Raw genomic sequence first — 115343 nt, 5'->3', positions numbered from 1 at the left:
TAGTAACCCGCTCGACCAGACCTTGCGGTTTACCCTCGCCTTCGACATGGATGGAATCAAGGATCTGTTCAGAAGGTAACAATAAAAACAAAAGATAATATGAAAATAAGAGTTGGAATGGGCTACGACGTCCATCAGTTAGTGGAAGGCCGCGACCTCTGGATGGGTGGCATCAAGATTGAGCATAGTAAGGGATTGTTGGGCCATAGCGATGCCGACGTGCTGCTGCATGCCGTCTGCGACGCTCTGCTCGGTGCTGCCAACATGCGCGACATCGGTTACCACTTCCCTGATACCGCCGCCGAGACCGATGGTATGGACAGTAAGGTGATCCTGAAGAAAACCATCGACCTGATTGCTACGAAAGGGTACCGTTTGGGTAATATCGATGCGACCATCTGTGCAGAGCGCCCGAAGATGAACCCTTATATCCCTCAGATGAAGGCATGTATGGCGCAGATATGTGGTTGCGATGAGGATGATATCTCCATCAAGGCGACCACTACCGAGAAGCTTGGTTTTACGGGTCGTGAGGAGGGAATCTCGGCCTATGCCGTTGTGCTGATAGAGAGAACATAGGTATCTGTCTCGAGGCGCGTGGGCTGCACATTATTTATATTATAGGTATATCGGCAATGCTTATTGCCGATATTTTTTTTGTGCTTTTGAAAAAAAAAGATAAAATATATTTGTAATATAAAAAAAATGTTTAACTTTGCCGTTGGTTACTACTGACCAGCGTGTCTAAGGGAGGGCGTGCTAGCGCGACCGAACAACAAATAGGATGCGTTAATATATTATTAATCAACCAAAGCTACATATAACGTTTTTTGGGATTATACTTTTTAACAACATTAATGATATGAAAAAAACTATTTGGATGACTGCCCTGACGGCAGTCACAGCAACTCTTATCAGTTGCTCAAGTGAAGACTCACTGGCAGGAAAAGAGAATCCGGCAGAGGGTCAGGCTTCTGGTATTCCATTCGTTGTCAATGTTGCCAACAGCGATGCAACTCGTGGAACAGCCATCAGCGCCATCAGTTCTTTTAACATGGTAGGTATTCAGGGGACTTCCAACAAATGGATGGACAACTATCTGTTTACAAAGCCCGACGGCAGTTGGGTTGCTGACGGGCATGCGAACCTGACATGGCCCGATGGCACAGATACTCATACCTTCTATGCTACCAGTGACAACACTAGCGATGCGCCAGCCATCACTAACGGGAAGTTCACCTACACCGTGCCTGCAAACATCAGCGACCAGAAAGACCTGCTGGTATCTCTGAGCGAGGACAACGAGAGCGGCTCCCCCGTCACCCTGAGTTTCAAGCACGCCCTGTCATCTGTGAAATTCAATATCGGATTCGACAAGGATGCACTTGGTGGCGATAACGACTCCCACATCAAGGTGACCAAAATCACTTTGTATCACATTGCCACAAAGGGAACTTTCGATTTCGCAAACTATGCCACGAACCCATGGACCGTAGATCCTGAGGACGCGGAATACAAGGATATTGTCATCACCCTGAAACAGCCGATAGAATTCGTGCCTTCCGCATTCGCTGACTTCAAGGAGCTAGACGGCAACTATATTGACGAGACCTCTATCGGCGAGATCTATGTAATGCCCCATAAGCCTACTGCTTGGGATACCGACGGCACCTCCGGGAACCCCTTGAACAACAGCTATATCGGCGTCACCTGTCAGTTCTATGAGTACACAGGAAGTACTTATAGAGATATGTGTGGTTTAGACGAGACTTCTGGTGAAGGAGACTATGAAGAAGCAAAGGAAGAGTATATCGACACTTATGAGGGTCAAGCTTCAACAGACGACGACAGCTGGCTTGACGACAAGCAGATCAGCGTGCTCGTCCCGACAGCCGAAGAATTCAACATGAATGTCGTCTTGGAGAGTATCCTGAATAAGAGAAACGAAGATGCCGCTGCCAATGGCACTACCGACAATTACGAAGAAGTGTACATTCCGCTGGTGATGACAAACGGCTTTGGATTTGCTAAAAACAATGTGATCAACATCAGAATGGATCAGATGAAATACGCAGACGGAAGATCCTTCTATGAAGCATTCACACCAATTATCAACCCATAACCCATCATGTCTGCAAATAGCCTTATGAAGTTCTTGTGCAAAGCAATGCTGCTGATTGTCGGTGTCTTGACATTGACAGCAGGCTTCACTGGCTGTTCCAAGAATGACCCTCCGACAACGGAAGACTACCCAGTGGCTTCCCCCTTTGTGTTCAACATCTCTATAGACGGCACTCCACTGACACGCGGTTCCCGTATGAAGCCCTTTGAGATCGACAGGTACGGTGTCTATGGTATCTATGGTAAAAGAGTATTCGCTACGAATATCATATACCAGAAGAATGAAGACGGGACATGGACAGCAAACGGCATCCTCAATATACCTGATGGAGCTGTCAACTTCTATTCCATCAACGCCTCGTTCGCCAAGAAGAGCGCCGGCGGTATTTTGGACAAGCTGACGATGACTACCGCGAAGCAAACATTCACCTACACCGTACCAGAGCGTACGGAGGAACAGTTTGACCTGATGTATGCCTCGTCTATCGGAGTAAACATGAAGGAGACCCAGGGTAATACCGGACTGAGTTTCAAGTCTGCGCTTGCTGGTCTGAACTTCACGATTGTCAACAAGATGGATGGCGACTACACTGTCACTGTCGGAGGATTTTCCGTGCATAACATGATCAACTCGGGAACATTCACTTTCAGTACCACAACATCAAACTCTGGTTCGTGGACAGAAGGCACCACCCGTGGAAAGATGGAGCGTATCCTTGACGAGCCATTCGTGGTTCCGACCACCAGGGAATATCTTGTCAATAAGGATACCATCTTCATGGTGATCCCCCAGGCAAAAACCACCAAGTGGAAGACAAAGGACACGGCGCCTGTGTCGATAGCGGAGGCTGATGCAGAAGGACAGACCTACATGAGGCTGCTCTGTAAGATACAAAGCGCCGAGGGTATCTATCTGCTGGGGACTGCCAACGAGTATGGAGAGGTGTATTTACCCATCAATGCGACCAAGACCACTGAGGGAAAGACGACCACTCTTACCATCAGCTTCGCCGGAGGTTACGACATCCATGGAAAGCCTTTGTCGTTCGGCTCCGGATTTGTCATTGAGGTTGACCCGTGGACTGAAGGCACAGACGAGCCCGTGGACATAGAGTTCTGACAATTAAGTAAATCATCATTAAAAACAAACATTATGAAAGCAAAATATGTGAAACCAGAGATCGTAACCGTAGAGATGGACCGCGTATCTATTCTTAGTGGTTCTTCAATCTTTGATGATCCTACCATCAGCGATCGTGGAATAGAAATAGACTAGAAGCATGATACTGAACCTTCGAAAGGCCAAACAGCATTTATGGAAGGTGGGTATGCTTGCGCTTATCTCGCTGGTTCTGTCGGCGTGTGGCAGTGATGACACTGCCACACCGCCGGCATACCAGCCGTTATATTTCTCGTTCTCGACGGGTGATATGACGACACGTGGCATTCCCGAGACGACGCTTAGCAAGAGCGTCGGTATGGCGGCTTATGTCTTTGAGAACGGCAATGCCCTCGGGACGCCGGGATATATGTGGAACGAGGAGGTCATCAGAAGTGGCACAGGCTGGTGCACGACTAACGGGTATGCCAAGCCGGAGACCGGCAAGTCGATGAAGTTCCTCGCATACTATCCGTATTCCGAACAGAGTGGTAACCCGTCCATCCTTCTGTCAGATCATGCGACGAGTGGTCCTGTGGTGATAACGTACGAGGTGCCTCAACAGGTGACCGATCAGCAGGATGTCATGACAGGCGAGTCGGCAGTACTAAGTACCAGCGACAAGAATGAAGTTGTGCAGATGACACTCCATCACCGTTTGTCGGCCATCCAGTTTGTTACGGGCGACATCGGTCTGGCTGGCACCATCAAGAGCATTTCGTTGAAGAACATCTATAAGAAGGGTACGTACCGCTTGGGCGATGAGGCTTGGACTTTGTCGGGCTCGACCGATGGGGTGAGTTTCACTGTCAGTCCCGACTATGTGGTGGAGGGCGTTACGCTGGCAAGCGATGCCGACGGGCGACAGCCGGTGGCAGTCAATGAGAACACCTTCCTGATGTTGCCTCAGGAGATACCTGAGAATGCCAAGATGGTGATTGAGTACGAGGCCACCATCGACGGGACGACGGCCGTTCACACCCTGGAGGCGAACCTGAAGAACAGCACCGTGCCCGAATGGCAGTGGGGCAAGATCTACACGTACCAGATCTCTGTCGTATCACTGGCACTGGAATACGAGGTCGTCGTACACGACTGGGAGCTGGGAGGCGTGACAGACGTACAAATGAAGATATAAGGAGCGACGCAGGTATGAGAAGACACAAAGAGATGATAACGGCAGCGATCCTGCTATCGCTCATGGCTTGTTCGCGACAAGACACGGAGTCGCTCCTGGAGACACCAGAGCCCGTGGTGCTGAAGGCTGTCGTGGCATCGCCCGTTGAGGCGACAAGAGGCACTACCGCCACGACGAGCGAATGGGCGGAGCACGATCAGGTGGCTGTGCGCATCGATAACGAGGTGAAGATCTATGAGGCCAGTCATGAGGACGGAGGCACTCTGAGGGCAGCCGCTGCGGAGACACCATTCTACTGGAGAACCAGGAGCGAGACGAAGACCGTCGCCGGATGGTATCTCGGTAATGGCAGACGACTGAGGGAGATGCCCACTGAGTGGACGGTGGCAGGTAACCAGCATACCAACGACGGGGAGGGAATGGAGCAAAGCGATTTCCTCTATGCCACTCCCACAGGCATCACCTATACCGACCGTTTCCATGCACAGATCAACTTCTATCACCAGACCTCAAAGATCATGGTGAGGATCAGGAACGAGGGCGCCATCAAAGGCGATACGGCTGCGATAGAACAGGTGACGATCGGCAACGCATCGTATCCCATCGTGATGCGCGCCTCGTTTGAGGAGCCGGCCACCACATCCTATGGCAGTTGGACACTCTCCCGCAGAAGCGAGGACCTTGGGTATATCATACCCCATGTGACGGTGTTCGACAGTGTGAGCACCTATCTGAAATACTACGAGGCGCTGGTCATTCCTGACAATCTGGACCATAAGCCTCTGTTGGCCATCACCCTAGGTGGCCATACCTATTATTATATACCACAGGAGAACCAGGCCCGACTGACACCCGGGCATCTCTTCGTCTATGATATCGGAGTCAGCGTAGACAGCACAAAGCTGGTGGTGACACCCATGGTGGGCGACAACCTGGTATGGAGCTGGCAGGATGACGGCACCGTCGACGAGAACGATGACAAGGATGCTACGCTACAGATACAGGGGTGGCAAAGGGAGGACAATCCCGATGCCAACATCACATCGGGCGTCATTCCTCTTGAGATCAGTGCCAACGGATGGCGGAAAGAGGGTGAAGGCAGTGCCTTGCAGGAGGACAGTCAGCCCGAATATGACCACCATGCCAATGGATGGAAAAAAGATGGCGACAACGAAGACGCCACCCACACCGACCAGCCTGACGGAATGACTGTCGGAAACGGCACCCAATGGACCAAGGAAGGCGAGGATGAGGCTATCAGCAGCGAATGACAAGTAACAAAACAACAAATAAGAATACCTCTAAGAAATGGAAAAAAGCAAAATATTCTTATCTCTGAGTCTGGCTATGTTTGCCTTCCTCAGTAACAGTTGTACACAAGACGAAGCAAATATCGGCGAGAATCCGGAAGGACGGAAAGCCATGACTGTGAAAGTCGTGGACGGTGGTTATGAGAATAAGGACAATAACACGACTCGTGCCAGTGAGAGCAACGAGGAAGAGTCAGGCAGTGACGGTACCGCCATGAAGACACAGTTCATCGCAGGCGACAAGATCGGTGTGTTCTCCATCTCTTCGGGTGGAGCCTCACACTATCAGAACCTGGAACTGGTATACGACGGCACCAACTGGAAGAACCCTGACGGCGAGACCTTCTATTACTTCTCGGGCATGAGCTACTTCGCCTATTATCCCTATAACAAGGATTTTAATATGGAGAAGGTCGACTGGTCGAAACGCACAGCCGCTGAGTTCTTTGCGGAATATGTGAACGAGTGGAGGCCACAGGACGACCAGTCTACCACGATGAAGTATATCGCCAGCGACCTGATGATCGGCGACGGCTCGGTAATCGATAATACCTTTACCTTCACACTCGGGCATACCATGGGACTGATCTTCATCTCTACGGCCGAGGAGATCAAGGGCACGGTCTATCTCTTTCCCAAGCTGACGGAGGGCGACGCCATGGAGAAACTCAGCTCCGACAGTAAGATCTATTCCTTCGAACAGAAGGTGTATAAGCCCAGTCGCAAACAAGGCTACTACCGCTATCTGGTGAAGCCGGGACAAGCGAAGTTCATATCAGGCAAGAATCCTGACGGCCGTGTATTCAGCTTCACATGCAATAATGTAAGTGCCGGACGCTACAAGAAATTTGTAATAGACGGGGAATACAATCCTGCCAATTCCGAGATAGAGGATTTTACCGTGGTGCCTGGAGATATCTTATTCAGTGATATGCACTTTGCACATACGCCCGCCAGCGGAAACGTAACAGGATATAGTAGTTCCATCGGAGTCGTGATGTATCTGGCAGGACTTCATGATGAGTATACTGAGGGATATACCCACGGACTGGTATTGAGGAAACAAACTGTCGAATCGAGTTCAGAGTTCTGGGAGAGTAGTTCAAAAAACTACGACTCTCCGGCACCCAATGTGGTCAATGTAGGACAGATGATGGAGGATAAGTCTGGACTCACCAACTCTTTGGCCATAAAGAGTACATACTATCTTAAGTTTACAATGGCCCAAAGCGTAGGGACCAAGGCATACGACCAGTGCTCGGAGTGGTTTATACCCAGTACTGGACAATGGATAAAAATGATCTGCGACTATACAGGAGGCCATGTATCCTCAGCCCTTACTGCTACTCGTCCTACTTTTGCCAATGTCCGTTCAACATACTCCACAGAGCTGAGTCGCTCGTTTGAGGCAACAGGGGTGACAGGAGACTATAAAGTAACTTCTTCCGGCTGGAAATCAGGCACATTTTTCGTAAGCTCAGAATCAACCGCCGACGGAGCTGGAGTATGGGTTTTCAATCTCTTTACTCCATCATTCTCTTCGGGTAATAAATATAATATGAACGGAGCAAGTGCCAAGACCCTTTATGCCTGTGGGTTCTAAAAATTGCTAGGCATGGGTATGCCACATGGACAGTAAGTATATATTTCGCAACAGCAACTGACAAACAGAGAGACTCCAGAACAGGCGGATACTGGAATGTGAACGACCGTATGGCTTTGAAAATCGGCAATACGGCGAGAATATAAGATGACAACCAGCCGGGCGGCACGACAACAGGAGACGGTTACCGGCGGATCAAGGATGACGATGATGAGATCATCGACAGTGAGACAGAACAGATAAAGCAAATAGTATAATAAGACACGATAGGAAAATATGAAGAGATTGTTTTTACACCTGAGTTGGGGCCTGTTTGCCATTACAATGAACAGTTGTACCCAAAGTGAGATGATCCTCGAGGATCATTTGGATTCTGACGGGCAAAAGGCCATGACCGTGAAGGTAGTGGATGGCGGCTATGAGGACAAAAAATCGACTCGTGCCAGTGAGAGCAACGAGGAAAAGACCGATGGTGATGGTACCATCATGAAGACACAGTTCATCGCAGGCGACAAGATCGGCGTGTTCTCCATCTCTCCGAGTGGAGCCTCACACTATCAGAACCTGGAACTGGTATACGACGGCACCAACTGGAAGAACCCCGACGGCGAGACCTTCTACTATTTCCCGGGCTTGAGCTATTTCGCCTATTATCCCTACAACAAGGATTTTAATATGGAGAAGGTCGACTGGTCGAAACATACTGCCGCTGAGTTCTTTGCGGAATATGTGAACGAGTGGAGGCCACAGGACGACCAGTCTACCACGATGAAGTATATCGCCAGCGACCTGATGATCGGCGACGGCTCGGTAATCGGTGATACCTTTACCTTCACACTCGGGCATACCATGGGACTGATCTTCATCTCTACGGCCGAGGAGATCAAGGGCACGGTCTATCTCTTTCCCAAACTGACGGAGGGCGACGCCATGGAGAACCTCAGCTCCGACAGTAAGATCTATTCCTTCGAACAGAAGGTGTATAAGCCCAGTCGCAAACAAGGCTACTACCGCTATCTGGTGAAGCCGGGACAAGCGAAGTTCATATCGGGCAAGAATCCTGACGGCCGTATATTCAGCTTCACATGTAATAATGTGAGCGCCGGGCGCTATAAGAAATATGTGGTGGACGGCGGATTCAATCCTGCCGACTCCGAGATAGAGGATTTTACTGTGGTACCTGGGGATATCGTTTTCAAGGATATGCACATTGCCCATGTTCCGGCAAGCGGCAATGTGACGGGATATAGCAATGCCATCGGTATCGTGATGTATCTGGCCAATCTCAATGATGAGTACACAGAAGGATACCCCCATGGACTGATAATAACAAAACAGAAGTATTCTGGTATCTGGCCAACCGAATACAGGAATATAGACACGCCAGCCCCCAATGTGGTGAACGTAGGACAGATGATGGCGGATAAATCAGGCCTTACCAATTCAAGGGCGATAGGCAATCTCTCAACATCATCATCATTCACTTTCACAATGGGGCAGACAGCAGGGACCAAGGCATACGACCAGTGCTCGGAATGGTTTGTACCCAGCACGGGACAATGGATTAAGATGATCTGCTGCTTCGGAGCTACAGAGATGACGGCAAAGGCCTCGGCCACTCGCCCTACCTTCGCTCCTATCAGAACGACATACAAGACGGAGTTGGCTCGTGCGTTTGAAGCAACAGGAAACACTTTAAATTCTGGTGGTTTCATCACGAGTACTGACGGGTCTTCAGATGGGAGTACATGGTGGAGATGTTCCCTTTTCAGCTACTCGTTTGATACATATTATAGACCCAATAACTATAGCGGAGATAAGCTTTTTGCCTGCGCATTCTAAACAATTCATGGATATCAGCATATGACAAGAAAGACTCTGATCCTTATACTCGCCTCTCTGCTGTTACTGGCAGGCTGCCGCGACGATCATGCGCTGGAAGGCGACCGGCTGGATGCCATCGTGATTCCTGCCACGATAATGGCCGACGGGCATGGATACTCATGGACAGACGGCTGTTGGACGGTCAACGACCGCATAGCCCTGCAGATCGGCAATACGGTGAAGATGTATGAAGCCTCAACAGAGAACGGCGGCCAGCTGAGGGCCACCTCGGAAGAGGAGCCTTTCTACTGGACACGTGGAACAGGAGAGGAACAGACAGTCAAAGGCTGGTATCTGGGCAATGGCAAGACACAAAAGGTGTTACCGGAGACGTGGGCGGTAGTGAGCAACCAAAGCGCTAACGGAGGCAAGGGTGTCGAGGAGAGTGATTTCCTCTATGCACCACCTACCGCCATCAGCAGAGTGGAGGGCGACCGCTTCAAGCGCCGCATCTGTTTCTATCACCAGACGGCCAAGGTCGTCGTCAGGATCAAGAACGCGGGAGTGCTGGCAGAGAATCCCTCCGTCTTCCAAGGCATCACGATAGGCTGTGAGTCATTTCCTATTGTAATGGAGGCCCGCTTCGCAGAACCTGCGGAGGGAAACTATGGCAGTTGGACTCCCAACGGCTCGACGGGGTATATCACGCCTCATGAGATCGTCACCAATGATGCCCATATCTATCTGAAGTGTTACGAGGCCCTGGTTATTCCACAGAATCTGAGCGGCACGCCTATGCTGGTATTCACGATCAACAACACGGCATTCTATTATGAGCCGTCGGGCGGAGAGGCCGACCTGCTGGCTGGTCATCAGTTTTTCTATGACGTGGAGGTCACTCAAGGGAGCATCACTGTCACACCATCGTTTGAGGGTAATGAGAAGTGGACATGGAACGAGAGCCAGGAGGACGTGACATCTATATCGACTGACATACAGCCCTGGCTGACAGACTCACGATGGACGAAACAGGGCAGCGACATCCAGGTGAAAGCCGGTGAGATACCTATCCATTTCGCTAATGAGTGGTGGACGGCTGACGCTACCGAGCATATAGACAGCAATGTGGGCGACGGTGGTATCGACACCTCTGACACCCACTGGAACGGGGGTGACACCGACCAGGTCGACAGCAACGACAAAGACATAGAGCAAGACCCCAATGGCGGAAACTGGGAGCAGGGCGACGAGGAACCTGTGACCAGTCACCCCAAGAACTCATAATGAACAACTCTACAGTAAATCCTAAAAGCATACATACACAATGAAGACGAAAGCATTATTTTTGATGGCAATGGCCATTGCAGTCCTGACGCAGACCAGCTGTTCTGAGGAAGACACGACTCTCGGGAACAACACCCAGAAGGATGGCGGACTTCCCGTCAGCATACTGGTATCCGACAAGGGCTTTAACAACAGCAGCAATACCCGTGCCGCTGACTCCAATAACGAGATGACGGAGGATGGGAAGACTGTTATGTCGACTGAGTTTGTAGACGGCGACTCTATCGGTGTGTTTGCCATCACCAAACAGAACATCCCGTTGAACAACTCGTATGTCAACAGACTGCTGATCATGAAAAACGGCAAGTGGACAGCTGCCGATGGAAAGGAGTTCCTGTATTACAATGGTGTGGACTATTTTGCCTACTATCCCTACAAAATAGGCAAGAAAATCGCAGATGTCGATCCGACCAAACACACGGCTCCGGAGTTCTTCAGGAGCCATATAGACACCTTTGAACCCTACAAAAACCAAGAGACTGCATTCAACTATACCCATAGCGACCTGATGGTGGGTCAGGGTACGCTGGTGGGGACTACCTGCCAGTTCAAGATGCAGCACATGATGGGACTGATCGTTATTCAGGTGCCAACGATCACTCACCATTACAAACAGGCAAACGACCCAACCTGCGAATATGACGTCAAGGAACTCTATCTGATGGACAAGACAGAGAAGCGTGTGCGCCAACTCGTGGAAGGCGAACCGATCTACCGCTATATTGTAAGACCCAACGCCGTAGAGGCTCTCACTGGTAAGACTTATACCGATGTGGACGGCAATTATAATATCTTTGCTATCACACACAGTGGAGTGAATGGAGGCTTCTATAAGAAATATGTTGTGGACGGCGCCACCAATACCAGTGATGAGAGGACTTACAATCTCGGCGACTACTATTACGACGACGGTACCATCTCACCTCTGAAGATTACTCACAAGACCGTATTTGGTGTTATTGCCTACTGCGGAAAGACAGATGTGACGAAGGACGTGGACTATCTGGGTAACGTGAAGCAGTATCATACCCTGGTGATGAGTGCCAGCAACGGTGTTTACAATAATATAAACACATCAGTACCTGCCGACAAACTAGGTGGATACCCAAACGGACTTTGCTTTGGTGACCTGACAAAAGCGCCTGGCCATGAGACGAAAGATGATAAATACTACCAGCCTACCAATACCACATACATACAAGCGAGTGAGAATGCCATTGCAGATCTTGGCGGTATATGGAAAACAGAATTCTTATTTACACATAGAAAAGAAGGACGGTATGACAGTAGACTTACCGGTGCCTCAAGTTCTGGAATATGGAGTAATTGGGGAGCGTTCGGTATATTGACAACAGCCCGTGGCAAAAAACCGTCAAGTAACGTATGTACCACTTCGAATGTCTTCCAACCGACATTCGGTCAGGTGGTGGGTATCATGGGCTCGAAAGGTATCGGACAGGCCAACGACGAAGAACTGAAAAACAATATCCGTACTGCATGGACCAGTGGAAAGCCCGCAGCCACCTCCAACCGCTTCGTGGACGAGACATTGGTCATCAATATGAAGACTGCCATGGCAAAAGCAGGTTTTATTATAGTTTCTGCCGGAGTCGTGCTCAGTCAGTACGACAAAGACAATTATCTGACTCTCGGTTATAATACCACTGGGTCGTATATCCAGATCGGTGTCTACTATCAAAATACCAATAAGAATGTTGGTACGAGCACTAACATGTGGTACGGACTGGCGTTCTAAGGCATCAAAAGAATGATGCCGCCACTCTCACGAGTGGCGGCATCGAAAAAGCCTATGTTTAACTAAAAATCCTTTTCTCTAAAAAGAAATTTTCAGCCGCAAGGGCTAAAAATTTGAAAGTTTAAAAGGGAGCTTCGCAGCGACCTCCTGTTATCCTACAGTTGAAAACTTTCTTTTACCAATAACTAAAAACCTAAAACTATAAATATTACTACTAACCTAAAACAATCTATTAACCTTTTGACGATGCAAAGGTACGACGAATTTCCGTTACTTGCAAGATTTACGACAGAATAAGTGTAAGAAAGCCCATCATTCTTGACGTAAATCAACCGATTGTGTGCGATAACAACATATATTCACGCTTTTGGCTTTGTTTTTAACAAAAGTTGATATACCTTTGTCTATCAGAACCTGAAAGTGCATGCTCTCTAAAAAAAGGAAGCAGAATCCTTGGTTCTGCACCCGACTTTTTGTACCTTTGTATCCGTATATTTAAGATGCCAGAAAAGGGGCATAACGACGGACTAAGAAGTGGAACGTGAAAGTACTAATTGTCAATACAAGTGAGCGGACGGGAGGGGCTGCTGTGGCGGCTAATCGTTTGATGAAGGCGCTGAACAATAACGGTGTGAAGGCGAAGATGCTCGTGCGCGACAAGGAGACCGATGCTCTGACGGTGGTGGGACTGCCATCGTCGCCTTGGTTGCGATGGGCTTTCCTCTGGGAACGACTGGTAATCTTTTGTCGGTTGCATTTCTCACGGAAGCATCTCTTTGAGATTGATATCGCTAATGCGGGGACGGACATTACCCGACTGCGTGAGTTTCACGAGGCTGATATCATCCATCTGCACTGGATTAATCAAGGGATGCTCTCATTGGGTAGTATCCGAAAAATCCTGCGTAGCGGTAAGCCTGTGGTCTGGACTATGCATGACATATGGCCTGCTACGGCCATCTGTCATCTGACTCTTGAATGCAGGAACTTCACCACGCAATGCAATCACTGCCGATTGTTGCCTGGTGGTGGATCTGGTAAAGACTTATCGACGGCTGTATGGCATCGGAAAAGACGGATGGTGGCCGACGAGAATATCTATTATGTGGCTTGTAGCCATTGGCTGGAGTCAGAGGCAAAACGAAGTGCCCTGTTGAAAGGACAGAAGATTACGAGTATTCCAAACCCGATAGATACACACATATATAAGAAAGGTGATAAGGTGGAGGCCAGGAAACGGTTAGGTCTGCCACTGGATAGAAAATTGATCCTCTTTGCCTCACAGCGGGTTACCAATGAGAACAAGGGTATGAGCTATCTCATAGAGGCTTGTCTGCTATTGTCGACACAACACCCAGAGATGAAGGATCAGACGGGCATCGTAATCCTTGGCGGGCATGCAGAGGAACTGGTGGGACAATTGCCTTTCGAAACCTTCCCGTTAGGTTATGTGAACGACGAACAGCGCATCGTGGATGTGTATAATGCTGCCGATGTTTTCGTGCTACCGTCGCTCTCGGAGAATCTGCCAAATACCATTATGGAGGCGATGGCCTGCGGTGTGCCTTGTGTGGGCTTCAAGGTTGGTGGTATTTCTGAGGAGATCGATCATCTGCACAATGGTTATGTGGCAGCGTACCGGCAGGCAGGGGATCTTGCCAAGGGTATCCGGTGGGTACTCTCAGAGGCGGACTATGATGTGCTGAGCGACAGTGCTATCCATAAGGTGGCGCAGCATTACTCGCAGCAGAGTGTGGCGTTGCGATACCTCGATGTATATCAACAGGCGATGGCCTTCAAACACTACCGCCTATGATCAGAATAACATATGTGACAATCACCTATAATGCGGCTGCCGTGTTACAGCGCACTCTTGATAGTGTGCTGGAACAGGATTATCCAGAGATAGTTCATCTGATTGTTGACGGGGCATCGACTGACGGAACACTTGACTTGGTGAACGATTATATCACACGTTCGAACGGTGTCGATTGTTCCAACTCAGCAGGGGTGCTATCGGAAGGACATAAGAAAGGACATCGCATTCAGGTAATCTCGGAGCTTGATCACGGAATCTATGATGCGATGAACAAAGGCTTGCGCGGTCTTGATGGTGACTATGTGTGTTTCCTGAATGCCGGTGACTTTCTTCCGGCGCGAGATACCGTAAGCCGTATCGTAAAACAGATTGATACAGAGGGTGCTTTGCCTGCCGTGCTTTATGGTGATACGGACATCGTGGACGCAGAGGGCCGGTTCCTGCATCACCGCCGACTAGCTCCACCCGAGAACTTGTCATGGCGCTCGTTCCGGCAGGGTATGCTCGTCTGTCATCAGGCTTTTTATGCCCGAACTGACTTTGCCATCGCTACGCCCTATGACGAGCGATATCGTTATTCGGCCGATGTCGATTGGTGTATCCGTGTGATGAAGGCAGCAGACAAGGAGCATGTGCCACTGCACAACTTGCATATGGTGGTGGCTAATTATACCGAGGAGGGACAGACAACGCTACACCACCGGGAGTCACTCTGGGAACGTTATCGGGTGATGGAGAGTCATTTTGGACGTGTACAGACGTTCCTCCTACATTGCTGGTTCGTCATCCGAGCCGTGATAAAAAAATAAGACGGACAGACTTCTACGTATGAAGCTGCCCGTCTTTCCAATGGCTAACTATTGTTATCTCAGTATGAATTTCTGATTATTGATGATGTAAATGCCTTTCGGTAACCCACGGGTTGCCTCATGTCTGTTGGACGCTTTGCGCAACAGCCGACCGTCAAGACTGTATACCTTAAACGATTTGTCGTCTTGTTCCGCTTTAATAGTGCGGATGCCAGTATAGACGGAGGTTACATCGTTTACCTTATATTTCTCACCCTCTTTCTCGGTGGATATCTCGAAGAACGTGTCGTTGGAGATGTTTGTTACGTCGATTGTTTGAGGACTGCCAGAACCTGTGCTGAACACAAAGTTCACAACATCATCGTCGCTGTTGATATTGAATTGCTTGGTATACCATGTCTTACCTCCGGTGGTCGTGGTGGTTGATATCTTATCGCCGGGCCAACTGCTGTTGGCAGGTGAATGGCTGCCGTCACCGCCCCATGTCCAGAAGTTCACGCTGGACCATCCCACGTTGTCGACGTTGACATAGATGGTGATCTGTCGCTTTTCGAAATGGTTGAACGAGTAGTTACGTGTAATGACGCTCTTGACGGTGTTACCGACAAGCAGACCTACTTTCAGAGTACAGTCGGCAGCGATGTCAATGCTTGTGCCATTGACAGCCTTCGTGCTGTTGGTTGTAGGCTCGCTACCGTCAAGGGTGTAGACGAGTTGGGCTCCCGCATCGGCAGAAACAGCAATCAACTTAACCTTGAAAGCCTCTTCATATTTTCCTGTGGCTTTGTCTGCGAAGACTGTCTCCATCGATTTCGGTAGAAAATACTTGTATTTATAGCCAGACAGTACTTCCTGCCAGTCGTTGGAAGGCTCGTAGCCGTCGGTATTATTACCAACAACCACTAACAGACGGTCCTTACCGTCGGTCTGGATGATATTGGCATAGTAGTTCTTGTTACTACCCACGTTGGCGTACTCACTCAAGTTGGTGATACCTGCCATCTTACGTACGTCAATCATCGATTTGATTTCCTGCTTGTAGGCTTTCCAGTGGGTGAGAAACACACAGGGAGTACCTGGCATGGCGAGCAGATAGGCATTGGCGGCGAGGGTGTCCTTCTTGATAGGATCCTGCGCGTCATTGGCGCGTTTTTCCGTGTCGTGGTTCTCCACAAAGGTAACAGCATACTGACGGTATTGGCCGCTTTCGTAGTTTTTGCTTACGAGTGGCCAGTTATTATCATTCTGTTTGCCAAGGTAGGTCCAATCACCTCTGTTGATGGCATTGCGTACGGTGTAACGGAACTGAAAGTCGAAGGCTGCGCTTGTCTTCTCTGCGGCATCGATCCAACGACGGATTGTATTTGTGCCGTCCCAACACTCACCAACGGAGAACTGAGGCTTCGAATCGTTGTTGTAGATGGCGGTATAGCTGCCGGAGTAGCCCTTTACCATATCGTAGCGGAAACCTGTATAGCCGAGGTCGTTGAGCAACATCTTCAAGTATGCTTTCACGATGGTCTGTACGTTCTCGCTCTTGTGATCGAGGTCGCGCATGCCACCCCAGCCCTCGCCCGTATCGTTGTTCGTGCTAAGGCTGTAGCCATTCTGTGCGGCCCATTTCTTGGTCTCGCCACCATCATCGTTGGCGCATATGTCTGTTGACATCATCTCGTAGGTCACACCATTATAGGTTTCTTTAGGGAAGTCAACCCAACTGTTTAGGTTCTTGCGATGGTTGATGACTACATCGGCAATGGTGCCGATACCTTTCTCTTTAAAGGTCTTGATCATGGAACGAAGTTCAGTCTCGTTGCCAAACGAACTGTTGTAGTTGCTGAACCAATATAGGTCGTCATAGCCCATTGACGTACCACCGCAGTTTCCACTTTGGGGAATCCATACCAGACTGAACCACGGAGCAAGGTCATCAGCCTGTTTTTCAAGGCGGGTCCATTGTGTGTCGTTGAATGAGTCCCAGAAGAATCCCTGAAGCATCACTCCATCGTAGTTGGCGGGCCATCCCTGTGCCATCGTGGCAAGGGTCATAACAAGAAATGTGAGTGTTGTGTAAAGTTTCCGCATATGCTTTTAGTTGTTGATTGACTGTCGTATTTGTAGCTTTGCATGCAAAGTTACAAAAAAAGCCGAACGGTTGTTTTCAAACGGCTATAAATCTGTGCGTTGTGACGTGCAAACGGTTGCACATTCTGCTTCTCTTCGAAGTTAGTTGCTGCCGTAAGTCTTGTATGGAAATAAAAAGGCGAGCCGTTCTTATGACGGCTCGCCTGATAGAAATATTGCCTCTTTCTTATTTCTTAGTGATCTTGCAATATGCTTTACTGTTACAGTAGGCGAAGAGTTGAACGAAGTAAGTACCTGCCTCGGAAATCTTCAGGTTGTCACCACCTTGAGTCAGATCCTCAGTCGTCTTGCCACCCCAGTTGATGCCCCAATCGTCGTTGGCACGGAACTTAAATTCATCGGCAGCCAATTCAACGGTAGCCTCCCAGGCACCGGTATCCTTGTTGTAGGTCATGTCGGTGTCGGATCCCCAACCACCAGCCTGTGCCGGACCAACGATTCCAATCGTTGTAATCGGTGTCAGGGCATAGGTTAATGCGCCCAAGTCTACCTCTACTTTGTAGTAGCCTGCTGCTGCGTTGAGGTTGCCAGCTTGCTCAGCCAGCGTACCATTACTACCGCCAGTACCCCAGTCGGGAGCATCCCAGTTGTCCTCACCACTACGGAACTTAAACTCGCCGTCGAGGTACATGAAACCAGTATACTTGCCATCGCCAGCAGGGCCATAGAGCGGAGCAGCTGGACTACCCCAACCATTACCATTACCAGCCTGCCAAATGTACTCGGCAAAGTTCAGAGGAGTAATGGTGTAAGTCAGTGTGGCCATATTGATCTGAACCCGGATGAACTTAGCGCTACCATCAACCTTGAATGAGCCATCGTCAGTAAGTGCACTACGACGAGCCAACGAACCAGTAAGACCATTGTTACCGTTACCTGATGTCGTGCCATAGAGCTTAGACCAGTCATTATCGTTAGCGATAGCATCGCATGCTTCGTCATCACCAATAGCGAACCAGATGTCGCCACCTGTACCCTCGAGTACATAAGTGAATACCGGATCTTCTGCTACACTTGCGTTGCTGTGAGAGAACTTCTGCGACTTCGAAGCTGCAGAACCAGCCCAATCCTCAGGACCACCAACCAGATAGTAAGCATCGGCCACATTGATAGCCTGCACAGTGAAGGTGTAATCCATCATGTTAAGCGTAACCTTGATCTTCTTAGCAGTACCTGCAGCAACTTTGAATGAGTTGTCGGCACCCAGATTGTAGCGGAAGTCAAGACGACCGTCGGTAGCCTCATTATTGCCGCCTACGATACCCAGCAGCTTACTCCAATCGTTATTACCGATAGCCTCACAGGCCTCATCGTCACCGATAGCGAACCATGTGTCACCATCCTTGTTGGCATCAAACACAACGGTAAAGATCGGATCCTCGTAAACATCCTTGCTGCTATGCTCAAACTTAACCATCTTGTCTGTAGCTGACTTTGCCCAGTCATTTGGACCACCTACAAGATAGTAGTTCTGCGCAATAACAACCTTCTTCAGCGGAGTAAACTGTACAGTACGCTGTGCGAAGTAGTTCTCTCCGGGCTTGCCAACAATAGCCTCGGCTGTTCCATCTGTTACAGTGTGGAGAATAGTACGGATATAGAGAGGTGTTTCTGCAGGATTGCGAGTGATATTATTGAAATAGGCATTCTGCAGATCGCTTGCTTTTACGCTGATCTCACTCTCGCCATCAAGGCTGTTCGCATCAAGAGTAATGCTCTCGTTGAAATCCTCTGTCTTTGAGAACTCGACCATTGCCTTCAATACGGTATTTGCAGGCATAGCACCTTCCTTTACGCTGACAGTACCGATGGGAATGACCTCTTCGGTTCCTGCCTCTTCGTCGATAAAGTCGGTCAGTTTGATAGTGGTTGCCGAGTTGGCAGCAACAGTCACGTCGCTTATCTGAAGCAGGCTCTCAGGCAGATTTGCCTGTGGCACGAACTCGGTATCGAAGTCCTGGTTACAGGCAACGAGCCCCATGCTGAGAAGAGCCACTGTATATAAACCTAATTTTTTCATCTTCTTATTCATTTGATTAAACTATCTTTCTAATGCTGACGAACTACGGGAGGAGTTCGAACTTCACGGTATTCTTGTTCAAATCGACGGTGATGTCGAACTGTCCACCTGGGAAGTTTGCAAATGCCCAAGAACCCTTACCAGTCATACCTGAACCAGTGTATACGTTATTGGTCAACTCTACATCTGTTGCCTCGTCAGCAACCTGGAATCCGTAAGAGTCACCACCATCCCATCCGGTAAGTTTAGTATAGAAACGGAAGGTCAAGTCGCCCTCTGGCATCTCAACGACACCATGATAAATCTTACTACCGATCTCGGTCTCCATAATCTTCCAGTTCTCCAGGTCAGCGGCATTAGTCTTAGTAGGCTCCTTCCAGCCAGAGCAGTTACCAATCACATAGAGGCAGCCCTTACTTGGGATATTGCAGTAGGCGGCCATGTGCTTGAAACTAACTGTATTCGAAGAGATTTCCGTACCTTCAACATCAATGGAACTTGTTGTCACGATCTTGGCAACAACGCGCATGATAACCTCGCGGAAGCCCATATCAACATAGTCGTCCTCAGTAGCAAAGCCGTCGAGCTTACAGATAGCCTTGGCAATCTCCTCGCCACTGATGTTGGCATTACATGAAGTGAAACCTGTCTCCAGATAATCACCCCATTTCTCTGTTCCGTTCTCATTCAATCCTACCTGTACCTTATAGTGTACGACGGTATTAACACCGTAATTAGGCTGGGTCCAGGTGAGCTTTACAGTATTGTCCGGAGTTAACTGGATATACTGATCTGCTACAGCCGATGTGTTTACCACAAACTCTGAAGCGGTATGATTCGGGCCGAGTATTGGATTGTCATCGCGATCGGAATCACATGCCGTGAACAGCATGGCGATAGCTGCGAACAACACACTACTCTTAAAATATTTAGTTTTCATAATCACTTATCTTTATTTGATTGTCCGACAATAGAATTAATAGCCTGGGTTCTGTGTCAGGTTCAAGTTTGAGATGACATCACTTGAAGCCAGCGGGAATAGGTTGTATTTGCTATCTACAGCATGCGGTGTACCCACGTTACTGTTCATACCTTTATGAGCCCAGAGGTAATCGCCAGTGGTGAACAGATTGAAGCGAACCAGATCACTGCGGCGATGGCACTCCCATGCCAGCTCACGGGCACGCTCGTCAATGATATCCTGCTTGGTGGGATTGGCAATGGCTGCCACACCGGCACGGGTACGGATGTCGTTGAACTTCGCAATACCATCGCAATTGACGCCACCTACTACCTGACACTCAGCCAGCATCAGATAAACGTCACCTAGACGGAATACCGGGAAGTCGGTGTCGGGGAAAGAGTTCGCACCTACGATCATCGAACCGTCGGCCTTCAGGTTGGTGAACTTTGTAAAGGCATAGCCACTCTTAAAGTCACTGACGTCGATAATATCCTTCGTCTGTCCTTCTGTGAAGAACTTGGCACGCAGGTCAGCATCCTCGAACTTGTTGACGAACTGCGGTGTTACGCGGATACCGCCCCAGCCATCACCGCCGAGTCCATAGTCAGCCGGATTCATCTTTCCGCCCACTTGTGCGTTGATAATGTATGTGGTACCACCATAGGCCTGTGTGTTGATGTGATCCTGATATACGCTGAAGATAATCTCGTGACCAATGCCTAGCATCTGATCGTTATCAGCACAGAACATCTTGTAATAATCGTTCTTCGACTCGATCTTGTAGCCTAAGTCGATAATCTTCTGACAGTACTCAGCACACTTGGCATAGTTGGCTGTTCCAGTGTAAACCTGTGCGTTCAGATAAAGTTTAGCCAGAATCATATAAGCAAGGCCTTTACCTGCGCGATATTTCTCAGGATCAGCGGGCAGCAGTTCGGCTGTCTCTTCCATATCCTTCACCAGCCAGTTGAAGAGATTGGAACGACTGATCTGCTCGGGGTTGGCACCGCCCACCTCTGAGTTCTCATCGGTGAAAGGCACATTGCCGAAGAGGTCGATGGCATGCAGATAGCTCAGTCCACGGATGGCACGTGCCTCAGCACGATACTGCTGCATGGCTGCATCATTGGCATTGGAAGCCTTATCGATCCGGCGAATCACCTCATTGCAGATTGAGATCTGATACAAAACGCGGCTGTAGCAGGCGCCGACGAACACATCACTCGATGTCCACTGCAATCCGTGCAGATCCTTAAGCGTCTGGTCGTTCCATCCAATAACGACTTCGTCAGTCGTTATTTCCTGCATGTTGAACAGGGCACGCAGATACTGACCGAAACCACCGTCGATACCTTTGATATCAGGAGCACCGCTGTCGCCGTCGGGTGAACTTACTGACAGTGCAGAATAGCACTTGGCCAGCAACTGATTGTATGCCTCTGTACCTGTCAGTACATTTTCCGGAGTGTCCAGATTCGGATCGATAGGTGTAACGTCCAAATCGCCCACACATGCAGTCAACGACACGGCGGAAGCCAAAGCGAGGCTATATATTCCGTTTTTCTTTATATTGAATTTCATATGATGATCCTCCTATTAGTTAAAAGTTAAAGCTTGCTCCTACGATGAAGTTGCGTGAGCGCGGATACATATTCTTGTCAAGACCGTCCTTAACCTCGGGGTCAACACCTTTGTAATTGGTGATGGTAAAGACATTCTGGGCTGTCAGGTGTACGCGGATCCAATCGCAGACGTTGTAAGCCAGTGTCATCTTGTCGAGTTTCAGGAAAGACGCATTCTGCACGTAGTAGTCGCTACGGTACTGTGCCTGTGAGAAGTCACTGTAAGGAGCGGTGGTCACACGGTTGCAGATGAAGTTATTCGTCCACATGTCAGCCTTCATCTCAGTGTTAGAGGCTACATTGTTGTACACGTAGTTGCCAAGGCTTGAGCGGAAAGCAGCGGAGAGAGTCCATTTCTTGTAACTTAGCTCGGTGTTCAGACCGATATTCACGTCGGCATCAGGCTTGTAGTATACATAACGGTCATTGTCTGTGATCTGCCCGTCATGGTTGCGATCCACATACACGCCCTCCAATGGCTTGCCAGCCTCATCGTATACCTGCTGGAATACATAGAATGAGTTGATGGGGTTACCCACCTGCTGGATCTGGATATGGTTACCAACACCACCATTGATGTCACCAACCTCTACACCCAGATAGCTGGGGTCGTCGCTGGCAGTCAGTCGGGTGATCTCGTTCTTGTTGTAGGCGAAGTTCACGCCAATCTCCCAACGCAAGTTCTTCTTCTCAATGGGAACGACATTCACGGCAACCTCAATACCCTTGTTCTCCATATCACCAACATTCTGCAACAGATAGTTGGTCAGGTTGGTACCGGCAGCAACGGGCACCTCGTTGAGCAGATCGTTGGTTTTACGCTTATAGACATCTACGCTACCGTTGATGCGGTTTTTCAGGAAACCGAAGTCAAGACCTACATTGTAGGTTGTTGTTTCCTCCCACTTAATCTGTGCAGCATATCCCTTCGGTGTGATAGGAACGATTGCGCTGTTGCCAAACCAATAGTAAGAACCTCCTTGGTTGGTGTGGTAGGTGGGAATAGAAGGATAGTCACCCTGATTGATGTTCTGCTGACCGGTGATACCGTATCCCAGACGGAGTTTCAGGTTCGACAGCCAGTCGACATCTTTCAGGAATGCTTCCTCATTGATGCGCCATGCCAGAGCTACAGAGGGGAACAGACCCCACTTGTTGTTCTGGAAGCGTGACGTACCGTCGTTACGCAAAGTAGCAGTGAGAAGATAGCGATCCATGAGCGTCCAGTTCAGTCGGCCATAGAATGATACCAGATAACTCTCGGTCATGAAGATCGGCTCCTTTACAGCATATTCCAGATTATTACCGTCGTTAGAAAGCTTACGCTCGGTCTTCTTATTGTAGAAGTGCTGCCAAGAGTAACCACCCAAGATGTCAAAGCGGCTGCGCAGTTCTTTCAGCTCACGGGCATAAGCCAGATAGAACTCCAATGTCTGGTCACGACGCATCTGAGTGTACTTCTTCCACTCACCAGTGCCGTTCTGTACTTTGTTATGATAAGAGATCTCACTCTTATAGTCAGTGATATCCCAGCCTGTTGTAGTCGAGTAGTCAAGACCAAGGTTCAGGTTGGCGCGTAGACCTGGCAAGAACTTGAACTTATAGTCGAACTGGGCGTTACCCACGAAACGACGAACATAACTGTCTTTGTTCTGCTGTTCCAACTGAGCTACAGGGTTCAAAGTTGCCATAGAGTTAGGCAGACCGCTGTTCATCCAGTAGTGATAATTGCCGTCCTCATTGTAGACGGGCTTCAGCGGGTTATACTGAATAGCGCTGCCGATAGCACCCTCGTCGGCAAAAGAATTATGGGTAAACACACCTTTACCATTCAGATTGATGGTCAGATGGTCGTCGAGCAGTGTCGGGGTCAGGTTCACTCCAAAAGTCCCACGATTCATGTTGGTGGTCTTCAGAATACCGTCGTTGTTCAGGAATCCGGCACTAACGCGATAAGGCATCTTGAAGTCACTGCCTTTGACATAGCCACCGGTAACGCTGGCATTGATCTCCTCTGTCCAGGCAGTACGGTAGATCTTGTCCTGCCAGTCTGTCTTGGCATTGCCCAGAGCAGCCATGGCGTCAGCATTCCCGCTGTAGTTGGCTACAAAGAAATCCTTAAAGGAGTCTGCGCCAAGCACATCCACCTTCTTGGCAATGGTCTTGAACGAGCCAGTCATGTCAATGTTCACATGAGGCTTGGCACCTGCCTTACCTTTCTTTGTGGTAATGATAATCACACCGTTTGAGGCGCGGCTACCATAGATGGCGGTGGCAGAAGCATCTTTCAGGATAGAGAAGCTCTCGATGTCGTTAGGGTTGATGGTGTTGAGCACATCACCACCAGAGATCTCGGTCGAGCTAATGGGCAGGCCATCGATAACGATCAGAGGGTCGTTTGAGGCGGAGAGTGACGAACCGCCACGGATGCGGATGGTTGAGCCGGCGCCAGGAGCACCGCTGTTGGTCATGATCTGTACACCAGGCGTCTTACCCTGCAACAGGTCAGCCGGTGAAGTTGCAAGACCCTTGTTCAACTGATCGGCCTCAACGGTCATAACAGAACCAGTGGCATCGCTCTTGCGAACGGTACCGTAACCGATAACCACAACATCCTGCAAAACAGTCTGGTCTTCTTTCAGTGTTATAACGAGATTTGGCGCAGCCTTCACCGTAGCGGTCACGAAACCGACATATGAAACGCTGATGTTTGCACCCTGATTAGCCGTCAGTGCGAAATTACCGTCAAAATCGGAGATGGTGGCGGTCTGTGTGCCGTCAACGCGTACCGTTGCGCCGATAATGGGTTCGCCTGTAGCATCTTTCACATGTCCTTTAACCGCGATTTGGGCAAAGGCACTTGCCGATAGGAACAAGCCCAACAAAAGGCTGAGCATCCTAAGCGGGATTTGAATGTTTACCTGCTTCATCATTACATTTAATTAGAGTTAATTGTTTGTATGTTATATTGTTTTAAGCTGTTAAGCTTAGGTCGTTTGATGGTGGTGAACGTTGGGTTCACGGTGCAAAGATAGTCTTCTTTTCAATACGTTATTCTTTTTTTTGTTTAAAAATGTTATTAGGAACGTGCAAACGTTTGCATGCGATGTGTAATAATAATAATAAGGAGTGTGAGAACAATATTAGGAATAATTTCCTATCTTTGCATCATCAACTATCAATAGTTAGAAACCTGATGAAGGATAATACCCCAATGACGATGAAGGATATAGCGCGGGAGTTCGGCATTTCCGTGGCTACCGTTTCGCGTGCACTAAAGGATTCACCTCGTATCAGTGAGGAACGACGGAAGGCCATCCAACAGTACGCTCGGGAACACAACTTCTATCCTAATGCCATAGGAGAGGCTTTGCGCCATAGTCGAATTATGGCGACGAAAATTATCGGGGTAATCGTGCCGGAGTTTACGCACTACTATTTCTCTTCAATCCTGACAGGTATTGAGGAGGCAGCAGCAGCCCGAGGCTATCATATTATGGTGTCGTTGAGTGGTGAGCAGTATGAGCGTGAGGCACGTATTTGTGAAAACTTTCATCGCTATAAGGTATGTGGTGTTATTGTTTCGCAAGCGAAAGATACGAAGAACTATGACCACTATCAGAAATTGCTGGATGCCGGAATCCCCATCGTGTTCTACGATAGAATATGTACGGGCGTGAATGCCAGTCGTGTGGTGGTTGATGACTATATGGGTGCATATAATGCCGTGACGCATCTGATTGAGACTGGCTGTCGGCGTATCGCTTTCTATGGTGGTCCGATGCAGTTGGAGATTTCTAAGAACCGCTATAATGGTTATGTAGATGCGCTGTTGAAGCACGGGTTGACAGTCGATGAAAAGATTATCCGCGTCTGTGATAATCGACCAGATGCTGAAGCACTGACGCCGGAGATTTTGTCGCTTGATAATCCGCCCGATGCTTTCTTTGCTGTCAACGACGATACGGCCATTGGTATACTCTATACTGTAAAACATGCAGGCATCCGTGTGCCAGAGGATATCTCTATATGTGGCTTCACTAACGGACAACGAGCAATCGCCTGTGATCCGATGTTGACAACGGTAGAACAGCGTGGACACCGTGTGGGCGAGGAAGCTGCAGAGATCCTGATGGATAAGGTGGAAGGCTTGATACCAATTGAGAAGGTAGAGAAACGTGTGGTTCGTACTCGCCTGGTTATTAGAGGTACAACGAGGTAATGGCCTTTGGCTAATGACTAAAAACAAAACAACGATATGAAACAAAAACCTGATTTTTCTTTTTGGAAACTGTGGAATCTGAGTTTTGGATTCTTTGGCGTGCAGATTGCCTATGCTCTGCAGAGTGCTAATATCTCACGAATCTTTGCTACGTTGGGTGCAGATCCCCATAACCTCAGCTATTTTTGGATTTTGCCTCCTTTGATGGGGATTCTTGTGCAACCGATTGTCGGAACACTGAGCGATAAGACCTGGACCCGTTACGGCCGACGTATCCCTTATTTATTTGTTGGAGCAGCCTTGGCAGTGCTTGTTATGTGCCTATTACCTAACTCTGGTTCTTTAGGACTTACCATCAGTGCCGCTATGATCTTCGGACTTATCGCCTTGATGTTTCTCGATACCAGCATCAATATGGCAATGCAACCGTTTAAGATGTTGGTTGGAGACATGGTCAATGAGAAGCAGAAAGCCAAAGCTTATTCTATACAATCATTCCTCTGCAATGCGGGTTCAGTAGTGGGATATGTCTTCCCGTTCGTATTTACGTTTATTGGTATCAGCAATGTTGCCGAGAGGGGTGTTGTGCCCGATTCGGTTATCTGGTCGTTCTATATTGGTGCCGCCATTCTGATTCTTTGTGTCATTTATACGACGTCAAAGGTGAAAGAATGGAATCCCAAGGAATATACAGAATATAACCCTGTCTCAGAAGAGAAAGAGGGTGGTGCCAATTGGATCATGCTATTGAGAAATGCTCCCTCTACCTTCTGGAAGGTTGGACTGGTGCAGTTCTTCTCTTGGGCCGCGATGCTTTATATGTGGAATTATACCACCGGTGCTATCGCTGAGGTGGTTTGGAATACAACTGATCCTGCCAGTGAGGCCTTCCAGGAGGCTGGTAACTGGGTGGGCATCCTCTTCGCTGTGCAGGCTGTGGGTTCTGTCATTTGGGCTGCCCTGCTCCCGCAGTTCAAAAATACGAAGTTTGCTTATTCCGTAAGTCTGATTATTGGAGCCATTGGCTTTATGATGGTACCATATATCCACAATCAGTATTTGCAGTTTATTCCCTTCCTAATGATTGGTTGCGCTTGGGCAGCCATGCTTGCTATGCCGTTTACCTTCGTGACGAATGCTCTTCAGGGATATGGACATATGGGAGCCTATTTGGGACTATTTAATGGCACTATCTGTATTCCGCAGATTGTTGCAGCCCTCTTAGGAGGCGTCATTCTGTCGTCAGTGGGTAGTCATCAGTCTACGATGATGATTGTGGCAGGCATCAGTTTCATCATTGGCTCTGCCTGTGTCACGATTATTAAGAGCGAGAGATAGTTTACAACAATAGCAGTCCGGCAAAGCCAGCATAGCAGATCATGCGGATGGGGTTGATCTTCATATAGCCAGTGCCGAAAGCGGTGGCGATGAAGAGGGCAATGCTGACAAAGAACTGCCATGGGTTTTCTGTTGGTGTAGAGAAGTTTTCCGCATTGCACAAAAGTAAGGTGGCTGCAGCCAGTAGTCCGACAACGGCAGGACGTAGACCTTTGAAAACCGATTGTACCACCGGGGTACTCATGTATCTTATGCACAATTTGCTGATAAGAATCATTAGAATCAGTGAGGGCAGCACAAGGGCGAAAGTGGCAGTGACAGAACCGAGTATGGCTGTCATGTCGCCGTAGCCAGCATTGTGGATGGCGGTGTAGCCGCAATAAGTGGCTGAATTGATGCCGATGGGACCGGGTGTCATCTGCGAGATAGCAACGATATCGGTAAATTCTGCGGTGGAGAGCCAGTGATAATGTTCCACTGTTTCATGTTGGATTAGCGACAGCATCCCATATCCCCCTCCAAATCCGAAGAGCCCGATTTCGAAGAATGTGATAAATAAATATAGGAATATCATATTGTCTTATTTAGCTCATCACAGAGATACAGGGGTACAGAACTTTTTATTTCTGTGTTTCTGTATCTTTGTGTGTAATGGTTCCATATATATATCCAACTATACCTGCAACGATGATAATATAGATAGGTGACACGCCGAGTGCCCAGATGGCGAGTGCACATACGATGGGAATCCAGATGGTGTACCTGTTGAGTTTTGCGCGCTGACCTAAACGGAATGTGGGGACTGCTATGAGGGCCACCACCGCAGGACGGATACCTCGAAAAATAGCAGCCACGACAGGATTGTCTTTAAACTGACTGAAAAACATGGCAATAGCAAGGATGATGAGAAACGAGGGTAGGGCTGTACCGATAGTGGTGGCGATGGCCCCTTTCGTCTTGCGCAGTTTATAGCCGATGAAGGTAGCGATGTTGATGGCGAAGACACCAGGACAACTCTGTGCGATAGCAATCAGGTCAAGCATCTCGTCGTGGGATACCCATTGCTTCTTGTTTACCACCTCTTCCTCAATCAAAGGAATCATGGCATATCCACCACCAAGGGTGAATATGCCAATCTTAAAGAAGGTCTTAAAGGAATTCCAATAGATATTCACTTACTTCTACTTTTTTACCTTTTCCTCAATCCACTTACGTGCATTGACGAAGGCCTCAATCCAAGGCGTTATTTCGTCATTCTTACGGTCAGCAGGGTACCAGGCGCACTGCCATGGGAAGATAGCACGCTCTGGGTGGGGCATCATGCAAAGATGACGACCATCAGCAGAGCAGATACCTGCTACGTTATAGTTTGAACCGTTGGGATTAGCGGGATAGCCTGCGTAGTTGTACTTGGCAATTACGTTATAGGCGCTCTCGGCTTCAGATAACGAGAACTTACCCTCACCGTGAGCTACCCAGAGTCCGAGTTTCGAACCGCTGAGTGAGCCGAACATGACACTGTTATTTTTAGGAATACTCAGGCTAATGAATTCGCTCTCGAACTTATGGGAATCGTTATGAAGCATCTTTACGCCTTTGGCACCCGTGAGGCCAAGTTCAACCATCAACTGACAGCCGTTACAGATACCCAGAGAGAGTGTGTCCTCGCGGGCATAGAACTTGTCGAGTGCCTCTTTGGCCTTCGGATTGAAGAGAAAAGCACCAGCCCAACCCTTAGCCGAACCAAGCACATCGGAGTTGGAGAAACCACCGCAGAACACTATCATGTTGATATCTTCGAGTGTCTCGCGACCGCTAATCAGGTCGGTCATCATCACGTCCTTTACATCGAAGCCAGCAAGGTAGAGACTGTAGGCTGTCTCACGTTCACATTGGGTTCCCTTTTCACGGATAACTGCAGCCTTAATACCTGATGGCTTGCGACGATCTGCAGAGATGCCATACTGGGCAAGTTTACCAGTGAAGTCCTTGGTGAAGTTCATTTCCAATGGTTGCTTCTTGTAGTTCGCAAAGCGCTCTGCAGCCTTGCCATTAAAACTCTGCTTGCGATCGAGCAAATAAGAGGTCTTGTACCAGGTGTCGCGGAGGGTGTCAATATTGAATGTCTTCTCTTCGTCGCCAGCCTTTACCACGATGGTGCGAACCTCAGGCACGGGATAGCCGATCTTGGCAAAACCAACGCCCTGCTCCTCCATGAAATCCTTGAACTCCTGTTTGTGCTCGTCGCTCACCTCGATGACCACACCTGGGTTTTCTGCGAAGAGGGCCTTTACGATGTCGCCATCCTTGCAAATATCGTGAAGGTTGATGTGCATACCACCCTTGGTATTGGCGAAACACATTTCGAGGAGAGTCGTAATCAGACCACCTGCAGAGATGTCGTGACCTGCGAGAATCCAACCTTTTTCGACGAGCTGCTGAATGGCCATGAAGGCGTCGGCAAAATACTCGGCATTTTTAACCGTTGGAACATCGCTACCCACCTTACCGAGACTTTGTGCAAAAGCAGAACCGCCGAGGTGTTGCTCGTCAAAGGAGAAGTCGATATGATAGAGCGATGCATTCTTATCGTTCACCAACACAGGTGAAACAACCTTCTTGATATCTGAGACCTCACCACCTGCGGATACAATCACTGTTCCAGGAGAGATGATCTTCTCACCATTGGGATACTGCTGACTCAGAGAAAGTGAGTCTTTACCTGTTGGAACATTGATGTGCAGGTCGCAGCAGAAATCCGAGAGAGCCTTAACACCAGCATACAGACGAGCGTCCTCACCCTCCTGAGAGCGACAAGGCCACATCCAGTTGGCAGAGAGTGAGATGGAATCCATTCCGTCGGCAAGTGGAGCCCATACGATATTCGTAAGAGCCTCAGCAACAGAGAGGACAGAGCCAGCAGCAGGATTGGCCAGACCAGCTTGTGGTGCATGTCCAATGGCAGTCGCAATACCTTTTTCGCCACGATAGTCAAGCGCCACAACACCACAGTCACTCAATGGCAACTGGATTTCGCCCTGACACTGCTGACGAGCAATCTTACCTGTCACAGAACGGTCAACTTTGTTGGTCAACCAGTCTTTGCAGGCCACAGCCTCCAACTGAAGAACACGGTCGAGATATTCGTCAATCTTATCTTGAGAGTAGGTAACGTCTGTATAATGACGTTCTACAGTGTTGTCTTTCATGATGGTCTTGGGCGAGTGTCCAAACATTTGAGCCACATCGAGGTCGAAGGGCTTCACACCATCACCCTGCTTAAACGAGAAGTGAGCATCGCCAGTGGTCTCACCGACAACATACAACGGAGCACGTTCGCGTTCTGCAATCTTACGGACATGCTCGATATGTTTTTCGTCGATAAGCAAGCCCATACGTTCCTGACTCTCGTTGGCGATGATTTCCTTGGAGCTCAGCGTCTTGTCGCCAATTGGCAACTTGGTCATGTCAACCTCACCACCACACTCTTCAACAAGCTCAGACAGACAGTTTAAGTGACCAGCTGATCCGTGGTCGTGGATGGAAACAACAGGATTCACGTCCTCCTCACAGAGAGCACGCACCAGATTGTAAGCTCGTTTTTGCATCTCGGGGTTAGCGCGCTGGATGGCATTCAACTCGATGCCATTGCTATAGCGACCTGTATCAACGGATGACACAGAACCACCACCCAGTCCGATGCGATAGTTGTCACCACCTACTACAACTATCTTGTTGCCCTTTTGAGGTTCCTTCTTCAGACAGTCGCGCTTGGTACCGTAACCTACGCCACCAGCCAGCATGATGACCTTGTCGTAAGCATACTTGGTGTCATTAGGCTCTCCCGAGTTTTGCTCGCCTATCTGTGGCCTTTCCTGATGCTCGAAAGTAAGTACAGAACCGCAGATTAACGGCTGACCGAACTTGTTTCCGAAATCAGAGGCACCATTAGAGGCCTTGATCAGGATCTGTTCTGGGGTTTGATACAACCACTGACGAACGGGGAGAATGTTTTCCCAATCGCGAGTCAACTTGTCGTCGTCAGTCAGTCGTGGATAAGCTGTCATATAAACAGCAGTACCTGCGATAGGCCACGAACCTACGCCACCACCCATTCGGTCACGGATTTCACCTCCTGTTCCAGTAGCTGCTCCGTTGAATGGTTCAACGGTAGTTGGGAAATTATGGGTTTCTGCTTTCAGAGAGATGACGCTTTCGATATCCTTCACGCGGAAATAATCACTAGTTGATTGGTCGGCAGGTGCAAACTGCTCAACCACTGGTCCTTGGGCGAAGGCTACATTGTCTTTATAGGCGGAGAGAATCTTGTTGGGATTCTCTTGCGTGGTCTTTTTAATCATGGCAAACAGACTCGACTCCTTCTCCTCACCATCAATGATAAAGATGCCACCGAAGATCTTATGACGGCAGTGCTCTGAGTTGATCTGTGCAAAACCGAAGATTTCCGAATCGGTCAGCGGACGTCCATTGGCCTTCTCAATCTTATGAAGATATTCAATCTCTTCGGGCGACAGGGCCAGTCCTTCCTGTTCGTTGTACTCTTCCAGATTTTCTACGTACTTGATGGGCTCAGGCATGATGCTAATGGTGAAGATGTCCTGATTAAGTCCTTTGTACATACGCTGTAGCATAGGGTCATGGTCTGCATTTTCGGTATCTACGGGGAAGTATTCCTCAATACGCAAAATGCCGCTGAGACCCATATTCTGTGTGATCTCAACGGCATTTGTCGACCAAGGAGTAACCATCTCGCGACGTGGACCCACATAATAGCCCGATAATGTTTCGTCGCTCAGCAACTCGGCATCGCCGTAGAGCCAGCACAGTTCTTTTACTTCATCTTGTTTGAGTTGATGATCCACCTGCGTGGCAATCACACTCTTCTGGGGAGTCTTAAAAAAGAGAATCATACCTTGCTTGATTGTATTTTTGAAATTTGGGCACAAAGGTACAAATAAGTGAGCAAAAAGCAAAAAGAAAAGGCTTTTTTCTTTTGATGGATGATACAAATAAGCACCCTTGACGAATGTCGAGGGTGCTCATATGGGGGCTGACCGTAAGACGGGTACTGCGTTATTACTTTCTTTTGGAGGTCGTGGTCTTTGCTTTAACCACCTTTGGATTGGGCTTCTCCACGTATGGCACTTGCTTCATCAGTGTCCAAGCCGCCTCCAATACCTTATTCTTTAAATTTTCTGGATAGTTGGGATTGCTTTGAAAGTAATTCTTGATGATCTGGCTTGTCTCTTTACTCTTGTGTCCTGCTAGCATGGCCTTAACCCAGTTGTCTGGGAAAAAGATGTCGCTAGTCTGTTGGATAAACTCCAGTGATTTTAGACTCGGCTCGATATAGATATTACTCTTCGGCTCGAAGACGTCGGAGTTCAGTAAGCGCAAGGCATGGATGGCCCATGGCTCCTGGACGCGGCCTTCCGGTTTCAGTAGCATGTTGAATAGCCTCGTTCGATCGGGTTCGCTAGGATTACATGCACGACTGACGTAATCGAATTCCTTCCGCTGATCGTCGGTCTTCAGAAAGGCACGTTCCGTCTGCAGGATACTTTCCCATTGTCCTGGTCGAGTGATGGCAAGGCGATAGGCCATCTCCATAAAGTCATGTTCGCTGAAAAGTGGATCGTCGTGATTCCTCCAGATATCCTCGATACGGTCTAGTACCTCGGGTGAGGTGGCGTTAGCTCCTAACTTTCGGATGATATATTGGCGGCATTCCTTGGATTTGTTCTCTCCTAGCAGATCCAGCATACAGAGCTCGAGAGTTTTCCGTTGCTCTGGTGTCATGTCAGAGGCGATTTTGAACATGTGGTCGACGGCGGTCGACATGATTAGCGGATCTTTCTCCTTCATCATCATACGGTAGATTTCTCCGAAGTAGGATGGTGTAATTTTCCCCATCAGATAGTTGTCGTGAATGACCTGCAGCAGACAATATCGGTTCAGGTTGTTACGGGTGGTGAGAAGACGTGTCGGAAGCAACTTGACATATTCGTCATCAAGAGTGAAACAGCCGTAGCCTCTGCCGTTGATATTCGGGAGTATGAAGTCGGGCTTTCCCTTGACATTGAAAGACATGGTAGGCTGTTGCATGTCAACAGACAGTGTACGACTCTCTCCTCGGTCATATATTAGCTTGATCTGGAATTTTTGTGGCCATACAATACCTCTTCCGTAAGGGTCTGTTTGTGAGATGACAATTTTTCCGTCGTGGTAACTCGTATGGATGAATGGCATGCCTTTTTGTTTCACCCAGACGTCACAGAACTGACGTACGCCGGCTTCGGGGGCTGTCTCGTCGAGAATATTGACCAGATCCTCCCATGAGGCGTTGCCGAAAGAGTTTTCCACAAGATACCGCTGCAGACCGTTCTGGAGCTTCGAAGACTCCATCATCAACTCCAACATACGCATCATCACTGGTGCTTTGTCATAGATGATATTATCATAGAGCAGACTGGCATGGTTCAGGTTCTTCAGCTTCTGGGCTATGGGATGGGTCCCTTCCGTGCGGTCTATGGCGATGGCATTGGCATGATATGTTCTGAGGAAGTTCAGGTCGTGATCAACTCTGGAGAAGGAGCGACGGGTAATTTTCGATGCCATGAAACTGGCGAAGACCTCTTTGGCCCATACGTCATCGAACCACTTCAAAGAAACGAGAGCGCCAAACCACAGATGGGCAGTCTCGTGAGCAATTAGTTCCAGTCGATTCATTTCTTCCTCTAGTGTTGCATATTTTTCCAAGAAAATACGGCGGTCACTGAGTTGGATGGCACCAGGATGTTCCATACCACCGAACTGATAGTTAGGCAGGAGTGCCAGACCGTATTCCTTAAACGGACAAGCGATGCCGGTATAGCCTTCCATCCACTTCAGAGACTGAGCGGCCTCGTCAAAGACCTTGTCCAATTGGGCAACCTTCTCCGGATCTTTCTCACGGAAAAGGGCACGCATGACACGTCCGTCACGTGTGACTTTTTTCTCTTCAAACCTTCCTGCCACGAACGAATACAGATAAGTTGGTAGTTGACAACTGTTATCGCTGGTCATCGTCTTCCAACCTTCTGGCGTCTTCAACGTTGTGGCGAAGACGGCTCTTAAGTCAGGTTGGTCAAAGCATGGAAAGGCTGTGCGTGCCATGTCCGGCACGAAGAGCGTGTACATATAATCCTCATTTCTGTTCAGGGCTTTATCAAGACAAGTGAAACTGAACTCCACCTTATTTGTTCCTGCCTTCATCTGCTTCATGGGTAGGATGATATGCTCATTCTGTTGAGTGACGGCTAGTACGCGTCGCTTCAGTTTGTTATAGACATAACTCTTCCCATTGAGTTTCCCCTGAAAGTCTAGGATGACGTCCTCGCTGTATCTCAAGTCAAAGGTGATAATGACTTTTCCTGTTACGTCATCATGAGGACTGGCTGGGATATTGAATGTCAGATCATAGATGACGTTGCTGATGTTAGCTTTTCTATGCTGGGCGAGTTCTTGGGAGACGCCTATGGCAAGCAACTGAGCATTGGAAGATAAGACAAGCATACTCAGTATTGCGAAGAGTAATACTTTTATATTTTTCATCGTTATTTTGGTTTTTGTCTGCAAATATAATTAAAATTATTCTAATAACCACGTTTTTTTATTGTTTTTATATGACATATTATTAAATTTGCAGACGTGAAAACTTTTAGAAAGGAACGATTATGAAAAAGAACGTGTTATTCATTGCTGTGGCCGCAGGTCTTATGTTGACCAGCTGTGCCAGTAAGAAAGATCTGGTTAATTGCCAGACAGAGAATAAGTCGTTGACGGAGAGTCTGCAGGCGACCAAGGAAGACTTGGCTGCTAAGAATGCTCGTGTTGCAAGTCTAGAGGAGCAATTGGCAGCCCAGAGACAAGCACTGGCCGAGCAGAAGAAGGCATATGCTGCGTTGCAGCAGTCTCTTGACAAGAGTCTGACAAATGCTAGTCAGAATAATATCTCTATTGAGAAGTTGGTCGATCAGATCAACGAGTCTAATCAGTATATTCGTCATTTGGTGGAGGTAAAGTCGAAGAGTGACTCGTTGAATATGGTCTTGACAAACAATTTGACCCGTTCGCTCTCGAAGGAGGAACTGAAGGAGGTTGATGTGCAGGTACTCAAAGGGGTGGTCTACATCTCTTTGGCGGACAATATGCTTTACAAGAGTGGCTCTTATGAAATCAATAGCCGTGCCTCACAGACCTTGTCGAAGATTGCTAAGATCATTAAGGATTATAAGGATTATGATGTGTTGATTGAGGGTAATACAGATAATGTACCCATCTCCAAGACGAATATCCGTAACAATTGGGATCTCAGCGCTCTTCGTGCTTCTAGTGTTGTCCAGGCTTTGCAGAACGATTATGGAGTGGATCCGAAACGTCTTACCGCCGGTGGCCGTGGCGAGTATAACCCCATCGCTACCAACGATACGGAAATTGGCAAACAACGTAACCGTCGTACTCAGATTATCATTACGCCGAAACTCGATGAGTTCATGGATCTGATAGGACAGGCGCCGGAAAACGAGAAATAATTTGATTCTGAATATACTGCGAGGAGACAGGCGTCTCCTAAGACTAATTATGATAATAGCAGCGATGGTTCCGGCTATCGCTGCTACTGCTATCTCTGAAGAGGATAGCACTGCTGTCCATCGGATTGAGGTGGAGATGGCACCGGGTATCATCCTTCATACCAATCGTTTCCTGCGCGGTAACAATTCGGAGAGTCGCACCATGAATCATTCGATGGTAGCCAAGGTGAAATATATCTTTGCACCATTCGAAGGTTCTGAGCAGGCAGCAGTTTATAAAGGTGTCTATCAAGGTGGTGGTTTGGCCTTCCACGACTTCAACCCCCAAGTAGGTAGTCCTATTTCCGTCTATATCCTCCAAGGTGCTACCATCAAGTCGCTCTCAGATCGGCTGTCGCTGAACTATGAATGGGATTTCGGTCTGACCTGTGGTTGGAGACCTTACGATAAGGATAAAAATCCTGATAACCATGTCATCGGATCTAAGGTGACGGCATATATGGATGCCGAGGTCTATATGCGGTGGATTATATCACGTCACTGGGATCTAAATGTCGGTGCAGCCTTTACCCATTACAGCAATGGCAACACCTCCATTCCCAATGCGGGACTGAACGTGGTGTGTGCCAAAGCCTCTGTGGCGTATTACCTGAACAGACGGCCTGAACGTCCTTCGTATGCTGCCGTTCCTCCCTTTAAACGACATTGGGTGTGGGACCTGACCCTGTATGGTGCTTGGAAACGAAGGGGCTACGAATTGGGCGAAGAGTCCTATATTCTTCCAGGTACTTATGGCGTGGTAGGTTTCAATATGAATCCTCTCTATCGCCTGAGCCCAAGGTTCAATGTCGGTCCGTCGCTCGACGCTTACTATGACGGCAGTAGTAATCTTGAACTCGACGGCATCGTGCCGTTGGGGAGTGACATTTCTGACGACGACATGGTTACTAGGACAACATGGACGCGCCAAATGGGGTTGGGACTCTCGGCCCGAGCCGAGTTCGTCATGCCTTATTTTACCATCAACTTTGGCATTGGACACAACCTTGTCAATCTTAATACAAGGGACATGGATGGCTTCTACGAGATTCTGGCGCTGAAAGTCGGACTGATGCGTAAAGCCTATCTCCACATCGGCTATAGCCTTTACGACTTCCGTCGCCCTAACAACCTCATGCTAGGTCTCGGTGTCCATCTGTAAACGTGTGTGGTTTTGTCAGTATGAAGGCTGCTTGCTCTTTAAGTAGTTGGCAAAGATACGGGCGGCACTTTCGACTTTCGCGACGCAAGGACGACTCTTGTAGTACTCTGCCGTACGTGCTGAGGCCACATAATTGCTATGTACCTTCTCGTAACCTTTAAGTCCCAGAATCTCAGCGCATATCAGACTACCGTTCTCTTCTTTTGATTTGGCCAGGAGTTCCTGTATAATCTTGTAACAGGCCGATTTTCCTTCGCGGTCACTGCCTTCCGTCTGACCACAGTCCAATCCCACTAACATGACAATGCCTGATACGGCTCCACACATCATCCGCATACGTCCGACTCCGCCCCCAAAACCGGCAGCGATTTTTTTTGCCAACGTGTCGTCGAGCCCATATAGGTCAGCAAATGCCGCTACAACACTCTGGCAGCAACCATAGCCTGCCATGAAGTTCTCCACGGCGCGCTCTACCCTCTTTTCCTGTTCCTGATCAGTCATATTTGTAATATCGAGTTGCAAAAATACAAAATCAACTCCAGAAAGGCCTCTGTTAGGGGCATTTTTGATGTTAATAATAATTAAATGCGTTAGTTCTTACTTGACAGACTCAAATAAATCAAGTAATTTTGTAGGCCACAAAGAGGACTTATTAAGTTGTTTAACATTTAAATGTTTTATTGTCAATGATTTATTCAAAAGAAGTGGAAAACATGTGTAGCGTTTGCAAAGGCGCTTACCATGGTCCTGCACCTATCCCCGAGGAGGGCAAGTGGGTTGCAGTGAAAGAAATCAAGGAAATTTCCGGTTACACCCACGGTATCGGTTGGTGCGCCCCTCAGCAGGGCGCTTGTAAGCTGAGTCTGAACGTGAAGGACGGTGTCATCCAGGAGGCTCTCGTGGAGACTATCGGTTGCACAGGTATGACTCACTCAGCTGCCATGGCCAGTGAGATCCTTCCTGGTAAGACTATCCTCGAGGCACTGAATACCGACCTCGTATGCGACGCTATCAACACCGCTATGCGCGAGCTCTTCCTGCAGATTGTTTACGGACGTACACAGAGCGCTTTCTCTGAGGGCGGTCTGCCTATTGGTGCTGGTCTTGAGGACCTTGGTAAGGGTCTTCGTTCTCAGACTGGTACGCTCTATGGTACTGTTGCCAAGGGTACTCGTTATCTCGAGCTCACCGAAGGCTATATCACCAAACAGTATCTCGACGCTAACAACGAGGTTTGCGGTTACGAGTATGTTCACCTCGGCAAGATGATGGAGGCTGTCAAGAACGGCATGGATGCTAATGAGGCTATGAAGAAGTTCACCGGCTCTTACGGTCGTACCACCGAGGAGCAGGGCGCAGTTAAGGCTATTGACCCACGTAAAGAATAAGGAGGATACGACAATGATTAGAAAAGTACAGTTTGAGAGTCAGGAGCGCCGTATCAACCAGGTTCTTGCTGCTCTGAAGGAGAATGGCATCAACTCTATCGAGGAGGCCAATGAGATTTGTGAAAAGGCAGGTGTAGATCCTTATCAGATGTGTGAGGAGACTCAGCTGATTTGCTTTGAGAACGCTAAGTGGGCATACGTTTGTGGTGCTGCTATCGCCATTAAGAAGGGCGTGAAGACTGCTGCTGAGGCTGCTGAGGCCATCGGTATCGGTCTGCAGAGCTTCTGTATCCCCGGATCAGTAGCTGACGATCGTAAGGTAGGTATTGGTCACGGAAACCTCGCCGCTCGTCTGCTCCGCGAGGAGACTGAGTGCTTCGCCTTCTTGGCTGGTCACGAGAGTTTCGCTGCTGCCGAGGGTGCTATCAAGATTGCCGAGATGGCTAATAAGGTGCGCCAGAAGCCCCTTCGTGTCATCCTGAACGGTCTTGGTAAGGACGCTGCCCAGATCATCAGCCGTATCAACGGTTTTACATACGTACAGACCAAGTTCGACTACTTCACAGGTGACCTGAATGTTGTCAAGGAGGTTCCTTATGGTAACAACCCCAGCCGTCTGAAGGTGAAGTGCTATGGTGCCGACGATGTTCGTGAGGGTGTGGCTATCCTGTGGAAGGAGAATGTAGATGTCTCCATCACTGGTAACTCTACCAACCCGACTCGTTTCCAGCACCCCGTAGCTGGTACTTATAAGAAGGAGCGCGTGCTCGCTGGCAAGCCTTACTTCTCTGTAGCTTCTGGTGGTGGTACTGGTCGTACTCTGCACCCCGATAACATGGCTGCTGGTCCTGCCTCTTACGGTATGACCGACACGCTGGGTCGTATGCACTCTGATGCTCAGTTCGCAGGTTCTTCTTCAGTGCCTGCTCACGTTGAGATGATGGGCTTCCTCGGTATGGGAAACAACCCGATGGTGGGTGCTACCGTATCTGTAGCTGTGGCCATCGACCTCGCTTTGAACAAGAAGTAATCGTATTATTTCTTAGAATATCAATGAGAACCTGCAATTAGCAGGTTCTCTTTTTTTGTATTGAATATACAACTTTTTTAAGCAAATAGCTGTTAGATGGTGAGCGATTTCTCGTGAATTTGTCTTGGTATTCAGGAAAATAATGTATTTTTGCATCAAAAAGAAGAGAATACATGAGGATAGTAATACTTGATGGATTTACAGCCGATCCTGGTGACCTGTCATGGGAGGAACTGGAGGCGTTGGGCGATGTTACAGTGTACGAGCGCACAACATCTGACAAGACAGTGCAGAGGGCCTCTGATGCAGAGATTGTACTAACCAATAAGGTCGTACTGGACAAGGATGTGATAGCACAGTTGCCTAAACTGAAATATATTGGAGTTCTGGCTACGGGTTATAATGTAGTGGATGTTGAGGCTGCTCACGAACACGGTATTATGGTTACCAACGTGCCGGCTTATAGCACGGAGAGTGTAGCGCAGATGGTGTTTGCGCATCTGCTGACGGTGACTAATCGGACGGAACACTATGCGATACAAAACAGAGCCGGCGTTTGGAACCGGAGTAAGGACTTTTGTTATTGGGATACCACTCTGACGGAACTGGCTGGCAAGACATTTGGCATCGTGGGACTTGGAAATATTGGTCAGCGTGTGGCTGAGATTGCATTGGCATTCGGCATGAAAGTAAAAGCCCTCAGCAGTAAGGATGTGCTGCCGAGGGGTATCGAAAAGGTTTCGCTGGAAGAGCTCTTGTCAACAGTCGAGATCCTGTCACTGCACTGCCCGCTCACCGAGAGTACCCGTCATCTCATCAATCGAGAGTCACTGCAACTAATGAAACCAACAGCCATCCTTATCAATACAGGACGAGGACCATTGGTTGACGAACAGGCTGTGGCTGATGCTCTGGCAGAAGGGCGATTGGCTGCTTTTTGTGCAGACGTGCTCTCTATGGAACCGCCTGCTGCCGACAACCCTTTGTTACAGCAGCCTAATGCCTATATAACACCACACATCGCGTGGGCAACCACGGAAGCAAGAGTGCGTCTGATAAAGGTTGCTGTTGAAAATATTCGCTGCTTTCTGAGTGGTAACCCTCAGAATGTTGTTTAACTTAAATCTCGAAATCAAGACAACTGCGCTGGACGGTGTAGGGACGAACCTTACCGTTGGCTACAGCGACATGATCTGGATGCACGGCATAGCCTTTGAGTGCCTCGGGTGATTCAAGCGTGCTGTCGAGCATCACGTCAGCGTTCGATGAGGTCAGGCGACCGTCGATATGTACCTTCACATCAAGCAGTCCTGGAACCTTACCAACCAGTCCTTCTAGGCCGACCTTGATGTCTTTTTTCACGTTTTGTTTCTCTTCTTCAGAGAGTTCTGGATTCAGGGTCCAGAGAATAATGTGCTTAACCATAATTATAACTATTTATATATAAGGAATAATATGTTCAAATGGGTAGGGTAGTTCGAAATGCATACGTTTGTTCGTCGTCGGGTGAATGAAGGTGATGGCTTGTGCCTGAAGGTAGAGCCGGTCGGCCTGATTTCCGTCTGTGGCCTTTTTGCCATAGAGTTCATCGCCTAATATCGGACAACCGAGACCCTCTGGATGGGCGCAGTGCATACGTAACTGATGGGTGCGACCAGTATGCGGCCAGAGAGCCAAGAGGGTATACCTCTTTTGATTCTTTTTGGGATGGAAGGATGGGGGCAACACACGAAACTCGGTGATAGCCCGTTTGCCGTGCTCGTGATCCACCAACTGTCGTGGACGGTTCATGGGATCGCTTAGTAAGGGAAGGTCGATGATGCCGTGCTCCTCACGGGGGGAACCCTCGACGACAGCAAGGTACTTCTTCCTGATGGTATGGTTTGAGAACTGTTCTTGTAGATGGTGGTATGCCTCTTGAGTCTTTGCTACTAGGATAAGACCAGAGGTGCACATGTCTAGACGGTGTGCAACAACAGAGCCAGGCCAGTGCTGTTGGGCCCAGGAAGCAACGGAATAGTTTTCCGTGCGACCTGGCATACTCAGCATCCCCGATGGCTTGTTGAGTACGGCCAGGACCTCGTCCTCGTATACGATATCTACCTCTTGGTGTGGAGTTTTCATTTCCTCAGGGCTTGGATCAACGCTAAGTCCCTGCAGCATCCATGTTAGTACAGGTTTACACTTGCCACGGCAGGCAGGGTAGAACTGACCGTGATGACGGATGATACCCTGTGGTGACTCGCCCCACCAGAACTCTGCCATGCAGATAGGCTTCAGATGGTGCAGATAGGCATACTGCAATAGCTTCGGTGCGCAGCAGTCGCCGGTGCCTCCAGGAGGCAACGGGAATCGCTTCCTGATTCGTGGCGAACAGTGGTAATCCTGCCATACATCGATAAGGTCTCTTGTCTCACCTTTCGCATTCAGAAATCGATATTGATGAAAGAGCCATTGTTGTAATTCCTCTGACAACTGTCTCCGTTTTTCTTTTAGTTGACTCTGCTCGTTCTCTGCTGTCTCAATATCGCGGTTCACAGCAGAAATCTCCCGTTCCTTGGTTTTGAAATAACCGTCAGGTTGTTGAGCATCAAAGACCGGCGGCACGAAATATGACCAGTCGTTCCGACCTTCAAGTAATCCAGAGTAGGCGGCGAGGAATCCGAGTCCTTCGGCCGATTCTACGACCAACACTCCAAACATCTTCCCCTCGATGGGATTAATCCGCAGAATCTCTTGTCTGACCTCCTCGACAGCCAATAGGCATAGTGGATGAGGCTCGTAACAAAAGGGGTAAGTAAACCGTTCAGGTTTCTTAATGTCTGTATGTAAAGGGTGATACTTTGTCAACATCGGTTGCAAAGATACGAATATCTTCGCGATTTCAATCGCAAGGATTAGGAAAGTTTGCGATATGAGAGAAAATATACCATGAGACCACATAGGAAACTGCAGAAAATGTTGTATATTTGCACCCAGATTATTCGTTACAAAAAGACAAAGAAGATGAAAGCAAAAGCCCTCATGATGAGCGTGGCAGTGGCCTGCTGCGCAGTGATGATCGTCTCGTGTGCACGGCAGACAGAGACAGCCAAGTCGGAACTGACCACCGTTGGTAATCCCTTCCTTCCAATGTGGGAGCATATCCCCGACGGGGAACCATATGTGTTCGAGGATCCTGATCAACCGGGGAAACAGCGTGTGTATATCTATGGGTCGCATGACAATCTGAAGACCATGTATTGTGGTCGCGATCAGGTGGTCTGGTCGGCTTCGGTGGATAGCCTGAACAATTGGCGCTACGATGGCGTGATCCTGGTTGTTGACAAAAATGCGAAGGGGGAGCCGTTCGATTCTATAGGAACTGCCGATGTTCTCTACGCTCCAGATGTGACGTTGGTGACAGATGGCGATGGCAAAAAGACCTATTATCTCTTCCCTAATGATCAGACGGGGATGCGTAACGGATTAATTGCTAAAAGCGACAGACCCGACGGACCTTTTGAGGTGTGCAACTGGAGTGCCGATGATCCTAATCAGGTAGATGGGGTGCTGAGGTTCGACCCTGCTGTATTCGTCGATGATGATGGTCGTGTGTATGGTTATTGGGGCTTCGAACGCTCTTATGCTGCGGAGTTCGATCCTACTACGATGGCTACGGTAAAGCCAGGCACAGCTGTGGTCGAAGATATGGTTTCGGGCAGATACCAGTCTGGTGATTTCCGTTTCTTCGAGGCTTCGTCTATCCGTAAGATCAAGGATAAGTACGTGTTTATCTACAGTCGTTGGACAAAGGACGGTGAGTTCGGTCTGCCTGATACAAACTATACGCTGGCCTATGCTTATAGCGACAAACCGTTGGGACCTTGGACCTATGGCGGTACCATTATTGATGGTCGTGGTCGTGAGATTAATGAGCAGGGTGACACGATTGCCTCTGGTACTATCTCTGGTAATACTCACGGTAGTATCTGTGAGATTAACGGACAGTGGTATGTGTTCTATCACCGTCAGACTGGCACGAATGAGTATGCTCGTCAGGCCATGGTGGCTCCCATCGAAGTGAAGGTGGAAGAGGGTATCGGTGGTAAGGTAGAGATTTCCGAGGGTGAGTATAATTCCGAGGGTTTTGCCTTGGAGGGCCTTAATCCGCTGGAGCGTCATTCTGCCGGTATAGCTTGCTGGTACACGGGACCGAAGGTTGCGGAACACCAGTGGCCGGATAACGTCTTCTATGGCTCGTATGTGGAAGCTTCATACGGAACGGACACGAATTTCGATGCACCATATAATCTGAAGAATAACAGCAACAATGTCGTGAACAATACCGATGGTTCTATTGTCGGCTATAAGTACTTTAACTTTACTCATACACATGGGAAGAAGGATATTCAACTACTCCTTCAACTGATTCCTGAGGGCATCGACGGTTCCATTCAGGTGATGATTGACAGGCCATGGGAGTCGCAGGGTGGCTCTCTCTTGGGTACGATAGAACTGAAGACCGATATGCCTAAAGTGTCGACGGAACTGACGGCTGAGTTACCTGCTCTGACGGAGTTGACAGGTAAGCATGCGATCTATCTTAAATTCTCGTCGGCGACAAAGGAGAAGTCTCTCTGCACACTCGAGACACTTGTCTTTAAGTAAATAACATCATTTAACAGATTTCTGTGCAGTATTTTATGCTTTTCGTGGTTATATATGTAGAGAGATGTTGACGACTGCCAACGAAATCTTTGCATTCAATCATGATAAATCGAAAGCCGGAACACTTCTTGATAAGGTGTCCCGGCTTTTCGTGTCTATAGTAAATCAAGGCATTTCTCAATGGGAATGCCTTTGTTCCTGTCTTGAGTATTACGATAGCGGTCAATCATACGGAATACGGTATCCATCGCCGTACGCGTGGATGTTTTCAAAGTCTCCCCATTCAACAGATGACCGATGAGTACAGCCGAGAAGATGTCGCCCGTACCATGGAAGAGACCGGGAATCTCGTGGTATTCCAGGTGGAAGTAGCTGTCATCGAAATGGTTATAGCCGGCTACGGCGTTCTGGTCATCAATCTTACAACTGGTAATCAGTGCCGATTTACAGCCGATAGCTCTCAACTTGTCGAGCAGAACCTTTGCCTCTTCCCAGGAGATTCCTTCCATAACGATTGGTGTGTCCGTCAGATAACAAGCCTCGGTATAGTTGGGAAAGGTGAGATGTGCAACAGAGACCATCTCACGCATCAACTCCACCTGTTTCTGTGTCACACCGTTATAAAGTCGGCCACCGTCGCCGAGGATAGGATCCACGAAGACGGTCGTACCCTGTGCTCCCTGTTCCTTGCAGTAGCCCGCCACAAGTTTGGCCTGCTCGTCGCTGAACATCAGTCCTGTGCAGATGGCATCAAATCCGAAACCAAGCTCTTTCCATACAGGCAGCGTTCCACGTATATACTCTGTCGTGTCTTGGATATTGAACTTCCCGTAGTCGAGGGTGTTCGACACAAGGGCTGTCGGCAGACTGTATGTCGGAATGCCAAGATAAGAAAGGATAGGTAGCATCGCGCCCATGCCTACCTTTCCGTAGCCCACAACGTCGTTAATCAGAAGTATTTGTTTCATTTCGGCTGCAAAGTTACATCTTTTTTTAAACACGGAGATATGGAGGTGCGATGTTTTTTATAAAAAAGTGAAAAACTCAGGATGTAGGCATGACTGTGTTTTATTTTTTGTATACCTTTGCAGTATAGTTATGGGAGATATCATTTCACCGATTATGGCACTTCAGCAACAACGTCTGCTACTCCAATTGGAGTATCAGACGGAGAAAGATGCTTTTCGTAAGCAGACCGAGGAGATGGGACTGCAACGGAAGGTGATGCGTGGTGATGCCTGGTATCCTTTGAGGATTGGGAGGAGCTATTACAACTCTCTGAACCAACTGGCTGTGGAGGTGTACCGTCAGGGCGACAAAGAGAAAGCACAGGATGGCGATGTGGCATCGGGTATGATAGAACATAACTTCGAGTTTGGTAGGCCGGTGGCTTTCTTTCGGGTGAAAAACGATAATGCGAAGAAGTCCAGTATCCATTATTTTCCTTTTTCCGGTACTGTCAGCTATGTCGATGGCGACCGTATGGTGGTGACTGTCCCCGATACAGCTCCTCTGATTGACGTACAGAGCGCGGAGAATGTGGGCATTCAGTTGTTTTTCGATGAGACGTCTTATCGGACGATGTTCGAAGCACTCGACCGAGCTATCAAGGGGAAGGGACGTCTGGGTTATCTCCGGGATCTGTTCTATTCCAGACAGAAGGCTGAGACCTATAGTTTTGCGTCGCTTCATTTCCCTTATTTGAATGCGACACAGGAAGAGGCTGTAAACAAGGTGCTTCGTGCCAAGGATGTAGCGGTGGTGCATGGTCCTCCAGGCACCGGCAAGACCACGACACTTGTTGAGGCTATCTATGAGACGCTCCGACGGGAGAATCAGGTGCTGGTATGTGCGCAGAGTAATATGGCGGTAGACTGGATTTCTGAAAAGCTCGTAGATCGTGGTATCAATGTCTTACGGATCGGTAATCCGACGCGTGTTAACGATAAGATGCTGTCGTTTACCTATGAACGGCGTTTCGAGGCACATCCCGATTATGAACTGTTGTGGGCTATCCGTAAGGCTATCCGAGAGCTCCGTACCCATCGTAAGCGAAGCGACGAACGGTATCATCAGAAATTGGAACGACTGAGGAGTCGTGCCACCGAGTTGGAGGTGCGCATCAATGCCGACCTCTTCGGTGAGGCTCGTGTCATCGCCTCTACGCTTGTCGGCTCTGCCAACCGCCTGCTTGACGGACAGAAGTTTGGTACAGTCTTTATTGACGAGGCTGCACAGGCTCTTGAGGCTGCCTGTTGGATACCTATCCGACGTGTCTCACGTGTGATTCTGGCGGGCGATCATTGTCAGTTACCACCAACAGTAAAGAGTATCGCAGCCCTGAAAGGCGGTCTTGGAAAGACCTTGATGGAGCGTATCGTGGAGAATAAGCCTGAGGTTGTCACCTTGTTACGCATGCAGTACCGCATGAACGAGGAGATTATGCGCTTCTCCAGCGACTGGTTTTATGGTAATCAGGTGGAGAGTGCACCCGAGGTGAAGTACCGCAGTATCTTGGATCTTGATGTACCGATGACATGGATGGATACCTCTCCCGACCTCGTTGGTGAGGAGAATCCGGAAAATAAACAAAGCGAACTCTTCCGTGAGGAGTTCGTTGGTGAGTCGTTTGGTCGTATCAATAGGGCTGAGGCCGAGCTTACGCTGATGGCGTTAGAGAGTTATTTCAAGAAGATTGGTAAGGAACGTATTCTTGATGAGCGTATCGACGTGGGTATCATCTCTCCTTACCGTGCTCAGGTGCAGTACCTTCGTCGTCAACTGAAAAAGAAGGAGTTCTTCAAACCTTATCGTCAGTTAATCAGTGTCAATACTGTCGATGGCTTCCAGGGACAGGAGCGCGACATCATCCTCATATCCTTGGTCCGTGCCAACGACGAAGGACAGATTGGATTTCTGCGCGACCTCCGTCGAATGAACGTGGCCATCACTCGTGCCCGTATGAAACTCATTATCCTCGGCGATGCCTCTACCATGACGCGTCATCCATTCTATAAGAAACTGTATGAATACATCGAAGCTCTTTAAAAATACGTTAAATTCAAAGCAAACTAATTAATTTAGTTTAATAACTATTCGAATTAGTTGGATGCAACTATCTTTTTTAGTTACTTTGCGCTTAGGTATTACGAATGACGCGTATTTTGATGATGACATCCGGCCTATGGTCGCTTGTCTTGTAAGATCTAAAGCAAGAAATAATTATGAAGAAGTTGACAAATAAAGAAAAGGAAATCATGGACCTGTATTGGGAGCATGGACCGATGTTCGTTAAAGAGTTGTTAGACTATTACGACGAGCCGAAGCCGCATTTCAATACGCTTTCCACGATGGTCCGTATTCTGGAGAAGGAAGGATTCCTTGATCACAGACAATTTGGGAACACCTACCAATACTTCCCACTCATCTCAGAGACGGAGTATGGACGGAGGTCGATGGCCGGTGTCATCCAGAACTATTTCAACAACTCCTACCTCAGCGTTGTTTCCTCGTTCGTCAAGGAAGAGAAAATATCCGTTGAGGAATTAAAAGAACTCATCAATCATATAGAAAACAGTAAATGACAGACTTCCTGATATACGACGTAAAGGTGGCCGTACTCATCGCGGTGTTCTATATGTTCTACCGTGTACTATTGGCCAAGGAGACTTTTCATAGGGTGAACCGCGTGGTGTTGCTGGCAACGGCTATCGCCTCATTTGTCATGCCGTTCTGTGTGATAACCCTCCATGAGACTGTCATGATGCCGATGCCACAGGTAGATGTGGAAGTGGGAGCAGCCGTCGCTGAGGCTGTTGCTCCTCAGACACCTTGGTGGCAGATTGTACTACCCGTACTCTTCTTTGTGGGAGTGGCAGTGGTACTGGGGCATACCCTTCTGTCGATAATCAGGCTTGTGCTGTTGATTAAAAGAAGCGAGCAGCATCCCTTGCAGGATGGTATCATCGTCTGTGTGACCGGTAACACGGCGATGTCGCCTTTCAGCTGGATGCATTATATAGTCATGAATCGTAGTGACTACGAGGAAAGTGATGCCTCTGTTCTCGCTCATGAACGAGGACATATTCGTCTCAGACATTCCTGGGATGTGCTTCTCGTTGATACGCTTACCGCTCTGCAGTGGTTTAACCCGGCGATGTGGATGCTCCGCAGTGATCTGCGAGCCATCCATGAGTACGAGGCCGATGCGGCGGTACTCTCTCAAGGCATCAATGCGCGTCAATACCAATACCTGTTAATCTCAAAAGCCGCTGGCATCGGCGGGTACTACCTTGCCAACGGAATCTCTCACAGTATCCTTAAAAACCGAATCAATATGATGTTACATACTAAATCCAATCGTAGCCGTCTTCTGAAAGTACTGGCTTTTCTGCCTATCATCGCCGTTGCCCTCGCCGTTAATGCCGAGAAGGTCACAGAGGTGAAGTACATCAACACGTCTTCCGCAGAGGAGACAGTCGTTGAGAGTGTTCCCGTAGAGACCGTTCTGCTCGAGACGACTAAGACTCCCGAGACTGCTTTGGTAACTGATATGGTGGTCACTGACACAGTGAAGGCTAATACAAACTCAGTGTCTGCTCCTATATTCGATGTCGTGGATGAGATGCCTCAGTTCCCTGGTGGTCATAATGCATTACTTGAATTCCTGACAAAGAACATCAAGTATCCTAAGAGTGCAGAAAAAGAAGGTATCCAAGGTCGTGTCATCGTGACATTTGTTGTTGATAAAGACGGAACCATTAATAATCAGAAGGTGGTCAAGTCGGTTCATCCTGCTCTTGATGCTGAGGCCCTCCGGATAGTAGGCTCCATGCCGAAGTGGGTTCCCGGTAAGCAGAATGGTCAGCCCGTTGCTGTGAAGTACACCGTACCTGTTACCTTCCGTCTTCAAGGTGGAGACTCGGAGGTTGCCAAATATGAGGGGACAATCAAGTATGATCCAGAATCGAAAAGTCAGTTAAATGAACTCGTTATCGTGGGTTATGATCAAAAACCTGCTTCTCATGTTTCAATAGCTTATGATACAAAGAATACAGACAAGCATCCCTTGGTTATTGTTGATGGCCAGACCATTGAGCCTGAGAAGATAAAAGACATTGACCCTAAAACTATCGACCACATAGATATCTTGAAGGATAAATCCGCTATCGAGAAGTATGGCGAGAAGGCCAAGAACGGTGTGGTTGTTGTTACCTTGAAGAAAAAGAAATAGAATCTCTCTCATGAATAGAATCGTTATGATGTTTTCCCTCGCCCTGCTGACGGTTTCCCCCGTCAGCGGCGAGGATTTTGACTCCTTGCAGGTCTGTGTGCAGGCAGGCGACAGTTGTATGAAACAGTATGACACCTACGAGGCGTTAAAGTACTATCAACGGGCTTGCGAAATAGCGAAGGCCGAAGCCGTCGAGAAGGCTGTTGCCAATGTACAACTCCCGGAAGAACAATTGTCCATGCTTTCACGAAAGCAAGCAGATGTGGTTCTTCAGAACTTACGTCATGATGCTGCAGTTAGTGCTGTGGCTCCGTGTTCAATCCGAATGAAACTTGCCGACTGTCACTATAAGCGTGCCAACTATCGTGAGGTCTGTGAGATCCTGAAGAACGTGCCCGAGGATAGTCTCTCGCATGATGCCTTCCGACAGTTAGTCAATAGCTATCAGAAACTGGGCGATAACGATTCGTATGTTTATTGGACGGGGTGTTTGGTCAATCGATATCCCATGGATGGCGAGATGGTCGCAGGACTGTCACTGGGTTATACTCGTAATCAGCAACCACAGAACGGTATCGCTTGTGCCTTGCGATACTTCCAGAGAGACTCCACGAATATCCTAGTAAACCGTGCACTGGCCGATGCGTACTTCATGGATCGTCAGTTCGATAAGGCGGAGGCCGTGTATGAACGGTTGCTTCAACAGGGCGATTCTACCTTTAACACCCTTTACTCTGCGGCTATGAGCGAGACTCGGATAGACAGTCTGGAGTTGGCTTATAAGCATCTGATTCCTGCATTCCTGCTCAGTGGTATGCAGCATTCCGGCTGTGCCTACCGTCTTGGTGTGGTCTGCGTTGACACGAAGCGCTATGAGGAAGGACTTCGATACCTGAGTCTTGCCCGTGAGCTGATGCATCCTGATACCACCGTGATGCGTGCCATCACCCTCTCGCAAGGTGAAGGCTACTATCTGACACAACAGTACCAACAGGCCATCGAGGCGTGGAAGGAGCACCTGACCTATAACCCTGGTTCTATTGCCACCTATTATAATATCGGTCAGACCTATGGCCTTCTCTTGGAAGACTATGCGCAGCAGGCCATCTATTATCAGAAGTTCCTTGAACTGGCCGAGAAGGAACCGCCCAGCGAGAAACTGTCGGAGATGATCCGGAAGGCACGGACTACCGTTCAGGTTCGTAAAATGGATGATTAGGTTGGCTTCATCAACCCCTGGCCCTTCTTCATAAGAAGGGGCTTTTGCAGGGTTCCACCCTGCAGGTGTCTTCTCTTTCTTCGAAGCGAAGATTAGAGCCTCTTAGTAAGAGGCGGCAATTTTGCAGGATTGCATCCTGCTATCTGTTCTTTTTCTTCGGCGCGAAGAAAAGAACCAAAAGAAGCATCCCCCCCACTAAACCTGACCTTCGGTCGACTTCTGTCACGCCTCGGGAGAGTTCAAGTAGAACTTGCCTCTCCTCTCGCTGTTCCATCAGTTCCCCCTATATTGGGAGACTTAACCGCTCCTCCTGTCGCTCTTACATTATGGTACGCTCAGACCATCAAAGGTCTGGCGTGATCTTTTCTTGGCTGCGCACAGTTTCTTCGAGGACACTCTGCGGTTTTCCCTTCGACAAGCTCAGGGACCGCTAGGCTAAATCGAAAACACTCCGCACGAGGAGGTCTTTAGAGGGTGTCCTATTTTCGGAGCCATATTGAGTCTTGGCTCGGGAAAAGAGCCAAGGAACGAAATACGAAATGCTGTCTGAGCGAAGCGAGTTCTTGGACAAGCCAAGCGAGCAGAGCTCGAGCGCATTGAGTGGCTACTAAAATCGGACAACCGGCCTCCGAGCTCAGGACGTTTTCGCACTCTTTCTTTTGCTTCGGTTTTCTTTCTGGTGACAGAAAGAAAATGAAGAGAGGGAGAACCCTATGTAAAAGGAAAACATGTTTTCCTTTTACATCTCACTCGTTTTTAGTATCTTTGCCATCATAGATGGCGAAATTACTTTGTCTCGGCAAAAAAAAGAAACGAGTTTCTTTGTTTTGCGCTCGACTTTTCGTAAATTTGCACTCAACATAGGAAACCAAAAGTGGGACTATGAGTTTTATTAGTAGTTGTTCCTAGACTAATGATAGAGATCCGTGAAGTAAAGACCCGGCAGGAACTGAGACAGTTTGTTCAGTTCTATTATGATTTGTATCGTGGCAACAAGTATGCGGTGCCTTATCTCTTCTCTGAGGAGATGTCGGCACTTCAACAGGATAAGAATCCCTCGTTTGAGTGCTGTGAGGCGGCCTATTTCCTGGCTTATAAGGACGGACGGATTGTGGGTCGTGTGGCGGCGATCATCAATTATCGTGCCAACGAACGATGGAACACCCATCAGGTGCGATTCGGCTGGTTCGATTTCATCGATGACGAGGCGGTGTCGACAGCATTGCTGCAGACCGTAGAGGACTGGGGTAGGCAGCGTGGCATGCAAGAGATCGCCGGTCCGCTTGGCTTCATTGATACCGATCGTGAGGGCATGCTTGTCGACGGTTTCGATCAGCTCTCCACGATGTACATCAACTATAACTACCCTTATTATCCGCAACATATGGAGCATATGGGTGGCTTCACGAAGGATAATGACTATGTGGAGTGTAAGATAAAGATACCAGAGGTGGTTCCGGCGAAGTTCGCGAAGGTCACAGAGATGGTGAGCAACCGCTATCACCTCCGGGTGCATAAGTTCACACGACGGGAACTGGTCGACGAGGGCTATGGGCGCCAGGTATTCGAGCTGCTCAATGCTACTTATAAGGACCTTTACGGGTTCAGTCAGCTCTCAGACGCGCAGATAGACAAGCTTGTCAACGACTATATCAAGATCGCAGACCTTAATCTGGTGACGGCAGTCATGGACGGCGACAAGATGGTGGGCTTCGGCGTCACCTTCCCTTCGTTCTCCCGTGCCTTACAGAAGACACGCGACGGCCGCTTCCTTCCCTTTGGTTGGTGGCAGCTACTGAAGATCCTGAAATGGCATAAGACAAACGTCGTCGACCTGCTGCTCATCGGAGTTCTGCCAGAATACCGCTCGAAGGGTGCTAATGCGCTGATCTTCGACGACCTGATCCGACAGTTCCGTCGTTATGGGTTTGAGTGGGCGGAGACAGGACCGCAGATGGAGACCAACGAGGGTGTTCTCTCTCAGTGGCAGTATCTGGAGAGTACACAGCACCGTCGGCATCGTTGTTATAGGAAGCGCTTCTAGCCTTGGGCGAACTCGCCCGGCTTGATGCCAAACTGCTTATGGAAGCATTTCGAGAAATAAGAGGGGTTTGAGAAGCCTACCATATAGGCGACCTCTCCTACCTGATACCTGCCGTCCTTCAACAGTTGGGCGGCTTTTTTCAGTCTTACGATCTGTATCATCTCGTTGGGTGTCACGTCGGCAAGCGTCTTAATCTTTGCGAACAGACCGCTTCGACTGATATTCAGTTGCTCAGCGAGGAAGTTCACGTTGAGTTCTGAGTTAGAGAAGTTCTCCTCGATCAACTGGTTCATCCTTGTCAGGAACGCGTTGTCCGTCGGGGTGATGGCGATCTCCGTCACCGGCTCCAGCGGTTGACTGGAGAACCGCTCCCTGAGGCGGTGCCGCATCTCCAGCATATTCCGGATGCAGGCATCCAGGTATTGCGGTGAGAAAGGCTTTTCTATATAAGTATCGGCACCAACGTCCATACCCTCGATCTTCGAGTCATCGTCGGTCTTGGCGGTGAGCATGACAAACGGGATATGACTGGTCTGCGGGTCAAGGCGCACCCGGCGACAGAACTCTGCTCCGTCCATCCTTGGCATCATCCAGTCGCTGATGATGATGTCCACCTCATGCTTGGAGAGCCGTTCCAGGGCCTCGATGCCGTCGCCGGCCGTGATGACCTCGTATTTGTAGCGGAAGTTATTGCTGAGGAAGGTGACCATATCTTCCGAGTCGTCGACGATGAGCATGGTCTGCCGTTGGTCAGAAGACATGTAGACCGTCTGTCTGCTGTTGACAGATGATCTGCTGACAAGCCCGTCAGACACCTCAGAGTCTTCATCCGCAAACTGCTGCCTGTCATCCGCGGCTTGTCCCACTGGCAGGATGACGGTGAAGGTGCTGCCCTTGCCCACCTCGGAGGTGACGCTGATCGAGCCATGATGCTGGTCCACGATGTTCTTCACGATGTTCAGTCCGATGCCTGTGCCGGGCTTGTTGTCCTGCGCCTGGAAGAACGGATCGAAGATCCGCTGGCGGTCTTCCTCGCGAATCCCTACGCCGTTATCGGTCACCTCGATGCGGAAGTGCGATCCGTCGGGCTCCACCTCGCAGGTCAGTCGCACATCGTCCTTGGTGTATTTGTTCGCATTCGTCAACAGGTTGCTGATGACCTTCGTCACCGCCTCCCTGTCGATGATGGCCGTGAAGTGCTCGTCGGGATAGGTTACCGTAAACCGTTTGCCGCCTTGTTCGAAGGTGGGGGCGAAGCGCTCGCTGACCGACTGCACCAGGTGGTGGATATTCTGTGGGGCGAAATGCATGGCCAGACTCTGCTGTTCCACCTTACGGAAGTCGAGTAGCTGGTTCACCAGTTCCAGCAGACGGTGGGCGTTGCGGTCGATGATGTCCAGTCCCTCGACCTTAGAGTCCTTCAGCTTCTCCAGAGGACCGATGATCAGCGATACCGGGGTGCGTATCTCGTGAGCAATCATCGTGAAGAAGTTCAGACGAGCCTCGCGCACCTCCTTCTCTTTTTCCTCGCTCAGCCGCTGTAGCTCGCGCTGATGCTGGCGCTCGGCCCTACGGAGACGGGTGTGCATGTAGTACCAGATGATGGCGCCTGCCAGCAGGAGATAGATGACCTTGGCATACCAGCTCCACCAGAATGGCGGGTGTACCACGATGCGGAGCGTCGCCTCGTTCGACGACCAGATACCGTCGTTGTTCGTGGCCTTCACGTGGAAGATATAGGTGCCGGCAGGCAGGTTCGTGTAGGTGGCCTGGTTCTGGTTGCCCACGTAGTTCCAGTCGTTGTCGAACCCTTCCATCATATAGGCATACTGGTTTTTCCCCGGTGAGCAGTAGCTCAGTGAGGCAAACGAGAGGGTGAGCATCTGTGCGTCGTTATAGCCGAGTGCCAGCTCCTTGGTCTGCGAGAGGTCCAGAGGCAGTCCGTCGTAGGTATGCTCCTCACGGTTCATGATCTGGAGCGAGGTGATATAGACGGGCGGCATCATGCTGTTGGTCTTGATCTGGTAAGGCAGGAAGGTGTTGAAGCCGCTGGTGGTGCCGAAGTAGATACGGCCGTCGCTGGCCTTGATGCCCGAGTTCGGCTGGAACTGCTCGCTCACCAGTCCGTCGTGGAGGGTGAACCGCTGCACGTCACCGTTGGGCACGTATTTGATGATGCCCCGTTCTGTCGAGAGCCACAAGGCACCCTGCTCTTCGATGATGCCCATGACGTTGTGGTTGGGCACGTCGAGGCTGGCGCTGATAAAGCGGTCTTTGCCCTCGTCGTAGCGGCAGAGTCCGCCCAGTGTGCCGATCCATAGCCGACCGCTCTCGTCGACATATGTGCAGTTCACCTGGTTGTCGGCCAGGGAGTGAGGGTCGTTATCGTCGTGCAGGTATTGTCTGAACGTCTTGTGCCTGGTGTCGTATTTCCACAGTCCGCTGCCCTGTGTCGACAGCCACAGGTTGCCGTAGCGGTCCTCGTCGATGTCGATGGTCAGTGAGCTCACCTTTCCGATACGCTCAAACCGGTTGTCCGTGCGGTCGTAACGGTTCAGTCCTTCCATCGTTGCCACCCAGATCTGTCCCTGCGTGTCGTTGTAGATAGCGTAGCTGCTGGAGTTGTCGAGCGAGTGGGGGTCGGTGGTCTGCATATACTGTCTCAGGGCACCGGTCTCCGTGTTGAGTACCAGTACACCGCTGGTATAGGTGCCTATCCACAGCTCACTGCCCCAGAAGCACAGGGCATGTGTGTTCTGGCGCGACAGGATATCGCGGTGCGGATAGTCGACGAAGCGCTGCTCTCGTGGCGAGTAGCACATCAGTCCACCGTCATCGCTGGCAATCCATACATGGCCCTGCCTGTCCTCACAGAAACGTGAGATCACGTTTCCTGCCAGTCCCGACTCCATGGAGAACGCCTCGAAGCGCTTGCCTACAGGCGAGATGTAGTTCACGCCACCGTAATAGGTGCCAATCCAGGTGCCGTTCTCCGTGTCGTTCATGAGGGCATAGACGAAGCGGTCGGTCAGCCGCTGACCGTCTATCAGTCGCCACCACTCTCTGGTCTTCGGGTTGAAGCATATCACACCGTCGTCGCAGCCGATGCAGATATAGTCGTCTGCCCGCCCCTCTGAGGTGCCGTCACCAGCGTGTGTCCTCTCAAGCAGTGTGTGGATATGCGAGCCAACCTTGGTCGCGACGGGGTTGAGCACCTGCTCCAGTCGTCCGTCGCTGTGCATCAGCAGCAGTCCCTGCTCCCACGTGCCTATCCAGATCCGTCCGTCACGGGTCTGTAGCATCCGCAACGCGTTATAGTTCCCGTTATAGGATAGGTCGACGGCCTCGAACCTGTCGTGCAGACGGTTCAGCTTCTGGACGGTCGGAGCCCCCCAGTTGGTGATGGTCCACACCTGGTTGCCGTGGTCGACGAGTACCTGAGCCACGGCACTGCCGATGGTCTTGAAGTCATAGTGCCTCGTCTGTCCTGTCTTCAGGTCGTAGCGCCACACACCGTTCGCCATCGTTGATATCCAGAGTCCCTCTCCTTTGTCTGTCGCCAGCGAGGTCACTGCCGAATGGATATCCATTGGCAGTCGCTCGAACATCTGTCGCTCGAAGGGCAGGCGGAACACGCCTTTCTCCGTACCGATGTAGATGCCGTCGTCGCCGGCCAGCAGGGCCGACACATATTGGTTGATGCCGAGCGCGGCGATGCGTAGCGGCAGCACCTTTGTACCGTCGTAGCGACAGAGCCCGTTGTCCGTCCCGAACCAGATGAAGCCATACTTGTCTTGCACGATGTTACGGACGGCATTTGAGGTCAATCCGTCGTTCATCGTGATGTTCCGATAGCGGTAGTCTCCCATTGCCATCACAGGCAAGAGGAACAACAGAGTGATGGGCAGTAGTAACAGTCGTCTCATCATTGTGCAAAAATATAGAAAATATCCGAGAAAACCAAGTGTTTCGCTCGTTTTTTCGACGTACAACAATAACTCGATGCGCCTCCGTTTGTCCTAAAAAACTGCCCCTAAGAGCGTTCGTAGAACGGCCTGTCGAAGTCTCCCCCAGCGGTCCTTGATCCTGTGGTTGCCCAGCAGTCCCTGAGCCTGTCGAAGGGAGAACCGCTCCAGCGATCCCTGATCCTGCGGTTGCCCTGCGGTCCCTGAGCTTGTCGAAGGGAGAACCGCTCGCTTGACTTATCCAAGAAACGATCCCCACAAATTACCTCACAGATTTGGTGGTCTCAGACAAATTGCCTATATTTGCCGCTGATATCAACCATAAATCGCATGGGATTGCAGATGAATGTCACCTACAATAAGGAGTTCGACGGCACGCTTGGCCTGAACACCTACGACCACGGCGCCCGCCATCACGATTTGAATAGATTAAAAACCTAGACGAAGATGAAGAAAACATTAGTCATATTATTGATAAGTTCTTTTATGGGTTGTACGATTTCTTCAACCGGTACATCTTCACGTGCGGCAGATAGTGTGGATGCAACCCTTGTTGATGAAGACTCGACATCTATTTTATGGACGGCTATTGTGGATTCCATGAAAGAAATCGGATTAAGAGATGTTATAGAGTGTTATGAAGCTAATGATATGTCTGCAGCTATAGAAATATACAGGAAACTGAATGGTGAAAAAGAAATCAGAGCTTTATATCCTCGTCATCAAGTTGGTGATACTTTAATTTTTGTACAGGATGTAAGATGTAATCGCGAATCTCCTCGTCTTTATTTTTGGAAAAAAGACCATATAGGCAATTTTTATACATATAGAAGAAAGAACTCTGATTCAGCTGATACGGTGTATGTACGTCAGTTTGATGAGTTAGATGAATATAGGAAAGATTTTTTTAAAGCCTGTAATGAGTGGGACATGAATTACCTGTCCAGCTATGATGAATTTCATAAGCACTTGTTTCAAACATTCATATTTCGTGTAATCATTAAGGAAAAGGGGGAATTCCAGATGGACTATGTATCGCGTGTATTTCAAGAACGAAGGGATTTGTTCTTATAATGTAAATAGTATACTGCATTAATATGATAAATTGATGAAGAGAAGACTGTTGTTGTCAGTATTATGCGACCTTCTTGTCATGGTCAACCGGGGCGTCGATCCTTTTGTTCATGGGAGAGCGACATTAATGAGTAAAAGACTTAATCATGTTTACTAGGATTATTGTTTATTTTGTATTCACATTTTGTTTTTGTATTCCTTCTTTTTCACAAGAAAGAGTTGCAAGGGATGCAGATGGCAATATATGGCTCATGACAGATACGATAAGAAATGTTATGCATTATATTGATAACGACGGCCATTCTATAGAGGTTACAACGAGAAAAGATCTCATGTGTGAAAAGGAGGAACTAGATTCTCTTATTATGCGTAATCAATATGACTTATGGTCTAACTGGGACGGATGTAAAGAGTTTGAACCTTATGCTTCTGTCGTTTATTCTATTTTGTTCTCAAATAAGATGAGAATAGTAGAAGTTCGATTATTAAGGAGAGAAGCATATGAAAAGAATCCGGTTATAGACAATGTCATTATACAGTCGATAAAAAAGACAAAAAACATATGGAAAAAATGTAAGCATATAAAGAAGAATACCGTCTATGTGTCAAGGACAAAGGTAGTAATTCCTTTACACTAATGGAGAGAAGAATTATACACGACGAGGTCAGTCATCAAGGTTATGGCTATCATGAGATAGGGGATTTGATATATTCACTTTTTGGAAAATAATATGGAAAGAATTGTTGCAGGTTTGCGAGCACTTATTGGTAATTATGTCGTGAGTAGTAATACTGGCGGTGGGGCAAGTAGTATCCTTTTACTAAAATTCGATAATGATTCTGCAATATGGGCATGGAGGTATTGGGAAATTAGTTGTGGTGAAGAACTAATCGCATGTTCTGAGGATGACGATACTCCTGTGATTGGGAAGATGGCAGTAGTGGCAAATATGCTGAAAGGTAAAAGGGTACTTGATGTGAAATTGGTCGAAGAGAATCTGAATCTAGGAATTCTCTTTGGTGGCAATTACGAATTATGGCTATATACAGAAAAAGAGAATCGTAAAGAGTTCCTTTCTGTCAATAATTGGGAATATGAGATGCCCTCATTGAACTTGTGTTATACTGTAACGTCTCAAGTCAGAATTGAGACGTCAGTGTATAATAGCAAGGAATAAGAAAAAGAGCGTAATTAATGATGCTGACCCTGAAGTGCCCTGGTTGTAAGCATTCGGGGTTGCCTGGTTTCTGTCACTTTGCCGACATGAAACTCCCGGTTTGTTCCGACCTTTTTTCCTTTGTCCCTTCGACAGGCTCAGGGACCGCATTGGTTTGTCATGAAAAAGTGCCTAAAAAAGTGTTCGTCTGGAGTTGTGAACTAGAAAAAATGAGGGGGACTTTTAGTCCCTTTTTCCCCTGTTCGGCGTAGAGATGGGGGCTCCTTTGGGTAGGGGTGGCTTCTAACAGTCAAGGAGATTATCTCCACGACGGTAAGGAATGGCACTTACGAGTGAAGGAGATCATCTCCATACCCTATAAGGGATTATCTCTTTCACTCGTAAACCCTATCTCCACGACTCACAGGGCCTATCTCTTTGAAGGAAAGATCCCACCTCGTTCTTGTGTAGTTGTAATCGTCTTATTATCAGTTAATTATAAAGGCGGCCCAAAACTCGCGCCTACACCTCTCATTCCATCGTTTCTGATCTCCATGCGAGTTATGAGGGGGCGTTTGTCAAGATATATCGTGTTTGTCCCTTCGAATATCTCGTCTAATTGTATATGAGAAAAAGAGAATCGTCTGCATCAGACTGACATCATATAACGATTCTCTATCACCAAAAAACGGGGGCGGCCCGATGGATTCTCCTGAAGGAATCCTATCTGCCGCCCCCAACGACCTAAAAAACAAGGTACCTAAACAATTTATTATATTAGAAGTGTAGATTCAGAGTGATGACTGCCTTGTACTCCTTGCCGTCCTTGGTATAGACGAAGGTGGGCTTCATCGTATAGGTCTTGCCGGCCTCCACAGTGCCGGGCTTGAAGCCGACGGGGAAGAGGTAGCTGGTGCCACTATACTCATAATAGAGCTGGCCCTCGCCCCAGGTGGCGGCCATGCCCTCGGCATTGATCCATGGGCCGATGGCGTTCGTGCTGCAGGCGTAGCTGATGGTACCATCGGGCTGTGTCAGACCGACGGCTACCTTGCCTTCCTCGGGCACGACCTTATCGTCGGCGCGCTGTGCCATGGCTCCGAGAATCTCTGCGGGCTGCAGTCGGAAGGCCTTGGCCATCTGTTCGATGAGACCCTCGCCGAGCAGGTCGATCTCTGCAACCTGATATCCTTCGTAGGCCGCATCAAGACCGTTCAGGTCGAAGGTGAGGGCGACATCCTCTGGACTGCCGGCTGGAATCTCGACGAAGCCCTTCACACCCGTGTTCTCGAACTTCACGTTGTAAGGCCACTGCTGGTCGTTGGTCTCGTCGTCGTCCCAACCCTGACGCTGGTAGTCTGTCGGGGTGGCCACGACTACGAGGTAGAGCTTGTCGGTGCCGGCCGGCACCTTCATCTCTGCCACAGCATTCTTTCCCTTGGCCATTGTGCCATAGGTGGCCTTGCCGCCGCTGACAGCCACGAAGCCGATACGGTAGGCCGACGAGGTGTTGGACTGCTGGTTGTAGGTGGTCACTGTGCTGATGGCATGACCATCGCCATCGACCACCTTACCGGCATCGCCGCTGACGAGCGCACTGCCTGGGGCTACCGCCTTCAGGTCGGCCTTCACCACCGTACCTGCGGCGGGGATGTTCAGCTCGATGGCGTTGAAGCCCGTCGTACCAGGACAGTTATCGTAGGTGGGCTGGAAGCCGCCGTCCTTCGGCAGCATATTGGTTGTGTAGTTTGTCGCATTGCTGTTCTGACCGAGATACTGGTGTACGGCGTCGAAGTCGTAGTTCACGCAGCGGGCAGCATAGTCGTAGTACTCATCGTAGAACTTCTCCATGTCGCCGGCACAGAACAGACGGGCGTAGGCTTGGATGGGATCCTCGGGGAAAGTGCTCTCCTGCCAGATGCGTCCGTAGGCCTCGATACCATGCTTCTGTGTCAGGTAGTAAGGCAGCCAGTAGGAGGCATAGCGCATGAACTCGTGGTTGAAGTGACGGTGGTGCGAGCGGAGCCATACAGAGACGTTGGCATCCTGTGTGAAGCACTCCTCGGGATAGTCCTGGAACGACTGCCACTGGGCGCACTGCTCCCAGTAGGCGCAGCCGCCGGCACCATTGGCGCCGAAGCCATAGCGGAAACCGCCGTTCATGCCATAGGCTGTCTCCTCGGCCTGACCGTTGAGCAGCTTGTCGCAGCCTGCCTGGTACTGGAACGAATGGCCGATCTCATGGGCGATGGTCGAGCCGACAGGCTGACAGGTAGAGGGGTTCACCCAGAGGGCACCGATCTGGTTGTCATAGCCAGAGCCTGTGGCGAGCCAGTCCTCCTGATAGAGCAGGTAGATCTGCATCTTATATTTGTCGAGGTTGCTCTTGCCCTGACCCACGGTCACCATCTTCAACTTCTCCACGTTGGTGGTATAGAACTGCTCTGCCTTCTGCAGCAGGTCGTCGATATTGACGCGCAGGGCGGCAGGCACATCGCTGCCGTTAGGGTCGTAGCCGAAGCCTGGCTCCCAGAACACGAAGAAGTGCTCACTCTGCTTCATGCGCCAGAATGACCACTTGGCATCGTCGCGCAGCATATGGTCGACACCGCGCTCGAAGCCCTCGTTCCAAGTGCCCGGACAGATGTACTTGTCGAAGTTCTCGACCTGTGAGCGGTCCATCGTGTGGACGGCGTCGGGGTTCTGGTTCTGGTGGACGTTGATCACCGAGGTCTTGTCGCCGCAGCGGATCTCTATCTGTGCGTCGCGGTAGAACTCGGAGTCGTTCTTCTTCAGACAGAACGGCATCTTCACCTCTCCGGCATTGCCCGAGTTCACGGTCAGCGTGAGCCATTCGATCTTGGTGTTGGCGGCTCGGGTGGTCACGTCGCTGACACTAGCCGTCCAGTCGCTGTTGGCGGTGAACGTGATGGAGCTCTCCACCTCGTCCCACTCGACGGTCTTATTCAGTTCACTCTCCGCAATGGTGATGTTGCCGACGATCACGTCGTCATCATCGGTACAGGCGGAGATACCGAGAGCGAAGAGCGCGACGAGGGCGCTCTTGCTCATGAGTCTGGATAGATTCTTCATATGATAGTTATTCAAATGTGGCATTTAATACAAACTCTACAAATCTGGTGGCATCACTCTTGCTTGCATAGACAAAGTGTATTTTGGCTTTCGTGCCGGAAGGTACACCGGGGGCACGGCCGATGCCGACGGTCTTGTCGTCAGCGTGAGTCTCAATATAGTAGAAGTTACCAGCAGCATAGCCGTTACCACTCCAGTTACATACCTTATGGTCTACGTCAACCCAGAGACCAATACCACCGGCTGTATAGCCGGATGATGTATCCCAATTGCCGTTGTCGTCAGCAAGGTACATGGCGATATCGTTTTCTGTATCTGCTATCGTTGCGATGAAGTCTGCCGACGTCATACCGAAACATGCATTGATGGCATTCTCAATAGACGTGAGATCGAACTCGTAGCTTGCATAGTCGCCGGCGGGAATGATGATATCCTGAATGATCGTGCCGGGGTCGGTAATAGAGAAGTTGACAGTAAAACGGACATACTGGTCGTAGTCCTTGCCGTTCACAACAGCAAAACCGACGTTGGCCGCCATCGAGAGACCTGCGGCAGACCCTTCGGGCACGTTCAGGACGAGAGCCTTGGCCGCCTTGTCGAGTTCGATGCTGGCCACACCGTCGTTGCCAACGACAGCGCCATTGTTATTATACCACCAGCCATCGCCTTTGGTCATGGCACTCATATCCCAGATACCACGAGCTGTGTTGATGCTGTGGAACGCCACCTTGCCCGACTCGATGCCAGCCAGCATATCGTCGACCGTCATCTTCATCTTGGTCTGAATCTGCTCGGCATAGTCCTTCAGATAGACGGTCTTTGGAGTGACATGTCCCTTGCGGAACTCCGCGTTCAAGGAAATGGTGGCATCGGCATCCGCACGGAGATAGGGCGACTCGTCGGGGCCATAGACGTGCTTGCTGACAGCATCCTCTGGGTCGTCGCTACAGGCAGTGAAACCCAAGGCGATGCAAGCCATTGCTATATATAATATGTTCTTTTTCATAACTTTGAATTCGTGAAATTAGTGTAATTTGTGGTCTTAATTCGCAGCTGTGTAGCCTGGGTTCTGCTTCAGCTTGGGGTTGCCGTCAAGGGCATCCTGTGGGATGGGGAACATGTCGGTATGGCGGTCGGCCTCGGGATCCTTGCAGAACCACGACTTGCCGCAGTACACGTTCATATTCGTACCCTTGATCATGAAACGGATGATGTCGTCGCGGCGGTGTGCCTCGCACACGAACTCACGAGCCAGTTCGTCGAGCAGTCCGCCCAGTTCGATATCGTCGCCACCTTGGTATTTCTCTACCCAGTGGTCCTCGCCACCGAGCTCACCAGTATTCTCACGGTGACCGTAGTTGTACTTACTGCCTCCCTTTAGTTGGGCTGCCGTCACCTTGGCTTTGGCCGGGTCGGCCTTGAAGTTACGGGCACGCACCTGAGTAACCAGGGCTGCAGCATCGTCCTCGGTCTCACCGTTGTAGCCGCCTAAGCGGAGCAGGCACTCTGCCTTCATCAGCAGGGCGTCGGCATAACGGTAGTAGGGCACGTCGTCATAGCTCGAACCGAAGTCACCGCTCTTGATCTCATACTTCACCAGTCGCCAGCTCTCCATCGGATAGCAGCCAGGGTTGTCAATGCTGTGGAGTTCACGGGTGTAGTCGAGAGGCTCACCGTCAAGCAGGATGGGACTGCCGTCGAGGGCATACTGCGGACCACCGGTCCAACAGTTTTCCAGGCGGGTGTCGCCCTCCTCATAGATGTCGAGGAATTGCGGATAGACGATACCACCGCCTGTTGCCCAACCCGAGAAGTTCCAACGGGCGCGGCCTGCGTTGTGGATCCAGAGGTTGGCCATGAAGTTACCGCTGGCATACTTATTCTCGAACACGATACCAAAGATAATCTCGGGCGAGGTAGAGATATCCTCCATGAAGTTGTCGCTGTAGTTGGGAGCCAAGGCGAACTTACCCGAGTTGATGATGATGTTCAGACAGTCGATACATTTCTGGTAGTAGGAAGGATCCTTGGCCTCGGGGAACCACGCGTCGTGGTTCAGATAAAGCTTGGCCAACTGCATATATGCCGCATATTTGCTGAGCTTACCGAGTGACACGTCCTCGCCACAGTGCTCTGCCACGTCTTTCAACTCACGCTCAATCCATTGATAGGTCACCTCGGGAGCTGCCTGTTCAGGTGTCCAACCGTCGGGATGCACGAAGGTGGTGTCGAGTGGGATATTACGGAACAGGTCGAAAAGGTTGTAGTAGTACATGGCGCGATAGGCGCGTACCTGTGCCTTGATGAGCTCACTGCCAGACACCTGTTCGTTGGCAAGAATCTGGTTGCAGGCGTTGACGCCAGCATAGTTGTTACCCCAGTTCACGGAGAAATGTCCGATACCTGAGTTGAACTCATGTTTGTGCAAGGAGATATAAAGGTCGCCCCAGCCGATACCGATACGGTTGGGAATGCCCCACACGTCGGAGCTTTCGTCCATGATGTCGGCCATGCCGAACCATCCCCAGTATACGTCGCGCAGACTGCTATATACGGGGGCGATGGTGGCTTCGAGGTCGGCATCCGTGAACTCATACTTCTCGGAGGCCATACGTGAGTATATCGTCTCGTCCAAATCTGTACATCCGGCGATGGTCAGACCTGCAGCGCCCACCATAGCGGAAACGATGATTTTATTATATATTGCTTTCATAACTATAAACTTTGAACTATAAACTTTGAACTTTATGATTACTTTAGAACGTAACATTAAGACCGAAAGTAAAGGTATGGATGGTCGGATACTTGTCGCGCTGGTCGATACCCGAGTACCGGGGATCCCAGTTGGTGAGTTCCGGATCAAGTCCGTTGTAGGAAGTGATGGTGAACACGTTGTCGGCTGATGCGTAGGCACGGATAGCCTTCACGTATTTGTTCTCCTTCAGCGGAACATTGTAGCCTATGGTGATGTTTGAAAGCTTGAAGAAGTTACCATTGCTCAGGTAGTAGCTGACGAAGGTCTGCTTCTGTGCGGGCTTCAACACATTCCCGTCGCTGTAGGGAGCCTCGGCAGCGTCCTTCATGCGGTTGTAGGTCACGGCGTTGTTCTGATAGTAGGCGCGGGCCTCGTTCAGGATCTTGAAGCCGAACTGGCCTGTGAACTGCATGTTCAGATCGAAGTCCTTATATTTGAAGGTGTTGCTCCAACCGATGTTCACCTTGGGAATGGCATTGCCCAGGTTCTGGTACCAGGTCTCCTTGTCGGTCAGCATGTTGTCGTTGAACTCAACAACCTCGCCAGTCTGCGGATTCTCAATCATCCAGAGTCCGTTCTCGCTGACGCCAACAGACTTCAGACCGTACCACTGTCCGAGGGGCTTGCCTACTTCCATGATCTGCGTGGAGAGGCTGATAGGCTCACCGAGCCATGCCTCGTAGTGGCGGTTGGCGGTCTCGTAGAGATCGTTGCTCAGACTGATCAGCTTCGTGGCGTTATGGGCGAAGGTGGCTGTGGTCTTCCACTCAAAATCCTTCGTGCGGACGGGGATGGCGTTGATAGCTACCTCGATACCTTGGTTGCGCATCTCACCGACGTTGGCCAGTGTCTGGCTATAGAGGTTTGGTGGCACAGGTACATCATACCAGAAGAGCATATCAACGGTTTTCTTGCGATAGACATCGATGGTACCCCAGATACGTTCGCCGAGCACAGCGAAGTCGAGACCGACATTATACTCGGTACTCTTCTCCCACTTCAGGTCGGGGTTCGGGTTCTGGTCGACCTTCAAGCCTTGCTTCCAGGTGCCGCTGTCGTAGTAATAGGGTGAGCCGAGAGCCCAGGTGGTCAGCGACTGGTAGCGCTGGGTTGGGATGACACCCGTCACACCGTAGCCGGCGCGTAGTTTCAAGTTGTCGAGCCACGACTTGGTGCCCTCCATGAACTTCTCGTTGGAGATGGTCCATCCGAGAGAGGCTGACGGGAAGGAACCCCACTTGTGGTTGGCACCGAACTTAGAAGATCCCTCGCGGCGGATGGAGAGCAGTACGTTGTACTTATCGCTGAAGCCGTAGCTGACACGTCCGAAGAATCCAACGAGCTTGTCGTCTTCCTTATAGCTTCCCATGCCTGCCTTTCCTTCCTTCAGGTACTGACCAACGCCGAGGTTGTTGTACTCGAAGAAGTCGTTCAGGAAGTTGGTATTGTTGGCATTGAAGCCCTCCACCATGTCGTATTGGTAGCTATAGCCGACGAGTGCCTCGAAACGGTGATCGCCCCATTGGTGCTTATAGGTAGAGGTCAGCTCCAGATTGTCGGTCTTACTATAGTCGTAGCTATGTGTGGCATAGCCCGTGGTATAGCTGTTCTTCTGACCGTAGTGCTTGGAGGTATAGTAGCCCTCGTCGTGCGCATTATAGCGCTCGGTGCTGAGCATCAGGTTGGTCTGCCAACCCTTGATGGGCTCGAGGGTGATGTTTCCTGTCAGACGGGTAGTCTCGGTCTTCCACTCTCCCTTTTTCTCTTTCAGGATGCCGACGGGATTGTAGTAGTAGTTGATACCGAAGTTTTCGTAGTAGTCACCATCCTCGCCGTAGATAGGCTCTGTGGGGTTACGCATCAGGGCCTGACGGTAGACCATCTGGCCGGCTGCATCCACGGGACCGTTCTCATGCCAGCGTTTCAGGATATTGAACTGCAGCTTCAGTATGTCGTTGAACATCCAGTGGGAGAGACCGCCGTTGAAGCGCATCTCCTTGCCATAGGTATTGATGAACACACCCTGTTGGTCGCGGAAGGTGAAGTCGGCATTGTAAGAGGTGCTCTTGTTGCCACCGCTGATGTTCACGTTGTGGTTGTGTGTCAGGGCCGTGCGCGATACGGCATCGAGCCAGTCGGTGTCGTAACCACGATCGGTATAGTTGGTCTTTCCGGCACGGATATCGCAGCCATCCATCATGTCGAGCTTCTTGCCGAAGGATGACAGGGCGAGGTAACCGCTGTAGTTGGCGGTGGTACGTGCCTCACGCTTGCCGGCTTTAGTGGTGATGAGAATCACACCGGCAGCACCACGGGTACCGTAGATGGCGGCAGCGGAAGCGTCTTTCAGCACGTCGATGCTTTCGATATTCTCGGGTGCCACGGTGCTGAGGCTACCCTCCAGACCGTCGACGAGCACGAGCGGGGAGTTACCGCCTTCGAGTGAGATGATACCGCGCAGACGGATACTGGAGGCCGCATTCGGGTCGCCGGAGCCGTTGGCGATGGTCAGACCGGCCACCTTACCTTTAATCAGATCACCGGCATCGCGGATATTTCCCTGTGCGAAGTCCTCACTCTTCACGCTGGTGATGGCAGAGGTGATGTCGCCCTTACGCTGGGTACCATAACCGATGACGACTACTTCGTTCAGCAGCGCGTTGTCTTCTTGGAGCGTCACATCGCCGCCAGCCTTGACTTCCTGGGCAACGAAGCCGATGTAGGAGACCACGAGCACGGCATTGCGGCTCGACACGTTGAGTGAGTAGTTGCCGTCGAAGTCGGTGACGGTGGCGTTCTTGGTGCCTTTCTCGGTGACGGTGGCTCCGATGATCGGCTCACCTTTCGCGTCCTTGACGACACCCTTCACGGTGACTCCTTGCTGAGTGACCGATCCCGAGCCGAGCTCGCCAGCCCGTGGATCTTCTGCTGCGTAGGCTGTTAAACATGCCCCGCTCAGCATGAGCAAACATAAGAAATGTTTCTTCATACTAATCTGTTTTTTAGGTTTATTGATGTTATTGTTATACATATTGTGCGTTATTTGTTCACTTTCCACTCCAGGATACCACCGGAGTTGCCGGGCTGGAGCTTAACGAGGATCTTGAGGCCTGTGGTCTTCACAGGACGGAAGTCGACACTGTTATAACAGTCCTTGCTCACGGTATAGGGCGTGTGATCGCAAACCTCCTGCCACTGACCGTCGGCATCCTTGTAGTAGAGGGCCCACGACTCTGGTGTGCGGAAGTTTCCGTCGTAGTGGTCGAAGTCGAGCCAGTAGACCTGTACGTTGGAAACCTCGTACTCCTGATCGAACTGGTAGGAGATAGCCTCAGTAGTACCTTGTTTCAGCCACCAGTAGTGATAGGGCTTGGAGGTGTCGCTACTACGCTTCGGCTCCCATTGGTCGTTCACACCGCTGGCCCAGTTGTCGGTGGGAGCAGTCTCTGGGGCATCGTTCTGGATGGGGCCGCGGTTTGAGAAGGTCTGTGCTTTTGAGGCGATGGTGGGGAGAGGTGTGGCGACAGCCATGGCCGGTGTGTTGGCCACCCAGATCTCCATCTGTTGCGGACCGCGGTTGTTCCATGTCGAGTAGGGGATGGCACGGAACGTCACATCTTTGACCGTACCGTCCTGTTGGAGTTCGTTGGCAGTGCCGTCAAGGACCACCACCCCGTTCAGGAGATCGCGCTCGAAGTGTGCCTGGATGTCGGCAGAGTTAAGGATATATTTATTGAACACCTTGCCGTCGGCCTGATCTGATCCTTCGAGGCAATAGACGATAGGACCGCGTTCCAAGGCCACCTTGTCACGGTCGTCTTCGGCATTGTCGTTGGCTGCGATACGACGTACTTCCATCGGGAAATTCAGCTCGATGACATCGCCTTTCTTCCAGGAACGGGTGATGGTGATATAATCACGGTTTTCTGGATAGAGACTTTGTCCGTTGACGCTGACGCTGTAGGTCTTTGCTTTATCCAAGTATGTGTAAAGAGAATTGTTGGTCGGCGACTGCTTCAGCCAAGAGGGGACGCGGAGCTTCATGGCGAACTTACCGCCACCCTTCGTCACCTTGATGCGGATCTTTCCGTCCCAGGGGTAGTCGGTGGTCTGCTCTAATTCTACATGGCCGATCTTCGCCTTGCCCTGGGCATAGAGGTTGACAAAGATGTCCTTGCCTTGGCGCGCATAGATATAACCTGGCACAGAGGCGATGAAGCGGGTGATATTACCCGGACAACAGGCGCAGCCGAACCATTTCTGACGCTCGTGCTCTCCGTCGCTCTCTAGTACGTTGTCGTAGAAGAACCTGTCGCCACTGAGCGAGACACCACTCAACACATTATTATATAATGCACGCTCGCAGATATCGATATACTTCGATTCGCCTGTGGCAAGGAACATACGATAGTTCCAGTATACGTTGGCGATAGCGGCGCAGGTCTCACAATAGGCGGTATGGTTGTTAAGCTCGTAGTCGGGACCGAAGCCTTCACCCTGTGGACGTGAGCCGATACCGCCGGTGATAAAGAGCTTTTTGCTCGACATGTTCTCCCAGATACGTTCCAAGGCCTCGAAATAAGCCTTGTCGCCCGTCAGGGCAGCTACGTCGGCTACACCGCTGTACAGATAACCGGCACGTACGGCGTGTCCCACGATCTCTTGCTGTTGTAGGATCGGCATGTGATCTTGGGAATACTCACTGGGACGGTGACCGTCGGTGCAACGGCCTGTCTCCTCGACAAAATACTTGGCACCATCGAGGTATTTCTTGTTGCCTGTCACCTTGTAGAGCTTGCAAAGTGCCATTTCTATGATGGGGTGACCACCGGGACGATGAATCTGTCCCTCGTTCGGACCGAAGGTCTTACATACGAGATCGGCATTCTTGATGGCGATGTTCAGGAAAGTCTTCTTACCTGTAGCGCGGTAGTGGGCCACTGCACTCTCGATAAGATGCCCGCTGTTATAGAGCTCATGTGAGTTGATCTTCTCCCAACGATGAGTACCCCACCAGCCACTCAGGCGCGTACATTTATTAATGACACAGGTAGTCAGGTAACCGTCGGGCTCCTGAGCCTGTGCGATGATGTTGATGACGGAGTCGAGGTAGTGGTCGAGTGCGGCATCGTAGTGAACGGCGAGAGAGTAACTGGCTCCCTCAATCACCTTATAGGGGTCGGTGTCATCGAAAGAGAAGTCGCCCCGATGCTCTCCTTGGATAAGGCCGGCGGCTATGGCGAAGTTGTCGAAGCGTCCGTTCACCTCGCACTCATGGAAGGCGGAAGGGATGCTGACCGTACGGTTGATCTCGATGCGGGGCATCCAGAAGTCGTCGTTGAGGTGTACTTGTGTAAAGGACACCTCCTGAATGGGAGCCACAGACTGCGACTTCTGAGTTGCACTCGCCGTGAGTGTCAGAGCGGTCACACCTATGAACAATACTGCTCTCTTTTTCATAAACGTCTTTTGTTGGTCTTGGTTATATTATCTGTTTATAGTTTTAAATCATGCCGCAAAATAATAAAAAAAGATGGGAATAGAATGTCAATATCGTCCAAGAAGATACAAAAATCGTCCAGCCCCGCATCAAAATAACGAATTTAGACGATTTTACCATTGAGATTAGACGATTCTTTTATCAGGTCTCGAGGAAAGTGGTTATCTTTGCACTCATAAAGGAAAAACAATAGATAAGAAGATGAAAAGACTCATGACGATCGGGCTGGCAGCGGTGATGGTATTGCCAATGGCAGCGGTGGGGAAACAGTATCAAACGAACGGCTATCCAATTAGTCCGGTACCGTTTACGAATGTAAAGGTCGCTCCTGGCACATTCTGGGGACAGCGACTTGAGGCCAGTCGTAAGGTGACTATCCCTCTTGCCTTCTCCAAGTGTGAGGAGACGGGGCGTTATACGAATTTCTCGAATGCCGCCCGACATCTGAAGAATCCTTCGGAAGTATTTAAGGTGGGTGGATTGGCATTTGATGATACTGATCCTTACAAGACCATCGAGGGTGCCAGTTACATTCTGCAGACGTATCCAGACCGGAAGCTGGTGGCCTATATCGACTCTGTGCTTGATATCATCGCCTCTGCCCAAGAGCCCGACGGTTACTTGTATACCTCACGTACGCAGAATCCTCAACAGCCTCATGAGTGGGCCGGTGATAAGCGGTGGAGTATGGAGGAGGATCTGAGTCATGAGTTGTATAATCTCGGTCATATGGTAGAAGGAGCCATCGCTCATTATCAGGCCACTGGCAGTAGGAAGTTCCTCGACATCGCCATCCGCTATGCCGACTGCGTGTGTCGAGAGGTGGGACCGAATCCTGGTCAGGCTTGTGTGGTGCCCGGTCATCAGATTGCGGAGATGGCACTGGCCAAACTCTATCTGGTGACAGGTGATAAGAAATACCTGGATGAGGCGAAGTTCTTCCTTGACCACCGTGGGAAGACGACAATCGTGCATGATTACTCGCAGGCGCATAAGCCTGTGGTTGAGCAGGACGAGGCTGTGGGGCATGCCGTACGTGCCGCTTATATGTATGCCGGTATGGCTGATGTGGCAGCACTGACGGGCGATAAAGACTATATCAATGCCATCGATGCCATCTGGGATAATATCGTGTCGAAGAAACTCTATATTACCGGCGGTATCGGTGCGACTTCGAATGGTGAGGCTTTCGGTGCCAACTATGAACTGCCGAACATGAGTGCCTACTGTGAGACTTGTGCCGCCATTGGCAACGTGTATGTGAACTACCGTCTCTTCCTATTGCATGGCGAGTCGAAGTATTACGATGTACTTGAGCGTACCTTATATAATGGTCTGATCAGTGGCGTCAGCCTTCAAGGCGACGGATTCTTCTATCCGAACCCTCTGGAGTCAATGGGACAGCACCAGCGTCAGGCATGGTTCGGCTGTGCCTGTTGCCCGAGTAATATCTGTCGGTTTATCCCGTCGTTGCCGGGCTATGTCTATGCGGTGAAGGACAGGGATGTCTATGTGAACCTCTTCCTCTCGAATAAAAGTACACTTGCCGTGGCAGGGAAGAATGTGACTTTAAGTCAGACGACAGACTATCCGTGGAATGGCGATGTCGCTGTGACGGTCGATCAGAATACCGTCGGATCATTCGCTCTGAAGATCCGCATCCCCGGTTGGGTGCGTAATCAGGTGGTCCCCTCTAATCTTTACCAGTATACCGACGGTAAAAGACTCGGGTATCGTGTGACTGTTAATGGTACGACAGTAGCAGATGCACAACTTACCTCCGATGGTTATTACACCATCAACCGTAAGTGGAAGAAGGGCGACCGTGTACAGATACATTTCGATATGGAGCCGCGTACCGTAAGAGCAAACAACAAGGTTGAAGCCGACCGGGGGATGATTGCTGTGGAGCGCGGTCCGTTGGTGTACTGTGCCGAACATCCCGATAATCACTTCGATATCATGGGTGCACTTGTAAACCAGGAACCACAGTTCACTGTTGGAAAGGGTGAGGTTGCCGGAACCACGATCCTGACGCTCACGACCGACGCGCAGTTGCTTAATTTCAATAGACAGGGACGTTTGGAGACAACCGACCAGGCGCTGACACTGATTCCTTATTATGCGTGGTGCCATCGTGGTAGTGGTAAGATGCGTGTGTGGTTGCCGCAGGATCTGAAGGCCACAAACCCGTCATTGCCAGCCACCCTTGCCTCGGAGAGTAAGGTAGGAAGTTCATGTAGCGTACCAGCCATTTCCAGTATTAATGATCGTTTGGTACCGAAGGATGAAAACGACCGTAGTGTGCCGTATACTCATTGGTGGCCGAAGAAAGACTGTACCGAATGGCTTAGTTATGAGTTCCCGGAAGAGGCTACCGTGCAGAGCGCTACCGTCTATTGGTATGATGACGGTCCTTGGGGCGGCTGTCGCGTGCCTCAATCATGGCGTATCCTCTATCAGGATGCCCAAGGTGACTGGATACCTGTCGGCGGTGCCGATGGTTATCCTACAGAGAAAGGTTCTGCTTGTACTGTGAATTTCAATCCAGTGAAGACTAAAGCACTGCGACTCGAAGTGACACTGCCGGCAGATAATGCGACAGGTCTCTTCGAGTGGTCAGTGCGATAGGTTAAGGTTTGATATTAAAAGTTGTCGGCATATAGTATTTTGCCATTAACGATGACGGCAAAACTATCGGCAGTCGTGTTCTCTGAAGAGACAATCAGTGCAGAGGACGCTTCTACGGAAACGTAGTTCTCAAACTTGACCAGACAACCGTTCTTATAATATTCTATTTCCACAAGCTCAAGATCCTTGTTGGGAAGTATAATGGCTCCGCCATTTCTGAAGTTGTCGACTGTAATGGCCGGCCTACGCGGGGCACGGTGAGGTCGGGGAACGTAGTCTGTACCTGCAGGATCAGTTGAATCATCATATGGCGGAATATCTGCATAGATGTTCATTGTCATCGCCAATCCAAAGGCGATGGTAAAAAGTTTTTTTAGTTTCATAAATCAATATAGTTTTTAGGGTTTATAATTCTCTGCTGCAAAGATAATCATTTCTTATCTAAAACAAGCAGGTTTTTTTATATCTTCCATGGAGTTGCAGTAGTTATATAATTAAAGGGTTGATGATGAGCCGATTGCGTTATGTGCAACATGTTTGTTTTGCGGAAAATGAGACACCACAGACGGCTTATGATACTTGGGTTTTCTCATTTTTGGACTTGATGCGTGATTTGATGGAGCGGATAGCACTTTTTCCGATGCCAAAAATATACTCGATGTCTTCTTCGCTCTTGCCCATATTCGTTAGGATCAAGTACAACTTGTATCTTGGCGAGAGACTATGGTATTCGGTTTCCAGTGTAACGCCGAAGGGAATGTCGATGAGACTATAGTAGTCTATCATATTAATATAGTCCTGCTTGGTCCAGGTAATGATGCTCTGGCCTTCGCGGACATGCTCGTAAAGCTCTTTTCCTTTTTTGAGTGCCTCCGACTGTTTCTCTTGCAGGATATTGATGCTTGTCATGAGTTCTCCCTCCTGCTTGGCAGTATTGTCGTCTGCGTCTTGAAGATTCTTGAGTTTACTGCTGTAGGTCTCAATCAGCATTTGTCGCTGAATCATATCTTTTTTATTCTTCAGATATTGATAGCGATGGTAGAAGAGGATGGACAGGATGCCAACAATAACCAGAATAAGAAGCGTCATAATCATGTGGATATAATCGGCCTGTTTCTTCTCCTTATAGAGCATGTCGTATCGCATCTGTATCTGGCTTAAATCTTGTTTAATATCATATCGATCTTGTTCTATTGATCTCCTTTTCAGTAATAAGCTGCATGCTTCCTCATATTCTTTGTCCTCCATGTAGAGTTTGGTGAGTCTGCTGATGATATAGTTGACGTCTTTGCCGTTACTATGTACTAATGCACTGTCCAGCAGATTTTTGGCAGTCTGTCGGTTGCCGTTGTTCTTAATCTCAATATCCGCCAAGACGGCATAGGCACTGGAATTATTCTCTAAAGCGATAGCCTTATACAGGTATTCTTTTGCCATTTCTGGATTGTGTAAGGATTGGACCATGCCAATACTGGTGTAAATGCCTGCTATGGTCTCCTTGTCCAGATATTTCTCGTATGGGGGAACCTTTTTAATATAGTAGAGGGCGCTGTCGTTCATCCTCTTCTGAAAATAGGTTGTTGCGATATAGTCAATCGCATAGACATACCAGTTGTAGTTTTTCGTTTGGACAGCCTGAGTCATCGCTTTCTTAGCATATTGGAGACCAAGGTCATATAGTCCTGCAGAACAATAAATAGAACTCAACAACTCGGTAATCTTATGCTGTTGCTTTATATCTCCATCTTTTTGAGCCAGTTGTTCGGCCTGCTTCAGGTTTTCAATGGCTATCTCGGTTATGCCATTCTCAAATTTCAGCGCTCCTCTGTAAAAATAAGCCTCAGCCAGTTTGTTCCGATCGTCGGCTTTGCTGAAATAATTGATACTATATTCAATACCGTCAAAGGACTGCATCTTTTGGTATGATCTATAACGTATGGTGGCCTCATACAGATAGTAGAGAGCTTTCTCTTTGTCACTAAGGTTGTCTATATGAAGAAGGTCAAAGCAGGCGCTGGCCTCCATGACGGAATCATTTTGCAGATAATAGGCGACATCGTCCAGAATCTTCTGATTCTGGTTCTTGCAGCCGATAAGTAAAAGGTTAAATAATATGAATATTAATATGCCAGTTTTTCCTCGCATTTGCTCAATTTTTCGGGCAAAGATAATACTTTTGTACGTGAATCCCAAATAAAAGTGCATATATGAGGGATATTAATGTGTTAAAAAAGCATAAAAACAACCAATCGCACATCCATAATCGTCTTATGGACATGTGACAGTTTAAGGTTACCTATAGGTCGTACATACCAGCCTATGGCTGGATTTATTCTAGTCTAAGACATTTCGGTGCAGCAGATATCGGAGAGGTCCGATAAGTCTTTCTGCCACACTGAGGTCTTCTGTAATAATCTCACCGACACCAGACAGGTCGCCTGTCTTCTTGATGTGTCTGCCGTATGAGGTAACTGTGCCATCCTTCACCTCGAAGGTCGCTGTATAAGCGTTCTCGTCGGGCATGGTGGCAACGGAAACGACTTTTCCTGTTAGGAAACCGTATTCCAGATAGGGGTAGCCGTCTAACTGGATATTGATGCGTTGGCCCGGTTTGACTTTTCCGGAGCCTGCCACAGGAATCTTAGCCTTGCCTATGGTCGTGTTCTCTTTGTTGCTGACAACAGAGAAAGCCTTGTCGCCGGCGGTAATGTTCTGATTGGCTTTCCAAAGGTTATTGTATGAGACAATACCAGCGATGGGACTCTGGAGAAGATAGACTTGCTTCCATTCCCGGATGGCAGTCCGTGTGCTCTCCCATGCAGACTGTAGGGTTGTCTCTAATTGCCGTTTTTCCTGTTCCTTCTGCATCTTGAGTTCTGAGATGGTATTCCGGATCTGGGCGACTTGTATCTTGGCATTGGCCAGAGAAGAGCGCATTTGTTCTGTCGACATACTGCTGCTGAGCAATCCTTGCTCTGTTGACTCCAGATCGGAGGCGGAGGTCAGTCCCTTGTCGTGCAAACTTTTTTCACGCTGGTAATTCCCTTTGCTTAACGAGTTGATGCGTTGACTATAGTCCACTTGCTTGGATACGGATTCGAGGTAGTCGGCATAGGGGCGTAGCTGAGCTTCTTCTGCGGCAATACGCTGGTCGTAGAGGTTATTGTTCACAAAACTGTTGTAGTCTGTGATGGCTCTAGCAAGAGTGGTATATGTGCTTTGGATACTGCCAAGATGTGCGTCGTCAAGACTGATATTGATGCAGCCCCCTTTTTCCCATGATATGGTAGACAAAAGAGAGTCAAGAGTCAGTACATCCCGGGTGTTGGCCGGATTCTCTATGACAGCGATTACATCGTTCGTCTTGACCCTTTGGCCATCTGTGACATAGAGCTCCTGCAGTCTACCTGATGCTTTTGCAACAACCCAGACGGGAGGTTCGGTCTTTGTGATGGTTACCGCACACGAGATAGTGTCGGGGTATTTGAAGATAAAGCAGCCGATAAGCAGTATCAACAAAATACCGCCAATCACTGATGAGCCCGCACTCAGCAATGTGTGAGGGGGAGCAGACAGAATATCCTGTACCTCCTCACTCCGGATAATGCTCTCTTTCTTTTCTTTCGGCATATACTTATATATTTAGTTGGTTCTTTACGAGTGTGTAGTAAAGCCCCTTCTTGTCAATTAATGTTTCGTGATTACCTTGCTCGCAGATCTTACCGTCCTGTAGTACCACGATGTTATCCGCATCGCGAACGGTACTCAGACGATGGGCGATAATGATAGCCGTCCTGCCCTGTATGAAACGGTTGAGGTTCTCCATGATCTGATGCTCGTTGTTTGTGTCAAGTGAGTTTGTGGCCTCATCCATGAAGATAAACTCCGGATTCTTGTAGACGGCACGTGCGATCAAGATTCGTTGTTTCTGTCCCATACTTAGTCCGTGTCCCTCAGCTCCGATCTTGGTGTTATAACCCAAAGGTAACTCCTCTATGAAGTCTTTGATATTGGCTGTGGCAGCTGCCTCTCGCATTCTGTCTTCATCGATTCTCTCCTCTCCGGGTGCGATGTTTCGAGCAATGGAATCGGAGAAAATGAATCCATCCTGCATGACCGAACCGCATTGCTTTCGCCATTCCCGTTTGTCGTAGTTCTCAATGTCGGAGTTGCCGATAATCACCTTACCCTTGTCAGGCTTATAGAACCCAAGGATCATTTTCAACAAGGTGGTCTTACCACTCCCGCTGAGCCCAACGATGGCGGTTGTCTTACCACGAGGGATCGTCAGGTTGATGTCGTCGAGTGTTGGTTTCTCATTCAGTTTGTCATATCTGAATGTCAGGTGTTCAATCCTAATGTCGGTATTGTGAATATCTGTGATAAGAGTCTTTTCCAAGGGGCGCTCATCATCTTTCGTGTAGATATCCTGTAAACGGTCCAAACTCAGTTTGGCATCCTGATACTGGCGGGCAAAACCGATCAGTTGGTCGACAGGACTGTTCAACTGGCCGATGATATACTGGATGGCGAGCATCATACCGAGCGTAATCTCACCTTGTATCACCAACGCAGCCACAAAGGCAGTGATGATGGCATTCTTGAGTTGATTGATGAGAATACCACCCGACAACTGATATTGTGACAGAGCTAGTCCTTTCACTGTAATCTTATAGATTCTTGCTTGAATATGCTCCCATTCCCAGCGCTTCTGTTGCTCGCATGCATTCAGTTTAATTTCCTGCATGCCGCTGACCAACTGCACCATGCTACTCTGGTTGGCGGCATTCTGGGTGAACATCTTATGGTCGAGTACTGCCCTCCGTTTCATGAACAGCCATACCCATGCCACATAAAGGGCACTGCCAACAAAGAATATCAAGAATATTATCCAGCTATAGAAAAGGATGACCACTCCAAAGATAATGACGTTGACAACCGAGAAGAGGGTTGACAGACTGGTGTTGGTCAGGAACTGCTGGATACGTGTGTGGTCGTTAATGCGTTGCAGGATATCACCGGTCATCTTTGTGTCAAAGTAGGCAATCGGCAAGCGCATCAGCTTGGCTAGGTAATCGGAAAGCAAAGAGATGTTGACCCTGGTGCCGATATGCAACAGGATCCATCCTCGGATAAACTCGACCGATGTGCTACTGATGACGAGCATCATCTGTGCAATCAGTACAAGGTAGATATAGCTCAGATTCTGGTTCGTGATACCAAAATCAACGATAGATTGCGTGAGAAACGGCAGGAGTAGCTGTATCAGCGACCCCGTGCCGAGTCCGATAAATAGTTGAATAATTAGTTTTTTGTATGGTCGAAGATACTCGAACAGGAACAAGAAGCTCCGTCGGTTCTTATTGATATCGTCTTCATCAGAACGGTTATAGAAATCGGGTGTAGGCTCCAAGCACAAGGCGATGCCTTCGTCTTCCCCGTCATTCCTACTGCTTAACCAGCATCTCTTGAACTCCTCTTCTGTGAATGTGACCTTGCTGCCGGCAGGGTCTGCCACATAAAACAAAGCACCTTGTTTAGTCTTTTCAATCTTGTAAAGTACCACGAAATGGTTCTGATTCCAGTGGATGATACAAGGTAGGGGCACATCCTCTTTCAGTTGGGAGGTTGAAATGCGCAGTCCTATGGTGTGCATTCCGATTTTCTCAGCGGCCTCGCTGATGCCAAGCATGGATACCCCTAGGCGTGAGATGAAACAGTTCTCTCGGAGGTATTGTGCAGAGTATTGTTTACCATAATAGGCAGCGACCATCCGAAGGCTGGTCGGACCGCAGTCCATGGCGTCGTGCTGGATATAGAGTGGGAATTCTTTTTTTCTCATTGTTTAATTAGACATTTCGGGGCTGTCTTGTATAGTGACTCGAATGACGATACAGGAGGACAGATTACCCGGTAAACGCATATGTCGCCATCATATCCAATTATTCTTCTTAGTTCTTAGATGGAAACTTATTGTAATTGCACTGCAAACTTAATAAAAAAGTGTAAGAAAACAAAGAAAAAGCGTTGCAAAATGACAGAAAACACATCGTATGCTCTTTGCTGACTAATGTGTTGTCAAACAACTGGTCGCGTGTTCCGCAACGTTGTTGTGGGGTTTGTGATGACGAAAATGCGGCGTCTTTTCCCATAATCTCTTTTAATTAAAGCTAATGGCATTGGTCATGATATCATAACCAACACCATTAGCGGTTAAGGTTTGGTTGTTGTTTCAACGTTTATGGTCTATTAGTCATTGCTTATGCCCCCATCTTTTTGTACCTAATTATGAAGACATGTGTTGGATGTGACCTCTTTCAAATGACCGTGCCGATAAATCGGCGACGGTCATTAAATAGTTTTATGTTACCTACTCTTTAAAGCTTTTCGGTTTCTGCTCCTGTTTTCCAGTTAGGTCTGGATATAATCAAGTTGATATATATCTTGAAGTACGCTGCAAATTTAGGGAAATTAATAAAGCGAAGCAAGTAAATGACGTTGCAAAAGCGGGGTTGTGTAGCTATGTGCATTTTTGAGTATAACATGCAATATAGCAGAGGATTGCAGAATGTGCAACGGTATTGCAAGTTCGTCCTATAGGATAAAAAACAGAAGATGCCGCGTCATCACGACGCAGCACCTTCAAAATACCAAAACAATGTGTCTAATTACTAATTACTATAAAAAACTAACTTAAATAGTCTTATACTTTATTCTTCTGCTCTCCTTGGTAAGCACAGGGAGAGGTCGATTACATGGGTACTTGGCGCACACCAAAATCCTTTCGTGATTTGTCGTTGATGATCCGACTGGCCTTGTGACTATCGAACCGAGTTGGACTAATGATGAAGTCGGGCACGTTGAAGGACAGGAAGCGTTCGCGATAAAAGCGACGCGGATTTCGCTGTGGTAGCATGAATGCCTTACTGATAATCCCTTTGGCATCAACGTGACAGAAATAGAGGCGTGTAAAGAGTCCGTCGTCGCGGCGGGAACTAAACACGATCCAGCGAGAATTTGTACTCCAGTTATGAAATGATTCTGTATCTTCAGAGTTTGCCTCGGCCATGGGGCGACTCTGTCCTGTGGAGAGATCGAGTAGATAGAGATCAGCCTCATGGTGCCAGATGCTGAACTGTCCATAGTCAGCGAGCGTATAGCAAAGGAAACGTCCATCGTAGGAGGGACGAGGGAAGGATACCGACTTACGCTGAGTCTTGGCATCGACAATGGTGTCTATACGACTACCAAACTTGCCCGTTGTTGGGTCGAAGTCAATGCGACAGAGATTATAGTGAATCGAGTCAAGTTGATGACTTCCCTCATGGAGCGCCTGTGCCGCACAGAAGAAGAGTGAACGTCCGTCGGACGAGAATACGGGGAAGGTCTCATAGACCGAATCTTGCTTGAGAAGGGGTGAAAGCAACAACTCGTTTTTGTCGACATCATAGACTTGAAGGTCAGAAGCGGTATCAAAGACCTCGATACGGTTGTGGTTGGCACTATGGAATAACTGACTCGTGGCATTGGTCGAGTATGCTATATAGCGACCCGAGGGATGCCAGTAGGGATAGACACAGAAACCGAGCGTCTGATCGGTCTTGGTGTTGTAGGCCGTGATAGGACCGTTGTTCTGTCGTAGCAGCGTGGCACCATGCGGACCACGGACGTGAAGGCTCATATCGGCGGGATTGCCGCGATTGAAGCTATGGCAGTTGACACAGCCCTCGAACTGGGTGTTTTCAATTAGCGGTCGCTCATCGAAAGAGGAGAGGTCGCGTTCGTAAATACCCATCTTGCTCCATACCTCATAGCCTGGTTCAATCAAGCGGTAGCAGATACCGTAGTCGATGCTATCTGGGCTAACGTAAATTGAAAAAGGATGGTAGGTGTGCCAGCCATCAGCATATTTGGCAGAAACAGTCACGCTGAGCGAGTCGCCACGGTTTTGTCCGAGTAGCGTATGCCAGTCGTCAAGGTCGAAGTTTACAGATTCTTCGCCTTGGCTATGCAGATAGTGCCCGTGGTGGTCTGCAATGACAGCATCAATACACAATGCCATCTCATCTACCATGTTAAAGCAGAGAGGAGCGATATTCACGGGTATGGTGACACCGATATAGTCGGGATATATATGAGGTTGTTCAGCCTCCTGCTTTGCATCGCTGACGGTTTCTGTGCATGCAGCGAACAAAAGAAGGAAGAAAAACGCGAATAGGCAAGAACAAAGTCGGCATGGTTCGAACTTTGTCGAGCGTGAGCGAGTTCGATGTGAAATGTCAAATATATATGAAATCTTCTTCATCGCTTTTGGGACATGATGTGGTTATAGCTTTCGTGATCACCCGTCAGCAGATAATAGGCCAGCAGATATTGATAGGCCATGCGATTATCTGTGTTCTTGGAATAGAGGCTCTCCAGCATCTCGGGGGTAACATGGTCACTGAAGTAGAAATCCTCCTCGTAGTTCGACTGACGTAGGCGTCCGTATTCGGGATGTTTGGCTATCGCCTTCTCATTCCCCAAAAGCGAAAGAGTCTCGTTAGCCCATTCGCGATAGAAAAGGGTTTTCTGTAGAGCCATGAGATATTTGCGAGCCACTTCGTAGTTCCCGTTGATGAGGTTGGTTTGAGCCAACCGCTTGTAGCATCGGGCACTTTTCTGGAAGTCGAGAATAGCTTCTTGAGCCTCGAACACCGTTCGCTGAGCGACATTGATCATCCCCAGATGATAGAATGCCTCGGCAGTTGGCATAGGACTGGTCGCATCTGTCTTTACATCGGGCAGAAGACCATGGATGCTGTTCTGGTTATATTCGAACATGTGGTCCAAGAGCATACCATGCATCGCCAGGGCAAGATTCTGTACCGTCACGCCAATCTGGTTGTTAGGTTTCTTGTCGTTGATGGTCTCAAGGATGCGGTTCCATTGCTGGTGACAGGCCATGAAGTCATATTGCATCACCTTTTCTGCTTTGAGATTGCTGTTTCTCCAGACGAGATACCCCATACTGACAGCTACCAGTAAAAAGGAACAAAGCGTTACTATCATGTGGCTTGAAGCGTTGGTCCACCGTTGGAATGCACGGACAATAAGCATGAGGAAGAAAACAGATAGGGTGGCAGCCCATAGTAGAACAGGAATCTCTGTCGGGTAGCGATGGTAATGTATGCCGAACCATAATTTAGTGGCAGGTACTGGGAGATAGTTTGACAGCATGACAAGCATGAAAGCCATCAGAATGAATACTCCGTAATACCTTATGGAACGCTTAGGGTGTGGGGCCTGCAGGAGGAAGAATATCACGCAGACAGGGCCCGCCATCCAATAGAGTACAGGAATGGCAGCAATAAGTAGGATGCGTCGCACCCTACCATTTAACTTTTCGACGCCCCAAGAAGCAAGAAGTGTGAGTAATACAGCCCAAGCTCCCCCCAGCAACGCATTCTCGTCAAGCAGGAATAGCCAGAGCAGGAACGACGGCACAAAACTCAAACCATAAAGTATCCCCTCGTTCGGCTCAGTCGTCATCCCCGTGTTGCGCATGCTTTCCTGTAGCTCTGGACTTGTCCGTGAATAGGCCAGGTGGAGCGTCAGGATCTGCACCAGCGACAGCAGAATAGCTATGATAAACGCTCCCACCCAGGCATAAAGGAAGAACTGTGTGCAGAAGCGACCCAGCAGATCGGCTATGCCACCTGGCAGCCTGACGATCTCCCAGATGTAGGTGCTGTCGAAGAGAAACAGCTGATACTGCTCCTGATAATGCAGATGGTGTGGGTAGGCCAGCCCGAAGAAAAGGAGGACTGCCACACCGAACAGGAGAGTGTATATAGAGAGGAGATGCTTCATTTATACTACTAATCAAAAACCCGACTGAACTCGTTGACACTGATTTTAACAGGTTCAACCATGAACTCCGGACGGTTATAGCTCTTCAGAAGGCTGGTATGCAGTTCTGGGTCTTCCTGAGGCAAAAGGAAGGCTTTCTCTACTTTCCCGTTGTTGAAATAGGCAAAATAGACACGGCTGTAGTTGTCATCGTCACGACGACTGGCACACATGATCCAATGCCCGTTGCTCGACCATGAGGGGTAACTGTCAGAATAGCCGTCGCTGTTTAGCTTCGAAAGATCGATAGCCGAAGAGGTCTCTCCGGTGAGGGCAATGCCAGCATACTGATCCATCGGGATACAGACAATGTCGGCATCATGGTGCCTGCTATGGAAACAGCCATACTGGCCCAAGGCAAACAGCAGATAGCGACCGTCGGGACTGATGCGTGGCAAGGTAACACTCTTGTCAGCGGAGGCGGCGTCGTAGACGAGTTCCTCATCGCCAAACTCGTGCGATGTCAGATCGAACGCACGGCGATAGAGGTTGTATTGTATCTTCGGGTAGGTGGATCTGATATCTTTGTCGCGTAACTCCTCAGGAAGCGGAACAGACTTGCAGTAATAGAGATATTTGCCGTCTGGCGACCATGTTGGATACACTTCCAAAAGGTCGGGGTCGTTGCTGACAATGCTCACAGAGTCGGTCTCCACATCGTAAAGAATCATGTCGCTGGCGAGATCGTAAACTTCAATCTTATTGGGGTTTAACGTATGGAATCCTTGCCGAGTCTGGTTGGTCGAAAAGGCTATCAACTTGGCCGTAGGGTGCCAAGCCGGATAGACACCCGAAGAGATGGTGTAGTCGCGCTTCAGATCTACTTTTGAGATCTTACCATCGTTTACAATCACAGTGCCACTATTGGAGAGACGCACATGGAAGAGCATGTTGTCGGTCTTGTAGTTTTGATAGCTGTGGCAATTGATGCACTGGCCTTTTTCCTTATCATTGCACGTAATCTCGTTATTGAAGATCTGTGTCTCTTCGAATGAAGTAAGGTTGCGCTGAGCTATCTCCATGAAACTCCAAGCGACATACGATGGCTCGATGAGGCGATACGATAAATAATCGTCGATGGGGTCTTTGGCGACATGAATTTCGAACGGACTGAACGATAGCCATTCGTCCTTTTTCTGTCCCCAAACCTCTACTTTTATGCTCTTACCCTTTGAGGCTTGAAGCATATCGTGCCATTCCGACTCGGGAATCTGTACTTTCACGCCACTGCCATAGGTCTGTTGCTGGCCATCGGGAGTAGTAAGACGTGCGATACATGCTTCGTACTCGCCAGCCGGGAGCATGAAGTTGAGTGGCGCAATATTGCATGGCACGGTGACATCGCAGTAATCGGGGAATATGGTTGGCTGGCACTTGACCTCTTTGGATGAGGAAGGTACTGCAGGGTGATTCACACACGATGATAAGAGTAGTACAGCAACAGCCAGAAACTGAAGATAAGAGTGAATATATCTTTTCATGATTTTCTTGGGTTTAATTACGTTTCCATTCCAGATAAACATATTAGTAAATCTTTCTTCCGAAGATGTTATACCACCAGTAGGTATCTCCCCATTCTTCGCGCATCATTTCTCCAGCCTCTTCAAATTTCATGCCAGGCTTTGCAAGTTTTTCTAAGGATCCCCAGAACTGTTTGTAGTGGTCGTATATAGATTGCTCTACAGGAAGTATCATGCGTTTTTCTTCAGGTGATTTGTCCATATACATGATATAAGCTTCTTGTGCATGTAAAGGGAATTTCTCATTCATGTGTAGCTTTACATAGTTGCGCATTGATGCCCAAAAGCGACGAGAGTCGCAGCGTAACATGGCATAGAGTAATGCTTGTTCTGAAGCCACTTTACTATCGGATTCGTACCATAGACTGATACCATTGACAATATAGCTATCGCTGTTCTCAACACCAGTAAGTTCATCAGGATAGCATTTTTGCAGTTCCTTTATCTTTTCAGTGACCGGAACTGGTTGCCAGTTGCTGTAAAACGGGTGATGATGCAATAGGGTAGTATAACGTTCTACTAGTTTCTGATCTCCGGTGGCCAGAGCACATCGGGAGAGCATTTTCAGGTAGAAAGGTGAAAAGCCTGCCTGTATGGCATTTTCAAAACTCAGACGGATGGCTTCATTCATCATGCCGTAGTTGTAATAGACTAGAGGCGAGGCGATGTCCAGAAGGCTGACGTGGAGCGAATCAGGGTTGGTGATATTCTCACCATCATTGCCTAATTTGAATGAACGGTCGAGTAAGCCGCCCTCGTTCATCAGGGCAATATTCTTGAGAAAGACCATCGTGCGGGTTGGCTTCTTGGTCTCTTCTGCCATGCGAAGAACCTCCTTCCAGTTGTCACCGGAAGCATAGCGCACCATGCGCATTTCATCAATATAGTTCCGATCATGGAACATGAGTGACGAAGTAAAGATGATGCCAGCAACAGCACACAACACAGGCGTGAGCTTCTTAGCCAAGAGGCGGCCACACAGCGGTATAAGTATAGAGATAGCGCCAAGTGCCCAGAATGGGATTGAGAGTCGCGCGCTACTGTCGAGTGGCGTTACGAAGCGAGGCATGCCTGCCAGCATGACATTGTCGAACTTGAGATTGGAATAGAACTGTGTGTGCCAAATGCTGGCGGTAAAGACAAGTAATACGATGCCAACCAACTCACGCCAGGTGGGTTTTTCGCTAAGCGCTAAACATAGTATGAATAGCAGGGCAAACCATCCAAGCACAGGATAGATGCAGAAAGCTAGCAGATACCAGACAATATGCCATTTACGTGGGGTACTGCGTGCTGCCCACAAGAACAGCAACATGATCAGATAACCTATCGACTGTGAGAACCAATAGCCCCTGATAGGGAGGATATAAATCCAATAGCCTAAATCGACAATTGACGTGAGCAGACAGGCTACAGGCAAGAGCATCAGCGCGGAGGCGCTTCCCTGTAACCGGAAAGCCTTGGCTCCCACATAGAAAATGAGCGTCCAAATAGCAACTAGCACACCAGCACCCAAGGCAGGATGGCAGAATAGTTGTGTAAACCATGCTCCCACATACTGTATCAGTCCAAAGGGCTTTTGCATGAGCGTGTGGAAGAAAGGGGTGCCGAAAAGGAATTCGGAACGGTCGTGTACCGTATAGAATACCTCTTGATTGATGTATAATATATATACAACAAATGAAATGAAAGCCAATAGACTTACATAGAGGATGGCACTAGATACATTGTTTTTTTTCATCATCTTTTTTGCTATAAAAGGCTGACTCAATTAAATGAGTCAGCCTATTATTAATTATACCACTTAGGAATGATTATTCCTCATAGTAAACTGAATTGATGGTACATGAACCAGAAACGATCATGAACTGAAGGTCTCTAGCTTCGCCACCGTTACCCTTAGCACAATGCTTTGCAATCTCTTCGGTGAGAGGAATCTCCAGCAAACCATTGGGAACTGGCATCGGGTGATCGTTGGTGTCATAATAGAAAGCACTCCACCAACCATTCATAATCTTCATTGTACAATCGTCACTAGCATCTGAGACATCCATGATAAGTGTCTTGAAGCCCCAATACACATCATCAGAAAGATATGGGAAATGCTGACCCTCGCTATCACTGAAACGCATAGCAGATGCATCCCAAGAACCAGGGCTGAATGGCTTCTGCTCTTCATTGGCAGGATCACCATAGATGTAGAACTTCTGGAGCGGATCAGTGATCTCATCACATGTTACAGGGAAATCAGCTGTAAGCTCGGTGCCATCAGGACAAAGAGCAAAAAGCTTGACGGTATATGAACCAAGCTTCATCTTCTTAGAAGCAAAGTTACTGGTATAATCTTTTCCACCAATATTCCACTTTGCATTGACTGGCGCTGAGGTCCAGCAAGAAATTACATTGCCGTTCTTGCCACTGGCAGCCTTGTCAACAGTGACACTGGTCTTTGCCAGAAGCTCGTCAACAGTGATGTGACCGCCATTGCTGATATCTTCCTGGACAGGATCGCAGGCTACAAGCGCACATACTGCGGCAAAAAGCATAAATATCTTTTTCATATTGATTACTTATTTAAAACATTAATAAAGTACTTTATATTGAGTCTTAGGATCAGAAGCATCCCAACCAGGATTCTGAGTAAGCTTACCATCCATGAGGTTAATCTGCTTCTGAGGCTTTGCAACGAAACCGTTGGTCGCAATGTAACGCTCTGCCCAAGAGCAGGTCATGTGCTCCATGGTGCGCTTGTTACCCTTCTGCCCAAGGCAGACAATCTGCTTACCCTTCTGAGCCTGCAGAGCCTTAGGAGCGTATGAACTCTCGGTAGGATTGTTACCAGTCCAACGACGCATATCGTTGAAGCGGATACCCTCGAAAGCGAATTCCCAACGACGCTCGTCCTGAACAGCCTTCAGTGAGTAAGCTGTCTCAGGTACACCGGCGCGCTTCTGAACCTGGTTCATATATTGAGCATCACCAGTGAGCTCGGTCAGCATCAGAAGAACGTCAGAATAGCGCATCAGGTAGAAGTCCTCGAAGTGGTCACCCTGCATCTTGTTGGCGAGTGAACTGCTGTTATAACCTTCACACTTGGACCACCATGTATCGTTGTTTGCTTCGCAAGCGTCAAGATTGACCTCGGCATACTTCTTAACAGAATAGCCAGACTCCTCACAGTCATCCTTCTCATAGGTGTATCCTACAAGTTCATTATCCAAGTCAATCAGAGATGCCTTCTTGCGGAGATCCTCGTAATTGCCAGCTTTCTCAGCTGCAGTCCAGTCGTCCCAGATATTACATGAAGGAGTACCCTGGCCCCAACCTTGGTTGAATGGATAAGTCAGATTACGGTCACCATTCTGGTTGCTGGCACCATTGCGCAGTCCCCAGAATACTGAGATGTAGTTTGAATACATACGCTGAGCGTTATATGCACCACCGATATCCCAGCTAGAGGCATTCATAAACTGGATCTGGAAGATTTCCTCGGTGTTGCCGTTACCCATACCAGGCATATCGAAGCAGTTCTCACGCTTCATATCCTTGATGAACGCATAAGCATGGCCTTCACCGTCCTGAGCCTCATCCCAGAGCAGACTGTTAGAGTACTGCCAGAGTGAACGGAAGTCCTCACAGAGCTTGTAACCACCATTGGCAACAACGTCCTTCAGGTAGTTGACAACGTCGGCCTGAGAAAGAGAAGCTGCGGTGCAACCCTCCTGTTCTACAAGACTGATAGCAGGAGCAGAGCCAGAAGCCAGTTCGCTGACATTCTTATAGAAACCTGCCCAGAACATATAGGCACGAGCAATGAAAGACTCGGCCACGAATTTGTTGGCATGACCAGAACTCTTCTCTGTGCTCATCAAGTTCATACCAGAAACCATGTCTGAAAGAATCTGTGGGTAGATGACCTCCTCGGCACTTACCTCTTGCTCCATCTCCTCAGTAACAGTAGTAGAGGTAATCAGGGGGACATCACCAAACAACTGGGTGAGCCAGAGGTTATAGAGACCGCGCATGAAGTATGCTTCGCCGAGAAGTTGATTACGTCGAGTCTTCTCATTCTCTTTCCAGGGCACGTTGTCAATGGTCTCAATTGTGTTGTTGGCACGTTGAATACCACCATAAAGAAGTTTGAAAGGCTCTTCATACTGATCGACGCTCATCTCTACAAGATGATGGAGCGACTTTACCTTGTTGTCCTGCAGACCACCGCTACCGAAGCAGTTGTCTGACATTACCTCCCACCAGAAGAAAGGATTCTGGTTATCAGAGTCGCCGCCACCCATTACATTCATAATGCTATAGGTCGCTGCATTCAAGGCCTCAACATCTGCAGGCTTACCAGGGAAGGTTGCCTGAGTCATCTCTGTCACACGTGGATCTGTGTCCAGCATGTCGTTACAAGATGTAAACACAGTTGCTGACAAAACAGCTAACGATGATATAATATATTTCTTCATAACTTGTTGTCGAATTAGAATTTAATACTTGCACCAACCAAGAAAGTACGAGCTGGTGGGTATAGACCGAGGTCAATACCAGATGCCCAGTCTGATACATAAGCCGCATTACCAGATGAACCTACTTCTGGGTCGAGACCGGTGTAACCGGTGAATGTGTAGAGGTTCTGAGCCTGGACGTAGAATCGGAGCTGCTGGAACGGACAAGACTTCCAGATGTTCTTGAAGTCATAACCGAATGTTACAGTCTTGATCTTGAAGTAGTCGGCATCCTCCATGTAACGGATAGAGTTCCAGATAGTGTTCGAGTGACCATTACCAGAAATACGCGGCAGGAAGTTTGATGTGCCCTCACCATGCCAACGATTCAGGATGGTTGTATCGTAGTTCTGGTCGGGGTCATCACCGTATGAACGGTAAGAACGCATGATCTGCATGCCAAATGCACCGGCACCGTTTACAGCGAAATCAAAGCCCTTGTAGCTCAGACCGAGGTTGACACCAAGAAGGAAATTTGGGTTAGGATCACCAATCTCATGACGGTCACAAATGTCACCTTCTGCATAGGTAATCTTGCCATCACCATTCCAGTCGTCCCAGATGCAGTCACCAGGCTGTGCACCATCCCATGTCGGTTTGTCAAGTCCTGGATGACGCTGAAGTGACTCTGCGTTAGCGGCATTAATCTGCTCTTGATTCTGCCAGATACCGCTGTATGACATACCGTAGAAGTAACCCATGGGGTGACCTTCCTCCACACGGGAGATGAACTCTGTTCCCTGAGAGAGCACATTGGCAGGACCATTGAAATATCCGACATTGTTATTGATCTTGGTTACCTCGTTCTTGTTGTATGCAAGGTTTACACCGACATTATAGCTGAAATCTTTGCCGAGCCTGTCATTCCAAGAGAGGGCGAGCTCAACACCAGTATTCTCAATTTGACCACCATTGATGGCTGCAGGAGGAGTTCCTAAGACGTACTTTCCAGTAGGTGTGACAAGCCAGTCCTTTGTCGACTTCTTATACCAGTCGAAGTTTACACCCAGACGGTTGTTGAGGAAGCGGGCATCGAAACCGAAGTCGAGCTGCTCAGAAGTCTCCCAAGTGAGGTTAGGATTGGGGGAGATGTTTGCATAAGCACCGACATTTGGTGTGCCGGCAACAGAAGAAGCCATGTCATTAGCGAATTTGTAACCACTATCGTTTGCTTTGCCAGACAAGGCAATTGTTGCAAGATGCATGTACTTGCCGACGCGGTTGTTACCATTCTGACCCCAAGATGCGCGGATTTTCAAGAAGTCTATCCAGCTCTTGGTACCCTCCATGAATTTCTCATTGGAAATTACCCAACCTGCAGATACAGACGGGAAGATACCCCAGCGCTTACCATCATTAAAGATACTTGAGCCATCATAACGCAAGGTCGCGGTGGCCATATAGGTCTCGTTGTAGTCCCAAGTAGCACGTCCGAACCAAGAAGCGAGATACTCTTCATCATCAGGTTTGCCAATCAGAGAAGAAGTAGGAGCACCACTGTCAAGTTTGATGTTGCTCAGCCATGCAGAATCCCAACCTCTCAGTGTTGCGAGCTGCTTGCCGTATTCCACCTGATTAGATCCCTCAATCCTGTTACTCCAAGCAGTGCTCTCGAAACTCTGACCTGCCATCACGCTGATCTTATGTCCATTCAGAATGGGGAGATCGTAAGTCAGAGTGTTTTCAATGGAGAAATGGCTGTTCATCCAACTGCTCTGGTTGACATTATAAGTGTTAACGATAGCAGAACCCTCTGCCGGAGCGCGTGGTATACCAAAGCCACGGTATGCGCCAGCTCCCCAGTTGTAGTTGAACTGAGAACGGAATCTCAGACCCTTGATAGGCTGAATGGTGATGAAAGCTGTGGCGCTGGCATTGAGGTTACGGCTCTCTGACATAGAGTTGAATCCACCCTTAGAGAGGTTCTCCCAGGGGTTGTTGAACATAGAAGGATTCCAACCTTGGCCATAAGAGGGGGTGCCGTCAGGGTTCTGATAAGCATAGATGTCACCGTTGTCAGCAAACTGCGGCATAAGTGGAGAAGTCTGAAGCAGGCTGTGGATATAGCTCCAATACATGCCATCTTCTGCCAAGGAATGATCCTTGGTGTAGCCGATAGAGATGTTCTCACCAATGGTGATGGCATCAAAATCCTTGGCCTTCAGAAGCACGTGGTCGCTATTGATACGGATGGTGTGGCGGTTGTAGTAAGAGGCTTTGTCGGCACCCATGATACCGTCATTACCAGTATAGGTGTAAGACATAGCGAACTTAGAACGATCTGTACCACCGGTCAAAGTTACAGAATGATTCTGCTGAATGGCATTCTTGTTGGTGAATACATCCCACCAGTCGGTGCCTTCCCAACCGCCTTTAACCTTGTCGAGAATTGCCTGTGGCACATAATCTGCCCAATTAAGTTTGGCACCTGACACATTGAAGTTGTACTCGTCATAGATGGTCATGTACTGCTGAGCATTGAGAAGCTGTGGGCGCTTGTAAACATTAGACCAACCCATAGCACCATTGTAGGTGAGCTCTACCTTGCCTGCCTTACCCTGCTTGGTTGTCACGAGGATCACACCGTTGGCAGCACGAGAACCGTAGATGGCAGCCGATGCAGCATCCTTCAGGACGTCGATGCTCTCGATGTCATTCGGGTTAATACCGTCAAGGTTACCTCCTGCGACACCATCAATCACGTAAAGAGGTTTTGAATCACCATTGGTACCGATACCACGGATGTAAACCTTGTAGCCCTTACCAGGCTGTGTAGATGACTGGGTGATCTGCACACCAGGCGTGCTTGACTGCATAGCCTCGAGTGCGTTGGTGGTGTTCAGTTTGGCGATGTCTTCACCTTTGACCTGAACGGTAGCACCAGTCACCAATTTTTTCTTCATTGTACCGTAACCTACGACAACCACTTCGTCAAGCAGAGCGTTGTCGTCCTTCAGTGTGATCTGGAAGTTGTCCTGATTGCCAACTTTGATCTCCTGAGTCTCGTAACCGACGTACGAAATGACGATCGTAGCGCCAGGCGTTACACTGAGAGTAAAGTTTCCGTCGAAATCGGTAATCACACCGTTTCCGGTCTTACCTTTTTCAACTACGCTAGCTCCGATAACGGGGCCCTGAGCGTCGACTACAGTACCTGTAATCTTCTTCGTTGCCTGCTGAATCTCCTGAGGAGCTCCTGCGGCGTAGGCATTCGAAGAGTAACCAAGACCAAACATAGCCATGGCACTCATCAGCAGCGCTGTCTTTCTAAATTTTCGATTCATACTTAAGTATTTTCAATATGTTAAATTGGTTTGTAATGAATACAAATAGGTTTTGAGCGGAAGCAATTGCTTCCTGGTAATATATTGCCTACTCGGCGGATGTCCAGTTCGGCGCTATAAACGGCCAGAATAGTGAATTTCCGTTGAGATCGGTGATGGCACCATTGTCGGAGCCCTGCATTCTAGTGATTTAAAATTCCACATAATTAATTAATTAGTTAGGTAATTGTTATGATAATGTAGATTGGAAATATCTTCTCTTGCGTCAAACCCGTCACGGTGCCCGCTAAGCGAATGCAAATATATTATAAAATTAACACTGTGACTTTGTGATTTGTAACGCGGACTTTGCAGATGTCGTGTTAAGGGGCAAAATGTTACACCAGACAAAGTTTCTGCTACATATGCGGATAATAATCCCTTCTCGGACGTAGTGCGCGACAAGGCATTTCTTATATTATATAATAAATAAGGTGTAAAATGGTCTTTTTGCTTGTTTCTTTTGATGGGATTTGTTACATGACATTTCATGGGTGAAATAGACTTTAATGTTAATTGGCTTGTTTTAGTATGTGATAGTCTGCCAAGAGTGTAAATAGGTTTAAATATTCTCTGTTTTCAAGACTTATCCCCAAAAAATGGGCCGTCGTCGTGAAAAAAAAGGGGAAAAAGTTCATGTTACCAGATGTAAAAAACATGCAACACTTTACAAATGAAAGTTAAATAAATAGGGTTACCTTTGCAAGCAACCTGAAACGAATAAAACGAGAGATAGTATTATCTTATTAACAACAATCAATTATCTAATTAACTATTATGTGGAAATTTAAATCACTACAAAAGCCGTTAGTGTTTCTGTTCCTGCTCTGTTTGTTCCCTCTGGGAGCTATGGCTCAGAGCGTCATTAAGGGAACGGTGAATGATGAAACAGGTGAGCCGATTATTGGTGCTAGTGTGAGAGTACAGGGAACCAAGGTTGGCGGTATCACAGACCTTGATGGTAAATTCAGCGTTCAGGCTGACAAGAACGCCACATTGGTCGTCTCTTACATCGGTTACACCACTGAGACTGTGAAGTTGGCAGGTCGTAACAACATTACAGTAACACTTAAAGTAGATGCTCAGACATTGAACGACATCGTGGTTATCGGTTACGGTGTTCAGAGAAAGAGCGACTTGACCGGTTCTGTAGGCTCTGTGAAGGGCGAAGATCTGAAGAACCTGTCGACCAACGATGCTGCCGCAGCCCTTCAGGGTAAGGTTGCTGGTGTGAACGTTATCACAAACGGTTCTCCTGGAAGTGGCGCCGATATCCGCATCCGTGGTATATCGTCTAATTCAGGAGACCTTAGCCCATTGTATATCGTTGACGGACTTAAGGTGACCAGCATCCAGTATCTGGATCCTCAGGTGATCGAGTCTATCGAAGTCCTGAAAGATGGTGCTTCTGCAGCTATCTATGGAGCCGAGGCAGGTAATGGTGTCGTTCTCGTTACCACCAAGAAGGGTGAAGAGGGCAAGGTGTCTGTCAACTACACAGCTCGTGCTACTTTGCAGAACTACACCAGACGTCCTTTGATGGGACGCGACGACTTCCTGAAGTACATGACCTATGAGTATGGTGCTGAAGATGTCAGTGCAAGACTTAAGGACAATGACTACAGTCATCCAGATTACGCTGGCGGTGTCATCGATCAGGACTGGATCGACGCTTATATCGAGCCCACATGGAGCACGCAACATACGGTGAGCGTCTCTGGTGGTAATACGAAAGGACATTTCTTTACTGCCCTTAATTTTGTACATCAGAATGGTGTTGTAAGGGGTGACAAAGACGTTTATAAGCGTGCTTCTGCCCAGATCAACGCCGATTACAATGTTTATAAGTGGTTGCAGGTAGGTACAAACACGAGCATCGAGAAGTGGGACACCAAGAGCGTGTCGCAGCGTTCGTATGGTTCTTCGTTCGAGCAGATGATCCAGATGGATCCTCTGACTCCTGTCTATTGGACAGAGATTTCTCAGATGCCTGATAAATTCAGGACACAGTTGGAGGCTTATGAGAATGGAACTTCTAATCAAAAGCTTTTCCGTGACAGTCATGGATGGTTCGCTAACACCATGTATTCCGATATGGAGGGTAGCCCCTTTGCTAAGCGTGACGCGACCGATGGTACCAATGGTGGTTTCAACGTCAATGGAAACTTCTTTGCAAACTTGACGCCTCTTAAGGGATTGACTATTACATCACGCTTCGGTTATCGCCTCAACTATAGCAACCAGCATACGTATAGCGCTCCTTTCTATGTGGGTGACCGTGGTAGTCAGGCAACCTATTCGATGGCTGCTAACACCAATACTGGTTGGTACTATCAGTGGGAGAACTTTGCCAACTATAATAAGACTATTGGCAAACATAACCTTACTCTGATGGCCGGTATGGCTTATTATGAGAGACACAAGGACGACTCGTCTATCAGTGTTTCAGGTTCAGACATTCTTCCGTCGTACGAGCCCAACTTCCGCTATATTGGATATGCGAAAGATGATGTTCCTCGGAAAACCGACAATAAGCCAAGCGTACACACCAATATGGCTTACTATGGTCGTCTGACTTATAACTACGACAACCGCTACCTCTTCCAGGCCAATTTCCGTGCCGATGCTTTTGATACGTCAAAGCTTCCGAAGGGCGATAACCGTTGGGGTTACTTCCCCTCATTCTCTGTAGGTTGGACCATCAGCAATGAGAAGTTCTTCAAGGATAATGTCTCGTCTGATGTCGTTTCTTTCTTGAAGCTCCGTGCTTCTTGGGGACGTAATGGTAATATCAACGTGTTGAATAATTACCCCTATACCGCAGGTATTTCGAAAGGTGGCAGCTGGTACCAGTATCATGTCGATCAGGTTGGTACCACGTACGGATCTAAGCCCGACAAACTGGCGAACCCCGACCTGAAATGGGAGGTGTCTGAGCAGACCGACCTGGGTGTCGATGCCCGTTTCCTGAGAAACAGACTGTCTCTTGCTGCTGTTTTCTATAACAAACGCACCAGGGATCAGCTTCATAGCGTGAATGTTCCTTCTGAGTTGGGCTTCACATCAGTGACAGCTAACCGCGGTGAGGTACTGAACAGAGGTCTCGAGCTTGAACTTGGTTGGAAGGACCGCATTGGTGATTTCAGTTACTCTATTAATGCTAACCTTACAACAGTTCACAACGATGTGCTCTCTATGGGAGGTGCAACCCCTGAATATAAATCAGATGCCAGCTCAACCAACTACCAGATTCAGACGGTCTTCGAGGAAGGACACACCGTTTGGCACTTCTATGGTTATATTTATGAGGGTGTTGACGCTGACGGAGCTCCTAAATTCAAGGATCTGAGTGGTGATGGTAATCTCGGAACCGATGATATGACTGATATCGGTCGGACATCGCCGTCATTCCTGTACGGCTTGAATATCAATCTGGCTTGGAAGGGCTTCGACTTTATGCTTAATGGTTATGGACAGGGTGGTAACAAGATTATTCCGGTACTCCACCGCACTGGTTACAAGAACGGCCTGAAGTACTATCTTGAGAATGCCAGGACACCGGAGAATCCGGGTGGTTCTCTTCCGCATCCTGAGAAGATCCTCAGTCCTGATAAGGAGTTCTGGTCTTCTACCGGTAATATGTTCAAGGGCGACTACTTCCGTATCAAGCAGTTGCAGTTAGGTTATACGATTCCTTCTAAGATTACGAAGAAAGCGTTGATCAATAACCTCCGTGTGTATGTATCACTCGACGACTTCTTCACCATCACCAGCTATCCTGGTCTGGATCCAGAGACGGCTACATCAGCTACGACAATAGCTCCTTCTGCTGTTGGTCTCGACTGGGGCTCATATCCAACCATGAAGAAGATGATTCTGGGTGTAAATGTGACATTCTAATTTAATGCAAAACAAAATGAAAAAGATAATAATCCCAACACTGTTCGTGTTCGCGCTGGGCTTGGTCTCCTGCGAAGACAAACTTGATATTGCTCAGAAGGGTACAGTCAGTACCCTGAACTACTATGCCTCCGATGCGGATGCAGAAGAGTGCCTTGCCAATATGTACGCCAGCTTCGTTCAGAACGTGGCAGGCTCTGAAGGTATTGATAACCCGGAGCAGGTCATCATCAACTATGCGGCCGACGATATCCTGTCTGCCGGTGGTAACAAGGCCGACCACATCGGATTCCGTGTATTCGATGAGTTCACATACAACGAGACCAACGGAACCCTGAAGGAGTGCTACAACCGTTATGTCACTGCTATTTACAGCGCTAACCTTGTGATCTCTAATTTCACCACAGAGAACCGTGATGGTGCAGAGCCTAAATATACCAGCAAAGTCACGGAAAGATGTGTGGCCGAGGCTCGTGTCATGCGTGCATACATCCACATGATGATGGCCATCCTGTGGAACCGTCCTGCAATTCTTGACCATCTGTTGCAGCCCGATGAACTGCCTCAGCAGGCTGAGAGTCAGGAGCAGGTGCTTAAGTGGGTTGTTGCTGAGTGTGAGAAAGCCATCAGTTCCGGTTCTCTGCCCAAGCGTAATGGTATTGAAGATAAGGACGCCACGGCTCGTATGTCCGTTGGTTTCGCACAGTTCGTAGCCGGTAAGGCTGCTATGTTCGCCAACGATCCGACCACGGCCCGCAAGTATCTGGGTGACCTCATCAAGTCTGGTGACTACAAACTCGTTCCTACCGATGAGTATTGGACCAACTTCCATGTAGCCGGTGATGGTAACAGTGAGAAGATCTTCGAGCCCAACTTCATCTATGACAATGCGGCTTCATTCTGGGATCAGGTATGGCGTAGCCGTTGGATGGTGGCCGACGTATTCTGCTGGCGTACCGATGCTCTGGCTTCTATGCCTGATGCTTGTTCGGCTGCAGGTTGGAATGGCGGTGCTGTTCAGGAGGACTTCGCCAAGAAGTTCGTCGAGCATGACGGTAACTCTCCCCGTCGTCGTGCCTGCTTCCTGACCGAGGATGAGTGGCTCTACGAGATGGAGTGGAGTGGTTCAGAGTTTAACGACGGTACAGCTGCCCAAAAGAAGGCTGATCCCAACCGTGGTATCAAGGCTTCTACAGGTCTTTTCAGCCATGGACCATATTTCGAGTGGAAGCATATGTCATACAAAGTTCCACCAAGAATCCTGACTGGTGGTAAGGAGTATCCGAAAGACAGCGAGCCAGAGATTATGAGCAGCGCTTCGAACACGAAGAACTTCAATGTCGCTCGTTATGCAGAGGCTCTTCTGCTCTATGCAGAGGCTTGCATCGGTGCCGACGAGGCCGAAGGTCTGAAGGCTCTCAACGAGGTACAGGCTCGTTCTGGTTCTGGTAAGATCAGTTCTTCGCTCACTTTCGAAAATGTCATGGAAGAGAAGCAGTATGAGATGTGGTTCGAGAACTGCCGTTTCCCCGACCTTATTCGTTGGGCTAAGCAGGGCAAGGTGAACCTCGATCAGATCTTCAATAAGAACTACGGCGGTATCCATAAGCGTATACCTACCGTTTTCGATGAGTTCTTTGTAAGTGGTAAGCCTGGATACGGAAAGGAGCACAAGTTGTTCACGACGTATTCTGAGGCCGACTATAATGACTTCTCAGATAAGTATATGTATCTGCCGCTCCCACGCGACTGCCGTCTGGCCAATGGCATGAAGAATGTTCTTGGTTGGGAAAGCCTAAACGGCGAAACCGAGGAGTCTGCAGAATAAAACATACTATTCAGAAATAGTATTCTGATTAGACACATTGTTTTGGTATTTTGGAGATGCCGCGTCGAGAGGACGCGGCATCTTTTTTCGTGTTCTTTTTTGCAAACAATTGCTAATTGTAACACGGTTTATTTTGAATGTAACAATTATTGACCCTTTCGTCGAAAGCTTTTGGACTATTTGGGAAAAATAAGTATTTTTGTGACTCAAAATTCTAACTTCTAACAAACAGATGAAGAAAAAACTTACTATTCTATTTCTGGGAGTGCCGCTATTGATGCAGGCACAGAATCCCGTCATCCGTGACCAATTTTCCGCAGACCCGACAGCGCGGGTGTTTAATAACAAGGTGTATCTTTACCCTTCGCACGACATCGTTCCTCCTGAAGGACAAAGGCAGGACTGGTTCTGTATGGCCGACTATCATGTGTTCTCTTCCGAGAACCTGACCGACTGGACAGACCATGGCGTTATTGTCACCCAGAACAAAGTTCCTTGGGTGAGACCTGACTCTTATTCGATGTGGGCGCCCGACTGCGTATACAGAAACGGCAAGTACTATTTCTATTTCCCATCTGCTCCTGCTGAAGGAAAGGGTTTTGGCTTTGGCATCGGTGTTGCGATAGCCGACAATCCGGAAGGCCCGTTCATTCCTGAACCAGAGCCCATTAAGGGCATCAACGGTATCGATCCGTGTGTTCTCCTGGCCTCTGACGGTAACGCTTATATATTCTGGGGTGCCGGCCGTTGTGCCAAGCTCAAGGATAACATGAAGGAACTGGCCGACGATACGCCTACAGAAAAGGTAAAGTGGGGCGACCGTGAGTTTGAGATGAAAGGCGTCAACTGTCTGAAAGGTCTGCCAAGTCGTCAGGCTGAAGGTCCGTTCGCATTCGAATACAACGGCAACTATTATCTGACCTATCCTTATGTAAGAGAGAATACCGAGGTTCTCGGATATGCCATGAGTAAGAATCCGATGGGACCGTACGAGTACAAAGGACTTATCATGGCTGAGCACGACAACGGCTGTTGGACCAACCATCATAGCATCATCAACTATAAAGGTCAGTGGTACCTGTTCTACCATCGCAACCACCTCTCTCCGAATGACGATAAGCGCCGTTCTGTATGTATTGAGAAACTGTCTTTCAACGCCGACGGAACCATTCAGGAGGTGAAGCCGACCTTGCGTGGCGTCGGTATCAATCAGGCTACGGAGAAAATCGATGTAGACCGCTATAGTGCTGCCAGCGCTGATGTGACCGCCCAGCTCATTGATACGGTTAACACCTTCCGTGGCTTTGAGGCTACGCTTCCGGTAAAGGGCAGTTGGATCAAGTATAATGATGTGAACTTCGACTGTATTGCCGACGGTTATGTGATTGTCAATGCCAAGGCAGCCGGGAATACCAAATTCTTTATCCGTGAGAAAACCGCCAACGGCAAGGTGATTGCTGAGGTGGACATGACTGTGAAGCCCGAGACACCTGCCGGAATGCCGGCCATGTTCCGTCGCGACTTCAGTAACCAGTGGCTTACGCTGACTGCTCCGCTGAACTACACACCGAAGGGCGTTACCGACCTGGTGATTACCTGTGAGGGTGAGGCTGGCGTCAGTGTCGACTGGGTTCTGTTCAAGAATCGTCCGAAGTATTTCTCGCCGGTGACGACTGCCGCTGCTCAGCCTGATGATGAGGGCTTCATCCGTCGTTGGATGCTCCTGGAGCCTATCGACAAGCCCAATAGTGGCAATACGGTCTTTACCGACAGCTATCTGCGTAAGCACTTCGGCATGGAGTACTTCAAGGGTCAGCAGACCATCGTACCGAAGAATGGTCAGAAGGTAAAGGTATCGTTTAAGCGCGAGGAGGTTCCCGCAGGCTTCGGTCGTGGCTTCGGTCAGCAGCAGGCTCCCGCTGAGCCAGTGATTAAGACCGTTAACCAGACGCTGACCTGGCACGCTCTCGACAGTGAGAACATGAACGTCAAGCTCTTCCGCTTTGCAGAGAAGTGGGGACAGCAGGTCTATGGTGTGCTCTTCTGGGCAGTCACCATCATCGACTGCGATGAGGACATCGAGAATGTCCGTCTGGCAGTAGGATCTAACTCTGCCTCTATGTGGTGGCTCAACGGTGAGGAGGCTCTCCTGCTCTCTGGCGACCGTCGTATGGTGAAAGACGATGCCATGTCACCACGTCTTACCCTTAAGAAGGGTCGTAACATCCTCCGTGGTGCCATCATCAATGGCCCTGGCATGAGCGACTTCTGTGTTCGCTTCCTCGACGAAAAAGGTAACCCAGTAAAGAACTATTCAATCAAAGCACAATAAAATGAAAAGACTACATACACTTCTGGCGGCACTTGCCGTGACTGCTGCCGCCAATGCGCAGATAGGCGCTCCCTATATCCATGACCCCTCGACCATCGCAGAGTGCGAAGGTAAATACTACACCTTCGGCACTGGTGGCGGCGGTCTGATCTCTGAAGACGGCTGGACTTGGAACAGCGGTGCAGAGCGCCCTGGTGGCGGAGCAGCCCCCGATATCATCAAGATCGGTGACCGTTACCTTTGTATCTATGGTGCCACTGGTGGTGGCCTCGGTGGTGGTCACGCCGGTCGCATCCTTACCATGTGGAACAAGACGCTTGATCCTAAGTCGCCCGACTTCAAATGGTCGGAGGCTGTCGAGGTCTGTGCTTCCGACGGTATGGAGGATCAGGACGCGATCGACCCGGGTATCTTACTCGATCCCACAACGGGTCGTCTATGGGTCAGCTATGGCACCTACTTCGGTACAATCCGTCTGATTGAGCTCGATCCGAAGACCGGTTTCCGTGTGAAGGGTAATAAGGAGAAGGATATCGCCATCGACTGTGAGGCTTCCGACCTGATCTACCGTGATGGTTGGTACTATCTGCTAGGTACCCACGGCACTTGCTGTGACGGCACGAATTCTACCTATAATATTGTGGTGGGTCGTTCACGCAGTGTGGAGGGACCGTATCTCGACAACGTAGGCCGTGACATGTATCATGGTGGTGGTAGAATGGTGATTGCCGCAGGCGACCGTAAGACTGGTGCCGGCCACTTTGGACGTACCATCATCGACGAGGGTGTCGAGGTGATGTCGTTCCACTGGGAGGCCGACTTCGACTTGAGCGGACGCTCTACACTGGCTATCCGTCCTCTGCTTTGGAAAAACGGTTGGCCCTATGGCGGCGATCAGTTCAAGGGCGGCACCTTCGAGATTGAGTCTGAGCGTCGTGGCTATGCACTGGAGCTTGCTGTCGATTTCGTCAGAATGCAGCAGGAGCGTCAGGGTTGGTTCAATCGCAACCAGATGGAGCAGCCCGTCAAGCCTGTTGCTAACCAGACCCTGGAAGATGTGATCGGCACCTGGCCGGAGGGTGACATCCCCGCACGCATCGGCGACTATATGTTCCGTCCCCACCAGCGTTGGACCATCTCGCCTGTCGAGGGTAAGGGCGCCTACCTTGGAAATACCTACTTCAAGATTGTCATCGAGGGCACCGACCGTGCGCTGACTGCCACCGCCGACAAGGAGGTGACCACTGTTCCCGCCTATACTGGTGCCGACGAGCAGCTCTGGCGCATCGAACAGCTCACCGATGGTACTTTCCGTATCATGCCGAAGGTGATACCTGGTCAGGAGGGCATCAACAAGCGCTACTGTCTCTACTCCGCAGGTGATTCCACACCGACGCTTGCCGAGTACGACTTCAATAGTGATAATTCAAAGTGGAACTTCCGTAACCACTAAATGCAGGAAAAACGAAAAACGAGAGAGGGTGTCCCGACTTTTGGGACACCTTTTTTTTATCTTTGCATCCGTATGCTGACAGAAAAGACGATGGAAAAGCTGCGGATTCTCGCAGAGTCGGCGAAGTACGACGTCTCGTGCTCGTCGAGCGGCACCGTGCGCAAGGGTAAGCAGGGCATGGTGGGATCGACCGTCGGGGGTATCGGTATCTGCCACTCGTTTGCAGACGACGGCCGTTGTATCTCTCTGTTGAAGGTGATGCTGACCAACTACTGCATGTACGACTGTGCCTACTGTATCAACCGTCGCTCGAACGATATCCGTCGGGCCACGCTCTCCGTCAGCGAACTGGAGGAGATCACGATGGAGTTCTATCGTCGTAACTACATCGAGGGCTTGTTTCTTAGCAGTGGGATTGTGCGTAATCCCGACTATACGATGGAGCGGTTGACGGCCATCGCACGAGATCTGCGTACGGTACATCGCTTCAATGGCTATATCCACCTGAAGGCCATCCCCGGTGCCAGTCACGATCTGCTTGCCGAGGCCGGGCGCTATGCCGACCGTATGAGTGTGAACATCGAGATTGCAGAGGAACGGTCGCTGAAGTTGCTCGCACCGGAGAAAGATCACCAGAGTGTGTTCCAGCCCATGCGCCTGATACAACAGGGGGTGCTGGAGAACAGGGAGGATCGTCGCCGTTTCCGTCATGTGCCCCGCTTCGTGCCAGCTGGACAATCGACACAGATGATCGTGGGAGCTACACAGGATACCGATCGTGACATCCTCACGATGTCGTCGGCACTCTACGGGCAACCGTCTATGCGACGTGTGTATTATTCGGGCTATGTCAGCGTGAACACCTATGACCCGCGACTGCCTAACCTCAAACAGCCACCGCTGGTACGAGAGAACCGTCTGTATCAGGCCGACTGGCTGTTACGCTTCTACCATTTCAAGGTCGAGGAGATTGTCGACGAGTGCCATGCGAACCTCGACTTGGAGGTTGACCCTAAGCTGGGCTGGGCATTGCGCCATCCTGAGGCGTTCCCCATCGACATCAACACGGCCGACTATGAGCAGTTGCTACGGGTGCCGGGACTGGGCACGAAATCCGCATGGCTCATCGTGAACTCCCGACGTTTCAACCGACTTACGTCGTACGACCTTAGGAAGATGGGAGTGGTGATGAAAAAGGCGAAGTATTTCATCACCTGTCATGAGCTGACCAGTGGCTATGCGATGCCTATCGTCGGTATTAACGAACTGCACCCGGAGCGGCTCCGTCCCTTGCTCATCTCCAAGACCCAACAGAAACGGGCGGCCGAGGAACGACAGTTGGAGCTGCCTTTTGAAGAAAACCCTCATTAAAAACCCATCTATGACTTGTTATGTGATTGACGGAACGATCGACGGACTTCTGACTGCGGTGTTCGATGCCTTTGCGTTGCATGACCAACCGGACCGGTTGCTGATGCAGGGGGAAACGGTGCCGCTGTTCTGCGATCATCTCTATCAGGTGACGACCGACGACGAGAAGGCACGCCGGGTGTGGGCCGGGTTGGAGAAACGACTGCCGCATGAGGTCATGAGAATGATTTCCGTCAGTTGGCTGTCAGAACTGCCAGAGCTGCCAACGCCCTTATTTCTCTATATCTGTAAGGTGTTCAGACAAGGGGATATCTCCAGATATTTTGCCGATCCCGATGTGCAAGCTGTGACGAACATCGCACGGAAGGTGGCCCATGAGGAGTTGCGTATGAAACAGTTTATTCGTTTCCAGAAAGCCAAAGACGGCACCTACCTCGCTGTGGTATCACCCGATCATGATGTGCTTCCGTTGATAATCACCCATTTCGCCGACCGTTTCAATGACCAGTCGTGGCTCATCTATGATGCCAAGCGGCACTATGGTTTCTATTATGACGGGCATCAGACCATCCGTATCACGTTTGAGGATGAAGTCGCTGTGCCCTTTAGTCTTTCCGATGGAAAACTGGATGGCAACTTGCTCAGCAGTGACGACCAACTGATGCAGGACCTGTGGCGTACGTATTTCAAGGCTATCTGTATCAAGGAGCGCATGAATCCCCGGAAGCAGTTGAAGGACATGCCCCGCCGTTACTGGAAATACATGACAGAAAAACAATAAAGCCTCCCTTGGGGAGGCTTTATTGTTATAAGGTGATGGTGAGCTTCTTCAGATCCTTGTCCTGCGAACTGTTGCCGTAGAGGATCTCGTAGGTGCCTGACTTGGTTCGCATGGTGTTTGTCTCGGCATCCCAGAACTCAAAACTCTTCTCGTTGAGCGTCAGCGTGACAGTCGCAGTCTTGCCGACCTTCACGTCGGCACGCTGGAAGGCCCGGAGCGACTTCGACGGTCCCTCGGTATCGGCGAGGTTGCGGATGTATAACTGTACAATCTCTGTGCCGTCGCGCTTGCCGGTGTTCGTGACAGGGATGCTGATGGTATAGTCGGGCTTTCCGGCTTCTCCGGAAATCTTAGCTTCACCAACCTCAAAGCTGGTATAGCTCTGCCCATAGCCGAAGGCGAACAGCGGATCGTCGAAGTAACGATAGGTGCGCCCCTTCATCGAGTAGTCCTCGTAATCGGGCAACTGCTGGGTATTCTTATAGAAGGTCACGGGCAACTTACCGCTGGGGTTATAGTCACCGAAGAGCACGTCGGCCACGGCAGTGCCTCCCTCCTGACCGGCATACCAGGCCTGGACGATCGCCTCACAGGTCTCGGTCTCAGGCAGCAGGGCGATGGCAGAACCGGAGCAGTTGACGAAGATGACCTGCTTACCGGCTTCCTTCAGGGCCTTCAGGAACTCGCGCTGTACCTTCGGCAGTTCGATATCCGTGCGGTCGCCGCCCTTGAAGCCCTCGATGTTCACGGGCATCTCCTCTCCCTCCAGACTCGGAGCGATACCACCAACGAAGATCACCTTGTCGATGCCCTTCAGTTGGGCGATGGTCTGCTGGTAGTCGATGGGCAGCTCACGGGCCACGTCGATCTTCATCGACGCCCCCCACGTCTTCACGGTCTGGAAGCGCACCTCAATCTGGAACGACTGTCCCTTCTCGGCCTTCAGTACGGTACGAGTCGGTGTGGCGCGCCAGATATGCTGCATGATTTTTCTTTCACCATTGACGAAGACCTCGAAGTGACCTGTTGCCTCCACATTCAGGACATACTCACCGGCCTCCTTCGGAGTAAAGGTGGTCTCGTATTTGGCAGAGAAATCCTCAATGGGCAGGTTGGCAGCGAAGACATGCATGCCGGCCGTGGTCACGTTGACGGGCTTTGTATAGTGTTCGGTGGTGAACGACTTACCTTCCATCTTCGTGTTGGTCCAGAAGGTGCCCTTCAGTCCTTTCTTGCCATCGGGAGTCGTGCACTCGGTTGCCAAACGACTCTCCATCACACGGTCGTCAGTCAGGTCGCAACCGGGTATATACACCAGCTTCTTCTGCTTGGCCTTGATGCCGTTGAGGATGGTGATGGTATGGTTGGGCGTACCGTTGTAGTTACCCCACATCATCGGCTCATTATCGGCATTGGGACCGATGACCGCAATTTTCTCGGCATTCTTCTTCAAAGGTAGAATGTCGTGGTTGTTCTGCAACAGCACGATCGACTGGCGCGCCATGTCAAGGGCAATCTTGGCGGAAGCCTTGGTCGACATGGCCGAATAGGGGATCTTCGACCACTCCACAAGCGACGGGTCGTCCATCTCACCGAGATCGAAGCGACCTTCGAGCAGACGGATGACGTGCTTGTCGACCTCTGCCTCACTGATCAGACCGCGTCGCACAGCCTCGGGGATGCTCCTGTAGGCGTAGCCATAGCCGCACTCCACATCTGTTCCGGCCAGTGTGGCCTTGGCAGAGGCTGTAATAGGAGAGGATGAACTCTTATGTGAGGTATAGAAATCGCTGATGGCACCGCAGTCGCTGACGACGAGGTACTGGAAGCCCCACTCATCACGGAGAATCTGCTGGAGCAGTCGGTTACTGCCGCAGCAGGGGTCGTCGTCGAGCCGCTGGTAGGCGCACATGACCTCACGTACCTTACTATCTTGAACGAGGGTTTTAAAGGCCGGCATATAAGTCTCCCAGAAGTCACGTACCGGCACATTGGTGAGGTTGGCGGAGTGACGGGTGTATTCCGGACCGCTGTGTACGGCATAGTGCTTGGCACAGGCCCACAACTTACGGTATTTCGATGACTCCGGTCCCTGCAGACCACGAACGACGGCATCGCCCATCACGGAGGTCAGATAGGGATCCTCACCGTAGGTCTCCTGACCGCGGCCCCAGCGTGGGTCACGGAAGATGTTCACGTTCGGTGTCCATACCGACAGACTGCGCATCTTCATGTCCTCGCCGCCCAGGTCGTACATTCGGTGGTTGTACTGGGCACGGAACTCGGTGCTGGCCACATCGAACACCTTATAAAGTAAGTCGGGGTTGAACGATGCAGCCATGGCTACGGGCTCGGGGAAGTTCGTCACGTTACCCATGTTGGCGGCACCGTGCAGGGCTTCGCTCCACCAGAAGAACTTCTTGATGCCGAGGCGTGGGATGGCCGGACTCTCGTCGAGCATGAGCATGGCCTTCTCCTCCAGCGTCAGTCTGCTGCAGAGATCAACGGCACGCTCCCTGGCACTCAGGTTAGGGTTCTGATAAGGCAAGGTCTGTGCCGATGCAGACGATACGGCACAGACCATGAGCATAAATAATGTTGATAATAAGAGGTTATTTCTTTTGGATAATTGTAGTAGCATATCTCGTTATGTTTTCGTTGCAAAGATAAATAAAAAGTGTGATATGTACAATACTTCATGTCACATAAACTTTCTGTCAAGTAACATCAAGTGGGCCGAACGTCTATATCTTCAGCCGGTATGTCTGACCGGGCTTGGTGTCCAAATCGTATTCGTAGACATTTTTCACCTGAAGCAAGGGAAAATCTGACAGTTCAGCCGATTGTAGCGGCTGTTGGATTACGGCCGGTGCGAACAGCGGGTTGGGGCACTCGCCGGTGGCCGGTCTCAGATGCGCTCCATGAAGGGGCACGTAGGAGCGTACGCGGAGCGTGCCGCCGATGGTCGACTTGATGACGGTCTCCTGTATGGCACCGTCCTTCCAACGCATGTCAACGATGAAGCCACCTCGTGCACGAAGACCAGTGACCTGTCCCTCCGACCATGCGTCGGGCAGGGCGGGCAGCAGGTGTACGGCGCCGTCATGACTCTGCAGCAGCATCTCACAGATGCCAGCGGCACAACCGAAGTTTCCGTCGATCTGGAAGGGTGGATGGGCATCGAAGAGGTTCGGGTAGGTACCGCCTCGGGGCCCCCATTCTGTCGTGGCAGGTATCACCGTCAGCAGGTTCTTGAAGATCTGGTAGGCATGGTTGCCGTCGAGCATCCGCGCCCAGAAGTTGATCTTCCACCCCAGACTCCAGCCCGTCGCCATGTCACCACGTTGGTTCAGTGTGTTGGCGGCGGCGGTGAAGAGCTCCGGATGGGAGTAAGGCGATATCTGGTTGGAGGGATAGAGTCCGTAGAGGTGAGAGATATGACGGTGCTCATCCTTCGGGTCGTCGCCGTCGATGAGCCACTCCTGCAGCTGACCGTAGCGCCCGATCTGCATGGGCGCCAGCTTCGACAGAGCCTTCTGATAGACGCGGAGGGAGCCCTCGTCTTTGCCAAGAACCTTGGCTGCCTGAATCAGTTGTGAGAGCACATCGAAGACAATCTGGTTGTCCATCGTCGAACCGGCGGTGACGGTGGTGCTCTTACCCTTCGGACCATGCTCCGGTGAGACGGTGGGCACGGTGACGAGCCATCCTGCGGCTCCTTTCACCTCGCCCGACTCAGGGTACGGCTGCATATAACTGAGCAGGAAGTCGGCGGCTCCTTTCATGATGGGATAGTAGTCCGTCAGGAACTGCTTGTCGCCAGTGAAGAGATAGTGCTGCCAGAGGTGTGTCGTCAGCCATGCACCACCTGTGGGGAACATACCCCAGGTCGTGCCGTCTACCGGACCGGCGATGCGCCAGAGGTCGGTATTGTGATGGGCCACCCAACCGTCACATCCGTACATCGTCTGGGCGGTCTTGGTACCTGTCTTGCTCAGGTCGCGGATCATCGAGAACAACGGCTGCTGGGTCTCGGCGAGGTTGCCCACGAGGGCAGGCCAGTAGTTCATCTCCGCGTTGATGTTAATGGTGTACTTCGAATCCCACGGGGCATCCATCTTACCATTCCACACACCTTGTAGGTTGGCTGGCTGTCCGCCCGGTTGCGAGGAGGATATCAGCAGGTAACGACCGTATTGCATCATCAGCGACACCATGTCGAGGTCGGTGCCGCCGTTCTTGGCGAAGGCAGCGAGGCGCTGGTCGGTGGGGAGGCGTGATGTGCCGTCTGCCGAAGCTGCCGACTGTCCCAGTGTCAGTGATACACGGTCGTATTGCGCTTGATAGGCCTTGATATGGCGGTCGCGCAACTGCTCATAGCTCTTCCCCTTCAGTGAGGTCATCGTCTGGAGGTTCTTGACTGTCGGGTCACCACTGATGTTCTGGTAGTCGATGAAGTTGGTGGCGGCCACGATATAGATGGTTGCTGTCGTCGCGTTGCATACGGTGATGGACTTGCTGCCGTCCACCGTCTCGCCTTCGGTGCTCACGGTGATGCGCGCCTCGGCCGTCAGTTGTCCGGGTATGCCTTCCTGCTCGACGTTCTTGACGACGGCCGTCAGCTGATGGTTGCTGACCTGCTGCTCTGCTTGCAGTTGACTGTCAAAGCCGAGGTTAAAGGCCAGCGTACCTTCCTTGTCCACTTTCAGATGCACGACGATGGCGTTGTCGGCCTGTGAGGCAAAGACCGTGCGCTCGTACTTGATTCCGTTCGCCTCGTAGGTGGTGGTGCAGAGTGCGTCGGCGAGACTCAGCTCACGACGGTAGTCCACCGGCACGGTCTGCCCTTGGTAGTCGAAGGATAGCTTCACACTGCCCAACGGTAGGAAGCGCATGCCATGAGGTCCCTTGAAGAAATGCTGGTCGATAATCTCGTGCGCCTCCATCTCCTTGCCTGCGAAGATCAGGTCTCTGACCTCCTGCAGATGAGTCTTGGCTTCTTCACTGTTGTTATGATGGGGCGACCCGCTCCAGAAGGTCTCCTCGTTGAGTTGGATCTCCTCGCTGTCGGTACCGCCATAGACCATCGCCCCGAGATGGGAGTTGCCGATGGGCAGAGCCTCCAGCCAGTGGGTGGCGGGCTTGTCGTACCATAGCTTGTGCTGTTGTGCTGTGGCCGAGAGTGCTGTCAGGCAGACGGCCAGCATCATGAGTGCTTTCTTCATCTTATTGGTTGATATTGATTTCCTGTCCTTGATAGTCGACGGTCTTAGTGGTGCCGTCGGGCCACACCACCGTGAAGGTCCTGACAGAGAGCATGCCCGGGAAGGAGCCTTGCCGCTGACCGATGGTCAACACCCCCTTGGCATCGTCCCAACGGAACGGGATGGTGCTGTAGATACCCTTCTCGTAGTTGTAGTTGTCGCCCTCATCCTCATAGAGCGTGAAGGTACCGTCGGCACCCGGGTAGACACGGAGCTCGAGGTGGTCCCATGCCTTCTCACCAACATACTGCATCTCCGGACCGAGTGGGAGGATGCTACCGGCACGGACGAACATCGGCACACGGTCGAAGCTGGTGGCGAGGACGACCGTCTGTCCGCCCTTATACGACTTATTCGTCCAGAAGTCGTACCATGTGGTTCCCTTCGGCAGATATTTCGTGGCTGTCTTGCTCACACTCCAATCCACTCCCGTCTCCTGACTCCTGTCGCCCGACTGCTCCTTCTTCTCCCATCCGGTCATGGCGTCCTCGTGGATGATCTTCTCCTCTGTGTACTGGGCCTCCACGATGGGGGCGGCGAGGATGCTGCGACCGAACATGAACTCATCGGTCATGTCCCACACCTTCTTGTCCTGGGCGAAGTCGCTGAACAACGGGCGCAGATAACTGTCGTTGTTGCTGGTGACCTGCCAGGCCGTACTATATATATAAGGTATAAGACGGTAGCGCAGACGGATGGACTTCTCGATGGCGTCGTACACGGGCTCTCCTTTCCGACCGAACTGCCAGATCTCACGGGGCGCGTCGGCACCATGGCTGCGGAAGACAGGGCAGAACAGACCGTACTGCATCCATCGCACATAGAGCTCCTGGAACTGTGGGTTCCGTGGTGCGGAACCGCTACCCTTGGTATTGTAGGAACCGCAGAAGAAACCGCCGATGTCGGTATTGAAGTTAGGGTTACCCGTCAGCGAGAAGCTCAGTCCGGCGGGCAACTGCTTCCTGAGCATATCCCATGACGAGGCCACATCACCGCTCCACATGTTTGAGCCGTAGTGCTGCTGTCCGGCGAAGGCCGAGCGTGTCATGATGAACACACGCTTTTCCTGATCCGAAGAAGGGGCGCAGCTGCGCTGTGCCTCATAGACACCACGCACGGTGGCCAGGGGGAAGGCGTTGCGCATGGCCCGCCATGTTGTCGGCGCTCCCTCTGTTGTCGGGGATTTGCGATCCCCGACGATATAGGCATAGTCGCTTTCCCTCGGATTGAAGAAGTCGGGATCCGTCGAGTCCATCCACCAGGCATCGGTGCCATAGTCGTAGAGCCTCTTCAGGTATTTCCAGTAGATTGCACGTGCCTCGGCATTGAAGGCATCATACACCTTCACCCCCGAGGGATAGTCCATGCGTGGTGGCCAGATATGAGAGAGTCCGCTCTGTGGCCATGTCTCGATGGGCAACAGGAGTCCTTTCTCATTGAGCTCGCGGAACTGCTGGGTCTGTGGACCGAAGCTGGCCCAGATGCTGATCATGAAGTGAGCGTGCTTCTGATGCACGTTCTTGATGAGCTGAGGCCCGTTGCTGAACTCCTCCGAGAGGAAGTCCATCGCGTTCCACAGGTAGTTCGAGCCCCAGTACTGCCAGTCTTGTATGATACCGTCGAGCGGCACCTGCAGCTCACGGTACTTATCGACGGTGCTCTCTGTCTCGGCGGCACTCTTGTAGCGCTCCTTCGACTGCCAGAAGCCGTAGGTCCACAAGGGGAACATCGGCACCTGTCCCGACAGGTGTCGCATCTGTGCGATGACCCCGTCGGCAGAGCCGCCGTACATGAAGTAGTAGTCGGCACAGTCGCCCACCTCCGAGGAGAAGCGCATGCCCTGCTGGTCGTCATCAAACTGTGTCGGAGCGTAGTTGTCCCAGTACAGGCCCCAGCCCTTGACCGACTGCAGCACGTTCTGGTAGTCCTCGAGGTTCGACTGCTCCATCCGCTGGTGGGTGCCACGACGGTTCATGCGCCCGTTCTGTATGGTACCCAGTCCGTAGACGGCCTCATCCTTGTCGAGGGCGAAGCACTGTGTCACACGGAAGGTGCCGGCATCGGGCCCTTCTGTCCATGGGTCAAAGACACAGCTTGTCTCTCTGAGTAGTGTGCGTTTTTTGTTGTCCTGAAAAGTGATGGCACCGGAACGCGGGTCCACCTTGACGGTCAACTGTCCGCTGGCGACGGTGTTCCCGTTCCTGACCACCTCGACCTCCTCGGGCTGTGCGGTGACCACCATGCTCTTCTTCATGTAGCTGTGGCTGAGGGGTGTTTTCACCACATGGACGATCGATGGGGTGAAGAACTCGACCCGGATATCGGTCTTGTCTGTCTGCCATTGTAGTTGGGTTTGTGCCATGGCTGTGCCGAACACAGTCAGTAGTGCGCACAAGATAGTTTTTCTCATTGTTTCATTATTAGTTGAAGTATGAATAATTAAAAACCTCGGGGCAAGAAACGCTTTTCTTGGGCCCCGAGGAAGGAAAAACTACTAACTACTAATATAACTAAAACAATTTTAACCATGTTTGTGATTCTGTGTGCAAAGTTAAGGGAAAAAACAATATCCCTGTTTCTTTCATGTTACAGATAGTTTTCTTTTTGTTTCATATATCAGAAAATAGTAGCTTTTCCTTCCCTTTTCGTGAATATTTATAAGTTATTACTGATAAATGCTATACAAATAGCCAAGCAGGGCCATTTTGCCGCGCATGGTCTCTCGGGGCGTAAACTCACCGTTCACCCAGAGGTAACGCTGGTTGAAGTACGACTCCTGACGGGGCCAGCCGCCTTCGTTCCACGACGGGTAGCAGCGATTCAGGAGGATACGTGCGTCGCCGCCGTTGTTGGGCGACCAGGTCTCCGTACCGTTGAACGGGGTCTGTCCGGGATGTGTGCCGGCCTCACCGTCGTTTCGTCCTGTGGAGTACACATCGGTGATATGGCGCTCTCCCAGACCGGTCATCTCCACGATATTACCCGGATTACGACCCATGGCCCAGCCGGCTTCGGTGTACATGACGTGCTCCAGCTCCTGGCGACGTGCCTTCTGGGGCTCGATATAATGAGCGAGCATCACCAACTGCAGGTTCTGCGACACCTGCCAGCGACTGTCGTTGGCACTGCGGCGCGAGGGGCGCTGGGCCATATGACTGATGTTATAGGCCTCGGCATGACTCTTCACGCTCGCCTTCAGGTTCTGATAGAGAGCCTCGAAATGGCGCGGCTGTGGGGTGGTCAGGTAAGCTGCGGCCGCCCAGAGTTGACAGAAGGGGATATCCTTCTCCTCGTACTGGTTGGTCACGCCGATGCCGAAGAATCCCTGCTTGCCCTTGTTGAAGAGCAGAGAGTTGCCGTCCTTGATCATGCTCTCCTCGGCGAAGATCTTCTCCCAGGCCTCGTCGCCGGTGAGATTGTAGAGGAAGGCGGCGGCCAACTGACGGAAGTCACGGCCACGCATGCTCATGCTACCGATGTCCTGCAGATCGTCGAGCTGCAGGTCGTCCTGACGACTGGCAAAGCGGAAGGCCTTGATGGCCTCGTCGGTATAGTACTGGCGCAGGGAGTCGTTCTGCTGGATGCGGAAGGCCTCGGCGAGGACGGCACAGTTGGCGGCGTTCGCCCAGGCGGCCATCGTCGTGCAACCGGCCTGGAACATCACGCTCCAGTCGGCACAGGGGTTCGTGACTCCCTGCGAGTAGGCCTCACCGTCGCGGATAGAGAGGAAGAAGTCCACCTCGTTGCGGGCCTCGTCGATGATGTCGGGGATGCCGTTGCCACTCTCGCGGATGCCGAGGTTATCATCGGTCAGTCGTCCGCCGGAGAGGAGATAGGGCAGCAGCATGTCGTAGATATTACTGACGTGAGCGAGATGACGGTCCCAGTCGAAGGCATCGGAGTGACCGCCCCTGACCTCTGTGTTCACGGGGTTGCCCGGCAGACGGTGCTGCCAGAAGATCGACTCGAAGAGCTTCTTGAAGTGGGGCTCGTCCCATACGTCCATCCGTAGCTTCCGCCACTCGGGATGCCAGGGCTGCAGATCGGTCTTGTAGACGGTGAAGCCCTTGGGGTCGGTCTCGGGGATGAACTGCGGCTGTCGTGGCACGGGGAACACATGCGCGGGGTCCTTCGGCTCGCCGAGACGCATGTAGTAGTAGCCGCGCACAGAGTAGCGGTAGGGCTGGAAATAGACGTTGGCAGCGATGTCGAAGTCCATGCTGCAGCCCACATCCTCGACCACCAGACGGTAACGGCCCGGAGTCGCGCCCTTGAAGTCGATGTTCCACACGTCGGTGCCGATGAGGCTCTTCTGACCGGCCTCCTCCTTTGCGTCGGCCATCGTCTTCCAGAAGGCCACCGTACCGGCAGCCGTCTTCTTCTTGGTGTTCACGTTATAGAGATAGACCTTCCGTCCCTCCCATGCCTTGTAGTCGCGCTGACCGCCGTCACCCAACCACTGGTAGAGGTCGGCGGCATGCCGTGTCTCGTTCGGTGCATAACCGATGATGTTCACATGCACGGCTTCCGACGGGGTGTTCCACACGTCGAAGCGGATGGTGGCTGTCGTCTGGTCGGCGCCGATACCGTCGGGGATGCTGACCGTATAGCTGCATCCCTGTCTCATCGACTGCGGCAGTTGGATGAACAGCCAGTGGTCGAGCTCGCTCGACAGCGTGTTATCGGTGTTCATCGGCTTCGACTTCCGCCAGATGTTCACGGGCTGTGCCGCGGCGAAGGCCTTGTCGTCGGCCGAGCTGACGCGCCAGAGTGCGGCCTGCTGCGCCTCGCCCACCTTCAGTCGCTCGCCGAACACGAGCAGGGTGTCGTCGCCTGCAGCGAACGAATGTCCCAGATAGGCACTCGGCCCGGTGCCGTTGTCACGGTAGTGCACCTCACCGTCGCGGAAATGCACCATCAGATAGTCTTTGTCGATGATATGGATGCCAAGGAACTTGGTGGCCATCGCCGACGGTGCTGTCAGGAGCAGCATGCCCGTCAGCATCATCAAGAACGTTGCTTTCTTCTTAAAGGTTTTCATTTATTGGTGGTTTTTATGTTTGGGTGCAAAGATACGAATAAATCGAGAGTAGAACAAAAAGAGCGCATTCTTTTTTCTGCCGAGATGGCGTATCTTCGCAACTTTGTCGCAAAGGTACGAATAAGTGAGCGAAATACAAAAGAAAAAACCGTTTTTCTTTTCATTCCCGAACGAAAGTACCTTCGGCGAAGTCATAATTAGAAACGAGTGCCTTCAGTGGTGCTTTCGGTCCCTGAGCTTGTCGAAGGGCCAATCGAAGCATCGAAGGGCCAACCACGATATATCTTGACAAACACCCCCTCATAACTCGCGTGTAGGTCAGGAACGTTGGAGTGAGGGCCATAGATGCGAGTTTTGGGTGGTTTTTGTAATTGACTGATAATAAGATGATTATGCATATGCGAAAACAGGGTGGCATCTTACGCTCAACGAGATAGGCTCCAAGAGTCGTTCAGATAGGCTCCACAAGAGAAAGAGATAATCCCTTAGGGGGTATAGGGATTATCTCTTTCACTTGTAAGTGCCATTCCTTACCGTCGTGGAGACTATCTCTTTGACTGTTAGAAGGCACCCCCACCCGGTGTAGCCTCGTTCTCCACTCCGAATAGGGCAAAAAGGGAGTAAAAAGCCCCCTCGGTTTTTCTAGTTTGTAACTTCAGCCGAACACTTTTTCAGGCACTTTTTCATGACAAACGGCGACCTTCCTTATTGCAGCAGTTCTTCTGGGTAGCTGGGCATGGCTCCGTTTTGGGTACAGACGTAGGCAGAGACCTGAACGGCGGTGCGATGAGCCTCGGGCACAGACTTGCCATTAAGGATACTACCCACGAATGAGCCGGTGAAGGAGTCGCCTGCGCCTACCGTATCGGCCACTTTGACCTTAGGCGTTTCCTGGAAGGAAATGTGACCTGGGGTGAATACATAGCTACCGTTAGTGCCGCATGTGAGTACAAGCATGTCGAGATTGTACTTGCCCAGGATGAGCCAGCATTTGTTCTCGATGTCGAGGCCAGGATAACCGAACATGCGGCCGATGAGCACCAGTTCCTCATCGTTTATCTTCAGGATGTTGCAGCGCTGGAACGACTCACGCAGAATCTCCTGCGTATAGAACTGCTGGCGCAGGTTGATGTCAAAGATCTTTATGCAGTCATCGGGCGTGGCATCAAGGAATTTTTGGATGGTCTCACGGCTCACCACGTTGCGCTGGGCTAATGAGCCGAAACAAACGGCCCGACAGTTGCGGGCTATTTGTTGGATGTCGTCATCGAAAGGGATATTGTCCCATGCGACGTTCTCTTTGATGTCATATGTGGGGATGCCCTGTTCGTCGAGCTGCACCTGTACTGTTCCAGTAGGATAAGGTACACGGGGCAGCAGATTGTTCAGACCATGCTCCTTCA

70 protein-coding genes and 1 pseudogene (2 of these 71 running past the window's edge) are annotated in these 115343 nt (G+C 49.9%); 36 read left to right on the top strand and 35 right to left on the bottom strand.

Annotated elements, in window-relative coordinates; genetic code table 11:
- The 13 genes from porV to BLU99_RS05145 all read left to right on the top strand — a co-directional run.
- Positions 1–79, top strand: the 3' end of a protein-coding gene (gene porV, locus BLU99_RS05200) for a type IX secretion system outer membrane channel protein PorV (protein WP_143065741.1). It extends 1109 nt beyond the left edge of the window; the window shows 79 of its 1188 coding nt (coding positions 1110–1188); its start codon lies beyond the left edge, outside the window; it ends in the stop codon at positions 77–79.
- A gap of 20 nt (positions 80–99) precedes the next feature.
- On the top strand, positions 100–579 hold the full coding sequence (gene ispF, locus BLU99_RS05195; RefSeq protein WP_091900131.1) for a 2-C-methyl-D-erythritol 2,4-cyclodiphosphate synthase: 480 nt from the start codon (positions 100–102) through the stop codon (positions 577–579).
- Between the two features lie 283 nt (positions 580–862).
- Entirely contained in the window at positions 863–2122 is a 1260-nt protein-coding gene (locus BLU99_RS05190; protein WP_091900130.1) for a fimbrillin family protein, read from the top strand.
- 45 nt (positions 2123–2167) lie between these two features.
- Positions 2168–3241 (top strand): fimbrillin family protein, encoded by a 1074-nt coding sequence (locus BLU99_RS05185; protein ID WP_091900129.1) that lies wholly within the window; start codon positions 2168–2170, stop codon positions 3239–3241.
- 33 nt (positions 3242–3274) lie between these two features.
- Positions 3275–3397 carry a hypothetical protein gene (locus BLU99_RS12390; RefSeq protein WP_255397454.1) on the top strand — a complete coding sequence of 41 codons (123 nt, stop codon included), beginning with the start codon at positions 3275–3277 and terminating at the stop codon, positions 3395–3397.
- A 4-nt stretch (positions 3398–3401) separates the two neighbouring features.
- Positions 3402–4418, top strand: coding sequence for a fimbrillin family protein (locus tag BLU99_RS05180; protein ID WP_091900128.1), 1017 nt, complete (start codon positions 3402–3404; stop codon positions 4416–4418).
- A 14-nt stretch (positions 4419–4432) separates the two neighbouring features.
- On the top strand, positions 4433–5689 hold the full coding sequence (locus tag BLU99_RS05175; protein ID WP_176771051.1) for a fimbrillin family protein: 1257 nt from the start codon (positions 4433–4435) through the stop codon (positions 5687–5689).
- 37 nt (positions 5690–5726) lie between these two features.
- Positions 5727–7331, top strand: a complete 1605-nt coding sequence (locus tag BLU99_RS05170) for a fimbrillin family protein (protein WP_144006090.1) — start codon at positions 5727–5729, stop codon at positions 7329–7331.
- A gap of 276 nt (positions 7332–7607) precedes the next feature.
- Positions 7608–9173 carry a fimbrillin family protein gene (locus tag BLU99_RS05165; protein ID WP_144006089.1) on the top strand — a complete coding sequence of 522 codons (1566 nt, stop codon included), beginning with the start codon at positions 7608–7610 and terminating at the stop codon, positions 9171–9173.
- Positions 9174–9194: 21 nt separating this feature from the next.
- Positions 9195–10439, top strand: a complete 1245-nt coding sequence (locus tag BLU99_RS05160; protein ID WP_091900124.1) for a fimbrillin family protein — start codon at positions 9195–9197, stop codon at positions 10437–10439.
- Positions 10440–10479: 40 nt separating this feature from the next.
- On the top strand, positions 10480–12255 hold the full coding sequence (locus BLU99_RS05155) for a fimbrillin family protein (RefSeq protein WP_143065790.1): 1776 nt from the start codon (positions 10480–10482) through the stop codon (positions 12253–12255).
- A 541-nt stretch (positions 12256–12796) separates the two neighbouring features.
- Complete coding sequence (locus BLU99_RS05150; protein ID WP_091900122.1) at positions 12797–14071, top strand: glycosyltransferase family 4 protein; 1275 nt, start codon at positions 12797–12799, stop codon at positions 14069–14071.
- Positions 14068–14883 (top strand): glycosyltransferase family 2 protein, encoded by an 816-nt coding sequence (locus BLU99_RS05145; protein WP_091900121.1) that lies wholly within the window; start codon positions 14068–14070, stop codon positions 14881–14883. Before BLU99_RS05150 ends, BLU99_RS05145 begins: the two co-directional genes overlap by 4 nt.
- Positions 14884–14937: 54 nt before the next feature.
- On the opposite strand, the gene BLU99_RS05140 is transcribed toward BLU99_RS05145, so the two are convergent.
- The 5 genes from BLU99_RS05140 to BLU99_RS05120 all read right to left on the bottom strand — a co-directional run bounded on the left by BLU99_RS05140 (position 14938) and on the right by BLU99_RS05120 (position 24564).
- The gene (locus BLU99_RS05140) at positions 14938–16968 is read right to left on the bottom strand and encodes an alpha-amylase family glycosyl hydrolase (RefSeq protein ID WP_091900120.1); all 2031 of its coding nucleotides are present in this window, start codon (positions 16966–16968) and stop codon (positions 14938–14940) included.
- A 226-nt stretch (positions 16969–17194) separates the two neighbouring features.
- Positions 17195–19048, bottom strand: a complete 1854-nt coding sequence (locus BLU99_RS05135) for a cadherin repeat domain-containing protein (RefSeq protein ID WP_176771050.1) — start codon at positions 19046–19048, stop codon at positions 17195–17197.
- A 43-nt stretch (positions 19049–19091) separates the two neighbouring features.
- Positions 19092–19988: a SusE domain-containing protein gene (locus BLU99_RS05130; RefSeq protein WP_091900118.1), complete on the bottom strand. Its 897-nt coding sequence runs from the start codon at positions 19986–19988 to the stop codon at positions 19092–19094.
- Positions 19989–20024: 36 nt separating this feature from the next.
- Positions 20025–21593, bottom strand: coding sequence for a RagB/SusD family nutrient uptake outer membrane protein (locus BLU99_RS05125; protein ID WP_091900117.1), 1569 nt, complete (start codon positions 21591–21593; stop codon positions 20025–20027).
- 19 nt (positions 21594–21612) lie between these two features.
- Positions 21613–24564, bottom strand: coding sequence for a SusC/RagA family TonB-linked outer membrane protein (locus BLU99_RS05120; RefSeq protein ID WP_091900116.1), 2952 nt, complete (start codon positions 24562–24564; stop codon positions 21613–21615).
- A gap of 143 nt (positions 24565–24707) precedes the next feature.
- Here BLU99_RS05120 and BLU99_RS05115 point away from each other — a divergent pair, with 143 nt between their 5' ends.
- Together BLU99_RS05115 and BLU99_RS05110 are read left to right on the top strand one after the other, a co-directional pair.
- Positions 24708–25856: a LacI family DNA-binding transcriptional regulator gene (locus BLU99_RS05115; protein ID WP_176771049.1), complete on the top strand. Its 1149-nt coding sequence runs from the start codon at positions 24708–24710 to the stop codon at positions 25854–25856.
- 36 nt (positions 25857–25892) lie between these two features.
- A complete protein-coding gene (locus BLU99_RS05110; RefSeq protein WP_091900114.1) occupies positions 25893–27194 on the top strand; it encodes an MFS transporter in 1302 nt (433 codons plus the stop codon).
- 1 nt (position 27195) lies between these two features.
- On the opposite strand, the gene BLU99_RS05105 is transcribed toward BLU99_RS05110, so the two are convergent.
- The 4 genes from BLU99_RS05105 to BLU99_RS05090 form a co-directional block, all read right to left on the bottom strand.
- Positions 27196–27768 (bottom strand): chromate transporter, encoded by a 573-nt coding sequence (locus tag BLU99_RS05105; protein ID WP_091900113.1) that lies wholly within the window; start codon positions 27766–27768, stop codon positions 27196–27198.
- Between the two features lie 46 nt (positions 27769–27814).
- On the bottom strand, positions 27815–28369 hold the full coding sequence (locus tag BLU99_RS05100) for a chromate transporter (RefSeq protein ID WP_091900112.1): 555 nt from the start codon (positions 28367–28369) through the stop codon (positions 27815–27817).
- Positions 28370–28375: 6 nt separating this feature from the next.
- The gene (gene purL, locus BLU99_RS05095; protein WP_091900111.1) at positions 28376–32125 is read right to left on the bottom strand and encodes a phosphoribosylformylglycinamidine synthase; all 3750 of its coding nucleotides are present in this window, start codon (positions 32123–32125) and stop codon (positions 28376–28378) included.
- A 166-nt stretch (positions 32126–32291) separates the two neighbouring features.
- The gene (locus BLU99_RS05090; protein ID WP_091900110.1) at positions 32292–34808 is read right to left on the bottom strand and encodes a M1 family aminopeptidase; all 2517 of its coding nucleotides are present in this window, start codon (positions 34806–34808) and stop codon (positions 32292–32294) included.
- 122 nt (positions 34809–34930) lie between these two features.
- On the opposite strand from BLU99_RS05090, the gene BLU99_RS05085 reads away from it, so the two are divergent.
- Positions 34931–35788, top strand: a complete 858-nt coding sequence (locus tag BLU99_RS05085; protein ID WP_091900109.1) for an OmpA family protein — start codon at positions 34931–34933, stop codon at positions 35786–35788.
- A gap of 49 nt (positions 35789–35837) precedes the next feature.
- Positions 35838–36989, top strand: coding sequence for an acyloxyacyl hydrolase (locus tag BLU99_RS05080; RefSeq protein ID WP_091900108.1), 1152 nt, complete (start codon positions 35838–35840; stop codon positions 36987–36989).
- A 15-nt stretch (positions 36990–37004) separates the two neighbouring features.
- On the opposite strand, the gene BLU99_RS05075 is transcribed toward BLU99_RS05080, so the two are convergent.
- A complete protein-coding gene (locus BLU99_RS05075; RefSeq protein ID WP_091900107.1) occupies positions 37005–37490 on the bottom strand; it encodes a C-GCAxxG-C-C family protein in 486 nt (161 codons plus the stop codon).
- 185 nt (positions 37491–37675) lie between these two features.
- Here BLU99_RS05075 and BLU99_RS05070 point away from each other — a divergent pair, with 185 nt between their 5' ends.
- The 3 genes from BLU99_RS05070 to BLU99_RS05060 all read left to right on the top strand — a co-directional run bounded on the left by BLU99_RS05070 (position 37676) and on the right by BLU99_RS05060 (position 40525).
- Complete coding sequence (locus BLU99_RS05070; RefSeq protein WP_091900106.1) at positions 37676–38377, top strand: iron-sulfur cluster assembly scaffold protein; 702 nt, start codon at positions 37676–37678, stop codon at positions 38375–38377.
- A gap of 13 nt (positions 38378–38390) precedes the next feature.
- Positions 38391–39407 carry a GGGtGRT protein gene (locus tag BLU99_RS05065; protein ID WP_091900105.1) on the top strand — a complete coding sequence of 339 codons (1017 nt, stop codon included), beginning with the start codon at positions 38391–38393 and terminating at the stop codon, positions 39405–39407.
- 173 nt (positions 39408–39580) lie between these two features.
- On the top strand, positions 39581–40525 hold the full coding sequence (locus BLU99_RS05060; protein WP_091900104.1) for a D-2-hydroxyacid dehydrogenase: 945 nt from the start codon (positions 39581–39583) through the stop codon (positions 40523–40525).
- Between the two features lies 1 nt (position 40526).
- Here the strand turns inward: BLU99_RS05060 and BLU99_RS05055 are convergent, their stop codons facing one another.
- Both BLU99_RS05055 and BLU99_RS05050 read right to left on the bottom strand, forming a co-directional pair.
- Positions 40527–40832 carry a Dabb family protein gene (locus BLU99_RS05055; RefSeq protein WP_091900103.1) on the bottom strand — a complete coding sequence of 102 codons (306 nt, stop codon included), beginning with the start codon at positions 40830–40832 and terminating at the stop codon, positions 40527–40529.
- Between the two features lie 12 nt (positions 40833–40844).
- Entirely contained in the window at positions 40845–42260 is a 1416-nt protein-coding gene (locus BLU99_RS05050; RefSeq protein ID WP_091900102.1) for an RluA family pseudouridine synthase, read from the bottom strand.
- A 153-nt stretch (positions 42261–42413) separates the two neighbouring features.
- Between BLU99_RS05050 and BLU99_RS05045 the strand changes: the two genes are divergently transcribed.
- Positions 42414–44057: a family 43 glycosylhydrolase gene (locus tag BLU99_RS05045; RefSeq protein WP_255397453.1), complete on the top strand. Its 1644-nt coding sequence runs from the start codon at positions 42414–42416 to the stop codon at positions 44055–44057.
- A 155-nt stretch (positions 44058–44212) separates the two neighbouring features.
- Here the strand turns inward: BLU99_RS05045 and BLU99_RS05040 are convergent, their stop codons facing one another.
- Positions 44213–45025, bottom strand: coding sequence for a bifunctional hydroxymethylpyrimidine kinase/phosphomethylpyrimidine kinase (locus tag BLU99_RS05040; protein WP_091900101.1), 813 nt, complete (start codon positions 45023–45025; stop codon positions 44213–44215).
- A gap of 130 nt (positions 45026–45155) precedes the next feature.
- On the opposite strand from BLU99_RS05040, the gene BLU99_RS05035 reads away from it, so the two are divergent.
- From BLU99_RS05035 to BLU99_RS05015, 5 genes are all read left to right on the top strand, one after another.
- The gene (locus tag BLU99_RS05035; protein ID WP_091900100.1) at positions 45156–47105 is read left to right on the top strand and encodes an AAA domain-containing protein; all 1950 of its coding nucleotides are present in this window, start codon (positions 45156–45158) and stop codon (positions 47103–47105) included.
- 176 nt (positions 47106–47281) lie between these two features.
- On the top strand, positions 47282–47641 hold the full coding sequence (locus BLU99_RS05030; protein ID WP_091900099.1) for a BlaI/MecI/CopY family transcriptional regulator: 360 nt from the start codon (positions 47282–47284) through the stop codon (positions 47639–47641).
- Positions 47638–49290, top strand: a complete 1653-nt coding sequence (locus tag BLU99_RS05025; RefSeq protein WP_091900098.1) for a M56 family metallopeptidase — start codon at positions 47638–47640, stop codon at positions 49288–49290. Before BLU99_RS05030 ends, BLU99_RS05025 begins: the two co-directional genes overlap by 4 nt.
- A 10-nt stretch (positions 49291–49300) precedes the next feature.
- Positions 49301–50509: a tetratricopeptide repeat protein gene (locus BLU99_RS05020; RefSeq protein WP_144006088.1), complete on the top strand. Its 1209-nt coding sequence runs from the start codon at positions 49301–49303 to the stop codon at positions 50507–50509.
- A 913-nt stretch (positions 50510–51422) separates the two neighbouring features.
- Positions 51423–52553: an N-acetyltransferase gene (locus BLU99_RS05015; protein ID WP_091900096.1), complete on the top strand. Its 1131-nt coding sequence runs from the start codon at positions 51423–51425 to the stop codon at positions 52551–52553.
- Here the strand turns inward: BLU99_RS05015 and BLU99_RS05010 are convergent.
- The gene (locus BLU99_RS05010; RefSeq protein WP_091900395.1) at positions 52550–56479 is read right to left on the bottom strand and encodes a two-component regulator propeller domain-containing protein; all 3930 of its coding nucleotides are present in this window, start codon (positions 56477–56479) and stop codon (positions 52550–52552) included. The two genes, BLU99_RS05015 and BLU99_RS05010, sit on opposite strands and share 4 nt — an antisense overlap.
- Before the next feature lie 486 nt (positions 56480–56965).
- Between BLU99_RS05010 and BLU99_RS05005 the strand changes: the two genes are divergently transcribed.
- Together BLU99_RS05005 and BLU99_RS04995 are read left to right on the top strand one after the other, a co-directional pair.
- A complete protein-coding gene (locus BLU99_RS05005) occupies positions 56966–57592 on the top strand; it encodes a hypothetical protein (RefSeq protein WP_091900095.1) in 627 nt (208 codons plus the stop codon).
- A gap of 731 nt (positions 57593–58323) precedes the next feature.
- Entirely contained in the window at positions 58324–58770 is a 447-nt protein-coding gene (locus BLU99_RS04995; protein WP_091900093.1) for a hypothetical protein, read from the top strand.
- 756 nt (positions 58771–59526) lie between these two features.
- On the opposite strand, the gene BLU99_RS04990 is transcribed toward BLU99_RS04995, so the two are convergent.
- Genes BLU99_RS04990 through BLU99_RS04970 form a run of 5 tightly spaced genes read right to left on the bottom strand, consistent with a single transcriptional unit; the run spans position 59527 to position 70057 of the window.
- Positions 59527–61842 carry a DUF6055 domain-containing protein gene (locus BLU99_RS04990; RefSeq protein WP_091900394.1) on the bottom strand — a complete coding sequence of 772 codons (2316 nt, stop codon included), beginning with the start codon at positions 61840–61842 and terminating at the stop codon, positions 59527–59529.
- Between the two features lie 7 nt (positions 61843–61849).
- Entirely contained in the window at positions 61850–62848 is a 999-nt protein-coding gene (locus BLU99_RS04985) for a DUF4859 domain-containing protein (RefSeq protein WP_091900092.1), read from the bottom strand.
- A 36-nt stretch (positions 62849–62884) separates the two neighbouring features.
- Entirely contained in the window at positions 62885–64555 is a 1671-nt protein-coding gene (locus tag BLU99_RS04980) for a RagB/SusD family nutrient uptake outer membrane protein (RefSeq protein ID WP_091900091.1), read from the bottom strand.
- Positions 64556–64598: 43 nt separating this feature from the next.
- Positions 64599–67586: a SusC/RagA family TonB-linked outer membrane protein gene (locus tag BLU99_RS04975; protein ID WP_255397452.1), complete on the bottom strand. Its 2988-nt coding sequence runs from the start codon at positions 67584–67586 to the stop codon at positions 64599–64601.
- Positions 67587–67636: 50 nt separating this feature from the next.
- Positions 67637–70057, bottom strand: coding sequence for a glycoside hydrolase family 127 protein (locus tag BLU99_RS04970; RefSeq protein WP_091900089.1), 2421 nt, complete (start codon positions 70055–70057; stop codon positions 67637–67639).
- Positions 70058–70298: 241 nt separating this feature from the next.
- Here BLU99_RS04970 and BLU99_RS04965 point away from each other — a divergent pair, with 241 nt between their 5' ends.
- The gene (locus tag BLU99_RS04965) at positions 70299–72728 is read left to right on the top strand and encodes a glycoside hydrolase family 127 protein (protein ID WP_091900088.1); all 2430 of its coding nucleotides are present in this window, start codon (positions 70299–70301) and stop codon (positions 72726–72728) included.
- 14 nt (positions 72729–72742) lie between these two features.
- On the opposite strand, the gene BLU99_RS04960 is transcribed toward BLU99_RS04965, so the two are convergent.
- From BLU99_RS04960 to BLU99_RS04910, 11 genes are all read right to left on the bottom strand, one after another.
- Positions 72743–73111 (bottom strand): hypothetical protein, encoded by a 369-nt coding sequence (locus tag BLU99_RS04960; RefSeq protein ID WP_144006087.1) that lies wholly within the window; start codon positions 73109–73111, stop codon positions 72743–72745.
- 187 nt (positions 73112–73298) lie between these two features.
- Complete coding sequence (locus BLU99_RS04955) at positions 73299–74873, bottom strand: tetratricopeptide repeat protein (protein ID WP_091900086.1); 1575 nt, start codon at positions 74871–74873, stop codon at positions 73299–73301.
- Positions 74874–75062: 189 nt separating this feature from the next.
- A complete protein-coding gene (locus tag BLU99_RS04950) occupies positions 75063–76358 on the bottom strand; it encodes an HlyD family secretion protein (protein ID WP_091900085.1) in 1296 nt (431 codons plus the stop codon).
- Between the two features lie 4 nt (positions 76359–76362).
- Complete coding sequence (locus BLU99_RS04945; protein ID WP_091900084.1) at positions 76363–78570, bottom strand: peptidase domain-containing ABC transporter; 2208 nt, start codon at positions 78568–78570, stop codon at positions 76363–76365.
- 909 nt (positions 78571–79479) lie between these two features.
- A complete protein-coding gene (locus tag BLU99_RS04940) occupies positions 79480–81033 on the bottom strand; it encodes a TolB family protein (RefSeq protein WP_091900083.1) in 1554 nt (517 codons plus the stop codon).
- Positions 81030–82580: a DUF6057 family protein gene (locus BLU99_RS04935; protein ID WP_091900082.1), complete on the bottom strand. Its 1551-nt coding sequence runs from the start codon at positions 82578–82580 to the stop codon at positions 81030–81032. Before BLU99_RS04935 ends, BLU99_RS04940 begins: the two co-directional genes overlap by 4 nt.
- Before the next feature lie 8 nt (positions 82581–82588).
- Complete coding sequence (locus BLU99_RS04930) at positions 82589–84100, bottom strand: TolB family protein (protein WP_176771048.1); 1512 nt, start codon at positions 84098–84100, stop codon at positions 82589–82591.
- A gap of 43 nt (positions 84101–84143) precedes the next feature.
- Entirely contained in the window at positions 84144–85883 is a 1740-nt protein-coding gene (locus tag BLU99_RS04925; RefSeq protein ID WP_091900080.1) for a DUF6057 family protein, read from the bottom strand.
- A gap of 70 nt (positions 85884–85953) precedes the next feature.
- The gene (locus BLU99_RS04920; RefSeq protein ID WP_091916911.1) at positions 85954–86700 is read right to left on the bottom strand and encodes a hypothetical protein; all 747 of its coding nucleotides are present in this window, start codon (positions 86698–86700) and stop codon (positions 85954–85956) included.
- A 21-nt stretch (positions 86701–86721) separates the two neighbouring features.
- The gene (locus tag BLU99_RS04915; protein ID WP_176771047.1) at positions 86722–88542 is read right to left on the bottom strand and encodes a RagB/SusD family nutrient uptake outer membrane protein; all 1821 of its coding nucleotides are present in this window, start codon (positions 88540–88542) and stop codon (positions 86722–86724) included.
- 80 nt (positions 88543–88622) lie between these two features.
- Positions 88623–91931 carry a SusC/RagA family TonB-linked outer membrane protein gene (locus BLU99_RS04910; protein ID WP_091900077.1) on the bottom strand — a complete coding sequence of 1103 codons (3309 nt, stop codon included), beginning with the start codon at positions 91929–91931 and terminating at the stop codon, positions 88623–88625.
- 816 nt (positions 91932–92747) lie between these two features.
- Between BLU99_RS04910 and BLU99_RS04905 the strand changes: the two genes are divergently transcribed.
- The 7 genes and pseudogenes from BLU99_RS04905 to BLU99_RS04875 all read left to right on the top strand — a co-directional run bounded on the left by BLU99_RS04905 (position 92748) and on the right by BLU99_RS04875 (position 103635).
- On the top strand, positions 92748–95870 hold the full coding sequence (locus BLU99_RS04905; RefSeq protein ID WP_091900076.1) for a SusC/RagA family TonB-linked outer membrane protein: 3123 nt from the start codon (positions 92748–92750) through the stop codon (positions 95868–95870).
- Positions 95871–95886: 16 nt separating this feature from the next.
- Positions 95887–97698, top strand: coding sequence for a RagB/SusD family nutrient uptake outer membrane protein (locus BLU99_RS04900; protein WP_176771046.1), 1812 nt, complete (start codon positions 95887–95889; stop codon positions 97696–97698).
- 232 nt (positions 97699–97930) lie between these two features.
- Positions 97931–98857 (top strand): annotated as a pseudogene (locus BLU99_RS12430) (family 43 glycosylhydrolase); the annotation flags it as partial.
- Between the two features lie 474 nt (positions 98858–99331).
- On the top strand, positions 99332–100030 hold the full coding sequence (locus BLU99_RS12425) for an acetylxylan esterase (protein ID WP_369807709.1): 699 nt from the start codon (positions 99332–99334) through the stop codon (positions 100028–100030).
- 1 nt (position 100031) lies between these two features.
- A complete protein-coding gene (locus tag BLU99_RS04885; RefSeq protein ID WP_091900074.1) occupies positions 100032–101483 on the top strand; it encodes a family 43 glycosylhydrolase in 1452 nt (483 codons plus the stop codon).
- A gap of 72 nt (positions 101484–101555) precedes the next feature.
- Positions 101556–102854 carry a putative DNA modification/repair radical SAM protein gene (locus BLU99_RS04880; RefSeq protein ID WP_091900073.1) on the top strand — a complete coding sequence of 433 codons (1299 nt, stop codon included), beginning with the start codon at positions 101556–101558 and terminating at the stop codon, positions 102852–102854.
- A gap of 10 nt (positions 102855–102864) precedes the next feature.
- On the top strand, positions 102865–103635 hold the full coding sequence (locus BLU99_RS04875; protein ID WP_091900072.1) for a TIGR03915 family putative DNA repair protein: 771 nt from the start codon (positions 102865–102867) through the stop codon (positions 103633–103635).
- A 25-nt stretch (positions 103636–103660) separates the two neighbouring features.
- Here BLU99_RS04875 and xyl3A read toward each other — a convergent pair whose 3' ends face one another.
- From xyl3A to BLU99_RS04845, 5 genes are all read right to left on the bottom strand, one after another.
- On the bottom strand, positions 103661–106276 hold the full coding sequence (gene xyl3A / locus BLU99_RS04870) for a xylan 1,4-beta-xylosidase (protein WP_369807704.1): 2616 nt from the start codon (positions 106274–106276) through the stop codon (positions 103661–103663).
- 103 nt (positions 106277–106379) lie between these two features.
- The gene (locus tag BLU99_RS04865) at positions 106380–108860 is read right to left on the bottom strand and encodes a glycosyl hydrolase family 95 catalytic domain-containing protein (protein ID WP_091900070.1); all 2481 of its coding nucleotides are present in this window, start codon (positions 108858–108860) and stop codon (positions 106380–106382) included.
- A gap of 1 nt (position 108861) precedes the next feature.
- Positions 108862–111309 carry a glycoside hydrolase family 31 protein gene (locus BLU99_RS04860; protein ID WP_091900069.1) on the bottom strand — a complete coding sequence of 816 codons (2448 nt, stop codon included), beginning with the start codon at positions 111307–111309 and terminating at the stop codon, positions 108862–108864.
- A gap of 255 nt (positions 111310–111564) precedes the next feature.
- Positions 111565–113940: a glycoside hydrolase family 9 protein gene (locus tag BLU99_RS04855; protein ID WP_255397450.1), complete on the bottom strand. Its 2376-nt coding sequence runs from the start codon at positions 113938–113940 to the stop codon at positions 111565–111567.
- 705 nt (positions 113941–114645) lie between these two features.
- Positions 114646–115343, bottom strand: partial view of a carbohydrate kinase family protein gene (locus BLU99_RS04845; protein ID WP_091900067.1) — the 3' portion only. It continues 187 nt past the right edge of the window; 698 of the gene's 885 nt are visible here — the last part of the coding sequence; the start codon falls outside the window, past its right edge — the gene reads right to left on this strand; its stop codon occupies positions 114646–114648.

It is taken from the genome of Prevotella sp. lc2012 (assembly GCF_900107065.1).
Classification (GTDB): Bacteria; Bacteroidota; Bacteroidia; order Bacteroidales; family Bacteroidaceae; genus Prevotella.
Note: the sequence above shows the minus strand (reverse complement) of the source record. Positions and strands in the feature narration are given on the sequence as shown.

Coding starts and splice junctions, on each gene's coding strand:
- BLU99_RS04985 (WP_091900092.1), bottom strand. CDS start 62,848: ATGAAAAAGAACATATTATATATAGCAATGGCTTGCATCGCCTTGGGT.
- BLU99_RS05065 (WP_091900105.1), top strand. CDS start 38,391: ATGATTAGAAAAGTACAGTTTGAGAGTCAGGAGCGCCGTATCAACCAG.
- BLU99_RS04865 (WP_091900070.1), bottom strand. CDS start 108,860: ATGAAGAAAGCACTCATGATGCTGGCCGTCTGCCTGACAGCACTCTCG.
- BLU99_RS12390 (WP_255397454.1), top strand. CDS start 3,275: ATGAAAGCAAAATATGTGAAACCAGAGATCGTAACCGTAGAGATGGAC.
- BLU99_RS05010 (WP_091900395.1), bottom strand. CDS start 56,479: ATGAGACGACTGTTACTACTGCCCATCACTCTGTTGTTCCTCTTGCCT.
- BLU99_RS05120 (WP_091900116.1), bottom strand. CDS start 24,564: ATGAAGCAGGTAAACATTCAAATCCCGCTTAGGATGCTCAGCCTTTTG.
- BLU99_RS05130 (WP_091900118.1), bottom strand. CDS start 19,988: ATGAAAACTAAATATTTTAAGAGTAGTGTGTTGTTCGCAGCTATCGCC.
- BLU99_RS05190 (WP_091900130.1), top strand. CDS start 863: ATGAAAAAAACTATTTGGATGACTGCCCTGACGGCAGTCACAGCAACT.
- BLU99_RS05035 (WP_091900100.1), top strand. CDS start 45,156: ATGGGAGATATCATTTCACCGATTATGGCACTTCAGCAACAACGTCTG.
- BLU99_RS04910 (WP_091900077.1), bottom strand. CDS start 91,931: ATGAATCGAAAATTTAGAAAGACAGCGCTGCTGATGAGTGCCATGGCT.
- BLU99_RS05080 (WP_091900108.1), top strand. CDS start 35,838: ATGATAATAGCAGCGATGGTTCCGGCTATCGCTGCTACTGCTATCTCT.
- BLU99_RS05020 (WP_144006088.1), top strand. CDS start 49,301: ATGAATAGAATCGTTATGATGTTTTCCCTCGCCCTGCTGACGGTTTCC.
- BLU99_RS05140 (WP_091900120.1), bottom strand. CDS start 16,968: ATGCGGAAACTTTACACAACACTCACATTTCTTGTTATGACCCTTGCC.
- BLU99_RS05155 (WP_143065790.1), top strand. CDS start 10,480: ATGAAGACGAAAGCATTATTTTTGATGGCAATGGCCATTGCAGTCCTG.
- BLU99_RS05060 (WP_091900104.1), top strand. CDS start 39,581: ATGAGGATAGTAATACTTGATGGATTTACAGCCGATCCTGGTGACCTG.
- BLU99_RS04905 (WP_091900076.1), top strand. CDS start 92,748: ATGTGGAAATTTAAATCACTACAAAAGCCGTTAGTGTTTCTGTTCCTG.
- BLU99_RS04920 (WP_091916911.1), bottom strand. CDS start 86,700: ATGAAAAAGATATTTATGCTTTTTGCCGCAGTATGTGCGCTTGTAGCC.
- BLU99_RS05110 (WP_091900114.1), top strand. CDS start 25,893: ATGAAACAAAAACCTGATTTTTCTTTTTGGAAACTGTGGAATCTGAGT.
- BLU99_RS05050 (WP_091900102.1), bottom strand. CDS start 42,260: ATGTTGACAAAGTATCACCCTTTACATACAGACATTAAGAAACCTGAA.
- BLU99_RS05030 (WP_091900099.1), top strand. CDS start 47,282: ATGAAGAAGTTGACAAATAAAGAAAAGGAAATCATGGACCTGTATTGG.
- BLU99_RS04915 (WP_176771047.1), bottom strand. CDS start 88,542: ATGCTGGACACAGATCCACGTGTGACAGAGATGACTCAGGCAACCTTC.
- BLU99_RS05165 (WP_144006089.1), top strand. CDS start 7,608: ATGAAGAGATTGTTTTTACACCTGAGTTGGGGCCTGTTTGCCATTACA.
- BLU99_RS04975 (WP_255397452.1), bottom strand. CDS start 67,586: ATGAAGAAACATTTCTTATGTTTGCTCATGCTGAGCGGGGCATGTTTA.
- BLU99_RS05125 (WP_091900117.1), bottom strand. CDS start 21,593: ATGAAATTCAATATAAAGAAAAACGGAATATATAGCCTCGCTTTGGCT.
- BLU99_RS05115 (WP_176771049.1), top strand. CDS start 24,708: ATGTTATTAGGAACGTGCAAACGTTTGCATGCGATGTGTAATAATAAT.
- BLU99_RS05160 (WP_091900124.1), top strand. CDS start 9,195: ATGACAAGAAAGACTCTGATCCTTATACTCGCCTCTCTGCTGTTACTG.
- BLU99_RS04945 (WP_091900084.1), bottom strand. CDS start 78,570: ATGAGAAAAAAAGAATTCCCACTCTATATCCAGCACGACGCCATGGAC.
- BLU99_RS05135 (WP_176771050.1), bottom strand. CDS start 19,048: ATGAAAAAATTAGGTTTATATACAGTGGCTCTTCTCAGCATGGGGCTC.
- BLU99_RS04960 (WP_144006087.1), bottom strand. CDS start 73,111: ATGAAACTAAAAAAACTTTTTACCATCGCCTTTGGATTGGCGATGACA.
- BLU99_RS04940 (WP_091900083.1), bottom strand. CDS start 81,033: ATGAAGAAGATTTCATATATATTTGACATTTCACATCGAACTCGCTCA.
- BLU99_RS04885 (WP_091900074.1), top strand. CDS start 100,032: ATGAAAAGACTACATACACTTCTGGCGGCACTTGCCGTGACTGCTGCC.
- BLU99_RS05040 (WP_091900101.1), bottom strand. CDS start 45,025: ATGAAACAAATACTTCTGATTAACGACGTTGTGGGCTACGGAAAGGTA.
- BLU99_RS04900 (WP_176771046.1), top strand. CDS start 95,887: ATGAAAAAGATAATAATCCCAACACTGTTCGTGTTCGCGCTGGGCTTG.
- BLU99_RS05170 (WP_144006090.1), top strand. CDS start 5,727: ATGGAAAAAAGCAAAATATTCTTATCTCTGAGTCTGGCTATGTTTGCC.
- BLU99_RS04875 (WP_091900072.1), top strand. CDS start 102,865: ATGACTTGTTATGTGATTGACGGAACGATCGACGGACTTCTGACTGCG.
- BLU99_RS04925 (WP_091900080.1), bottom strand. CDS start 85,883: ATGATGAAAAAAAACAATGTATCTAGTGCCATCCTCTATGTAAGTCTA.
- BLU99_RS04990 (WP_091900394.1), bottom strand. CDS start 61,842: ATGAAGAATCTATCCAGACTCATGAGCAAGAGCGCCCTCGTCGCGCTC.
- BLU99_RS05005 (WP_091900095.1), top strand. CDS start 56,966: ATGAAGAAAACATTAGTCATATTATTGATAAGTTCTTTTATGGGTTGT.
- BLU99_RS04950 (WP_091900085.1), bottom strand. CDS start 76,358: ATGCCGAAAGAAAAGAAAGAGAGCATTATCCGGAGTGAGGAGGTACAG.
- BLU99_RS04980 (WP_091900091.1), bottom strand. CDS start 64,555: ATGAAAGCAATATATAATAAAATCATCGTTTCCGCTATGGTGGGCGCT.
- BLU99_RS04955 (WP_091900086.1), bottom strand. CDS start 74,873: ATGCGAGGAAAAACTGGCATATTAATATTCATATTATTTAACCTTTTA.
- BLU99_RS05070 (WP_091900106.1), top strand. CDS start 37,676: ATGATTTATTCAAAAGAAGTGGAAAACATGTGTAGCGTTTGCAAAGGC.
- BLU99_RS05180 (WP_091900128.1), top strand. CDS start 3,402: ATGATACTGAACCTTCGAAAGGCCAAACAGCATTTATGGAAGGTGGGT.
- BLU99_RS05055 (WP_091900103.1), bottom strand. CDS start 40,832: ATGGTTAAGCACATTATTCTCTGGACCCTGAATCCAGAACTCTCTGAA.
- BLU99_RS05085 (WP_091900109.1), top strand. CDS start 34,931: ATGAAAAAGAACGTGTTATTCATTGCTGTGGCCGCAGGTCTTATGTTG.
- BLU99_RS04880 (WP_091900073.1), top strand. CDS start 101,556: ATGCTGACAGAAAAGACGATGGAAAAGCTGCGGATTCTCGCAGAGTCG.
- BLU99_RS05025 (WP_091900098.1), top strand. CDS start 47,638: ATGACAGACTTCCTGATATACGACGTAAAGGTGGCCGTACTCATCGCG.
- BLU99_RS04935 (WP_091900082.1), bottom strand. CDS start 82,580: ATGAAGCATCTCCTCTCTATATACACTCTCCTGTTCGGTGTGGCAGTC.
- BLU99_RS05015 (WP_091900096.1), top strand. CDS start 51,423: ATGATAGAGATCCGTGAAGTAAAGACCCGGCAGGAACTGAGACAGTTT.
- BLU99_RS04995 (WP_091900093.1), top strand. CDS start 58,324: ATGGAAAGAATTGTTGCAGGTTTGCGAGCACTTATTGGTAATTATGTC.
- BLU99_RS04855 (WP_255397450.1), bottom strand. CDS start 113,940: ATGAAAACCTTTAAGAAGAAAGCAACGTTCTTGATGATGCTGACGGGC.
- BLU99_RS05105 (WP_091900113.1), bottom strand. CDS start 27,768: ATGATATTCCTATATTTATTTATCACATTCTTCGAAATCGGGCTCTTC.
- BLU99_RS05145 (WP_091900121.1), top strand. CDS start 14,068: ATGATCAGAATAACATATGTGACAATCACCTATAATGCGGCTGCCGTG.
- purL (WP_091900111.1), bottom strand. CDS start 32,125: ATGATTCTCTTTTTTAAGACTCCCCAGAAGAGTGTGATTGCCACGCAG.
- ispF (WP_091900131.1), top strand. CDS start 100: ATGAAAATAAGAGTTGGAATGGGCTACGACGTCCATCAGTTAGTGGAA.
- BLU99_RS04860 (WP_091900069.1), bottom strand. CDS start 111,309: ATGAGAAAAACTATCTTGTGCGCACTACTGACTGTGTTCGGCACAGCC.
- BLU99_RS05045 (WP_255397453.1), top strand. CDS start 42,414: ATGAAAGCAAAAGCCCTCATGATGAGCGTGGCAGTGGCCTGCTGCGCA.
- BLU99_RS04970 (WP_091900089.1), bottom strand. CDS start 70,057: ATGAAAAAGAGAGCAGTATTGTTCATAGGTGTGACCGCTCTGACACTC.
- BLU99_RS05175 (WP_176771051.1), top strand. CDS start 4,433: ATGAGAAGACACAAAGAGATGATAACGGCAGCGATCCTGCTATCGCTC.
- BLU99_RS04965 (WP_091900088.1), top strand. CDS start 70,299: ATGAAAAGACTCATGACGATCGGGCTGGCAGCGGTGATGGTATTGCCA.
- BLU99_RS05075 (WP_091900107.1), bottom strand. CDS start 37,490: ATGACTGATCAGGAACAGGAAAAGAGGGTAGAGCGCGCCGTGGAGAAC.
- xyl3A (WP_369807704.1), bottom strand. CDS start 106,276: ATGCTACTACAATTATCCAAAAGAAATAACCTCTTATTATCAACATTA.
- BLU99_RS05185 (WP_091900129.1), top strand. CDS start 2,168: ATGCTGCTGATTGTCGGTGTCTTGACATTGACAGCAGGCTTCACTGGC.
- BLU99_RS05090 (WP_091900110.1), bottom strand. CDS start 34,808: ATGAAAAATATAAAAGTATTACTCTTCGCAATACTGAGTATGCTTGTC.
- BLU99_RS04930 (WP_176771048.1), bottom strand. CDS start 84,100: ATGAAAAGATATATTCACTCTTATCTTCAGTTTCTGGCTGTTGCTGTA.